We start from the raw sequence: 110,274 nt of genomic DNA, 5'->3' as shown, positions 1-110,274 counted from the left end.
CGTCCCGTACACCACCTTCGAGTCCTCGGACCGGGTCGGTGGCAACTGGGCCTTCGGCAACCCCAACGGGCACAGCAGCGCCTACCGGTCGTTGCACATCGACACGTCCAAGCACCAGCTGTCGTTCCGGGACTTCCCGATGCCCGACGACTACCCGGACTTCCCGCACCACACCCAGATCAAGGACTACCTCGACGCGTACGCCGACGCGTTCGGCCTGCGGGAGCACATCGAGTTCCGCAACGGCGTGGTCAGCGCCAAGCGGCTCGACGGCGGCGGCTGGGAGATCCTCGACCAGGCCGGCGCTACCCGCCGCTTCGACCTGCTGGTGGTCGGCAACGGGCACCACTGGGACCCGCGGATGGCCGACTTCCCGGGCGAGTTCACCGGCGAGACGATCCACTCGCACCACTACATCGACCCGTGGACGCCGCTGCACCTGATGGACAAGCGGATCCTGGTCGTCGGCCTCGGCAACAGCGCCGCCGACATCACCGTCGAGCTCTCGCAGCGGGCACTGCGCAACGAGGTCACCCTGTCGACGCGCAGCAGCGCGTGGATCGTCCCCAAGCTGGTCGGTGGCAAGGCCGCCGACATGAACTACCGGACCATCCCGCAGCTCCCGCTGTCCTGGCAGCGCAAGGCCGCCCAGTGGGGCCAGCGGTTCACCTACTCCGACCCGACGCTCTACGGCCTGCCGGCGCCCAACCACAAGTTCTTCGAGGCGCACCCGACCCAGTCCGGCGAGCTGCCGCTGCGGCTGAAGTCCGGCGACGTCACGCCCCAGGGCAACGTCGCGCGGCTCGACGGCGAGACCGTGCACTTCGAGGACGGCACGTCGTCCGACTTCGACGTGATCATCTACGCCACCGGCTACAACCTGACGTTCCCGTTCTTCGACCCGGAGTTCCTCAGCGCCCCGGAGAACAAGATCGACCTCTACAAGCGGATCATCAAGCCGGGCATCGACGACCTGCTCTTCGTCGGGTTCGCCCAATCGACGCCGACCCTCTTCCCGTTCGTCGAGAGCCAGGCGCGGCTGATCGCGGCGTACGCCGTGGGTGAGTACGTGCCGCCCTCGATCGCCGAGATGCACGAGACGATCAAGGCCGACGACCACCTCTACATGGGCCACATGCTCGACCGGCCGCGGCACACCCACCAGCTCGACTACTTCGTCTACGAGCACCAGATGCGCACCAAGGAGCTCCCGGCCGGCCGCAAGCGCGCCCGCGCCCAGGGCGCACCTGTGCTGGCGGGGCGCGCGTGATGGCGCCGGGGGCGACCAAGGGCGACGAGCGGCGTACGGCGCTGCTCGAGGCGCTCGACGCCTACCTCCAGACCCACACCCTCGACGCGATCAACATCGCGGACATCTCGCGGCGCGCGGGGGTGACCCGCTCGGCCTTCTACTTCTACTTCGAGAACAAGGCGGCAGCGGTCGGCGCCCTGATGGACGAGATGTACGACCAGGGCTGGGACGCCGCCGACCTGCTCGGCGGCGACGAGGTCATGCAGGAGCGCGTCACGACCGCGATCCGCACGATCTTCCGCGGCTGGGGCGACCGCATCCACCTCTACCGCGCGATGCTCGAGGCGCGCGCGACCAGCTCCGCCGTACGCGACCAGTGGGACGCCTACCAGGCGTCCTTCATCACCGTCGTCACCGCGGTCATCGAGGGGGAGCGGACCGCCGGGCGCGCGCCCGACGGACCCGACGCGCACGCCGTCGCGACCGCCCTGCTCGACCTCAACGCCCAGACGCTCGGCCGACTGGTGCACGCGCCGGCGGACTTCGACTGGGACCGGCACCTCGAGGCGGTCGTCCACGTCTGGCTGACCAGCATCTACGGGAGGACCGCATGAAGGCCGATCCGATCACCTTCGTCTCGGGTGGGGTGGAGTGCGCCGCCTCGCACTTCACCGGTCAGGGCGACGCCCTCGCGACCGAGGCCGGCCGCCCGGTCGTCGTGATGGCGCACGGGCTCGCGGGCACGGTCGACTCGGGACTGGTGCCTTTTGCCGAGGCGCTCGCCGCCGCCGGCCTGGACGTCTTCGCCTTCGACTACCGCGGCTTCGGCCTGTCCGGCGGCTCGCCCCGGCAGACGGTCTCGATGGTCGGCCAGCTGGAGGACTACCGCGCGGCCATGTCGGCCGCCGCCAAGCTGCCCGGCGTCGACCCGCAGCGACTGGTGCTCTGGGGCACGTCGCTCGCCGGCGGCCACGTCATCTCCGCCGCGGCCGGTCGCTCCGACGTCGCCGCGGTCGTGGCCCTGACCCCGCTGGTCGACGGCCTCGCCGCGGGCCGGCACGCGCTGGCCACGCACACCAAGGCCGAGATGCTTCGCTCGACCGTTGCGGGCTTCCGCAGCAAGCTCGGTGCGCCGGTCATGATGCCGGTCGTCGCGCCTCCCGGTCGGCTCGGCGCGATGACGATCGAGGGGTCGATGGACGACTACCTCGCCATCGCCGGTCCCAGCTGGGTGAACGAGATCGACGCGACGGTCGGCATGGAGCTCGGCGGGCACCGCCCGATCAAGAGCGCCGGCGACATCGGCTGTCCCGCGCTCTTCCAGGTCGCCGACTTCGACCGCAGCGCCCCGCCGCACTCCTCCATGAAGGCCGCCTTCGCCGCCCGCGCCGAGGTCCGCCACTACCCCGGCGACCACTTCGACGTGTACGCCGGCAAGCCCTGCCACGACGCCGTCGTCGCCCATCAGGTCGCCTTCCTGACGCGGGTGCTGGGGTAGCTCTCCCAGGGATACCCGGTTGACCGGGTATCCCTGAACTTCTCGGCCTTTGCAAACACCGAGAAGTTCACGAAGTGCCCGAGGAGTCGGACGCCGCCGACACTATTGACGCCCATTCAATAGCGGGCGTACCGTCGCCAGGGTGACGATCCTGGATGACGTGGACCAGCTGACCACCGAGCGGATGCGCCGGATGAGTCCCGGCAACCAGGGCAAGCTGCCGCCGGTCGACCTGACGGGGCTGCCGCCGGGCCCGAAGTGGCCGGTGCTGCTCCAGACGGCCGGGCTGCTGCGCTTCCGGCACTGGTTCCACCCGCACCTGCGCAAGAAGTACGGCGACGTCTTCACCGTCCGGCTCGCCCCCGGCGGCCGGCCGCTGGTGTTCTTCACCCGGCCCGAGCACGCGAAGGAGATCTTCGCTGGCGACCCCGAGGTCTTCCACGCGGGCAAGGCCAACGGCATCCTCGGCCCGATCATGGGCGAGCACTCGCTGCTGCTCCAGGACAGCTCGGAGCACAAGCGGGCCCGCAAGCTGCTGATGCCGGCGTTCAACGGGCACGCGCTGCGCGAGTACCAGTCGCTCGTCACCGAGGTCGCCCGCGACGAGGTCGCCACGTGGCGCCCGGGCGAGGAGTTCCGCTCGCTCGACCGGATGAACCGGCTCACCCTCGAGGTGATCCTGCGCGTCGTCTTCGGCGTCACCGACGAGTCCCGGCTCGCGCAGCTGCGCCCGTGCGTCAATGCCGTCGTCAACATCAGCCCCGCGATCCTGCTCGGCTGGGGCTACCCGAAGCTCCAGAAGTACGGCCCCTGGAAGCGCACCGTCGACAACCAGCGCCTGCTCGACCAGCTGATGTACGCCGAGATCCGCGAGCGCCGTACGGCCTCCGACCTCGCCGAGCGCTCCGACGTGCTCTCCAAGCTGATCGTCCAGGGCGAGGACGGCGACGCGCTGAGCGACACCGAGCTGCGCGACCAGCTCGTCACCCTCCTGCTCGCCGGCCACGAGACGACCGCGACCGCCCTGGCCTGGGCGCTGTTCGAGGTGGGCCGGAGCCCCGAGCTGCTGGCGCGCTGCCGGCAGGCCGCGGCCGAGGGCGACGACGACTACCTCGACGCGGTGATGAAGGAGTCGATGCGCCTCCACCCGGTCATTCCGATGGTGGTCCGCACCCTCATGCAGCCCGCGACCATCGCCGGCTACGACCTGCCGAAGGGCACCACGGTCGGGCCGTCGATCATCATCGCCCACCAGCGCGAGGACAACCACGAGGACCCGGACGCCTTCCGCCCCGAGCGATTCCTCGGCCACAACCCGCCCACCAACACCTGGATCCCCTTCGGCGGCGGCGTCCGCCGCTGCATCGGCGCCGGCTTCGCCCTGATGGAGGGCGTCGCCGTGCTCCGCGAGGTGTTCGCGGCGTACGACGTCAGTGCTGTCGGCGACGACGAGCCCAAGGTCCGCAACATCACCAGCGTGCCGCGCAACGGAGCCAGGATCCGCGTCACCCGATAAACGATTCGTCCACGACCGTGGACGTGAGGGACGATCCTCCCTTGTGATCGACCGTCTCCGAGCCCTGCGCATGGACACCACGCCGCTGCGTGCGTCCCGCGACTTCCGGCTGCTCTTCCTCGCCGGGTCGGTCTTCTACTTCGGCGCGATGGTCAGCTATGTCGCCATCCCGTTCCAGGTCTACAAGCTCACCGGCTCCAACTTCGCCGTCGGCGCGATCGGCCTGGTCGAGCTCGCCCCGATCGTCGTCTTCGGCCTGTACGGCGGCGCGCTGGCCGACCACGTCGACCGCCGCAAGCTGCTGATCGGCACCGGCCTCGGGCAGGCGGTCTTCACCGCGGTCCTGGCCGCGAACGCCTTCCGCGACGACCCCGACGTCTGGGTGATCTTCGCGGTCTCCGTCGCCCTCGCGTCCTGCTCCGCGCTGCAGCGGCCGTCGCGTGAGGCGCTGCTGCCGCGCACCGTCACCCACGACCAGCTGCCCGCCGCCAACGCGCTCTCGTCGTTCGGCATCCAGATCGGCCTGCTCGCCGGTCCGGCCGTCGGCGGCCTGCTGGCGGCGTACGTCGGCATCGGCTGGTGCTTCGTCATCGACGCCTGCGCGCTGGTGATCGCGTCGTACCTCTACCTGCTGATGCGCTCCTACCCGCACCGCGAGCAGACGACCCCGCCGAGCCTGGCCGGGATCAAGGAGGGCATGGTCTACGCGTTCCGGCGGCGCGACCTGCTCGGCACCTACTTCGTCGACATCGTCGCGATGATGTTCGCCGCGCCCGTCGTGCTCTTCCCCGCGATCGCGGACCAGGTCTTCGGCCAGCCCCAGCTGCTCGGCATGCTCTACACGTCCGAGGTGGTCGGCGCGATGGCCGCGACCGCGCTGAGCGGATGGACCGCCCGCGTGCACCACCACGGCCGCGCGATCGTGCTCGCGGCCGCCGGCTTCGGTGCGATGGTGGCGCTGGCCGGCCTGATGCCGAACATCTGGCTGGTCGCGCTCTTCCTCGCCCTCGCCTGCGGCTTCGACATGATCTCCGGCATCTTCCGCTCGACCGTGTGGAGCCAGACGATCCCCGAGTCGATGCGCGGTCGCCTCGCCGGCATCGAGATGCTCTCCTACTCCGTCGGCCCGCTCGCCGGCCAGGTCCGCGGCGGCGTCACCGCCGACCTCTGGTCCGTCCGCGGAGCCGTCGTCTCCGGCGGCCTCGCCTGCGTCGCCGGCGTCGGCATCACCGCCGCCTGGCTGCGCGACTTCTGGACCTACGACGCCCGCACCGACGAGCACGCGATCGCCGAGCGCGCCGTACGCCAGGCGGCCGGCGAGGGCTGAGCGGCCTCGTCATTGGCGGTGGAATGCTCCTACCGGTGGTGTCGATCGACCGGGCGGTGAGCAGGCAACCACATCCGCCCGGAATCGGACGGCATTCGGTTGCTGGCGCACCGGCGCCGTATCGCGCACACGGCCGCTTCGTCGTAGAACTGCGGACCTAAGCGCTCTGCCTCGAGTGCGGCCGCGCTCACTGCCCGGTCCCTGCGGGGCATCAGTCCACACTTCTACGAGAAGCCGCTGCATCCTGGGCGGACTGACGCACACACGCGGCACCCTCTGACAGCTGGGCGGTCGGGAGCAAGGGCGCCGTACGCCAGGCGGCCGGGAGAAGGTCGCGCGGTCAGGGCCGCCGGAGCCGCCGCGCGAGGTACGGCGCGGTCGCGCTCCCCTCGGCCCTCGCGACCTCGGCGGGGGTACCCGTCGCGACCACCTGGCCGCCCGCGTCGCCGCCGCCCGGCCCGAGATCGATGACCCAGTCGGCGGTGGCGATCGCGTCGAGGTCGTGCTCGACGAGGACCACCGTGTTGCCGGCGTCGACGAGCCGGTGCAGCTGGCGCAGCAGGAGCGCGGTGTCCGCCGGGTGCAGCCCCGAGGTCGGCTCGTCGAGCAGGTAGAGCGTGTGGCCGCGCCGGGCCCGTTGGAGCTCGGTGGCGAGCTTGATGCGCTGCGCCTCGCCGCCGCTCAGCTCGGTCGCCGGCTGCCCCAGGCCGAGGTAGCCGAGCCCGACGTCGCGCAGCGTCTGGAGGCTCCGCGCCGCCGCCGGCACGTCGGCGAGGAAGTCGGCGGCGTCGTCGACGGACAGGTCGAGGACCTCGGCGATGTTGCGGCCGCGGTAGGTGATCTCGAGGGTCTCCGCGTTGTAGCGCGCGCCTTGGCAGGTCGGGCACGGGGCGTAGGTGCCGGGCAGGAACAGCAGCTCGACGGCGACGAACCCCTCGCCCTGGCAGGTCTCGCACCGGCCCTCGGCGACGTTGAAGGAGAACCGCCCGACGCCGTACCCCCGCGACTGCGCCTCGTCGGTGGCGGCGTAGAGCTTGCGGACGGAGTCGAAGAGCCCGGTGTACGTCGCGAGGTTGGATCGCGGCGTGCGGCCGATCGGCCGCTGGTCGACGAGCACCAGCCGGTCGAAGGACTCGGCGGCGACCGGGTCCTCAGCGAGCACCTGGCTGACCAGCGTCGACTTGCCGGAGCCGGAGACCCCGGTCGCGGCCGTCAGTACGCAGAGGGGGACGTCGACCGCGAGGTCCTGCAGGTTGTGGCGGGAGACCCCGCGCAGCCCGAGCCACCCCTGAGGCGTGCGTACCTCGTGCTCCAGCCGCTCCGCGCGACCGAAGAGGTGGGCGCTGGTCGCCGACTCGGCCACGTCCTCGAGCCCCGCCACCGGGCCGCTGTAGAGCACCCGCCCGCCGGCCTCGCCGGCGCCGGGACCGATGTCGACGACCCAGTCGGCGCGGCGTACGACGTCGAGGTCGTGCTCCACGACGAAGAGCGAGTTGCCGGACGCCTTGAGCCGGTCCAGCACGTCGAGCAGCGGCGCCGCGTCGGCCGGGTGCAGGCCGGCGGAGGGCTCGTCGAGGACGTAGACGACGCCGAAGAGGCCCGAGCGCAGCTGGGTCGCGATCCGCAGCCGCTGGGTCTCGCCGGGCGACAGCGTCGTCGAGCTCCGCCCGAGGCTGAGGTAGCCGAGGCCCAGGTCGAGGAGCACCCCCACGCGCGCGACCAGGTCGGCGCAGATGCGGACGGCGACCTCGTTGTCCTCGTCGGGGCTCTCGGCGACCGGTCGCAGCAGCTCGACGACCTCGGTGAAGGGGAGCTCGTTGACCTCGGCGATCGAGTGACCCGCGAAGCGCACCGCGAGCGCCTCCGGCCGCAGCCCGCTGCCGTGGCACTCGGGGCACGGCGCGTCCTCGACGAACCGCAGCGCCCGCTCGCGCATCCGCTCGCTCTTGGAGTCGGCCAGCACGTGCATGACGTGCTTGCGGGCGCTCCAGAACTTCCCGTAGTAGCCGTAGTCGATGCGGTCCCGCTCGGGCTGGATGAGGACGGAGGGCTGCTCGTCGGTGAAGAGCAGCCAGTCCCGGTCCTTCTTGCGGAGCTTGCGCCAGGGCCGGTCGATGTCGATGCCGAGGCCGGTGACGATGCTGCGCAGGTTGGCGCCCTGCCACGCTCCCGGCCACGCCGCGATGGCGCCGTCGCGGATGCTGAGCGACGGGTCGGGGACGAGCAGCTCCTCGGTCACGTCGTGCACGACCCCGAGTCCGTGGCAGCGGGGGCAGGCGCCGGCGACGGTGTTCGGCGAGAACGCCTCGGCCGCGAGGTGCTCCGCACCGCGGGGGTAGTCGCCGGCCCGGGAGTAGAGGATCCGCAGCAGGTTGGAGAGCGTGGTGATGGTGCCCACCGACGACCGGGAGGTCGCCGCGCCGCGGCGCTGCTGCAGGGCCACCGCCGGCGGCAGCCCGGTGATCTCCTGGACGTGGGGAGCCCCGACCTGCTGGAGCAGCCGGCGTGCGTACGGCGCGACCGACTCGAAGTAGCGACGCTGCGCCTCGGCGTACAGCGTGCCGAACGCCAACGACGACTTGCCCGAACCGGACACGCCGGTGAACGCGACCATCGCGTCGCGCGGGATGTCGACGTCCACGCTGCGGAGATTGTGCTCGCTGGCGCCGCGGACGCGGACGAAGTGGTCGGTCGCGTCAGTGGTCACGCCCGCCCCGTACCCAGCCGGGCGGGATGGCAACGTGATCAGGCACCCACGCCGAGCGCCGCAGCCAGCCCTTCGGGGTCGGCGACCGTGAGGGTCGCCCCGGGGTGCCGTACGACGCCGGTGGTGTCGATGGCGGTCACCGGCTCGGCGAACTCCAGGCAGAGCGCCCGATCCCCGTTGCTGGCCATCGTCACGCCGCGGTCGCTCAACGACAGGTGTGCGGGTCCGGCGGTCCTGACGAAGCCGAAGCCGCCGGTGACCTGCGCGCCGACGACGTTGGCACGCGGGGTCAGCAGCTTCCACGGCCCGTAGCGGACGTAGAGCCAGTGCGGGCCGACCTCCACCGACGTCGACGCCGGACTGACGCCGAACGGCCGGGCGGCCGCGGCGTACGCCGGCGCGAAGGCGAACTCGAACTCGCGGACCACCTCGGTGGTCGAGACCGGCTCGGCCACCCCGGGGCCGGGCGAGGGGTCGGCGACCAGGCGGCGCAGTGCGGCGCGCGCGAGTGGTCGGTAGGCCTGCGCGGGAACGGCCGCCGGACCGTGCACCTGCAGGATCGCTCGGCTGCCGCCACCCGAGGTCGGCAGCACGCAGTGGCGCATCCGCACCCGTGCCGGGCCGACCGCCACCTCCCACGACCAGGCCCGCTGGTCGGCGTCGACCTCGACGACCTCGTAGTCGACGGCGAGCGGGCCTGGCCCGTGCACCCGGCCGGTCCCGCCCACCCGCAGCTCGGCGTCGGCGGACTCCACGTCCCGGATCTGCGGGGCCCACGACGGCCACTGCGACGGGCTGGTGAACCGCGCCCAGACGGTGTCGGGATGCGCGGGCCCCGAGGCTTCGACCAACATCTCCCGAGCCTGTCAGGGTCCTCCAACCGCGTAGGCCCGACGAGTCCGGCGCCTTGGCTCGTGAGCGACACTGGCGGTGTGCGACTGCACCACCGCTGGGACGACGAGGACGACCGTCCCGAACCCGACCTGCAGGATCCTGCGACAGCCGCGGCGTTGAACCGGGCGGCTCGCGACGTGCGCACCGTCAAGCTGGTCCACCTGGCCCTGGTCGCTCTCGGGGTGGTCGTGCTCGCGGTGGCGCTGCTGCTCGCGGTGGTCTGATCCGCCTCAGGCGCTGGGCTGCCGCTCGCCGACCGGAACCTCATCGTCGACCCGGTTCCCCGCTGGCGCCAGCGGGCAGGCCCAGGCGGGGTCGTAGGCGCAGGACGGGGCGTAGGCGAAGTTGAGGTCGACGACGAGGCGGTCGGGGGTGCCGCCGAGGTCGGCGCCCTTGATGGTGTCGAGGAGGTAGCGGCCGCCGCCGTAGCTGCCGCCGGGTCGGCCGCTGCTGCCGTCGCGGAGGGGGAGGAAGAGGCCGCCGCCGTACGACGTGAGCCGCCAGAGGTCGAGGGTGCCGAGGCCGGGGAGGGTGACGGTGCCGAGGCGCTCGAAGGGGACGACGCCGTCGGTGCCGGTCTGCACCTCCCACGGGGTCGGGTCCGCGGGCTCGACGGGGACCTCGAAGCGCCAGGCGGGGTCGTACGGCGCGACGTCCAGCCCGGTGAACGATGCCCGGTCATCGGGCAGGAGCGGGCTCGCGGGGTGGTGGGCGAAGAGGTCGTCGCGGCCCTGGCGCCAGAGCGCGTGACCGTCGGCCGGCGAGGCGGCGGCGCGCACCTCGGCGTACAGCGCGAAGACGCGGCGGCGCCAGTCGATCACGTCCACGGAGGTGGCGGCGCTCATCCGGCGGCCTGGTAGGGCAGCTCGATGCCGTTGTTCTCGACGTGCTCGCTGGTGGTGACGTCGAGGCGCGGGTCGTTGGCGATCTCGAAGACGGTGTCGACGGAGACCGGCAGGTCGACCTTGCGCGGATCGCGGTGGATGCGGGGGCCGTTGAAGGTGACGAGGACCGTCTGGCCGTCGCTCTTCGGGACCAGGACGAACACCCCGCCCGGATCCTCCTCGGGGTCGTCGAGGTTCCAGCGCAGCGTGCCGTCCGGCGTCTCCGCGCAGCCCTGCGTGTACATCCCGACCGTGGCGTCGCAGTCGAGCAGGTCCGGCACCCGGAGCGTCCCGAGGGTGACGGTGACGGAGTCGCCGGGGTAGTTCTTGGTCGGGTGGTAGCGCAGGTCCACGGCCACCGCGTCGTCGGCGAACGCGTCGAACCAGTCGAGCTCGTCCACGCCGGCGACATCGGGCCGGCCGACGTGGTCGGCGGCGACGTACGCCAGGCCGGGCGCGGTGATGGGGACGTCGCCGGCGGACCCGGTCGAGTCGTCGTCGGAGTCGCAACCGGCGATCAGCACAGCCAGCGCGGCCAGCACGGCGACCCGGGCGATCATCGGTCGTCCAGCATCCGGGCGAGGAAGCGACGGGTCCGCTCCTCCTGCGGATCGGTGAGCACCTCGGTGCCGCCGCGCTCGGCGACGACGCCGCCGTCGAGGAAGAGCACCTGGTCGGCGACGTCCTGGGCGAAGCGGACCTCGTGGGTGACGATGACGAGCGTCCAGTTCTCGGCGGCCAGGTCGCGGATGACGGCGAGCACCTCGCCGACGAGCTCGGGGTCGAGGGCCGACGTCGGCTCGTCGAGCAGCAGCACCTCGGGTCGCAGGGCCAGCGCACGGGCGATGCCGACGCGCTGCTGCTGCCCGCCGGAGAGCTCGCCCGGGTAGGCGTCCTCACGGCCGGCGAGACCCACCTGCTCGAGCAACATCCGGGCGTCGGCCGTGGCCTCCTCGACCGGGCGGCCCTGCACCTGCACCGGCCCCTCGACCAGGTTGCCGAGCACGGTCTTGTGCGGGAAGAGGTGGTGCGACTGGAAGACCATGCCGCTGCGTGCGCGCAGCGCCTTGACCGCGCGGCGGTACGCCGCCTTGCCGGTCGGCGGCGACCCGAAGTCGATCGAGGCGTCGGCGATCCGGACCAGGCCGGCGTCCGGCGTCTCCAGCACGTTCATCGAGCGGAGGATGGTGGTCTTGCCCGAGCCGGACGGCCCGAGCAGCACCGACACGGTGCCGGACTCGGCGGTGAAGTCGACGCCCTGGAGCACCACGGTGTCGCCGAACGACTTGGTCAGCCCGCTGACCTCGATCAGGTCGCTCATGTGGCATACCTGCTCAGTCGTCGCTCGAGTGGACCCTGCGCCAGGCTGACGAGGTAGCAGACCACCCAGAAGTACAGGGCCGCCATCACGAAGAGCGGGAGGTACTCCGTGGTCGCGGCCGCCGTCACCTGCGCCTCCCGGAAGAGCTCGGGCACCAGCACCAGCGACGCCAGCGCGGTGTCCTTGATCAGCGACAGCAGCGTGTTGCCCAGCGGCGGTACGGCGATCCGCGCCGCCTGCGGCAGGATGATCCGCCGCATCGACTGCCCGTAGTCCATGCCGATCACGGTCGCCGCCTCGTACTGCCCGCGCGGCACCGACAGGATCGCCGCGCGCACGACCTCCGCGGCGTACCCGCCCACGTTGAGGCTGAGCGCGAGGATCGCCGCGGGATAGGGATCGAGGTCGACGCCGATCGCCGGCAGGCCGAAGAAGACGATGAAGAGCTGCACCAGCAGCGGGGTGCCGCGGATGATCGAGATGTACGCGCGGGCGATCCAGTCGAGGACCTTGATCGACGACAGGCGGGCCAGCGCCGCGGCGATCGCGAGCGCCAGGCCGATGATGAAGCTGACGATCGTCAGCGGGATGTTGCCCTTCACCAGCCCGACGAACATCGGCCAGGCGGTGTCCTGGACGACCTCCCACGTGGTCCGCGAGTCCGAGGCCTTCACGTCGACGTCCTTCGAGCCGCCCTTCACGGTGACGTCGGCGCCGAAGTAGTCGTCGGAGATCTTGGCGAGCGTCCCGTCGTCGGTGAGCTTCTTGATCGCGGCGTCGGCCTCCTGCTGCAGCTGGGGGTCGCTCTTGCGGAACGCCAGTGCCTGCTCGAGGATCTCGTCGCCGGCGTCACCTGCGATCTTCACCTGGTCGGTCCCCGACGTCGCGAGGTAGTCGAGCACCGCGATGTTGTCGTTGACGATCGCGTCGACCCGGCCCTGGATCAGCAGCTCGACGCCAGGGCCGAAGTCCTGCACGTACTGGACCTTCGCGCCGGCGTCCTTGGCGACCTGTGCCCAGTTGCTGCTGGCGGTCTGCGCCGTCGTACGCCCCTTGAGGTCGTCGAGCGAGGTGATGTCGTCGGTGTCCTTCGCGGTGACGATCACACCGTGCGAGTAGGTGTAGGGCGTGCTGAAGAGGTAGCGCGCCTTGCGCTCCGGGTTGATCGTCACCTGGTTGGCGATGACGTCGATGCGCTTGGAGTCGAGCGCGGGGAAGAGCGAGTCGAACGGCGCCTCGACGAACTCGACCTTCCAGCCCGCCGCCTCACCGACCGCCTTCATCACCTCGATGTCGAAGCCGGTCAGCTCGTTGGTGTCCGGGTCGCGGTAGCTGAAGGGCGGGTAGACGCCCTCCGTCCCGACCTTGATCACCCGTTCCTCGTCCGCGTGCGCGGCGGTCGGTACGCCGAGCACCACGGCGCAGGCCAGCACCGCCAGGGTGAGGAGCGCGCGGATCCGGGGGAGGGGCACCTGCCCTTCCTACCCCACTGCGCCAGGACTGAACGTGTGTGTCAGGACCCGGTCGGGCACTGGACGGGGGTGACCCGTCCCCATGTGCTCGCCCTCGTCCAAGCCGGTGGCGCCGGCGGGCGGATGGACGTCCTGACCCGGGAGCGGGCGAAGCCGTCGCTGCCGTTCGCCGGTGTCTACCAGCTGGTCGACTTCCCGCTCTCCAACCTCGCCAACAGCGGGATCACCGACATCTGGCTCTCGGTGCAGTTCCAGGGCGCCTCCCTGGGTGAGGGGGTGTCGAACGGCCGACCCTGGGACCTCGACCGCAACCGCGGCGGACTCCGGCTGCTGATGCCGCAGGAGGGCACCGGCGGGACCGACGAGGAGGGGTTCGCGCAGGGCAACGCCGACGAGCTCTACCGGTTCCGCGACCAGGTCGCGGCCGACGGCCCCACCGAGCTCGTGGTGCTCAGCGCCGACCACGTCTACCGCTTCGACGTGATGGCGGCGGTCGAGACCCACCGACGTACGGCCGCGGAGTGCACGATCGTCACGACCGAGATCCCGGTCGAGGAGGCTGGCGACCACGCGACCGTGGCCGCCGACGACGACGGCCGGGTGACCGACTTCGCCTACAAGCCCGACGACCCGGCCACCGGGACCGTGGCCACCGAGATCTTCGTCTACGACCCGGACGTCCTGGTGCCGCTGCTCGAGGAGCTGCACCGCGAGCTGGGCGCCGAGGCGCCCGCCGGCGACAGCGGCCTGGGCGACTACGGCGAGCACCTGGTGCCGCGGCTGGTCGAGCGCGGTCGCACCTTCGTCCACGCGATGCCCGGCTACTGGAAGGACCTCGGCCAGCCGCACAAGTACGTCGCGGCGCACCACGACGTCCTCACCGACGACCTCGACGTCCTGAACGACCCCGACTGGCCGATCCTCAGCCACCAGCAGCAGCGCGCTGCCGCTCGGGTCCTCGACGGCGCCAGTGTCGTCGACAGCCTGCTCAGCCCGGGGTCTCGCGTGGCCGGCACCGTGACCCGCAGCGTGATCGGGCCCGGCGTCGTGGTCGAGGAGCGCGCGGTCGTCCGCGACAGCGTCGTCTTCCGCGACACGCGCATCGAGTCGGGGGCGAGGGTCAGCTGGACGGTCGTCGACCAGGACTGCGTGGTCGGCGCCGGTGCGGTCGTCGGGTCGCCGGACGCCGACCCCGACGACTCCGACGCGATCACGCTGGTCGGGCTGCGGTCCACGGTGGGGCCGGACGTGCGCGTCGAGGCGGGCGCCCGGCTGGAGCCCGGGACCACCGCGTGAGCCGTCCGCCCGAGCCCACTCCCGACGGCCGCTACCTGGTGATCGACGGTCGCCGGTGGCGGGCGAGTGACCCGGCGATCCCCGACCAGCGGCGCGCGGAGCTGACCCGGGCCCTGATGGCGTGGCGCCGGGAGGTACGGCGTACGAAGGGATCGGCCGAGGAGCAGAGGTCTCGCGCCGGGGTGCAGGCGGCCAAGGTCGCGCTCGGCGAGCGCGGCACCCCGTGGTGGGACCAGCCCGACCGCGAGCGCGAGCTCCGGTGGAGCGCCGACGTACCGCTGCCGGACGGGGACTGAGCCGGGCGGCTTCCGGGCACTGGCCCCCCATGACGGACGGGTTCTCGCCCCCGAAGGGCGTGCAGCAGGCGGCGCAGCGCGCGGTGCGGTGGATCGACGACGGGAAGGCCGGTCGGAACTTCACCGACGTCGGTCGTCGGCGCGCCCACCAGCTCGCCGACGGGGACGAGGTCAGCCGGGCCGACGCGAAGAAGATGAGGGCCTACTTCGCGCGGCACACGGTCGACAAGGACGCCAGCGGGTTCAAGCGCGGGACGGAGGGCTATCCGCCCCCGGGTCGGGTGGCGTGGGACGCCTGGGGCGGCGACCCCGGCGAGCGGTGGGTGCGCGGACTCGACCTCTGACACTGGGTCAGGCCGCGGGGCCGTCCGGCGCGTGTGTGGGGCAGTCGGCATCGGTGCAGACGCGCTGGTCCACCGTCGGGTCGCCGCCGCCGACCACCCCGTCGGCGGGACCGACCCGTCCCTGGTCATCGGTCTCGGGCTCGGTGCGGGCCCGGAGCTCCACCGGGGCGCCGCAGACCTCGCAGGGCTTGCTGTCCTGGTACATGCGGCATCCGTACCCGCCCGGCGAGCGCCTCAGGCCTGAGCCTCCAGCCACTCGTCCCAGCCCTGGCCCCGCACCAGGGCGCCATCGCCGGGGAGCATCGAGCCGGCGGTGAGGCTGGCGGGTGCCTCGACGGCCTCGACCCGGACATCCTGCCCGGTGCGCTCGACGAGCCGGCGGACCTGGTCGACGAGGTTGACCCGCTGGGGGCCGGCGAGGTCGGTGTCACCCTCGATGACGCCGGTCGCGATCTCGAAGAGCACCTCGACGATCTCGCCGGTGGCCACGGGCTGGGTGGGTACGTCGATGATGTGGGCGACGCCGTCCTGGGTGTTCCACTCCAGCATCTGCTGCGCGAAGTCGAGGAACTGCGTCGCGCGCAGCACGACCACGCCCGGCGCGGTCCCGCGGTACGCCGTCTCCTGCGCGAGCTTGGCGACGTAGTAGTCGTAGTCGGGGCTGCGGTCGACGCCGACGATCGAGAGCACGACCGTACGGCGTACGCCCGCCGCCGACGCGGCGCTGCCGATGTTGCGCGCGACCGTCGGGAAGAAGATGGCCGCCTGGTCCAGCGGGCACGCGGTCACGTCGACCACGGCCTCGACGCCGGCCAGCGCGGCCTCGAGGCCGGAGTCCGGCGAGAGCAGGTCGAAGCCGGTCTCGCGGGCGATCTCGACGACCTCGTGGCCCTCCTTGCGAGCGAGGGCGGTGAGCTGGGAGCCGATCCGGCCGGTGGCTCCCGCGACGGCGATCTTCATGACGTTCTCCTGTGTCGATTAACGCGGATAGTTGATATCCACGATTAGAGCACAGAACGCGGACAGTTGTCATCCACGAATTCGGTACGATGGCGCCATGAAGCTGTCCGGAGGCGTCGAGTGGGCCGTGCACTGCTGCGTCGTGCTCAGCCAGGCGGAGGCGCCGGTGCCGGCGCAGCGGCTCGCCGAGTTCCACGGCATCTCCCGCACGTACCTCGCGAAGCACCTCCAGCAGCTCTCGCGGGCCGGGCTGGTGAGGTCGACCGAGGGTCGGGTCGGCGGCTACGCGCTCACCCGGCCGGCCGACGAGATCACCGTCCTCGACGTCGTGCTCGCGATCGAGGGTCGCGAGCAGGCCTTCCGCTGCACCGAGATCCGGCAGAACGGCCCGCTGCCCGCGAGCCCGCAGGCCTGCAGGAAGGCGTGCGGAGTGGCCCGCGCGATGCACGCGGCCGAGCAGGCCTGGCGTGACTCGCTCACGGCGGTCACCGTCGCCGACCTCGCCGCCGGTGTCGAGGACGACGCCGGTCCCGGGACCTTTGACCGCGTGCGGGAGTGGCTAGCCACGTAGCGCCGCCCAGGACAGGCAGCCCAGCGCCGCGGTCGAGGTGAGGGTGCGGACGACGTTCCACCGCACCCACAGCGTCTCGAAGTCGGCGCGGGAGCCGCCCGCCGCGAGCGCGTCGTTCAGCGGGATGTTGCCGACGCCGGTCACGATCACCGTCGCGACGGCGAGGGCGGCGCCGGCGATCGCCCAGGTGCGCGCCGGGCCGCTCGTGGTGACGATCGCCAGCGCGGCGAGGGCCGGCGCTCCGAGGAAGGTCAGCATGAAGACCGGGTTCACGATCGCGACGTTCATGTGGTTGAGCGACGAGGTGAACGTGCGGTCGTCGGTCCTCGCGAGCCCGGGCATCACCCCGCAGGCCCACACGTAGTAGGTGCCGGCCTGCAGCCCGGCGGCGACGGTGGCAGCGAGGAGGACGGGGGAGCGGAGGGTCTCGAGGAGATCGGTCATGGGGCCAGCACACCGCGGATCGGTGAGACGATCCATCGCCGTACGGCGCTCTTCCATACGCGAGCGTCTCATCGTACCGTCGGACCATGGACGGCCTCGCTGCGCTTCTCGACGGACCCCGTGCGCGGGGTGCGTTCCTGCTCCGGTGCCTGATGGACCCGCCGTGGTCGGTGCGGCTGGAGGACGAGTCGCCGCTGTCGCTGACCGCCGTCGTGCGCGGTGGGCTGTGGGCGCTGCCCGACGGCGGCGAGCCCTTCCGGCTCGAGGCGGGCGACGTCGTGGTCGCGCTCGGTCCGGACCACTGGACGATCGCCGACGAGGTCGCGACCGCGCCGCAGGTCGTCATCCACCCCGGCCAGCACTGCACCACGCTCGACGGGCAGTCGCTCGAGGAGGAGATGCACCAGGGCGTGCGCAGCTGGGGCAACAGCGCAGTCGGCGAGACCGTGATGCTCACCGGCGCCTACCTCTTCGAGGGCGAGGTCAGCAGGCGGCTGCTGCGGGCACTGCCGCGGTTCGTCGTGCTGAGCGAGCGCGAGCTCGGCTCACCGCTGGTGGCCCTGCTCGCGTCCGAGATCGTCCGGGACGAGCCCGGGCAGGACGCCGTCCTCGACCGCCTGCTCGACCTGCTGCTGATCGCGGTGCTGCGCGCGTGGTTCGCGCGGCCCGACGCCGACCCGCCGGCCTGGTACGTCGGCCAGTCCGACCCCGTCGTCGGCCCGGCCCTGCGCCTGATGCAGCACCACCCCGAGCACCCCTGGACAGTCGCGGAGCTCGCCGCCGCGGGCGGGGTCTCGCGGGCCGCCTTCGCGCGTCGCTTCACCGACGTCGTCGGCGAGCCGCCGATGACGTTCCTGACCGGCTGGCGCCTCGCGCTCGCCGCCGACCTGCTCCGCGACCCGTCCGCCACCCTGGCCGCCGTCGCCCACCAGGTCGGCTACTCCACGCCGTTCGCGCTCAGCACCGCCTTCAAGCGGGCGTACGGCGTGAGCCCGCGCGACCACCGCGCGCTGGTGGCCTAGCTGAGTTGTGATGCTGAGCGAGCGCCACACCTCACGCGCGGCATCACGACCCGACTCGGGCGCCAAGCGCGATTCGGCCCATCGATGTCGGCGAGGTCGTACCTTGCCTCGCATGAGTGCTGATCCGAACTACTACGTCGGCGTCTTCCGACAGGCCGCGGTCGACACCGAGTCGCTGACGATCGTGCTCGTGACCGGCTCCACGCGCCGCGCGGTCGTCCAGGCGCTCGGCGTGGACGAGAGGCGACCGCTCGGGCAGGAGCAGCTCGACCGCCGCGAGGACCTGGAGGATGCCTGGTACGCCATCGCGGACGTGGCCGGTGGGTTCCTGGCCATGGAGAACTCGGGTTACGGCGACCCCTCGAACCTCGCGCTCGCAGAGCTGTCTGCCGGTGGCGGCACGGCCGCCGTCGTCCGAGGCAACACCCAGGGACACGAGCGGTTCGGATACGCCCGAGATACGCGGACTCCGCGCGACCATCGGGGCGTGAGAGTTTTGTCGGCCAGCCGACAAAACTCATGCCTGGACGACAAAGCTTCATCGTCCAAGCGTGAGTTTCATCGGCCGGCCGATGAAACTCACGACGTCTAACGGATGGTGCCGACGCCCGGGACCAGCGGGAGGTCGAGGGCGGTGACCCAGCCGGCGGGCAGGTCGTTGACGGCGGGCACGGCGTTGAGGGCGCGGAGCCCGGTCGCGAGACAGCCGGCGACGGCGGGTGCGCGGCCGGTGCCGTCGGTGAAGCGGAAGGCCGTCTCCTGGCTGATCGACGGCGAGCCCTTGATGTCCACCCGGTAGACGTCGTCGCCCGAGCCGGCGGGCCAGTCGGGGGCGGCGTCGAGGCCGATCCGGTTGACGTGCTCGAGGGTGATGACCTCGCGCCCGTCGTACACGCCGTTGATGGTGAAGCGGATGGCCGCGACGTTGCCCGCCTCGATGACGCCCTTGGCCGTCTTGCGATCGGTCGGCGTCACCCACTTCTCCCAGGTGGTCGTGATGTCGTCGAGCTCGATGCCGGCGGCGTGCGCGATCATCGGCACGGTCGCGCCCCACGCCATGATCAGCAGCTCGGGGATCTCGAGGAGCGGGGTGAAGTCGGGCGAGCGGCCGATGCCCATCTCGTCCTCGTAGTCGCCCTCGTAGTCGGTGTAGTCGAGCAGCTCCGACGCGCGCACCGAGTCGACCCGGCCGCAGAGCCCCATCAGCGTCATCGGGAAGAGGTCGTTGGCGAAGCCCGGGTCGATGCCGGTGGTGAAGCAGGACGCGCCACCCTCCTCGCAGGCCTGCGTGATCGGGTCGCGCCAGTTGGCCGGGATCTCCTTCATCGAGGGCCAGACCCACGGTGTCATCGCCGTCGAGCAGACGTCGATGCCCGCACGCAGGAAGGCCGACATCACCCGGATGTTGTCGTCGGCGTACTGCGCCGTCGGGCCGTAGTGGACGAGGGCGTCGGGCCTCAGCGCGACGAGCTCCTCGACCGAGTCGGTCGCGATCACGCCGGTCGGCGCGATGCCGCAGATGGTGCCCGCGTCGACGCCGACCTTGGCGGGGTTGGAGACCCCGACGCCGACCAGCTCGAAGACCGGGTGGTCCACGATCTCGGCGATCACCATCGATCCGACGACGCCGGTGCCCCAGACGACGACCCGCTTCTTCATGTTGTCTCCTTTGGCTGACGGGGTTTCGAGGCTCGCTCCGCTCGCACCTCAACCGCCGTCAGCGGTCGAACGCGGCGCGGACCCGGTCCTCGGTGAGGCCGTAGTCCTTGAGCGTGTAGGTGTGCGAGGGCTTCGCCTTGCCCTGCTTGGACTCCTGGTCGATCTCCTCGATCGCCGACTGCACCTCGGGGGTCCAGTCGAGCCCGAACTGGTCGTAGACCCGGCGGGTCACGCCGAGCGGGTCGGTCACCAGGTCCTTGAAGGCGATGTCGATGAACTGGCTCTGGTCGTACTTCGGCCGCGCGTCGTGGAACGCGTGGAAGGCCCGCGACCAGAGGTCCAGCTGCGTGTGGCCGATGACGCCGCCGACGTACGTCGAGCTGTGGCCGACCGTCGTCTCCGCGGACAGCGAGCACGACGAGGCGATGCAGGTGACCGGGTCGCGGTGCGTGTAGACGATCAGCGCATCGGGATAGACCGTCATCAGCGCGTCGAGCGCCGTCATGTGCGAGGGGTTCTTGAGGATCCAGCGCTTCTCCGGGTCGTTGAGCCCGACCAGCTGGAGGTTCTCCTTGTGCCGCGCGTAGGCGTCGGTCCAGTCCTGCTGCTTGAGCCACTCGGTGTAGCGCGGCAGGTTGGCCAGCGACTCGTAGGAGTTGGACTTGCCGGTCTGCCGCAGCAGCCGCCAGCACTCCTCGACCGTCGTCGCGTCCATGTAGTGGATCCCCATGAACTCGGGGCTCTCGACGTGGTGCGCGGAGAATGCCTGCTGCATGGCGTTGAAGATCGGGTCCGACTCCCAGGTGTCGCGCGGCGGCCGCGGCTGCGGGTACTGCGTCAGCCACATCTCCAGGCCCTGCGACATCGGGTCCGCGTGCAGGTAGCGGTGCAGCGCCGTGGTGCCGGTGCGCGGCAGCCCCATCAGGAAGATCGGCCGCTCGATGGGTACGTCGCGGTGCTCCGGGTGCGCGGCGAACTGCGCCTGCGTCAGAAGAACGCCGACCAGCGCCGACTTCACCTCGGAGCGCTGGAAGTAGTTGCCCCGCGGGGTCAGGCCCGCCTCCGGGGACGACAGGTCCTCGGTGAGGACGCGCAGGCCCTCCTCGTGGACCCCGTCACCGAAGTCGTCCATGCCGGTGGTGCGGACGGCGGCCGCGACGATGTCCTCGTACGACCCGACGTCGGGCCGCTCCCGCACCATGATGTTGTCGGACATGGTCAGTCGTGGAACTCGCCGCAGTCGACGGTCAGCATCTGGCCGGTGACGGCGGAGGCCAGGTCGCTGGCGAGGAAGAGCGTCGCGCGGGCGACCTCCTCCGACGACGCGAGCCGCTTGAGGTCGGTCGGCCCGGCCTTCTCGGCGTACACCTGCTCGTGCGTCTTCTCCTCGACCGCCGCGAGGAAGTCGAAGTAGCCGCGGTTGACGTCCTCGTAGATGTACGACGGGGCCACGCTGTTGACGCGGATGCCGCGCGGGCCGAGCTCGGTGGCCAGCGACGAGGCGAGGTGCTCGAGGGCGCCCTTCGACAGCTTGTAGCCGGCGTACTCGGGCTGCGAGGAGAAGGAGACGCAGGAGTTGAGCATGATGATCGAGCCCTTGGCCTCCGACAGCGCGTCGGCGAAGAGCGCGGAGAGCCGCAGCGGCGCGAACACGTTGGTCTCGTTGACCTTCGCCAGCTTCACCGGGTCGATCTGGGTGATCGGGTCCATCGGCGGGATGGTGAACGCGTTGTTGATGACGCAGTCGACGCGGCCGAACGCCTCGAGGCTCTTGTCGCGCAGGTTGACCCGCGACTCCTCGTTGCGGACGTCGGTGACGACGCTCAGGACCTTGACCCCGTAGCCCTCGAGCTCGGCCTGGAGCTCGAGGAGCCGCGACTCGGTGCGGCTGGCGATCACCAGGTCGGCGCCCATCTTCGCGGCCTCCACGGCCAGCGACCGGCCGAGGCCGGGGCCGATGCCGGAGATGACGACGACCTTCCCCTTCAGCAGCGGTACGGCGTCGTACCGCTCCTCGATGGAGGTGTCGTGGGCCTCGGCGTAGCCAAGCTCGGTGTTCAACTGATCATCCTTCGGGCAACGGAGCGCTGTCGCGCGGCGATGCGCTCGGCGTACTCCTCGGTGGTGATGGGGGTGAAGTGTGGGAGCTTCTCGGGGACGTCGGCGAGCTTGACGACCTCGACGACCGGACCGTCGGCGTCCTGGGTCAGGTCACGGGTGAGGCGCTGCCAGCGCAGCATCATCGCGCCGGTCGTGTGACCGGTGCACTCGAGCCAGTTGGCGATGCCAGGGTTGCCCTCCGAGATGACGAACCGCATCCTGCCGTCGGGGTCGGTGACGGCCTGCGCCTTGGTCAGCGAGGTCTGGTGGGTCTCGTAGTCGGTCGAGGCGTACCAGTCGGAGCCGATCTGGATGGCCTGGTAGGAGCAGTCGTCGCACTCCGGCACGGTCACGATCATCGCCTCGTCGGGGGCGAGCTCGTAGTGGCCGATCGAGGAGCGCTGCGAGGCCAGGCCGCCAGGCGTCGACTGCGGCGCGGTCAGGGTGTTGACCGGCTCCTTGTACTGGAAGAACTGGGGGAAGGCGAACCACGTCTGGATCGAGCCGACCAGCGAGCGGGCTGCGACCTCGTACTTCTTCGCGAGCACCTTCTGGGTGAGCGGTGCGGCCGGCTTGTCGACCGTGTCGGGCCGCTCGATCCAGAGCGTGCCGCGCTCCTCGGTGTCCCAGTCGTTGAAGACCTCGCGCACGATCATCGTCTTCGCGCCGGGCTCGGCGACGTAGCGGAACTCGAAGTTGCCGTCGGCGTCCTTCTCCAGCTCGCGGTCGTCGAAGGCCATCATCGACGTGGCCGCCGAGGTGGCGCTGTAGGTGCCGCCCATCACCTGGAAGGAGAGGTCGGCCGACGTCCCACGACGCCCGCGGACGACGTACTCGACGCCCTCGCGCAGGTAGGCGTTGAAGTAGATGGCGTCCGGGTTGTCCAGGCCCTGCCGGGAGAACTGGTGCGTCGGGTTGATGAAGACCGGCCGCTCCAGGTCGTAGTCGAAGGCCATCTGCATGGCCATCCGGATCCGGCCGGACAGGTAGTCGTAGCCCTCGAGGCGGTCCTGCTCGGTCTTGATGAACGGCGCGTTCGCGACGAGCTCCTCCGCCTCCGCGATCGCGTCCTGGAGGACCTTCGTCAGGTTCAGCGACTCACTCATCGCGCCCCCTCGGTGGTTGAGGTGCGAGCGAAGCGAGCCTCGAAACCTCCGAGGTGGCGAGTGGTGGTTTCGAGGCTCGGGCCCAGCGGCCCTCGCACCTCAACCACCGACCTTGTGGATGATGTTCTCGGCGAACTGCTCGAGGTGCTTGATCTTCTTGTCGAGCGGCTCGGTGTCGGGGCCCTTGATGTAGGGGACCCGGAAGCCGACGATGCAGTCGGTGACGCCCTTGTCCTCCAGGCGCTTCACGCCGTCGAGGGTGTAGGCGTCGTACGAGATCACGTGCACCTCGAAGTCGTCGCGGGTGTCGCCCTCCTCCTTGCGGATCTCGGCGAGCCGGACGAGCATCCGGTCCAGCTCCTCGCCGTCGCCGCCGGCGTGCATCCAGCCGTCGCCCTTGACGACGGCGCGGCGCAGTGCGGCGTCGGCGTGGCCGCCGACCAGGAGCGGGATCTTCTCGGTCGCGCCCGGGCACTGCTTGAGGGCGTCGACCTCGTAGAAGTCGCCGTGGTACTCGAAGAACTCACCCGTGGTGAGACCGCGGAGGATGTCCATGCACTCGTCCATGCGCTTGCCGCGCTTGGCCCAGTCGACGCCCATCGCGTCGAAGTCCTCGGGCCACGGCGAGATGCCGACGCCGAGGCCGAGCCGGTTGTTCGAGAGGAACGCCAGCGACGAGGCCTGCTTGGCGACCAGCACCGGCGGGCGGATCGGGAGCTTGAGCACGAACGGCGTCAGCCGCAGCGTCGTCGTCACCGCGAAGAGGTGCGCGCACAGCACCATCGTCTCGATGAACTCCTTGCCGTCGAGGAACTCGCGGTCCCCCGTGTCGGTGTAGGGGTACTTCGAGTCGGAGTCCTTCGGGTAGATGACGCTGTCCGCGACCGTCATGCTGGTGTAGCCGGCGGCCTCGGCCGCCTGCGCCAGGGGTGCGTAGTACGTCGCCTGCGTCATCGCCTCGGCGTAGCTGAATCTCATTTCCGTCCTTCGGTCCCTGAGTGCCGGCGAGGTACGAGCCGGTGTACCGAAGGGTAGAACGTGTTCCAGTTTTGTGCCAGAGTTCCAGCGTGGACCTCCAGGAGATCAGCGACCGCGTCGAGATCGAGAACGTGGTCATCCGCTACACGCGCGGCATCGACACGGGCGAGTGGGACAAGCTCGACACCGTCTTCACCCCCGACGCCCGGATCAACTACGTCGAGTCCGGCGGGATCGAGGCGTCGTACGCCGAGGTGAAGCCGTGGCTCGCCGAGGTGCTGCCGGCGTTCTTCCCGAAGCGGATGCACTCGCTGCACCAGCTCGACATCGCGTTTCCCGAGGAAGGCGGCGGCGACGAGGCGACCTGCTCGGCGTACTTCCACAACCCGATGCCGATGGAGGACGGCAAGGGCGGGGAGAAGGTCGTCGAGTTCGGCGGGATCTACCACCACACGCTCGTGCGGACGCCGGACGGCTGGCGCAGTCGCCAGCTGCACGAGGAGATCGTCTGGAAACGCGGGATGTGAGACGTCGTGAAGCTCGGGCTGCCTGAGGAGAAGCCGGACGGCCTCGACTCGCCGGTGACCGCCAAGGTCATCAAGTACATGGCGAAGGCCCAGGTGCGGGTGTTCCGGCTGACCAACGGTCGCATCGGCTCGAAGTGGCGCGTCGGCGCCGGCTGGAGGAAGCCGGTCCCGACGCTGCTGCTCGACCACGTCGGGCGCAAGTCCGGCACGACGTTCACGACCCCGCTGCTCTACCTCGAGGACGGCGCCGACCTCGTCATCGTCGCCTCGCAGGGCGGGCTGCCGAAGAACCCGCAGTGGTACCCCAACCTGGTCGCACACCCCGACGCCGCGGTCCGGGTCCGCAAGGAGGGCGTACGCCGGGTCCGCGCCCGCACCGCCGACGCGGGGGAGCGCGCCGAGCTCTGGCCGCGGCTGGTCGACCTCTACGCCGACTTCGAGAAGTACGCGAAGTGGACCGATCGGGAGATCCCGGTCGTCATACTCAGCCCGAGATGAGCACGCCGAAGGCGAAGTCGCGACCCACGGGTCTCAACCACCCGCTCTACAAGCGCGCCATGGGCCGCATCGCGCGGACGCACGTGTGGATCTACCGCCGCAGCAACGGCCGGCTGCTCCACCAGTGGCGCAACGGCTCGGCCCTCTTCCACCCGGTGCCGGTGCTGCTGCTCGACCACGTCGGGAGGAAGTCGGGCACCGCGTTCACGACGCCGCTGCTCTACCTCGACGACAGCCCGGACGTCGTGATCGTCGCGTCGCAGGGCGGCATGCACCACGACCCGCAGTGGTACCGGAACCTGATGGCCCACCCGGAGACGACCGTGCAGATCCGCGCCGAGCTGCGCCCGGTCCGCGCCCGGGTCGCCACCGCCGACGAGGCCGCCGCCCTCTGGCCACGCCTCGATGCGCTCTACGCCGACTTCGTCAACTACCGTCGGTGGACGGACCGGGAGATCCCGGTCGTCGTGCTCGAACCCCGCTGAGAGAATGGCGGCGTACGAGCCCACCAGCGGAAGAGGAAGACGTGGCCGAGAAGGAGCCGGACCGGCTTGGCGAGGAGCACCCGATCATCGCGGGCCTGGTGGCCCTCGTGGGCGTGGGGCTGGTCGTCGGCCTCGTGATCGGGCTGGTCGTGCTCGCGGGGACGAAGGTCCTCGGCCTCGGCGGCGACGACTCGAGCTCGGCCTCCGACGGCCAGGCGAGCCTCTACCTGCCGACGCCGTCGAAGACGGAGTCCGGCACCGACCCGGAGATCACGCTGGCGCCCGGCGAGACCGAGAGTCCGGCCGACAAGCCGTCGAAGACCGCCAGCGAGTCACCGAAGGCCGAGATCAGCCTCTCCTCCACGACCACCGAGGTCGGCCCGATGGAGCAGTTCCAGCTGACCGGTGTCTACCCCGAGGGCGAGGGTGCGATCCTCACGGTCCAGCGCTTCCAGGACGGCTCCTGGGTGGACTTCCCGGCGACCGGCTCGGTCAGCGGGGAGACGTTCCAGATCGCCGTGCAGACCAGCAAGGTCGGCGAGAACCGGTTCCGCGTCGTCGACAGCGACACCAACCTCAAGTCCGACGAGGTCCGGGTCACCGTCACGGGCTGAGCGCCGCAACCGGTCGGTCACGGCCGGCTGCCCGGCGAGGATGCCGGTGAGCACCAGCAGCAGGCCGAGGGCCTGGCTGCCGCCGAACGACTCGCCCGCCAGCGCGACGCCGATGATCGTGCCCGAGACCGGGTTGAGCAGGCCGACCAGCGAGACCGCTCCCGCGGGCAGCCGGCGCAGCCCGCGGAACCACACGACGTACGCCACGACGGTGCCGGCCAGCCCGAGGTAGAGGAAGCCGCCGATCGCGCTCGGGCTGAGCGCGGGCGGCGCGCCCTCGACGACCAGGGCGACCGGCAGGAGCACCAGGCCTCCGGCGACCAGCTGCCAGGCGGTGAAGGTCAGCATGTCGACGGGCGGCTTCCAGCGCTTGACCAGCACGAAGCCGACCGACGACATGGTGACGGCACCGAACGACGCGGCGACGCCGACCGGGTCGACGGCGAAGTCCGCACGCAGCACGAGCAGCGCGACGCCGGCCGCGCCGACCCCCGCCCCCGCCAGGGCCGCGGCTCGTGGACGCTCACCGATGAGGGCCCACGCGACCAGCATCACGACGATCGGGGCGGTCGCGGTGAGCGTGGCCGCAGTGCCGCCCGGGAGCCGGTACGCCGCGATGAAGATCAGCACGAAGAAGGCGCCGATGTTCAGGGTGCCGAGCACGAGCGCCCGCCACCACCAGATGCCCTGCGGCAGGCGCGGTCGGAGCGCGAGCAGCACCAGTCCGAACGGCAGGGCCCGGACCAGGGCGCCGAAGAGCGGGCGGTCGGGCGGCAGGAACGTCTCGGTCACGTAGTAGCCCGAGCCCCACGCGATGGGAGCGAGGGCGGCGACGGCGAGCGTCCCGCCCCCACGAAGAGGCAGATTAGTTTCCACGGAAGACATAATAGTTTCCAGGTGAGATATATTCCGGCCATGGGGAACCGCACCGTGATCGTCGGCCACGACGGGTCGCCCACCGCCGGCCTCGCGCTGGCCTGGGCGCTCGACTACGGGGCCCACTGTGGCGCCCGGGTCCGGGTGCTCCGCGGCTGGTCGATGTCGACCGCGCCGCGCCCGGCCTCGATGACGCGGGGATACGTCCCACCGCTCGAGGACTTCGAGGCCGCGGTGCTCCAGGACCTGCGAGCGGACGTCGACGCGACCGTCGCCGAGCGTGACTCGGACGTCGAGGTCGTCTGCGAGGCGGTCCGCTCCGCGCCCGCGAACGCGCTGATCGAGGCGTCCCACAGTGCCGACCTGGTCGTCGTCGGGGCTCGGGGCCTCGGCGGGTTCAAGGGCCTGGCGCTCGGCTCGGTGAGCGAGCAGTGCACCCGCCACGCCGGCTGCCCGGTCGTGGTCGTGCGCGACGAGCACTCCTCCGACGTCGAACGGCTGCGTGAGCTCGACGAGCTGATCGGGGAGTAGCGCCGTGGCGGCCGACAAGCCGGAGCCCGACCACGTCGCCCGGATCATGGCGAAGTGGCACGAGGCGATGCCGGACCTCGATGTCTCTCCTCAGGGCGTCATCGGCCGGTTGCACCGGCTGGCGGCCCGCCTGACCGAGGAGCTGGTCGCGGTCTACGCCGAGTTCGGGCTCGGCGAGGGCGAGTTCGACATCCTCGCGACGCTGCGTCGCGAGCCCCCGCCGTACGCGCTGACGCCGCGCGACCTCGCCGACTGGACGATGGTCTCGTCGGGCGCGGTCACCAAGCGCGTCGACCGCTGCGTCGAGCAGGGCTGGGTGACGCGCCGGGTGAGCGACGCGGACGGACGCGGGCGCGTGGTCGCCCTGACCCCCGCGGGCCTCGACCTCATCGACCGGGCGTTCGTCGCCCACATGGCCAACGAGCACCGGCTGGTCGGGATGCTCCCCGACGCCGAGCGGGCTCGGCTCGCCAGGACCCTCGAGTCCTGGGGCCGGGCCCTCGGCGACTGAGTCGTCGGTGGTGGTTTCGAGGCTCGCTGCGCTCGCACCTCAACCACCGTGTCGGTGGTTGAGGTGCGAGGAGCGCTAGCGACGAGCCTCGAAACCACTCAGCAGTTGGCTCAGTCGGGGATCCAGTCGAAGGTGTCCGGGTTGGGGCCGGTGCGACCGGCCTCGCCCTGGTCGAGGCCGCTGATCGCGGCGACCTGGTCCTCGGTGAGGGTGAAGTCGAAGATGTCGAAGTTCTCGCGCATCCGCTCCTCGCGCACCGACTTCGGGAAGACGATGTCGCCGCGCTCGATGTGCCAGCGCAGGGTGACCTGCGAGGGCGTCTTGCCGTGGGCGGTCGCGATCTCGCCGATGACGGCGTCGTCGAGCACCTTGCCCTGCGCGATCGGCGACCAGGCCTCGACCTCGATGCCGTGCCGGATCGAGGCCGCGCGTGCCTCCTCGTTGGTGAAGTAGGGGTGCACCTCGATCTGGTTCACCGCCGGGACGACGCCGGTCTCCGCGACGATCCGGTCCAGGTGGGCCGGCTGGAAGTTGGAGACGCCGATCGACGTCGCGCGGCCGTCCTCGACGAACTCCGCGAGGGTGCGCCAGGTGGAGACGAAGTCGCCGTCGTAGCGCGTGGGCAGCGGCCAGTGGATGAGGAAGAGGTCGATCCGGTCGAGGCCGAGGCGCTCCAGCGTCTCGTCGAACGCGCGCCGCGCGGCGTCCGGCTCGTGGAACGTGTTGTTGAGCTTGCTGGTGACGTAGAGCTCGTCGCGGGCGATGCCGGAGGCCTTGATCGCCTCGCCGACGCCCGCCTCGTTGCCGTACATCTGCGCGGTGTCGATGTGCCGGTAGCCGACCTCGAGCGCGGTGCCGGTGACCGCGGCCGTGTCGGCCGGCGGCACCTGGAAGACCCCGAAGCCGAGCTGGGGGATGGTGGTCTCGTTGTTCAGGACGACGTTGGAAACGGTCATACCTGTTCCATCTCCGAGACGGGGGTAGAACATTCCCATGGAGCTCACTCCCCCCGAATTCACCGACTACGACACCCGCCTGGGCGCCTACGCCGTCATCGTGCGTGACGACCACGTGCTGCTCGCGCTGTGGGACGAGCCGGAGGTCCCGATCCTGATGTGGTCCCTGCCGGGTGGTGGGGTCGAGCTGGACGAGACGCCGGCCGAGGGGGCGGTCCGGGAGGTGCGGGAGGAGACGGGGTACGACGTCGAGCTGACCGGCCTGCTCGGGGTGGAGACCTTCGTGATGGCGCCCGAGAAGCGGTTCGCGCGCGTGGGTGATCGCCCCCAGAAGAACGTCCAGGTCGTCTACGAGGCGACCGTGACCGGGGGTGAGCTGACCCACGAGGTGGGCGGGTCGACCAGCGAGGCGCGGTGGATCCCGCTCGCCGAGGTGCCCGCGCTCGAGCGGATCGGCCTGATCCGGAAATTCATCGGCTGACCGGGAATGACGGGCGCCGGACCTCCGTTGAGCCAAGTAAGCAAAGTTGAGTTGATCGGACTCAACTTATTTGTCAGACTGACTCCGGCCCCGCAGGATGGGGGCTGAAGCAGCACCCGATACCCGGAGGTACAGAGAACATGGCACGTGCGGTCGGCATCGACCTCGGCACGACGAACAGCGTCGTCGCCGTCCTCGAGGGTGGCGAACCCACCGTCATCGCAAACGCCGAAGGTGCCCGGACGACCCCGTCCGTCGTCGCCTTCGCCAAGTCCGGCGAGGTCCTGGTCGGCGAGGTCGCCAAGCGCCAGGCCGTGACCAACGTCGACCGGACCATCCGCTCGGTCAAGCGCCACATGGGCACCGACTGGAAGACCGACATCGACGGCAAGGACTTCACGCCGCAGCAGATCAGCGCGTTCGTCCTCCAGAAGCTCAAGCGCGACGCGGAGGCCTACCTCGGCGAGACCGTCACCGACGCGGTGATCACGGTCCCGGCGTACTTCTCCGACGCCCAGCGCCAGGCCACCAAGGAGGCCGGCGAGATCGCGGGCCTCAACGTGAGCCGCATCGTCAACGAGCCGACCGCGGCCGCCCTGGCCTACGGCCTCGACAAGGGCGACGACCAGACGATCCTCGTCTTCGACCTCGGTGGCGGCACGTTCGACGTGTCCCTCCTCGAGATCGGCGAGGGCGTCGTCGAGGTCAAGGCGACCTCGGGCGACAACCACCTCGGTGGTGACGACTGGGACGCCCGCGTCGTCGACTGGATGGTCAAGAAGTTCAAGGACAACAACGGCGTCGACCTCGGGGCCGACAAGATCGCCAAGCAGCGCCTCCAGGAGGCTGCGGAGAAGGCGAAGATCGAGCTGTCGTCGTCCTCCGAGACCACGATCCACCTGCCCTACATCACGCACGGCGAGTCCGGCCCGCTGCACTTCGAGGAGAAGCTGACCCGCAGCGAGTTCCAGAAGCTGACCGCCGACCTGCTCGACCGCACCAAGGCGCCGTTCCAGAGCGTCCTCAAGGACGGTGGCGTCGACGTCAGCAAGATCGACCACGTCGTGCTCGTCGGCGGCTCCACCCGGATGCCGGCCGTGACCGACGTCGTCAAGGAGCTGCTCGGCGGCAAGGAGCCCAACAAGGGCGTCAACCCGGACGAGGTCGTCGCCGTGGGCGCCGCCCTCCAGGCCGGCGTCCTCAAGGGCGAGGTCAAGGACGTGCTGCTCCTCGACGTGACCCCGCTCTCCCTCGGCATCGAGACCAAGGGCGGCGTGATGACCACGCTGATCGAGCGCAACACGACGATCCCGACCAAGCGGTCCGAGATCTTCACGACCGCCGACGACAACCAGCCGTCGGTCGAGATCAAGGTCGCCCAGGGCGAGCGCCAGATGTGGTCGCAGAACCAGCCGCTCGGCAACTTCGAGCTGACCGGCCTGCCGCCGGCGCCGCGGGGCATCCCGAAGGTCGAGGTCACCTTCGACATCGACGCCAACGGCATCGTGCACGTGACCGCGAAGGACCAGGGCTCCGGCAAGGAGCAGTCGATGACGATCTCCGGCGGCTCCGCGCTGTCGAAGGACGACATCGACCGGATGGTCAAGGAGGCGGAGCAGTACGCCGAGGAGGACGCCAACCGGCGCGCCGCGGTCGAGACCCGCAACCAGGCCGACCAGCTCGTCTACACGACCGAGAAGTTCCTCGCCGACAACGCCGAGAAGCTGCCCGAGGACGTGAAGACGGAGGTCCAGGCCGACGTCGACGCGCTCAAGGCGATCCTCGAGGACGCCGAGGCCAGCGCCGAGACCATCCAGGCCGGCGTCACGAAGCTCGGTGAGTCCAGCCAGAAGATGGGTGCCGCGATGTACGCCGCCGCCGAGGCCGACCAGGCCGCCGCGGGTGGCTCGGACGGCTCCACCGGCGAGGCCGACGACGACGTCGTCGACGCCGAGATCGTGGACGAGGACCCTGCTGAGGGCGAGGCCAAGTGACCGAGCCGTCCCAGGACGAGCAGGTCATCCCCGAGCCGGAGGAGCAGGAGACCCCTGCTTCTCCGGCCCAGGGCTCCGGCGAGCCGGGGGAGGTCGAGGAGGACGAGCTGGCGGTCGCGCAGCGCGCTGTCGGCGAGCTCACCAACGACCTCCAGCGGCTGCAGGCCGAGTTCGTCAACTACAAGCGCAGGGTCGAGCGGGACCGCGACCTGATCCGGGAGAACGCGACGTACGCCGCGCTCGCCCCGATCACCGAGGTCCTCGACACCATCGACCGGGCCCGCGAGCACGGTGACCTCGACGCCGGCTTCCAGACGGTCGCCGACCAGCTGGAGCGCGTCGTCGCCGGGCTCGGTCTCACCAAGTTCGGTGCGCCGGGCGAGGCCTTCGACCCGACGATCCACGAGGCCCTCAGCCACATCGGCGAGGACCCCGACGTCGAGGTGACGACCTGCAAGGTCGTGGCCAAGGCGGGGTACCGGATCGGCAGCCGGGTCGTCCGGGCCGCTCAGGTGCTGGTCGTGGACCCGCCGAGCGGGCCGACGGCCTGATCACGACAACACAGACGAGGAGGGAGGTGCGCGATGAGCTCGAATGATGGTTTCCGGGCCGACTGGGCGCAGAAGGACTTCTACGCCACGCTCGGCGTCAGCAAGACCGCGACGTCCGACGAGATCAAGAAGGCCTACCGCAAGCTCGCGCGCGCCAACCACCCCGACTCCAACCCCGGGGACACCGCCAAGCACGACAAGTTCAAGGCGGTCGCCGAGGCCTACGACGTCGTCGGCGACGCCGACAAGCGCGCCAAGTACGACGAGATGCGCAGCGCCTACGCCGGCGGGTTCGGCGGGGGCTTCAGCGGCGGCGGGTTCCCCGGCGGCGGCGGTGGCGGAGGCTTCGACCTCAACGACCTGCTCCGTGAGCGGGGCGGCGGTGGCGGCGGGTTCGGCGACATGTTCGGCGACCTCTTCGGTGGCGGCGGCCGCAGCCGGCGTGCGCCCCGGGCCCAGAAGGGCCCGGACGTCGACACGACCGCGACCATCAGCTTCACCGATGCCATCGACGGCGTCACGGTGTCGCTGCGGCTGACCTCCGACTCCGCGTGCCCCGACTGCAAGGGCACCGGCGGCAAGCCGGGCACCAAGCCGCACGTCTGCCCCCAGTGCGAGGGCGCCGGCTTCGTGCTCGGCAACGCGGGTGGCGGCTTCTCGATCAACGAGACCTGCCCGATGTGCGGCGGACGCCAGCTCGTCTACGACGAGTCCTGCCCGACCTGCCACGGCAGCGGCCGCGGCACGTCGGCGCGCACCATCCAGGCGCGCATCCCCGCCGGCGTCAAGGACGGCCAGCGGATCCGGCTGCGCGGCAAGGGCGCCCCCGGCGACCACGGCGGCCCGGCCGGCGACCTCTACGTCACCGTGAAGGTCTCCGGGCACCGTCTCTTCGGCCGCAAGGACGACAACCTGCTGCTCGACGTGCCCGTCTCCTTCGACGAGCTCGCGCTCGGCGCGGACATCAAGATCCCCACCCTCGGCGGTGCGCCGGTCACCCTCAAGGTGCCGGCCGGCACTCCGAACGGGCGGACCTTCCGGGTCCGGGGTCGTGGCGCCACGAAGTCCGACGGCACCAAGGGCGACCTGCTCGCGACCGTCGAGGTGCAGGTGCCCGCGGTGCTCGACGCGGCCGCCCGCGAGGCGGTCGAGGCCTACCGCGCCGCGACCGCCGGCAAGCCGCTGCGCTCGAAGCTCTTCGAGGAGGCCTGAGCCCATGGCAGCGCGCGGGCCGATCGAGCCGCCGGGTCCCGACAGCGCTGTCTACGTCATCTCCATCGCCGCGGAGCTGAGCGGGCTGCACCCGCAGACGCTGCGCACCTACGAGCGGATGGGGCTGATCACGCCCGGCCGCACCGGGGGCGGCGGCCGTCGCTACACCCACCGCGACATCGAGCTGCTGCGCGAGATCAGCGACCTCACCGCGTCCGGCATCGGCATCGAGGGCGTACGACGGATCCTCGACCTCGAGCACCGGATCGCCGCCCTCGTGCAGCGCAACGACGAGCTCCAGGCCGAGCTCGCCGCGACCCGGGAGGCGCTGCGGCAGGCGGCCGCAGCCCGGCGCAGCGACGCCCCGCCGAGCCGCCTGCCCGTCCTCCACCAGCCTCCCCCCAACCCGGGACAGCCGGGCCAGTCCGTCGTCGTCTGGAGAAGGGGTCGCTGACCATGGTCGACGTGCTGCTGATGGCCGCGGAGAAGGTCGCCCGGTTCGAGAGGGGCGCCGATGGTCGCCCGTGACCGGGTCGCCGTCCCGCGGCTGACCAGCCGGTCGGCCACGACCTGGCTGTCCGTCGTGGCTGCCGTCGTGGGCGTCGTCGGGGTCGTGGTGTGGGCGTTGCTCACCCAGCCGCGCGGCAACCAGGTCGCCGCGGTGGTCGCGCTGGTGGTGCTCGGGTCGCTCCTGGGCTTCCTCATGGGGCGTCGGTCCTGGCTCGACCGCACCGCCGGGACGGTCGGGCGTGACGTGTGGGGTGCCCTCCCGCGCGTGGTCCGCTGGGCCGACGCCGACCGGGTCCGGGTGCGCAGCAACCGGAGTGGGCAGGCAGTGCTCGAGGTGCGCGGTGCCGGGGCACGGACGTCCCTGTACCTGCCGCTGGTCGCCCTAGACCTCGGCGGCGACCGCTGCCAGTCGGCGCCGTTCCTGCGCACGGTCGCCGACGAGATCGATCGCTGGGCTCCGGGACGGTCCGGGGTCGTGCGAACCCTGCGCGACCAGGCCGAGCACCTCGAGCAGGGCGGCACGGTCAGCGATTCGCCGCTGGCCCTGCGCTACCTCGCGCTCGCGGGGCACCAGACATGAACGCATTCGTACGACGACCAGGAGAGTCACACCGATGAGCACCTTCGGAGCCGAGAAGTTCACCACGCGCAGCCGCGAGGCCATCGAGGCCGCGCAGCTGGCCGCGACCACCGGCGGCAACACGAACGTCGAGCCGATCCACCTGCTGGTGGCGCTGCTGCGCCAGGAGGACGGCACCCCGCGCAACCTGGTCACCAAGGCCGGCACGGACGCGAAGGCGCTGACCGCGAAGGCGGAGGCGGCGCTGGCTGCGCTGCCGACCGCGAGCGGCGCGACCGTGCAGCAGCCGTCGGGATCCGCGGCGCTGACCCGGGTGCTCGCCGCGGCGCTCGACCTCGCCAACGGGATGAAGGACGACTTCGTCGCGACCGAGCACCTGCTGATCGCGATCGCCGGTGTCGAGAGCAGCGCCCAGAAGGTGCTGCTCGACGCGGGCCTCACCGAGGCCGGGCTGCGCGAGGGCCTGACGGCCGTGCGCGGCAACCGCCGGGTGACGAGCCAGGACGCGGAGTCGACGTACGAGGCGCTGGAGAAGTACTCCGTGGACCTCACCGAGGCGGCCGAGGACGGCCGGCTCGACCCGGTCATCGGCCGCGACTCCGAGATCCGCCGGGTGATCCAGGTGCTCTCGCGGCGTACCAAGAACAACCCCGTGCTGATCGGCGAGCCCGGCGTCGGCAAGACCGCCGTCGTCGAGGGCCTCGCGCAGCGCGTCGTCGAGGGCGACGTCCCCGACTCGCTCAAGGGTCGCCGCGTCCTCAGCCTCGACCTGGCGGCGATGGTCGCGGGTGCGAAGTTCCGCGGCGAGTTCGAGGAGCGGCTCAAGGCCGTGCTCGAGGAGATCAAGGACGCCGGCGGGCAGATCATCACGTTCATCGACGAGCTGCACACGGTCGTCGGCGCGGGCGCCGGTGGCGACTCCGCGATGGACGCCGGCAACATGCTCAAGCCGATGCTGGCGCGCGGCGAGCTGCACATGATCGGCGCGACGACGCTCGACGAGTACCGCGAGCGGATCGAGAAGGACCCGGCGCTGGAGCGTCGCTTCCAGCAGGTCTTCGTCGGCGAACCGTCGGTCGAGGACAGCATCCAGATCCTGCGCGGCATCCAGGAGAAGTACGAGGCCCACCACGGCGTCCGCATCACCGATGCCGCGCTGGTGGCCGCCGCCACCCTCTCCGACCGCTACATCACCGGCCGCAACCTGCCCGACAAGGCGATCGACCTCATCGACGAGGCCGCGTCCCGGCTGCGGATGGAGATCGAGTCGTCGCCGGAGGAGATCGACCAGCTCCGCCGCCAGGTCGACCGGCTGAAGATGGAGCAGTTCGCCCTCGAGAAGGAGAGCGACGACGCGTCCAAGGACCGGCTCGACAAGCTGCGCGCCGACCTCGCCGACAAGGAGGAGTCGCTGCGCGCGCTCGAGTCCCGCTGGGACCAGGAGAAGTCCTCGCTCGAGGGTGAGGGCGAGCTGCGCCGCCGGCTCGACGCCGTCAAGGTGCAGGCGGACCGGATGATGCGCGAGGGCAAGCTCGACGAGGCCAGCGAGCTGCTCTACGGCAAGATCCCGGAGCTCGAGAAGGCCCTGGAGGCCGCCGCCGAGACCGAGGAGTCGACGATCGACCCGCTGGTCGGTGACCAGGTCGGTGCCGAGCAGGTGGCCGAGGTCGTCGAGGCGTGGACCGGCATCCCCGTCGGGCGGATGCTCGAGGGCGAGACGGCCAAGCTCCTCAAGATGGAGGAGGTCATCGGCGAGCGGTTGATCGGCCAGCGCGGCGCGGTCGTGGCCGTCAGCGACGCCGTACGCCGCTCGCGCGCCGGGCTGTCGGACCCCAACCGGCCGACCGGCTCCTTCCTCTTCCTCGGCCCCACCGGCACCGGCAAGACCGAGCTCGCGAAGTCGCTCGCCGACTTCCTCTTCGACGACGAGCGCGCGATCGTGCGCATCGACATGAGCGAGTACTCCGAGAAGCACTCGGTGGCCAGGCTCGTCGGCGCCCCTCCCGGCTACGTCGGGTACGACGAGGGCGGCCAGCTGACCGAGGCGGTCCGGCGGCGCCCGTACTCCGTCGTGCTCCTCGACGAGGTCGAGAAGGCGCACCCCGAGGTCTTCGACATCCTGCTGCAGGTGCTCGACGACGGTCGGCTCACCGACGGGCAGGGGCGCACGGTCGACTTCCGCAACACGCTGATGATCCTGACCAGCAACCTGGGCTCGAACTTCCTGGTCGACCCGTCCCTGGACGCGGCCACGAAGCGGGAGTCGGTGCTGGCGACGGTGCGCGGGTCGTTCAAGCCCGAGTTCCTCAACCGGCTCGACGAGATCGTCATCTTCGACGCGCTCACCATCGAGGAGCTCGCCCACATCGTCGACCTCCAGCTCGCGATGCTCGAGAAGCGGCTGGCCGTCCGGCGGATCACGATCTCGGTGACCGACGAGGCCAAGCGCTGGCTCGCGGACACCGGCTACGACCCGGCGTACGGCGCCCGCCCGCTGCGCCGCCTGATCCAGAACGCGATCGGCGACCCGCTGGCGAAGCTGCTGATCGCCGGCCAGGTCGCCGACGGCGGCGGCGTCACCGTGGACCGGTCGCCCGACGGTGACGGCCTCGTGCTGACGTCCTCGTGATCCAATGATGTCGTGAGCGAGCCGACCCCGGAGCGACCCCGCCAGGTGACCATGGCGGGGTGGCTCATCATGGTCGGCTCCGCCTTCGCCTTGGGGCTGGTCGTGGACCGGCTCGCCGGCCTGCACACGATCGAGTTCCAGGAGACCGTGCGCCGGGCGATCTCCGAGCCGCCGCTGTCCAGCCTCGGCCTCGGCGTCGAGGGGGCGACCTCGGCCGTCCGCACCCTGGCGATGGTGACCGCGGGGTGTGCCACGGCCGCCGGGATCCTGGGCTTCCACGTGCTGCGGCGCAGCCGGAGCGCCCGAGCCGCCGTGACCGTGCTGGCCGTGCCTCTCTTCCTCGCGGGCATGGTCACCGGTGGGTTCATCACCTCGGTCGTGGCCGCCTCGGCCGCCATCCTCTGGCTGCAGCCGTCACGGTCGTGGTTCGACGGCACGCCGCCGCCCGAGCGTCGTACGCCGCGGGCGGTGGGACCGCCAGCTCCGGCACCGCCTGCCCCTGCCCCTGCCCCTGCCCCGACGCCGGCGCCCGCGCCCGCGTCCGCCGCCCGGCCCCCGGCGGTCTGGTGGGCGTGCGTGATCACCTGGGTGTGCACCGCTGCCGTGGCGGTGGGGCTGGTGGTCAACGCGATCCTGATCGTGCGCTCGCCCGACTCGGTGCTCGACGGCATGCACCGGCAGTACCCCGAGCTGTCGCAGCAGGGCGTCTCTGACGACCTGCTGGTGGTGCTGACCTGCCTGATGGTGGCCGGCCTGGTCCTCTGGTGCCTCGCGGCCGCGGCACTCGCGGTGCTGGTCTACCGCCGGGTCGACTGGGCTCGGGTCGTGCTGGTGGTCTCCGCCGCGACGGCTGGCGCCATCTGTCTGGCCGGGACCGCGATCGGTGCGATCCTCCTGCTCCCGCCGCTGCTCGCCAGCGTGTGCTGCATCGCCCTGCTGCTGCGGGCCGACACCCGTCCGTGGTTCACCCCGACAGGTCGGCCTTCGCCAGGCGGGCCAGTCCCTCCTCGATGACCGCGGGCTCCTTGCAGAAGGCCCAGCGCACCAGCTGGTCCCCGGCGGTGGAGTCGTAGAAGCCCTGGGTGGGGATCGCGACGACCCCGGCGCGCTCGGGCAGGGCGCGGCAGAAGGCGAGGCCGTCCGCCCAGCCCAGGGCGGAGATGTCGGTGGTGGCGAAGTAGGTGCCCTCCGGCACCAGCACGTCGAGCCCGACCTCGGCGAGGCCGGAGCACAGCAGGTCGCGGCGGGCCTGGAGGTCGGCGGCCAGGGCCACGGGGAAGTCCGGCTCCTCGTCGAGGGCGAAGGCCACGGCCGGCTGCAGCGGCGACCCCGAGGTGAAGGTCAACCACTGCTTGGCGGCCAGCACCGCGCCGACCAGATCGGCCGGTCCGGTCGCCCAACCGACCTTCCAGCCGGTGAACGAGTAGGACTTGCCAGCGCTCGAGAGCGTCAGGGTCCGCTCGAACATGCCGGGCAGCGTCGCGAGCGGGACGTGCTCGCGCCCGTCGTAGACGAGGTGCTCGTAGACCTCGTCGGTGATCACGACCAGGTCGTGCTCGATCGCGACCTCGGCGACGGCCTGGAGCTCGTCGCGGGTCAGCACCGTGCCGGTCGGGTTGTGCGGCGAGTTCAGGAGCAGGAAGCGGCTGCGTGGGGTCACGGCGGCGCGCAGCTCGTCGACGTCCAGCCGGAAGGTCGGCGGCCGCAGCGTCACCGGACGGCGTACGCCGCCGGCCATCTGGATCATCGCCGTGTAGGAGTCGTAGTAGGGCTCGAGCACGACGACCTCGTCGCCCGGGTCCACGAGGCCGAGCAGGGCGGCGGCGATGGCCTCGGTGCACCCGGTGGTGACCACGACCTGGGTGTCCGGGTCGAGCTCGATCCCGTAGTGCCGCTGCTGGTGTCGCGCGATCGCCTGTCGCAGCGCGGGCGTGCCGGTGCCCGGGGCGTACTGGTTGAGCCCGCCCTCCAGGGCGCGCACGGCCCGGGCGATGACCTCCGGCGGGCCGTCGGCGTCCGGGAAGCCCTGGCCGAGGTTGACCGACTGCGTGCGTACGGCGAGCGCGGACATCTCCGAGAAGATGGTCGGCGGGATCCCGTCGAGGCGGTGCGCGAGCATGCGGCCGACCCTAGCGAGGTCTCGATACGCCGTCGCTCGTCCCTCGCGACGGCTACTCGACCAACGCACGACGCCGTCGCTCGTCCCTCGCGACGGGCTACTCGACCAACGCACGACCTCGGTGGTCGAGTAGCGAGCGTATCGAGACCCGATGGCTAGGCTGGCCACCGTGGACGAGACGCTCGCAGCCGACATCGACGCCATCTGCCGACTGACCGGGGAGTTCACGCTCCGCTCGGGTCAGCAGGCCACGGAGTACTTCGACAAGTACCTCTTCGAGGCCGACCCGCAGCTGTTGCTCCGGGTCGCGCGCGAGATGGTGCGCCTGCTCCCCGACGACACCGACCTGCTCGGCGGCCTCGAGCTCGGCGGCGTCCCGATCGCCACCATGGTCAGCAGCCTGACCGGGCGGCCCGCGCTCTTCGTGCGCAAGAAGGCGAAGGAGTACGGCACCTGCAAGCTCGCCGAGGGCCCGGACGTCGCCGGTCGGCGCGTCACGCTCGTCGAGGACGTCATCACCACCGGCGGCGCCGTCCGCGACGCGACGAACGCGCTGCGCGAGGCGGGCGCGATCGTCGAGGTCGTCGTCTGCGCGATCGACCGCAGCCCGGCGGGGGAGAACCCGCTCGCTGACGTCGGTCTCGAGGTGCGCCCGGTGCTCACCAAGGCGCAGCTGGACTCAGCCCGCAGCGGTTCCTGAGCGCGCGCGGCAGAACTCCTCGACGCGACGGGTGAGCTCGTCGTCCGGGTCGCGGTCGAGGTAGACGATGCGCACCGCGGCGGGGTCGGGGTTGTCCCGGTCCGGCCCTCTCCAGACCTCCCGGAGCCCCAGTCGCTCCGCCGTACGCCGCGACGCGACGTTGCTCTCGAGGAGGTAGGCCAGCACCGGCCGGTCGGGGGCCACGTCGTGCGCGGCCTCGATCGCCCGGCGGGCGACCTCGGCGGCGTACCGCCGGCCCTGGGCGGAGACCGCGAACCGGTAGTAGAGGTTCCACCACGCGAAGCCGGCCGGTACGGCGCAGCCGGCCACGCCGACGACCGGTCCGCCGGCCGACTCACGCACGCCCCAGTAGCCGAGCCCGTCGGCCGACCACTGCTCGACCATCTGGTCGATCTTGCCCGCGGTCATCTCGGGCGAGACGTGCCGCCCGGCCGGGAAGTGCGTCCAGGTCGCGGGGTCGGCGTGGATCGCGTGGACGCCGTCGAGGTCGGTCGCGGAGACCGCGTCCAGCCACAACCGCTCGCTACGGGCGTGCCGCCAGCCGGTCATCCGGCAGCGGGCTCCTCGGGGAGGTCGGGGACCGTGACTGCGTCTGCCTGGGCGGACCGGTCGCGGTCGTGGTGGTGCCGACGCCGCTTGATCGCCTCGAAGCCGATCGGGATGACCGTGAAGAGCAGGATCACGAAGATCGCGTAGTCGATGTTCTCCGAGAGGAACGGCCCCACCCGCGGCACGTTGCCGAGGAAGTAGCCGAGCAGCGTGATCGAGACGACCCACAGGGCGGCGCCCACCAGGCTCCAGGAGAAGAACTTGCGGCGGTCCATCCGCGTGACGCCGGCGACGACGGTGATGTAGGTGCGCACGAACGGCACGAAGCGCCCGATCACGAGCGCCTTGCTGCCGTGCTTCTCGAAGAACGCCGACGTGTCGTCGAAGTACTTGCGCTTCAGGATCCGTCCGTCGCGGTTGTAGAGCGGCGGGCCGATGGCGCGGCCTATCTCGTAGCCGACGATGTTGCCGAGCAGGGCGGCGGTCGTCAGCAGCACCACGGCGACGACGAGCTCCACGATCGGGGTGCCGATGCCGAGCACGTGGATCTGGCCGCCGGCGATGAAGAGCCCCAGCGCGAAGAGCAGGGTGTCGCCGGGCAGGAACGGGAAGAACAGCCCGCACTCGATGAAGACGATGACCAGGCTCAGCCAGATCAGGCTCGAGCCGAACTCGGAGAGGAGCCAGTCGGGGTCCATCCACTTGATGCCGAACAGCATCGGGTTCAGGTGGGGGGACGCGAGGAGCGCGGTCACGTACAAACGGTACCTGCCGGGTCAGAATGTCGCGGGACCCATCCCCTAACGTTTCCCAGATGGACGACCGCGCGCCGTACGACCCGATGCCGCACGGTCCACCCGAGGTGGGGGTCGGTCCGTGGGAAGGGCCCTGGCCGGAGGGCGAGCAGTACGACGCGCAGCTGCTGGCCGAGGGCGATCGGCGCAACGTCGTCGACCGGTACCGGTACTGGACCGTCGCGGCGATCGTCGCCGACCTCGACACCCGCCGGCACGACTTCCACGTGGCGATCGAGAACTGGCAGCATGACTTCAACATCGGGACGATCGTGCGCTCCGCGAACGCGTTCCTGGCCGCCGAGGTGCACATCGTCGGCAACCGGCGGTGGAACCGTCGCGGCGCGATGGTGACCGACCGCTACCAGCACGTCCGGCACCACGCCACCGTCGCCGGGCTGGCGGCCCACCTCCACGAGCAGGGCGTCGTCCTGTACGGCGTGGACAACCTCCCCGGCTCGCTCCACCTGGAGACGACGTCGCTGCCGCAGCGCGTGTGCTTCCTCTTCGGCCAGGAGGGCCCCGGGCTCTCCGACACGGCCCGGGAGGTCTGCGACGCCACCTTCTCGATCGCCCAGTTCGGCTCGACCCGGTCGATCAACGCGTCCTCGGCGGCCGCGATCGCGATGCACTCCTGGGTCCGCGAGCACGCCGACCTGTCCGGCGACGCCTGGCGGGGCTAGCGTCGGGTCTTCGACGAGCAGCCGAGGACGAACGAGCGCCGGTCGAGCGGCACGCCGGACCGCAGCCAGGTGCGGGTCGAGACGTGACGCGGGCAGACCCGCTGGCTGGCCGCGTCGATGTTCTTCGCCGTCGGCTTCTGGTGGACGACGGTCGCGAACTCCAGCCGCCAGTCGTGCCGGTCTGCACAGGTCGTCTTCGCGAACTTCCGGCCGACGAAGCACCGTGCGAGCGCGTCGGGGAGGTTGCGACCGGCGCGGGGGAGCGAGTCCGGCAGGACGCCGAGCGCCCTGTCCTCGAGTGCGGCGAGGTGGCAGCTGAACCAGCGGGCGCCGGCATCCTCCTCGGCGTCGGTCGGCTCGAACCAGAACCACGAGTACTGCGAGTACATGAGCTGCGCGGGCTTCGACCCGACCTTCGCCGCGAACGCGGCGCCGCACTGGGCGGAGACGTTCTTCGCGATCGCCTTCTCGGAGGAGCTCCAGGTGAGGCCGGCGTCGAGCTCACCGACCCGGATCACCACGGTGGTGTGGTCGGACGCGCAGTCGACCGGCTCCTTCGGGACGCTGTGCTCCCAGCCGTCCTTGAGCGTCAGGTCGTAGCAGGCGCCGACGGCGGGCGCCCCCGCCATCGGGTCGGGAGTCGTCCCGTCCGCGTCCGCAGGCACGTGGGCCAGTCCGGCGACGAGGAGGAAGCCGGCGGCAAGGGTGCCGAGCCGGCGCAGGGCGGTCACAGGGACGCGAGGCATGGTCTCTCCCGAGATCGTGGTCGATGGTGCGGCGCTCAAGGTAGAGCGCCGTCGACGACCGCGTCGGGGAAAACCGGAAACTAGTGGCGCTCCTCGCTGAGGACGCCACGCAGCGACTCCAGGCCACGGTGGCTGTGCGACTTCACGGTGCCCTGGCTGATCCGCAGCTCCTGGGCCGTCTCCGCGACGGAGAGGCCGAGCCAGTGCCGCAGCACGACGACCTTGCGCTGCATCGGGGGCAGCGCCTGGAGCGCGTCGAACAGGGCCGAGCGGTCCTCGACCGGCAGCGGCTCGCGGCCCGCCCGTTCGGCGTCGGGGAGCCCGACGGACTCGCGACGCCACGGCCGCCGGTGCTCGTCGATGTCGGCCCGCACGATGATCGTGCGGACGTACGCCTCCTCGCGGCCGTCGCGGCTGACCCGCGGCCACGCGACGTACAGCTTGGTGAGCGCGGTCTGCGTCAGGTCGTCGGCGCGGTGCCAGTCGCCGCACACGGCGTACGCGATCCGGCGCAGGTGGGTGCGTCGGGCCTGGACGAACTCCACGAACCCCTCGTCCCGAGACGCACGGCTCATCGCAGCCCTTCTTCCGCGGCGTACTGCAATCGGGCGTGGGTGAGGAGCTCGTCGAAGCTCGCCCCGACCACGTCACGCGGCGGGGTGGTGATCACGTCGAGCTTGCCGTCGATCACCCGCCAGACCACGAAGAACGACCGGTCGTCACCACCGACCGTCACCACCGCGGCGCCCGTCGGGGTGCCGGGCGCCGCGAAGTCGGGGCCGAGCCGCGGGTCGTCCGTGCGCTGCACGACCTCGGCCCCGGGTGCCGCGACGACCTCGCCGCGGTCGGTCAGCCGGACCGTGGCGGGCCAGCCGTCGGCGCCGGGCACGGCGTTCCCCGTCTGGTCCGCGACCCAGTCGGCGAAGCTCGCCCACCCGTTGCTGGGCGCCGCCGAGGTGTAGCCGTAGCCCTCCGCGTCCCGCTGCGCCAGGACCCACATCCGCTGGCCCTCGTAGGTCAGGTCGAGGGCGTCGGAGAGCTTCGGTGGCGTGAAGCCGAAGGGATTCTCCAGGTGCTCGTGCACGACGACGCCGGCGCGGATCTGCAGCTCGCCCTCGGCGTAGCGGACCGGGGTGTCGTCCTCCCAGGTCGGCCCGGAGGCCGAGGCGGCCGACGACGGCGACGGGGTCGGCTCGTTGGCGATCCGGCTGCCCGTGCCGGGCGAGGAGCCCGAGGTGGCGACGGCGTACGACGCCCCCAGTGCGACGACGACCGCGCAGGCCGCCGCGGCGGCAGTTCCGCGCCGCCGCCGCAGCGCCCTGGATCCGGCGGTGAGCTGCTCCTCGAGCGGCGGGTGTGCCGGACCGTCACCGAAGGAGTGCTCGAGCCGGTCCCTGATGTCGGTGTCCATGTCAGGGATACGCGTCCTGCGGCCGATCGGTTGTCAGGCGCCGTCGAGCAGATCGGCCACGGCGCGTACGGCGTCGGCCGGATCGGCGGCCACGACTCCGACGTCCTCGGGCAGCTCCCAGGGGTCGAGGAGCACGAGGGGGACGCCGGTGCGCCGGGCGAGCGCGATCTCGCTCAGGGTTCCCCAGCTGCACCCGACGGCGACGACCGCGTCGGCCGCCCGCACCAGCAGCCCGTTGCGGAGCTCGCCGAGGCCGGTGGGGAGCAGGAACGTGTGCTCCGGGGTGCCCTCGGCGCGGTCGGTGCCGGGCATCAGCCCGATCGAGACGCCGCCGGCGCCGCCGGCGCCGCGCGCGGCGGACTGCATCACGCCGTGGTGGCCGCCGGTCAGCAGGATCGCCCCGCCCTCGGCGAGCAGCCTGCCCACGGCCTCGGCGTGCGCGAGGTCCTCCGGCCGGGCACCGTCGGCCGGTCCGACGACGGCGACGTACCTCCCGGCGAGCGACACGAGCCCACGCTACGGCGTCGGCTCCTCCTGGAGCACCGACCGCAAGGACGCGAGGGCGCGCGAGGTGTGGCTCTTCACGGTGCCTGCGCTGATGCCCAGCTCTGCCGCTGTCTCCTCGACCGACAGCCCGAGCCAGTGCCGCAGCAGCACCGTGCGTCGCTGCATGTCCGGCAGGCGACGGAGGGCGTCGAGCAGGGTCGACTCGTCCTCGAAGGCGAGCGTGCCCGGGACCGCGCTGTCCGGTGGCGAGGACGTCGAGCGCTCGCGGCGCCAGGGACGTCGATGGTCGTCGATGTTGGCGCGGACCAGGATGGTGCGGACGTAGGCCTCCTCGCCGCCCTCCCGGCGCAGCCGCGGCCAGGCCAGGTAGAGCTTCGTGAACGCGGTCTGCAGCAGGTCCTCGGCCCGGTGCCAGTCGCCGCAGATCGCGTACGCGACGCGACGCAGGTGCAGCTGCCGGGCCGCGACGAACGCGACGTACTCCTCCTCGAGGCTGGCCTTCACCGAGGGGTTCCCGCGGGGATCATCGGCTCGCGGGCGTAGCTGAACCACGCCCCGCCGAGGGTGAGGCTGTCGTGCACCCACTCGTCGAACGTGCGGTCGGGATCGGGAGCGTCCGACTCGAACCCGCTCTCACTGAGGTCCTTGCTGGCGGTGAGCAGCAGCCACGCCGTGTCGGTGCCGTCGCTGACCTCGAGCGCCGCCGAGACGCCGTACGCGTCACCGAAGACGTGGTCGTAGTAGCCGGTGACCCGGACGTCCGGGTAGCCCCGGACGACCTGACCGCTGCTGTCGAGGTGGATGTCGTCCCACCCGATGCCGGGCCGGCCGCAGGGTCCGAGGGCGTCGGCGCGGCACTTCACCTTCGTGGTCGGGTCGATCGGCACGGGGGTCGTCACCTTGACGGCATCGATCGTCGGAGCCGCCGGTCGCAGGCCCTGGTCGGGACCCGCGCTCCCGAGCTGAGCCCCGCCGACCGCCACCGTCGCGACGGCCGCGGCGACCAGCCCCGTGGCCGCTGCGGCGATCCTTCGGCGGCGCCGGACACGTCGGCCGTGTGCGACGTACTCCTGGGGGTCGCGCAGCGGCGGCTCGCTCGCGAACGACTGCTCGACCTCCACGCGGATCCACTCGTCGATCCCGGTCACCATCATGTGCTCCCACCTGTTGCCTGCTGACACTCCCAGAACGGAGCGACCGGCCGTGGGGTTGTCACGGTCGGTCGTCACGGGACGAACGGGCCGTCGGACGACTGACCGGTAGCCACTAGGGTCGGAGGGAGAGAAACGACGTCCGTCCGAGGAGCGCAGCCAGATGCCCATCGTCACCCCTGAGAAGTACGCCGAGATGCTCGACACCGCCAAGGAGAACGCGTTCGCGTTCCCGGCGATCAACGTGTCCTCCTCGCAGACGCTCAACGCCGCGCTCCAGGGCTTCGCCGAGGCCGGGTCCGACGGCATCATCCAGGTCTCGACCGGTGGCGCGGAGTACCTCTCCGGCCCCACCGTCAAGGACATGGTCGCCGGCTCGGTCGCCTTCGCGGCGTACGCCGCCGAGGTCGCGAAGAACTACCCGGTCAACATCGCGCTGCACACCGACCACTGCCCCAAGGACAAGCTCGACGGCTTCGTCCGGCCGCTGCTGGCGATCTCCGAGGAGCGGGTCGCGCGCGGCGAGGCGCCGCTCTTCCAGTCGCACATGTGGGACGGCTCGGCCGTGCCGCTCGACGAGAACCTGGTGATCGCCGAGGAGCTGCTCGACCGCTGCATCAAGGCGAAGGTGATCCTCGAGATCGAGGTCGGCGTCGTCGGCGGCGAGGAGGACGGTGTCGAGAACGCCATCAACGACAAGCTCTACTCGACGCCCGAGGACGCCATCGCGACGGCGAAGGCCCTCGGCTACGGCGACCGCGGCTACTACATGACCGCGCTGACCTTCGGCAACGTGCACGGCGTCTACAAGCCCGGCGGCGTGAAGCTGCGTCCCGAGGTGCTCAAGGAGGCCCAGGCCGCGGTGGTCGCCGAGTTCGGCCTCGAGGCCGGCGCCAAGCCGTTCCACCTCGTCTTCCACGGCGGCTCGGGCTCGGCGCCCGAGGAGATCGCCGCGGCGGTCGACTACGGCGTGGTGAAGATGAACGTCGACACCGACACCCAGTACGCCTTCACCCGCCCGGTCGCGACGCACATGTTCCAGAACTACGACGGCGTCCTGAAGATCGACGGCGAGGTCGGCAACAAGAAGCAGTACGACCCGCGCGCCTGGGGCAAGGCCGCCGAGGCCGGCATGGCCGCCCGCGTCGTCGAGGCGTGCCAGAACCTCAGGTCGGCGGGGAACTCGATCGGGTGAGGAGGACGCGCCAGCGGACTCCTCGATGGTGGTCGAGCAAGCCGCGCGACTGAGGAACGAAGTCGCGTCCGGCGTGTCGAGACCCGGTGGGAGGAGGCAGGGCGGTGACCACGGTCGCCGCCCTGCGTCACTTCCGGGGTTTCGAGACAGGCGCTAGCGCGCCTTCCTCAACCACCGGATGGGGCTACTCGACCAGCGGCGCGGCCGCCGCCGGGAAGCCGGTGTGCTTGGGCCGCTCGAAGAAGAGCGACGCCACGAAGCCGAGAACCAGGACGCACGCGGGCAGCAGCAGGGCCTGCGCCATGGCCATCGCGAAGTCGTCGGCGATCTGCGGCGGCATCGTCGAGGCGCCGGCGTCGGGGTTGCCGACGCCGCTCAGCCCGTAGTGCGCGAGCCGGGAGTCCATGATCACCGCGATCGCGGCGGACCCGAGCACGCCGCCGACCTGACGGGTGGCGTTGTAGACGCCCGAGCCCGCACCGGCCAGCTGGATCGGCAGGTTGCGCATCGCCGTCGCGGAGACCGGTGCCCAGATGCAGGCGTTGCCGACGCCCATCAGGATCATCGGCAGCACCAGCTGCCAGACCGCCGCGTCGGGGGTCATCTGGCTGGAGAGCCAGAAGAACGAGATCGCGATGCACGCGAACCCCACCCCCACGATCGCGCGCGGGTGCACGGAGTCGGTCAGCCTGCCGACCGGACGCGCCAGCGCGATCACCATGATCGCCATCGGGACGAGCAGCAGCGCCGCCTCGGTGGGCGTGTAGCCGCGCACGGCCTGGGCGTAGATCATCAGCGGGAAGCCGATCGCGGTGAGCGAGAAGCCCATCACGCTGATCGCGATGTTGCCGACCGAGAAGTTGCGGTCCTTGAAGAGGCTCAGCGGCACCAGCGGCTCCTTCGTGTTCTTCGACTGCCAGAACACGAAGAGCGCGAGCACGGCGAGGCCGGCGACGATCATCGCGATGATCCAGGTCGCCCAGTCCTGCTGGTGGCCCTCCTGGATGCCGAAGACCAGCAGGAACATGCCGACCCCGGACAGTGCCACGCCGAGCCAGTCGAACTGGTGCTGGTGCGTCTCGAGGACCGGCACCAGCCGCATCGCCAGCACGAAGCCGATGATGCCGACCGGCACGTTGACGAAGAAGATCCACTCCCAGCCGAGCCCGTCGACCAGGAGGCCGCCGAGCAACGGTCCGACCACCATCGAGACGCCGGACGTCGCGCCCCACAGCGCCATCGCCTTGCCGCGCTCGGCGGCCGGGAAGATCCGGGTGATGATCGCCATCGTCTGCGGCGTCATGAAGGCGGCGCCCAGGCCCTGCACGGTGCGGGCCAGGATCAGCATCTCGATGCTGCCGGTCAGGCCGCACCACAGCGAGGCGAGCGTGAAGACGGTGAGGCCGAAGAGGTAGAGCCGGCGGGGACCGAAGCGGTCGCCGAGCCGCCCGGTGATCAGCACCGGCACGGCGTACGCCAGCAGGTAGGCGCTGCTGACCCAGACCACGGAGTTCACGTCGGCGTCGAGGTCCTCGATGATCGAGGGGACCGCGACCTGCACGATCGTCATGTCGACCAGGATCATGAAGAAGCCGAGGCAGAGCGCGAAGAGCGCGGGCCACGGCCTCTTGTCTCCGGTGACGGCAGCGGTTGTCGGGGTGCGTGTGTCGGTCACAGGAGAAGTCAACACCCGACCATGGACAATCGCTCCATGAGTTCCTTCACTGGCAACGACCTGATGGCCGGCCCCCCGCCCACCCACCTCCCCGAGGACCCGGCGGCCGCCGAGCTGGTGCCGGGCGCGGACGCGATGGACGTCGTACGCCGGCACCCCGACTCGCCCGTCGCCTGGGCGACCCTCGCCACGCTCGCCGCGGACGCCGAGGACGACCCGGTGACGATCTACGCCTACGCGCGCGTCGGCTACCACCGCAGCCTGGACATGTTGCGTCGCAACGGCTGGAAGGGCCACGGCCCGGTGCCGTGGGAGCACGAGCCCAACCGCGGCTTCCTGACCTGCCTGGCGCTGCTCGCCCTGGCCGCCCGCGCGATCGGCGAGGACGCGGAGTGGGAGCGCTGCTCGGAGTTCCTGCGCGACTCCAGCCCGAGCGGCTACGCGGAGCTGCTCGGCGACGACTGACGGACCAGGTCGGCCAGGAGGTCGGCGACGGGCCCGGTCGGCCGTCGGTCGGGCAGCCACACCGCCCGCAGCCGCCGGGAGAGGTCGAGCCCGTCGACCGGCACGACCACCAGCTGGCCGGTCGCGACCTCGGCGGTGACGGCGAGCTCGCTGAGCACCGCCGCCGCCTCCCCGACACCGGCAGCCGCCTTGACCGCGGCCGTGCTCGCGAGCTCGAGCCGCGACGCCCCGAGCTCGAGGCCCTGGCGGGCCAGGGCCCGCACCAGCGTTTCGCGCGTCCCGGAGCCCTCCTCGCGCAGCACCAGGTCGCCGCCGACCAGGTCGGCCGCGGAGAGCGGCGTACGCCGTCGGGACCAGGGGTGGTCGGGGCCGACCACCACGACGAGCTCGTCGCGGGCGATGGTCGTCGACGCGACGGACCGGGGCACGGTCGGCGACTCCACGAAGCCGAGCGCGACCTCGCCGCGCACGACCCGGTCGATCACCTCGAGCGAGTTGCCGACCTCGAGGCTGACGTGCAGGTCCGGGTGCGTACGCCGGAACCGGGCCAGCCACTGGGGTGCGAGGTACTCCGCGACGGTCAGGCTCGCCGCCACCGCGAGGTGCGCGGCCTGCTGGGCGACCAGCGACCGCGCGCCGATGCTCACCCGGTCGACGGCGGTGAGGGCGTCCCGGGCCCAGGCGACGACGACCTCGCCCTCGGTCGTCAGCCTCGACCCGGCCGGGGTGCGCACCAGCAGGCTCAGGCCGAGCTGCCGCTCGAGCCGGCTCAGCGCCCGGCTGGCGTTGGGTTGGGCGATGCCGACCTGGCGGGCCGCGGCGCCGAGCGACCCGGTCTCGGCCACCCGGACCAGCAGGTCCAGCGCGGTCAGGTCGGGACGGCTCCTCATGCGTTGATGATATGGGTCCAGGCCGGATCGACGGCTACCGACCCACGGCGCCGGCCGGAAGGCTGGAGCCATGGTCGCCACCCGTCTGCCCGGTCTCGGCGTCGCCGCTGCCGGCGGCGGCGTCGCGCTGCTCGTGCACGCGCTCGTGCCCGTGCTCAGTCCGACCCTGGTCGCGATCGTGCTGGGGATCGTCGTCGCGGGGTCCGGGCGGCTCGACGCCTCGACGGGGCCTGGCCTCCGGGTGGCGTCGCGCCGGGTGCTCCGGGTCGGCGTCGCGCTGCTCGGCCTCCAGCTGCTGCTGCCGGAGATCGTCGCGCTCGGCTGGCCGCTGCTGGTGGTGGTCGCCGCGGTGGTCCTGCTCGGCATCGCCGGCACGCTGGCGCTCGGCCGGTTGCTCGGCGTACCCCCGGAGCGGTCGCTGCTGGTCGCCTGCGGCTTCTCGATCTGCGGCGCGGCCGCGGTCGCCGCCGTCGAGGGCGTGCGCGAGTCCAAGGACGAGGACGTCGCCACCGCGGTCTCGCTGGTCGTCGTCTTCGGCAGCGTCGTGATGCTGGCGCTGCCGCTCGGCGCGGTCGCGCTGGGCTTCGACCCGGTGGCCGCCGGCGCCTGGTCGGGCGCCTCGATCCACGAGGTCGGTCAGGTGGTCGTCGCCGGCGGGCTGGTCGGGGGAGCGGCGCTCCAGGTCGCCGTCGCGGTCAAGCTCGGCCGGGTGCTGATGCTCGCGCCGGTGCTCGCCGCGATCTCGCTGCGCTCCCGGCGTACGGCAGCGGTGCGCCCGCCGCTGGTCCCCGGCTTCGTGCTGGCGTTCGTGGCCTGCGCGGCGCTGCGGACCTTCGCGGCGGTGCCGGACGTCGCGCTGGACGGGGCCGGGTGGGTGCAGGCGGGCGCGCTGGCGATGGCGATGTTCGCGCTCGGCTGCGGGCTGGAGGTCGCCGCGCTCCGGCGTACCGGTGCTCCCGTGCTCGCGCTGGCCGGCGGTGCGACCGTTCTGGTCGCGCTGCTCGGGCTGCCTGCGGCGTTCGTGGCCGGCTAGGCCGGCGGCGTCAGCAGCGTGCGGACCTTGTCGGCGCCCAGGGCCAGGAACAGCGTGGGCAGCCGGGGGCCGCGGTCGGCGTCGACGAGCAGGTTGTAGAGCAGCCGGAAGAAGTTCTTCTGGTCCTGCTTGACCTGGTCGGTCGGCGCGTCGTCGAGCCCGAGGCCGCGAGCCAGCTTGGGCACGCCGTAGATCAGCGACGTGGTCGACTCGAGGTCGAGCTGGTCGGGCAGCCGGTCGAGCAGCTGGCGCAGCCAGAGCTCCTCGTCCTCGTTCAGGGCGGCCAGCCGGGCGGCGTCGGGGGTGTCGCGGACCGTGGTCCGTTCCTCGACGGGCACGAAGTCCGACATCCACGTCATCGCCTTGCCGAGGCGGGGCTCGAGCTCCTCGACCGACGCGTGCTCGTGGCCGACGTCGCCGACGATCCGGCTGATCAGGTCGGCGCTGCCGGCCGTCACGTCCGCCACCGACGAGAGGAGCTTGAACGGCACCACGACCGCCGGCGTCGGCAGCCGGCCGGCCGACGAGGTCGACGACGCGCGCTCGAAGGCGAGCACCTGGGCGTCCCGCTTGTCGGGGTTCGCGGCCTTCTTGCCGAGGGCGTCCCACTCGTCGTACAGCCGCACGACCTCGGGCCCGAAGTCCACGTTGAACGCCTGCTTGGGCGCGCGGCGCACGTAGAGCCAGCGCAGGATCGGCGCCTCGAGGATCTTCAGCGCCTCGGCCGCGGTGGGTACGCCGCCGCGCGACGACGACATCTTCACCTGGCCGCCGGCGCCGACGAACGAGTAGCCGACGAACGACGGCGCGCGGCCCCCGTAGATCTTCACGAGCTCCTTGCCGACCGTGTACGACGAGCCGGGGCTCGCGTGGTCGACGCCGCCGGGCTCGAAGTCGACGCCCTCGAACTGCCACCGCATCGGCCAGTCGACCTTCCAGACCAGCTTGCCCTCGCTCTCGGTGGTCAAGTTGGTGACGCCGTTGTAGGCGCAGGCGGTGCAGGTGTAGGAGAGGTCGGTGGTGTCCTCGTCGTAGGCCGTGATGATCGTCGTGTCGCGGCCGCAGTCGCGGCAGTAGGGCTTGAAGGGGAAGCGGGCGAGGTCGTCGGTCGCGCCCATCCCGGTGAGGCCGGACTCGTCGTCGTTGGCGACGGAGTCGGCCATCGCGGCCGCCTCCTGCTCGCTCTCGGGGGCGGCGGCGGCCGCCTTCGTCCGGTAGCGCGACATCACCTGCTCGATCTCGTCGCGCCGGCGTACGGCGGTGAGGATCTGCTCGCGGTAGGTGCCGGCGCGGTACATCTCGGTCTGGGAGACCTCGACCATCTCGACGCCCAGCTCGCGCAGCGACGCGACCAGCGGCTCCTTGTAGTGCTCGGCCCAGGACTCGTGGCAGCCCCACGGGTCGGGCACGGCGGAGAGCGGCCGGCCGATGTGCTCGGACCAGGACGGGTCGACCCCGGCCGGCACCTTGCGGAAGCGGTCGTAGTCGTCCCAGCTGTGCAGGTGGCGCGCCGGGATCCCGCGGCGCTTGATCTCCTCGGCGACGAAGTGGACCGTCAGGAACTCGCGCAGGTTGCCGAGGTGCACCGGGCCGGACGGGCTGGCGCCGGACGCGCAGGTGATCACGTGGTCGCCGAGGTCCTCGCCGTACTGCTGCTGCGCGTGGCGGATCGCGTCGTCGGCCGCGCGGGTGACCCAGTCGTGGGGCGAGGAGTCGGACATGCCGCAAACGCTACCGGCCGCGGCGGGTGCCCCCACACGTGGCCGGTGCCGGGGCCGCCGCCCAGTGGCAGCCCCGGCACCTCGCGACGCGCACGTCCCCCGGACACGACCTCATCCCCCGATGTGGGTCGTGCGCGGCTGGTCACGCCCCGAGAGCTCTCGCGGCCTGCTTGCGCGTCGCCGGATCATGGCACTGACCGGTCCGTGCCATAGCGAGCGAAGTGGCCGCTGGCACTAAGATGCCACCATGCCCCGATCCGACGGCGTGCTCACGGCGCTCGGTCATCCGGCCGCCCTCGAGCTGGCCTACCAGCGGCTGCGCCCCCAGTCGGGTCGCGAGCTGTCGCGGGTCGCGGCCGCGCTGCTCCGCTCCCCGGAGGAGCTGCAGGCCGACCTCGCCCCGCTCGTCGAGGTCGGCGCGGTGCGGGTCAGCGGCACCGTCCTCGAGGTGGCGACCCCGGTCGAGCTGCTGCGGGGCGTGGTCGACGAGCAGGCGGCGTCCGCCGAGCAGGCCCGTGCCCTGCTCGACGGGGTCGGCCGGGCCATCGGGCTCCTGGCCGCCGACCAGCGGCTGTCCGCGACGGGGCACTCCGGCGACACCCGCCCGGTCGAGGGCGAGGTGTGGGTCGGTGGCGACGTGTTCGGCCGGGTGCGCACCACCCTGCTCGGCAGCTCGGGCGACCTCGCCTGGTTGCGACCGGACCAGTGGCGCGGCTCGCGCGAGGACCGGATGGTCGACCTGGTCGCCGAGGTCGTGGCGCAGGGCCGGCGGTCCCGGGCGATCTACCCGGTGCGCGCCCTCCACGACGCCCCGCACGTGCTCGCCGCCCGGCTCGCCGCCGGGGAGGAGATCCGGGTGCTCCCGGAGCTGCCGACGCGGCTGCTGGTGATCGGCGACTCCCATGCCGTCATGCCGGAGCCGCTCGGGCTGGCCGACCTGCCGCTCGCCGTCGTCCGGCTGCCCGGGGTGGTCGAGGCGATGGGCTCGTGGTTCGAGGAGCTGTGGGGGCGCGCGGCCGTGCCCGCGCTCGACGACGCCGAGCCGCGCCTGGACCTGCGCCAGTTCCTCCTCGAGCAGCTGGCCGCCGGAGCGCACGACGAGCAGATCGCCCGCAAGCTCGGCATCAGCCTGCGCACCGTACGGCGCCGGGTCGCGGCGCTGATGAGCGAGCTGGGGGCCGACTCCCGGTTCCAGGCCGGCGTCGAGGCCGCGCGCCGCGGCTGGCTCTGACGCGTCAGGCCAGCAGCATCGAGTACGCCGCCGGCTCCAGCCGCCAGGTGCGCTGCCGTTCCGGTCCGTAGATCTCGCCGTCGGCGCTGCACCAGAACGGCCCGCCCGAGACGGAGACCGTCGTACCGCGCAGGTAGGTGACGTCGTCGCGCTCGTGGTGGGTCGCGGCGCCGAGGTGCGCGGCGTACATGAGCCGGGCGACCGGCCCGGTCGACCGGGAGACCATCACGTCGAAGCGGCCGTCGCGGGCGTCCGCCTCGGGCGTCAGCTCCGCGCCGCCGCCGACCGATGGGCCGTTGCCGACCGCCGCCATCAGGATCGGCTCGTCCAGGTCGACCACGACCTCGCCGTCGACCTCGATCCGGACCCGGATGATCGGCGGGTTCCAGGCGGTGAGAGCAGCGCCGATCGGGTAGCCGATCTTGCCCAGGTTGACCTTGCCGACGCCGACCGACCCCAGCCGCTCCTTCCACCGCTGGCCGCGACGGCTGGCGTTGGCGCCGGCGCCGACGTGCACGCTGTTGACGACGATCTCGCCGACCTCGTCGACGACCAGGTCCATCGCCCGAGGCTTCCCGTCGAGCACCAGGTGGGCGGCCTCCTCGATCTCGAGCGGCACCCCGACCCCGCGGGCGAAGTCGTTGCCGGTGCCCATCGGCAGCAGGCCCAGCACGGAGTCCTTGAGCTCGCGGCGCCGGTGCAGTGCGGCGACCACCGCGTGCAGGCTGCCGTCACCGCCCGCGACCACGATCCGGCGCGACCCGGAGCGGTGCAGGACCCCGTCGAGCTCGCCGGGGTTGGAGGTCGCGGCCACCTCGACCGAGGCCTTCGCCCGGAGCACGGCGAGGGCCGCGTCGAGACGCTCCTCGTCCGACGTGCCCGCCTCGGAGTTGGTGATGACGAGGAGTGGATCCACGAGGCGGACCCTAACCCGACGAAGCCAGCGGGGTGATCACCCTTTGGTAGCGTGTGGCCGCAAGAGCTCCGGTGCACTTGTGCCGGAGCCCCTTGCATTTACAGAGTCGTTTTCTGAGGAGGATCATGCCCGCGATCGCCATCATCGGAGCCCAGTGGGGCGACGAGGGGAAGGGCAAGGCGACCGACCTCCTCGGCAGCCGGGTCGACTACGTCGTCAAGTTCAACGGCGGCAACAACGCCGGCCACACCGTCGTCATCGGCCAGCCGGACGGCAGCAGCGAGAAGTACGCCCTCCACCTGCTCCCCAGCGGCATCCTCAGCCCCGGCGTCACCCCGGTCATCGGCAACGGCGTCGTGGTCGACCTCGCCGTGCTCTTCGAGGAGCTCGACGCGCTGGTCGCGCGCGGCGTGGACGTCAGCCTGCTCAAGGTGAGCGCCAACGCCCACGTGATCGCCGACTACAACCGCACGATCGACAAGATCACCGAGCGGTTCCTCGGCAGCCGCCGGATCGGCACGACCGGGCGCGGCATCGGCCCGACGTACGCCGACAAGATGAACCGGATCGGTATCCGCGTCCAGGACATCTTCGACGAGAAGATCCTGACCCAGAAGGTCGAGGGCGTCCTCGACCTGAAGAACCAGATCCTCAGCAAGATCTACAACCGCCGAGCGGCCACCGTCGAGCAGACCGTCGAGGAGCTGCTCGCCTACGCCGAGCGGCTGCGGCCGATGGTGTGCGACACCGGGCTGCTGCTCAACCAGGCCCTCGACCGTGGCGAGACCGTGCTGCTCGAGGCCGGCCAGGCGACGCTGCTCGACGTCGACCACGGCACCTACCCGTTCGTGACGTCGTCGTCGGCCACCTCGGGCGGTGCCTGCACCGGCTCGGGCATCCCGCCGATGCGGCTCAACCAGGTGATCGGGATCGTGAAGGCCTACACAACGCGCGTCGGCGAGGGCCCCTTCCCGACCGAGCTCGAGGACGAGTTCGGCGAGCACCTGCGCAAGATCGGCGCGGAGTACGGCACCACGACCGGCCGTCCGCGCCGCTGCGGCTGGTACGACGCCGTGATCGCCCGCTACGCCGCCCGGGTCAACGGCGTGACCGACTTCGTGCTCACCAAGCTCGACGTGCTCACCGGCCTGGAGAAGGTGCCGGTCTGCGTGGCCTACGACGTCGACGGCGTCCGCCACGACGAGATGCCCGTCAACCAGACCGACTTCCACCACGCGCAGCCGATCTACGAGTACCTCGACGGCTGGTGGGAGGACATCTCCGAGGCCCGCACGTTCGAGGACCTGCCGGTCAACGCCCAGCGGTACGTCGAGGCCGTCGAGGCGATGTCCGGAGCGCGGATCTCCGCGGTCGGCGTCGGCCCGTCGCGCGCCGCCACCGTGGTCCGCCACGAGCTGATCTGATGCGCGTCCTCGTCGTCGGCACCGGCGGCCGCGAGCACGCCCTGGCGTTGTCGCTCTCGCTCGACCCCGCGGTCACCGAGGTGCACGCCGCCCCCGGCAACCCGGGCATCGCCCAGGTCGCGACCCTGCACGACGTGGACCCGATGTCGGGGGAGTCCGTCGCCGACCTCGCCGCCTCGCTGGGCGTGGACCTCGTGGTCGTCGGGCCCGAGGCGCCCCTGGTCGCCGGGGTCGCCGACAGCGTGCGCGAGCGCGGCATCGCGGTCTTCGGCCCGTCCGGGGCGGCCGCGCAGCTCGAGGGCTCGAAGGCGTTCTCCAAGGACGTCATGGCCGCCGCCGGCGTGCCGACCGCGGGCTCGCGCACGTGCACGGCCCCGGCCGAGGTCGAGGCCGCTCTCGACGCCTTCGGAGCGCCGTACGTCGTGAAGGACGACGCGCTCGCCGCCGGCAAGGGTGTGGTCGTCACGCGGGACCGCGCCGAGGCGGTGGCCCACGCCGAGGCCTGTGGTCGCGTCGTCATCGAGGAGTTCCTCGACGGGCCCGAGGTCTCGGTCTTCGCGATCTGTGACGGCTCGACGGCGTACGCCCTCCAGCCGGCGCAGGACTTCAAGCGGATCTTCGACGGCGGCCGCGGGCCCAACACCGGGGGCATGGGCTCCTACACCCCGCTGACCTGGGCCCAGCCCGACCTGGCCGAGGTGACCCTCGAGCAGGTCGTGCGCCCGACGCTCGCCGAGATGGCCGCTCGCGGGACGCCCTTCGTCGGCTGCCTGTACGTCGGCCTCGCGCTGACCGAGAGCGGGCCGCGGGTGATCGAGTTCAACGTCCGCTTCGGCGACCCGGACATCCAGCCGGTGCTGGCCGTGCTCGAGTCGCCGCTCGGCGTGCTGCTCGCGGCGGCGGCCGACGGGCGGCTGGACGACGTGCCGTCCCCGGTCTTCGGCGACGGCGCCGCCGTGACGGTGGTCCTCGCCTCGGCCGGCTACCCGGAGTCCTCCTCGAAGGGCGACGTCATCACGGGTGTCGGCGCGGCCAACGGCGTCTCCGACGTCGACGTCATCCACGCGGGCACTGCGCTCGACGGCGGCTCGCTGGTCACCGCCGGCGGCCGGGTGGTCGCCGTCCGGGCGCGGGGCTACGACGTCGACGACGCCCGCTCGCGTGCCTACGCCGCCGCCGACCTGGTCACCTTCGACGGCCTCCAGCGGCGTACCGACATCGCGGCCGAGCCCCTCGGCGTCGTCGAGGGCGCCTCCGTCCGTTGACTCTCCGTGAGCCTTCGCTGTGGGGCCCACGTGGGCCCCACAGCGAAGCGCCCCGGCGGAACAGACCTGAGCAGACTCTCCACAGGCGTGGATCGAGCCCTGTCGGAGCGACGTGATGGCCATCTAGCGTTCGTGGATGCTGATCAGTGGACGAGAAGCAGCGGCGCGGTTGGCGGAGATCGGGATGCCGCGCAGACAGGTCCGCATCGCTTTGGATGCCGGTCTGGCCGGGGAACCAGTCAGGACCCGCGCAGCGACGCTCTACGAGGCCGCGCGGGTCGCTGAGCTCGCCGCGCGTCCGTTGGTCGCCATGGGTGCCGTCTACCGCGCCTGTCCCTACGGCCTGCTCGTCGATCGGCGAGTGACCTTGGGTGGCAGTGCAGTGGGCAGCTCGGTGGAGGAGGTGAGCGACGTCGACCTCGGCCTCTGGAGGGCGTTCGACATCGCGGCGTCGATCAGGCATCACGGCCCGTTCCCGTACGTCGCGACCATCTGCGGATTCGTGGTGCGTGGAGGCGACATCGTCGAGGTGCGGCACATCCGCGACACCGTCTACGCGTTGGCCGTGGACGAGCCCGGTGCATGGTTCGACCAGTGGCGCGGTCGTCGGTGGCCGACCGGCCCCGGCCGGCAGTGGCTGGTCCTCGGCCGATAGCTGGCTCGGTCGATAGCTGGCCCGGCCGACAGCGGTCAGCAGCCATGGGAGGATGAGGGACGTGACCGTGCCGAACGTCGCTGTGCCCAACGTCCTGGCCACCCGCTACGCCTCCGCCGAGCTCGCCCGGATCTGGTCGCCGGAGCACAAGATCGTGCTCGAGCGGCAGCTGTGGATCGCGGTGCTGGAGGCGCAGCGCGACCTCGGCATCGACGTGCCCGTCGGGGTGATCGAGGCCTACCAGGACGTCGTGGCCAAGGGTGAGCAGGGCGTCGATCTCGAGTCGATCGCGAGGCGTGAAAGGGTCACCCGCCACGACGTGAAGGCGCGGATCGAGGAGTTCTCCGCGCTCGCCGGCCACGAGCACATCCACAAGGGCATGACCAGCCGCGACCTGACCGAGAACGTCGAGCAGCTCCAGGTCCGCCAGTCCCTGGCGCTGGTCCGCGATCGGGCCGTGGCCGCGCTGGCCCGGCTCGCCCGCCTGGCCGCCGAGCACGAGACCACCGTGATGGCCGGTCGGTCGCACAACGTGGCCGCCCAGGCGACGACGCTCGGCAAGCGCTTCGCGACCGTCGCCGACGAGATGCTGATCGCGCTCGACCGGATCGAGGGGCTGCTGGCCCGCTACCCGCTCCGTGGCATCAAGGGCCCGATGGGCACCGCCCAGGACATGCTCGACCTCCTCGACGGCGACGCCGCCAGGCTCGAGCAGCTGGAGCAGCGGGTCGCCGCGCACCTCGGCTTCGACCACGTGCTCACCAGCGTCGGCCAGGTCTACCCGCGCTCGCTCGACTTCGACGTGGTGTCCTCGCTGGTCCAGCTGGTCGCCGGCCCGTCCAACCTCGCGACCACGATCCGGCTGATGGCCGGCAACGAGCTGGTCACCGAGGGCTTCAAGGAGGGCCAGGTCGGCTCGTCCGCGATGCCGCACAAGATGAACAGCCGCTCCGCGGAACGCGTCAACGGCCTCTCGGTCGTGCTCCGCGGCCACCTCTCGATGATCGGCGAGCTCGCGGGCGACCAGTGGAACGAGGGCGACGTCTCCGACTCCGTCGTACGACGGGTGGCGCTGCCGGACGCGTTCTTCGCCGCCGACGGGCTGTTCGAGACGTTCCTGACGGTGCTCGACGAGTTCGGCGCGTTCCCCGCCGTGATCCAGCGCGAGCTGGACCGCTACCTGCCCTTCCTGTCGACCACCAAGGTGCTGATGGCCGCGGTCCGCAACGGCGTCGGCCGTGAGGCCGCCCACGAGGCGATCAAGGAGGCGGCCGTCGGCACCGCCCTCGACATGCGCCAGGGCCAGGCCGACAACGACGTCTTCGCCCGGCTCGCCGGCGACGACCGGCTCGGCCTCACCGAGGCGCAGCTCGCGTCGCTGGTCGCGGAGCCGATCACGTTCACCGGTGCCGCCGTCGCCCAGGTGCAGACGGTGGTCCGCCGGGTCGCCGAGGTCGTCGCGCGCCACCCCGAGGCCGCGGCGTACTCACCCGGCAGCATCCTCTAGCCCGGCTGCAACGCTCGGGCGGGTGCCGGACATGAGGACGTCATGAGCGAGACCCGCGAGGAGACCTACCGCCGGCTCTACGCCTCCCACTTCGACGCCGTGCTCGGCTACGCGCTGCGGCGCACCGACCGGCCGGAGGACGCGGCGGACGTCACCGCCGAGACGTTCCTGGTCGCCTGGCGGCGCCTCGCGCACGTCCCGACGGGCACCGAGACGCGACCCTGGCTGTACGGCGTCGCGCGGCGGGTCCTCGCCAACCACCGACGTGGCGACCACCGGCGGACCGCCCTCGGCGGCCGGCTCCGCAAGGAGCTGGCGAGCTCGGTGCCCGACGCCAGCGACGACGTCGTGCAGCGCACCGACGTCACCGAGGCGATGCGCCGGCTCAGCGCCCGCGACCAGGAGGTGCTCGAGCTGCACCTCTGGGAGGGGCTCGAGCCGCGCGAGATCGCCGAGGTCCTCGGCCTCACCACGGTCGTCGTCCGGCCCCGTCTCTCCCGCGCCCGGGCGCGCCTGCGCGACCTCCTCCCCGAACTGCCGGGCAACGATCCCGAACCACCCGGACATCTCCACCCCAGACAGTCCCAGCTCACCCGGAAGGAGCGGTCATGAACCCCAAGCTCACCGACGACGCCGTCGCCGACCTGCCGCTGCACGCCGGGCGGGCCGACCTCCTGGAGGAGATCATGAGCACGTCCGTCCTCGACGACCGACCGGTCCGCACCGACACCCCCCGACGCCGTACGACGTGGCTGGTGCCGGTCGCCGCGGCCGCCGCCGTCCTCGCCCTGATCGCCGGCAGCGCCTGGCTGGTCAGCGGCCTGGGGTTGCAGGGGGCCGACGTCACCAGCGGCGGCTCGGGCGCCTACCGGGCCGTCCTCGACGCCCCTGGCTGGACGGTCGAGAACGTCAACGCCGACGACGACACCGGCGAGCTGACCTACGTCCACGGTGCCCGGAAGCTCGAGATCAGCTGGTACCCGGCCGCCGAGCACGCCAGCTACGTCGAGGACCGCCGCCAGATCACCGCGACGCCGGTCGACGGGCAGCCGATCGAGGTCCTCGGCCTCGGTGCCCTGATGTGGACCTACGCCGACGGCGCTGACCCGACCGCGATCCGCGACGTCGAGAACGGCCACTGGCTCGAGATCCGCGGCAAGGCGATGAGCACGGCGGCGTACCTGCGGCTGCTGCGCGACGTCCGCCTCGTCGACCGGACGGAGTTCGAGGCCGCCATGCCCGCGCCGTACGTCGACGGCACCGAGCGGCAGGACGCCGTCGACCACGTCCTCGACGGCATCAGCGCCTACGTCGACCCGCTGATCCCGCCGTCCAGCACCCGCTCCGGCTTCACCTCCAACGCCGACGACCTCGACCTCCTCGGTGCCGAGGTGGCGCGCGACGTCGCCTGCGAGTGGCTGACCGAGTACGTCGAGGCGCGCCGCGTCGCCGACCAGGCCCGGATGGCCACGGCGGCCGACGTGCTCGCGACCGCTCACCAGTGGCCGGTGCTGGCGGAGATGACCCCGCGCGACGGCTACCCCGACGTGATCTGGCAGTACGCCGACCGGGTCGTGGCCGGGCAGGTGCCGGCGCGCTACGCCCGGACGCTGGGCTGCGCGGGCTGAGCCTGTCGCTGCGCCTGCTTCAGGGCCCGGATCGCCATCAGCAGCGCCAGCGACACCAGCGCCGCTCCGGTGAGCAGGGCGGGGCGGAAGCCTGAGAGCTGGTAGGTCGTCACCAGCACGGCCGCGCCGATCGACGCGCCGATCCGCTGGCCGGTCTGCAGCGCGCCGCCGGCGGCGCCGCCCATCCGGGGTGGCACCTCCGCGAGCGTGAGGGTCATGTTGGGTGAGACGACCGCGCCCGCGCCCAGGCCGGCCACCAGCAGGGTCGGAGCGAGCCAGGGCCACACGGGATCGTGGCCCGGCACCAGCAGGGCGACGAGCACGACGCCCACGATCATCGTCGTGAGGGCCGCGACGGTCAGGCGCCGGCCGAGGTCGGACACGACCCTGCCCGCGAGTGGCGCGCTGACCGCGGACCCGACCGCGAACGGCATCAGCAGCAGGCCCGCCTGGAGCGGCGTCGAGCCGAGTCCCTCCTGCAGGTAGAGCGACGTCACCAGCAGCACCCCGGTGAAGCCGGTGAAGTAGAGCGCGCCGACGGCCAGTCCGTTGACGTAGCCCGGCAGGCTGCGCAGCAGGCCGAGGTCGAGCAGCGGCGGGTGCCCGTGCCGCGCCGTACGCCGCTCCCACGCGACGAACGCCCAGCCGAAGACGGGGACGCCCACGAGCAGCAGCAGCGGCAGCCGGGCGCCGCCCTCGACGCGGACGACCGGGTAGAGCAGGCACAGCACGGTGGCGCCGAGGAGCAGGGCGCCCGGCACGTCGATCCGGTTGTCGGCCGCAACCCCTCCGCCGGTCGAGCCTGTCGAGACCCGCCGGGGCACCATCACCAGCACGGCGACCATGGCGACGAGCCCGATCGGGACGTTGACCAGGAAGAGCCAGCGCCAGCCGTCGTCCTCTCCGGCCACGGCGATGATCAGGCCGCCCAGCACCGGGCCGACGGCCGACGACACCGAGACGGTCAGCCCGAAGACGCCGAAGGCGCGACCGCGCTCGCGTCCCCGGAAGAGCTGCTGGATCAGGCCGGAGTTCTGCGGTGTCAGCAGCCCGGCGCTGGCACCCTGGGCGAGCCGGGCCAGCACCACGAGGGCGGCGTTGGGCGCGAAGCCGACCGCGGCGCTGGACACGATGAAGCAGCCCAGGCCGACGAGCATCAGGCGGCGTCTGCCGTAGGCGTCACCGAGCCGGCCGCCGGCGACCAGCGTGAGGCCGAACGCGAGCGCGTAGCCGGAGACGACCCACTGGATGGTGCCGGCCGACGTGTGCAGCCCCTCGCGCATCGAGGGGATCGCGACGTTGACGATCGAGACGTCGAGCAGCGCCATGAAGCCGATGACCAGCGAGACCCCGAGGATCCGCCACCGGCGCGGGTTCGGCTCGTACGCCGGCTCGTCGACACACGGCGCGTCGACCGCGTGCTCGGTCACCGGTCAGGCCCGGGCGTGGCCGCCCCAGTTGGCGAGCTTGGTCGCGACGGTGTGCAGGTCGGCGCGCCAGACCGCTTCGTCGACCGGCGGCAGGATGGCGTCCCACTCGACCGCGAAGGATCCCTGGATCTGCTCGAACCCGGCGGGCCGGGCGAAGAACCAGACGTGGAAGTGGGCCGAGCCGTCACCCCACCGGTTGACGTGCACGCGGCCGATGCCGTCGAGGCCCTGGATGATCCGGACCAGGCGGTTGCAGATGCGGCCGAACGTCGAGGCCTGGTCGTCGTCGAAGTCACCGGCGTCCATGTGCTCGCGCGAGTTCAGCATCACCACCAGCGGCAGCCCGCTGGGCTCGCCGTGGTGGGTGAGGATCCAGTCCTCGTCCTCCCACACGATGCGGTCGGCGGGCACGCCCGCGCAGACCCGGCACGGTGCGCCGCCCTCGTCGCCCTCCCGGGGCGTCGCGGGGGCGGGGGCGTCGAGCGCCTTCGGGGCGAGGGCGCCGTCGACGACCTCCCACGGGAAGACGTCCCACCCGGTGATCTCCGGGGCGGGCAGCCGACCGTCGGCAGCGGCGGCGAGGACGCGGGCGTGGATCTCGGATGAAGACTCCGGCATGACCTCATGCTGCCAGCCCGACTTGCGCCGTACGGCGGCACCCCCGGAGCATCGGCGCCATGACCGCTCCCGTCACCGTTTCCATCACCCGGACCGTCAGCCCCGGCCACCACGACGAGATGGTGGCCTGGATCCGGGCCGGCTCGGCGCTCGCGGCCCGCTTCGAGGGCTTCCTCGGCTCCGGCTGGGTGCGCCCGTCGACGGGGTCGGAGGAGTGGCACATGCTCTACCGCTTCGCCGACGACGCGGCGCTCGCGACCTGGGAGGCGTCGCCGCAGCGGGAGTGGTGGCTGGGCGCCGCGCAGGGCCTGGTCGGCGAGTCGAGCATCGAGCGCCGGACCGGCATCGAGGGCTGGTTCGACCCGCCGGCGACGTACGACGTCGAGGACCTGCGCCCGGCCCCTCCCGCCCCGCCGCGCTGGAAGCAGGCGTGCGTCATCTTCATCGTGTTCTTCCCGCTCAGCGTCCTCGCCAACTGGGCTGCGGTGCACACGATCGCCGACCTGCCGCTGGTCCTCCGGGTGCTGTGCACGGTCCTGGTGATGACGCCGGTGATGACCTACGTCGCGCTGCCGTGGATCACCAAGCGGATGGAGTGGTGGCTGCGCCCCCACGGTGGTTGAGGAGGGCCGCCAGGCCCGTCTCGAAACCTTGACGTCGAGGTTTTTCGGTCGCTGACCCGGGCGGGGGACCGAGCATGAAGAGAATCTCGGGAATCCTGTTCGCACTCCTCGCCACCCTCGCGCTGACGATCGGGCTCGCCGGACCCGCGTCCGCGGTCAGCCAGTCGAGCGCCGCGTCGCAGTTCTCCGCGGCCGGCATCGGCTGGACGTCCTCCGGCGGCTGCACCGACCCCGGCAACTCGACCTGCACGTCGTTCGAGGGCATCCGCCAGGCCACCATCGACGGCGCGATCACCCTCAAGAACGCCAGTGGCTGCGCCCTCACCATCACCGGCGGCACCGAGACCGGCCACGCCGGCGGCCAGTACAGCCACTCGACCGGCTACAAGCTCGACTTCTCGCGGACCGCCTGCCTGACCACGTGGGTCCACAACACGTATACCTACTCGGGCACCCGCAGCGACGGCACGCCGCTCTACACCGCCGCCTCCGGCAACGTGTACGCCGACGAGGGCAACCACTGGGACGTCCTCTACTACTCCTGCGGCTGCTGACGTCACGGCGGTTGAGGTGCGAGCCTCGAAACCATAGTGACCAACTCGACTATGCTGGGCGCATGTCCGTCGACACGCTGCCGCCGCTCCCGTCGTACGACGACGTCCAGGTCGTCGTGCCCGCACCGGGCGCCGGCCCGGGCAACTGGGCGGGTGCGGCGAGCGCCGTGCTCGTCGACGGCTCCTTCTGGCTGACCTACCGGGTGCGCCGCCCTCTCACCGAGGGGCGCGGCGTCTCGGTGGTCGTCGCCCGCTCGGCCGACGGCGTGCACTTCGAGCAGGTCACCGTCGTCGACCGCGAGGCGTTCGGCTGCGAGTCCTTCGAGCGACCGGTCCTGGTGTCGGTCCCCGGCGTCGGCTGGCGCCTCTACCTCTCCTGCGCGACCCCGGACTCCAAGCACTGGTGGGTCGACAGCCTGACCGCGGCCACCCCGCTCGAGCTCGCGAGCGGCGAGCGGCGGGTGGTGCTGCCCGGTGACGACCGGGTCGCCGTCAAGGACCCGGTCGTCGAGCGGACCGACGAGGGCTGGCGGATGTGGCTCTGCTGCCACCCGCTGACCGACGCCGGCCACGAGGACCGGATGACGACGCGGCTCCTCACCAGCGTCGACGGCCTCGACTGGACCGACGCCGGCGAGGTGCTGGCCGGCCGCCCCGGCCGTTGGGACGCCCGCGGCGCCCGGGTGACCACCGTGCTCTCCGACGCTCCGCTCGTGGTGCTGTACGACGGTCGCCCCGACGCCGCCTCGAACTGGTTCGAGACGACCGGGGTCGCCCGCTGGGACGGCGAGCGCCTGGTCGCCGACGACACCGACCCGATCGTCTCGCCGCACTCCGACGGCGCCTGGCGCTACGCCTCGGCGGTGCCGCTGCCCGACGGTCGCACCCGCTTCTACGTCGAGGCCGCTCGCCCCGACGGTGCCCACGACCTCGTGACGCTGGTCCGCTGAGCTGCTGGTCAGGCGGGACGGCGCTCGTCGAAGGAGCCCTTCGGCTCGCTCGAGAGCCAGTCGGTGAAGTCCTGCTCGGTGAGCTCGGAGAGCAGCCGGACGTCGTCGGCGAAGACCGGCACCAGGCGCTCGCGCTGCTCCGGCGAGAGCCGTGGGCGGCGGGCGTCCTCGCGGGTGCGCAGCCGGGCCGTCAGCGGCACGCTCGCCCGGCGCCACACCTCGGGCCGGGCGAACTGGCCGAGGTGCGCACCCGCGCGGATCACCGGGCCGAGCACGGTCGGCCGCCATCCCGGCGGGACATAGCTGCGTGAGTTGTCCCGCGGGATGGTGGCGACCAGCCCCGGAGTGATGCCGAGGAAGCGGCAGGCGCGGTCGACGGCGGCCGGCGGGTCGTCGACGATGTCGCGGTAGCGCAGCACCAGGATCCGCTCGGGGTCGACGTGCTGGTGCAGGTGGGCGAGCTGCTCGCCGTACATCCCGAGCTCGCGGTAGCGCCAGAACGGCGCCCACCCGGCGCGGACCCGGTCGTCCTGGGCGGCGAAGGCGGTCTCGAACTCGGAGACGGGCTCGAGGCCGTCACACCAGAGGTGCATCCAGTTCGAGTAGGCGCGGTCGACCGGGTCGCGCACCACGGCGATGATCCGGACGTCGGGCAGGGACTCGCCGATCCGGCGGTGGGCGCCGCGACTCCAGAGGTAGAACGGAGTGCTCTCGCCCCGCACCGTGTCGGGGCGGGCGGCGGTGAACAGCGCGGCGTACTCGTCGTGGCGCCAGATCCACTCCTGCTGGGAGTGCGCGTCGCCCGGACCGCGCCAGGCCGGCGGCGGCGCACCGTCGCACAGCCAGAACTTCGGCTCCTTGGGGCGGGTCACGAAGACCTCGGGGTGCTGGGAGAGCGCGGCGTGCAGGGCCGTGGTCCCGGCCTTGGGTGCCCCGACGATCAGGAAGTCGGGGTGGGCTGCTCGGATCATCGGTCCCTCCTCGGAAAATAAAGTAACCCAGTACGAAAAGGAGGGAAAGGTCAAACCCTAGAGTGTGCGTGTGGCCGCTGACCTCAACATCCCGACCGCGCCCGCCATCGACGGCGCCACGCACCTCCACTCCGGCAAGGTGCGTGACCTCTACGAGCTGCCGAGCGGCGACCTGCTGATGGTCGCCAGCGACCGGATCTCGATCTTCGACTTCGTGCTCGACACGACCATCCCCGACAAGGGCGAGATCCTGACCCGGATGTCGCTGTGGTGGTTCGACCAGCTCGCCGACCTCGCGCCCAACCACGTCATCTCGACCGACGTGCCCGACGCGGTCCGTGGTCGCGCGGTCGTGTGCGAGCGGCTGTCGATGTACCCCGTCGAGTGCGTCGCCCGCGGCTACCTCACCGGCTCGGGGCTCCTCGACTACCGCGCGACGGGCGAGGTCTGCGGTGTCGCGCTCCCGGCCGGTCTCGAGGACGGCAGCCGCCTCGCGACGCCGATCTTCACACCCGCCACCAAGGCCGAGCTCGGCGACCACGACGAGAACGTCTCGTACGACGTCGTCGCCTCGACCGTGGGCGCGGACCTCGCCGCCGCGCTGCGCGACCGCACCCTCGCGGTCTACGCGCGGGCCGAGTCGATCGCCCGCGAGCGCGGCATCATCCTGGCCGACACCAAGCTCGAGTTCGGCGCGCGCCCCGACGGCACCATGGTCCTCGCCGACGAGGTGCTGACGCCCGACTCGTCCCGCTTCTGGCCGGCCGCCGAGTGGCAGCCCGGCCGCACCCAGCCGTCGTACGACAAGCAGATCGTGCGCAACTGGGCGCTCTCGCCCGAGTCCGGCTGGGACCGCGCGTCCGGCGAGGCCCCGCCGCCGCTGCCGCCGGAGGTCGTCGAGCGCACCCGCAGCAGGTACGTCGAGGCCTACGAGCTGCTCACCGGCCAGACCTGGTGAGCACCCGGTTCCCGGTCACCTGCGAGGTGGCGTTCGACTACCTCGTGGACCCGCGGAACCGGCCGGCGTGGCAGTCGAGCCTCAAGCGGGTCGACGAGGTCGACGGCGCTCCGCGCGTCGGCCAGACCTGGGTCGACGTGACGCGCCCGGGTCTCCGGCCGCGGATGGAGACCACCGAGCTCGAGCGCCCGCACCGCTGGACCGAGCGCGGCACCTGGAGGGGGTACGCCGCGACGCTGACGCTGACCTTCACCGAGGTCGCGGACGGGTGCGACGTCGACGCGGAGGTCGTGATCACCGGCCCGTTCGTCTCCCTGCTGCGGCAGGTCGCGCCCCGTGCAGTCCGCCGTGACCTCCGCCACGCGGCCAGTATGTTGAGCCCATGACGACGTACAACCTGGCGAGCCTCCTCGAGGACGGCGCCACGACCTACCCGGACCGCACCGCGATCGTGTTCGGCGACTCGAGGCTCAGCTACGCCGAGGTCGACACGTTCTCCAACATGGTGGCCAACCTCCTGGTGTCGCGGGGCATCCAGCCGGGAGACAAGGTCGCGCTGACCTGCCCGAACCTGCCCTACTTCACGGTCGTCTACTTCGGCATCCTCAAGGCCGGCGCGACCGTCGTCCCCCTCAACGTCCTGCTCAAGGGCCGCGAGGTCGCCTACCACCTCGGCGACTCCGACGCGAAGGCCTACTTCTGCTTCCAGGGCACGCCCGAGCTGCCGATGGGCGAGGCCGGGTACGCCGGCTTCAACGAGGCCGAGGGCTGCGAGCACTTCTTCGTGATCACCGCCGGCCTCGGCGACGCGTCGCCGATCGAGGGCGTCGAGACGATGGCGCAGGCGATGGGCGGCCAGCCTGGGACGTTCGACTCGGTCGCCACCGACGAGGACGACACCGCGGTCATCCTCTACACGTCCGGCACGACGGGACAGCCGAAGGGTGCCGAGCTCCGGCACCGCAACATGCGCGACAACGCGCAGTCCGGCGAAGCGCTCTTCGGGGCCAGCGCCGACGACCCGGACACCTACCTGTGCGTGCTGCCGCTCTTCCACTCCTTCGGCCAGACCGTCTGCCAGAACGGCGCGTTCGCGTACGGCGGCACCGTCGTCATGCTGGCCCGCTTCGAGGCGCGCGCGGCGCTGGACCTGATGAAGAAGGAGAAGATCAGCTTCTTCGCCGGCGTCCCCACCATGTACTGGGGGCTGCTCGGTGCCTTGGAGGGTGCACAGGCCGACGGCCTCGACGTCGCCGAGCTCGCCGGCAACCTGCGGGTCGCCGTCGCCGGCGGGTCCGCGCTGCCGGTCGAGGTGCACAAGGAGTTCGAGAAGCGCTTCGGCGTCACGATCCTCGAGGGCTACGGCCTCTCCGAGACCTCGCCGGTCGCGTCGTTCTCGCGGTTCGGCGAGCCGGTGCGGGTCGGCTCGATCGGCCTGCCGATCCCCGGCGTCGAGATGAAGCTGATCACGCCCGACTGGGCCGAGGTGGAGGGCGCCGACGAGATCGGCGAGATCGCCATCAAGGGCCACAACATCATGAAGGGCTACTACGACCGGCCCGACGCCACCGCCGAGGCGATCCACGACGGCTGGTTCCGCTCCGGCGACCTGGGCCGACGCGACGAGGACGGCTGGTACTACATCGTCGACCGCTCGAAGGACATGATCATCCGCGGCGGCTACAACGTGTACCCCCGCGAGATCGAGGAGGTGCTGATGACGCACCCGGCCGTCTCGCTGGCCGCGGTCATCGGCGTGCCCCACGAGAGCCACGGCGAGGAGATCAAGGCCGTCGTCATCCTCAGCGACGGCGCCGACATCTCCGAGGACGAGCTGGTCGCGTGGGGCAAGGAGCAGATGGCGAGCTACAAGTACCCCCGTGTCGTGCAGTTCGTCGACGCCCTCCCGATGACCTCCACCGGAAAGATCCTCAAGCGTGAGCTCAGCTGACAAGCCCGTCGCGATGGAGACAGACCGTCACGAGCTGCGGTTCCGGCTCACGCTGGTCGCGCTGATCGTCTTGCTCTTCGCCGTGCCGTTCGGCCTGGCCAAGGCGTTCAGCCTCGACGCGCGGACCCCGGTGACGATCGCCGAGGACACGTTGCGCGACAAGTACGACCTGGTGCTGATCGACGACGCCGGCCATGCGATCCCGAAGGACTCGGGGGCGATCACGCAGTCGGTGTTCAGCATGAAGGCCGGCTCGACCACCGAGGACGTGCCGTTCAAGCTGCACGGCAAGCCCGTCCGCTGCACGGTCGAGATGCCGAGCGACGACCCCCGGTCGATCACCGCGACCTGCGGGTCCTGACCTACTCGAAGGGGTTGGGCAGCGCACCCGGGAGACCGGCGAGCAGCTCGCGGGCCTGGCCGGCGACCTTGTGCTCGACCAGCACCTCGTAGCGTGTCGCGACGACCTGGGTGATCGACGAGAAGTCACGCTGGCCGCGGGTGAGCGCGTAGCCGAGCAGCGCCCACACGATGCCGAAGACGGCGCCGAGCAGGATCGTCGACAGGATCATCGCCAGGACGTTCTCGTCGACGAAGAACGAGAAGATCAGCCCGACGAACAGCCCGAGCCACAGGCCGGACAGCAGGCCGCCGAGTGCGACGCGGCCTGTGGTCAGCCGGCCGGTGATGCGCTCGACGCGCTTCAGGTCGGTGCCGACGATCATCAGGTGCTGCACCGGGAACTCGTTGTCGGACAGGTAGTCCACGGTCTTCTGGGCGGACGCGTAGTCGTCGTACACGGCCAGCGACTGCGGGAACTCGAGGCGGAGGGGGTTCATCCCAGGAACTGCGGCAGGCATGCTCATGCTCCCAGTGTGCCCAACGGTCGAGTTTCTGGCCCGTGGCGACCGGGTAGGTCCCGATCGAAGCGCAACCACTCGGGACGGGGACCGACATGACGCTGGAGATGCTGAAGGGTGACGTCGACGCGGCGGCCCAGAAGATCGGAGCGGCCGCGGACGGCATCGGCGCGACGGAGCCGGGTCCGCACCTGAGCGGCGTGCACGGCGCGCTGCCGGACAGCCAGAGCGCGGGTGCGGCGCAGTCGCTCGCCGAGAGCTGGGGCACCGCGGTCAGCGACCTGTCCCGCGACCTCGGCGCGCTGCGGGACAAGATGGTGGCGGCCGCCAACCACCTCGAGGCCGAGGACGAGGTCGTCCAGACGGCGTTCCACCGCCCGATGGTCGGTGCGCAGTGACCACCATCGCCCAGCTCGAGAGCTGGGACCCCGCGGCCGTCGGCGCGAGTGCGGAGAGCCTGAACTCCGACCGCAAGGCGCTGGTCGACCTCCAGGACGAGATGGACGCCGGCAGCCCTCCGGGCAGCTGGCAGGGCGAGGCCGCGACCGCGGCCGTCGGCTCCCACGACCGGGTCTACGCGCGGCTCGCCGACCTGGTGGCCGCGGTGTCGCCGGTGGTCGAGGCGCTCGACGCCGCCCAGGGCGCGATCAAGAGCGCGCAGGACTCGCTGCACTCGGCACTGTCCACGGTCGCGGCCGAGGGCTGGCACCTGGAGGAGACCGGTGGCAGCGTGCGGATCACGGCCCCGCCGGCCGCCGACGACGGCGGCGGCGGCATCCTCGGCGCGGTCCAGGAGAAGGTCGACGAGGCGCGGATGACCGCGCTGGCCCAGCAGGTCGCCGACGCGCTGCAGGCGGCGTCCGACGCGGACGCCCAGCTGGCCTCGGTGCTCAACGGCGCTCGCGTGGGCAGCTACGACGGCGGCACCGGCACCCTCGCCGACGCCGCGCTCCCGCCGGAGATGCGCGGCCTCAGCAACGCCGAGCTCGTCGACTACATGTTCAAGCACCCGAAGGAGACCGCGCCGTACCTCGACGCGCTCTCGGACGACCAGCGCCAGGCGGTCGGCAGCGCGCTGTCGACGCGCTGGGACGACATGGCGGTGCCGGTGGTCGCGACCGGCGACGCGGACGCCTACCCGACGCAGGCCGAGATCGACCAGCTCAACCAGCTGACCGACGCGTTCGGCCGGGATCCGGTCGTCGCCACGACCTTGCTCGACGAGCTCGGGCCACGGGGCGTGCTGGAGGTGCAGGCCACCCTCCTCGCCAACCCGCCGGGGGACGCCGACGGCATCAGCTGGCAGTCCGCCGGTCACGCCCAGCAGACCTGGAGCCACGTGCTGGCCGCGGGCACGTCGGGCGCCGACGGTGGTCCGGGCGCGGTGGACCACGTGTCGAGCGAGTGGGTCCACCAGCTCAACCAGGTCGGGCAGGCGCCGTTCGAGCTCGCCAACGGCATCGGCGGCAACGCGCTGGGCTACCAGCTGCTCTCGCCGCTGCTCGCGAGCGACGGCCAGGGCTCCTACTTCCTCAACCAGGTCGGCACCGGGATGGAGAAGTTCGAGCACGACTTCGCCGACGACAACGGCGGCGCCAGCCCGTGGGACCACTACACGTACCCGGGCGACCTCGACCTGACGCACCTCGGCGACGACGGCTTCCCCGACCGCGACTGGCCCAACGGCCACGATCCGTTCGGCGGGCTGATGGAGGGACTCTCCAAGAACCCGGAAGCGGCACGGGAGTTCTTCAGCGATCCCGACGGTGTCTCGGACTACGACGACCGCGTCGAGCACTACATGAACGACCGCGACTGGTCGAGTTACGAGGACTTCGGCGACCGCCCCTCCGAGATCGGCACCCTGGGCGACGCACTGACCACGGCGACCACCGTCGACCCCGACGCCACGTCCGCCCACATCATGAACGACGTCGTCAACGCTGCCGGCGACCCCGATCACGACCTGGCGCCGGAGCTGCGCGCGCCGGTGGGCACGATGGTCAGTCACTACATGCCCTCGGTCTACGACACCTTCCAGCACCAGCACCCGGTGACGACCGGTGACGCCGACCCGTGGTTGCCGGGCAAGCAGGACCCGAGCCGGCTGGTCGACTTCGACGAGAGCGCGCTGCGCAACACCCTCGACGAGGTCGGGCGCACCGAGGGGGCGGGCAACATCGTCGCCGACGCCGCCGCGCAGTACGCCAACCTCGGCTACGACCACGTCTTCAGCGGGGAGGGGGAGGCCCCCGAGGCCGCACACCAGGACCCGATGTCGCAGTGGAACAGCCGGCTGTCCCTGGCCGACTCGCAGGTGAGCAGTCCGTACGCCGACGTCCTGGCCTCGATGAAGGGTGGGTACGGCGACCAGCTGCGGGCCGACGGCCTCGCTGCCGACGCGGCCAACAGTGCCCGCGGTGACTCCGCCTGGGAGTTCGGCGGCTGGGTCGCCGAGCAGGGCGTCGGCAAGATCCCGGTGGTCGGAGGGTTCGGCGACTACCTGGTCGGCCAGGGCGTCGATGCGATCACGTCCGCCAACGACGTCGACACCACCGTCCAGGTCAACCACCAGATCGGCCAGAGCATCTTCGACACCGACGGCGCCGCCCAGGCGATGGCGCAGAACGCCGTCTACCGCAACCTGCCGATCGAGACCCTCGCCCCCGCGCTGGTCGACAGCGACGGCGACCGGATCCCGATGAGCGAGTGGGGCGCCGAGCAGCGGGACGCCTGGCAGCACCAGCAGGAGGTGAACGGCCTCCCGGCCAGCGCCTCGGAGCTGCGTGAGCAGATGTCCGACCAGCTGACCTCGGCGATCTCCCGGCGCGACCAGTTCTTCGGCCACACCGGCGACCAGCAGCACACCGGGGACGGCGGTTGATCCGCCCGACGGTCGCCGCCGTCGTCAGCCTCTGCGTGGCCGCTGTCCTGGTCGCGGGCTGCACGTCGGACGACAGCGAGGGAGGGGACGCGCCGTCCGCCGAGGCGTCCGCCGCGCTCGGCGCGGCCGCAGAGGCCGCAGCCGCTCCCGAGGGTGTCGCCGAGGCGCTCCCGGCGCTGGTCTCGGCCGCTGCCGCCTGGCCGGGGCACCTGCCGCCGCAGCTCTCCGCGGCCGTCCTCGACGCCCTGGCGGCCCATCCGGACGCCCTGCGTGCGGCGTACGGCCCACGCTCGCCGGGCATGCCGGAGCCGTCGGCCGACCTCGACCGTGCCGAGCTCGAGGACGCGATGGCCGCCGCCGGCTCGGACGTGGAGGCGGCGACGGCCTTCCGGGCCGCCTACCTCGACTACCTGGCGACCGGGCTGGCGCAGTCGCTGACGTCGGCGGACGTGGCGACCTGGTTCGATGCCCAGCAGGAGGCCGAGACGGTCTGGCTCGACCCGTCGGCCGACGTGATCGCCGCGGTCGAGTCCGGCTGCGCCGCCGACGAGTGCTTCGACCGGGTCGGCGACGCCATGGACCAGGCGCAGGCCGTCGTCGACGAGGCGGCGTACGACGCCATGCCGGACGCGCTCGTGCCGGCGTCGATGGTGCGCGCCGGACAGCGCGTGCCGATGGTGCAGTGGACGGACCGGATGTCCGACGACTGGCGCCGTCTCGAGGACTCGACGCCCCTCCCCGAGATCGCGGACCGGATCGAGGCGGCCGTGGCGCGGGTGCAGCAGGCCTCCGGTGCCTGAGACGTGACCCCGCACCACTAGACTGCAGGCGCACTCGCACCCTCCCGAAGGAGCGCCCCGTGGCCCGTGTCGTCGTCGACGTCATGCCCAAGCCCGAGATCCTCGACCCCCAGGGCAAGGCCGTGCTCGGCGCACTGCCGCGGCTCGGCTTCAGCGGCGTGACCGACGTCCGCCAGGGCAAGCGGTTCGAGCTCGAGATCGACGGCGAGGTCACCGACGCGGTGCTCGCCGAGGTCGAGAAGATGGCGGAGACGCTGCTCTCCAACCCGGTCATCGAGAACTACTCGGTCCACGTCGAGGACTCCGTCACCGCCGAGGCGGCTCGGTGAAGATCGGGGTCGTCACCTTCCCCGGCTCCCTGGACGAGGTCGACGCGCAGCGCGCCGTCACCATCGGCGGCCACGAGGCGGTCGCGCTGTGGCACGGCGACCACGACCTGCGCGGCGTCGACGCCGTGATCCTGCCGGGCGGCTTCTCGTACGGCGACTACCTGCGCTGCGGCGCCATCTCGCGCTTCTCGCCCGTGATGACCGAGGTCATCGAGGCCGCCGGCCAGGGGATGCCGGTGCTCGGCATCTGCAACGGCTTCCAGATCCTCTGCGAGTCCCACCTGCTGCCCGGTGCGCTGATCCGCAACGACCACCGCAAGTTCGTGTGCCGCGACCAGCGCCTGCGGATCGAGAACAACCGCACCGCGTGGACCACGGCGTACGACGAGGGCGCGGAGATCACCATCGTCCTCAAGAACGGTGAGGGCGGCTTCGTCGCCGACACCGACACGCTCGACCGGCTCGAGGGGGAGGGGCGCGTCGTCGCCCGCTACCTCGACGTCAACCCCAACGGCTCGCTGCGCGACATCGCCGGCATCACCAACGAGCGCGGCAACGTGGTCGGGCTGATGCCGCACCCCGAGCACGCCGTCGAGGACCTCACCGGAGCCGGGACCGACGGTCTCGGCTTCTTCACCAGCATCGTGGAGAGCACCTTCGCATGACGCCGCTCAAGACCTTCCGCCTCGTGGCCGTCGCGGAGGCGGTCACCTGGGCCCTGCTCCTGACGGGCATGGTCCTCAAGTACTCCGACGTGACCGACCTCGGCGTCCGCGTCTTCGGCATGGTCCACGGCGTGGTCTTCATCGCCTACTGCCTGGTGACGGTCCTGGTGTCCGTCGACCAGCGCTGGTCCGGGCGTCGGGCGCTGCTGACGCTGCTCGCGTCGGTGCCGCCGTTCTTCACGGTGCTCGGCGACCGCTCCGCCGAGCGTGCCGACGTCCTCGGCGCCTCGTGGCGCCTGGTCCACGAGGCGCCCGCGTCGGCGCCCGACCGCGTCGTCTCGTGGCTGCTGCGCAACCCGGTCCGTGGTGCGATCGCGGGTCTCGTGACCGTCGCCGCGCTGACCGGTGTCGCGCTGCTGGTCGGTCCGCCCGCCAGCTGATCCTCAGGCCTTGCCGCTCTGGAGGGCGGCCCAGGTCGGACCCCCGGCGATGCCGTTGACGGGCACCCCGATCCGCTGCTGGTAGGCGCGCAGCGCGCGGTCGGTCTTCCAGTTGAAGACGCCGGTGGCGCGGACGGCGGCCGCCGTGGCGTCGGTGCCGGCAGCGGAGAGAGCGCGCTGCACCCGTCGTACGTCGGGTCCGGCGGAGCCGAACTTCAGCAGCACCCGGTTGCCCTCGCTCAGCAACGCCACCCACGCCTGACGGGTCCAGCCCGGTGTCACGGGCAGGCCGTGGGCGCTCTGCCAGCTGTTTGCGGCAGCGGCCGTGGCGGCGGTGTAGCGGCCCTGGATGGGGCCGTTGTAGGAACCCTGCTCCTGGAGCAGGCACTGGAGCGCCTTGACCTGGGCGGGGTCCGGGGTGCTGGTGCCGTTGGCCGGACGGATCACGCGGTAGCCCGCGCGCAGGATGTTGACGCCGCCGCAGTGCACCTCGGGGTCGGCGACCGAGCCGCGACCGAGGTTCAGGAAATTGCTGTCGATGTTGATGGTGACCTTGCCCCAGGTCTCGTCGTGCCCGCCCCGGTACTGCTTGACGCGGGACCGCGGCATCCACCCGTCGGACCGGATGTAGCGCGTGCTGGTGTTGGCGACGCCGTCCCAGCGGGCGATCCAGATCTGGTCGGGGAGGACGTAGGTGCCCGGTCGTTCCACCCGCGCGTCGTCCAGGGCCCGGATCCCGGACCCGGCGCTCGAGTAGACGCCGGAGAAGTAGCCGAGCGTGTGCAGCTGGTCGGTCCAGCCACTCAGGAACGACAGCGCCGACTCGCGGCACTTGACGTTGCTGGAGTCGAAGCCCTCGAGGTCGTACCAGAGGGTGCTGCCCGCGCTGATGCCCAGGTCGATCGCCGCGGTCACCGACTCGGCGGCCTGTGTGCGGCCCTGCCGGGCGGCGGTGGTGTACGCCCCGTTGGTGTTGGCCTTGGAGCTGATCCGGAAGTCGTCCTTGTAGCGCGGGAACCGCGGCTGGCAGGACGCTTGCGGTCCGAGCGTGATGGGCAGCAGCCGCCAGCCCTTGGCGAGCTGGGTGCTGACCCAGGTGGCGTTCAGGTAGGTCTGGTTGCGACAGGCCCGCGAGTCCCCGGCGATGTAGATGCCGACCGCCCAGAACGGCGAGGCCCGCAGCCAGCGGTTCATCTTCGCCTGGCTGGGTGCCTGGCACTGGTCGAAGCCGAAGCCGGTGAAGTCACCGGGCGTGACGACGTTGGCCTTGCGCGCCTTCGCCGCGACCGGGGCAGCGGCGTCGGTGGCCTGCTCGCTCCCGCCCACCACGACCAGCCCGGAGACGGCGAGTGCGCTGAGCAGCAGCGCGGTCGAGGCACGTCGGGCGAGAGGGATGAACCGGCGAGGCATGTCGAGCTCCAGGGAAGGGGTGGTCGCTGCCTCGCGGCCGAGGCCACGTCACCATAACCTCACCATTCACACCAGTCACAGCCTTCGCCGACAACTACAACCCTGTAATTCGCGCGGGGTGAACCACAAGGTTTGCTCAATCGGCTGAGCCCGGCCCGGAACGGGAGCACGCTGGCCGCACGCGACGATCGAGGGGGTCGATCATGAGTGACAGCTGGAGCACGCTCCCGTTCCTGGGCCGGGGTCCGGAGTTCTACCTGGATCCGATCGAGGGCGGTACGCCGGTGGCGAGCGCCGACGGCCGGTGGTGGTGGGACGGACGCGTCTGGACGCCCGTCCTCGCCACCCGCCCGGAGATGGTGACGGCCTAGGCCGCCTCGACGGCCTCGGTCAGGTCCGCGCGGACCGGTTCGACGCGCGCGGGCTCCGGGACGGTCGCCTTCCTGGTCCGCAGGGCGAGGCCCGCGACGAGCAGGGCCAGGGCGGTGAAGCCCGCCGAGGTGAGGAACGCCGCCTGGAGCCCGGGCACGAACTGGCCCGGGACCGCGCCGGCGGCGTACACCGACACGATGACGGCGACGCCGACCGCGCTGCCGAGCTGCTGCGTGGTCTGCAGCAGGCCCGACGCCGACCCGGCGTGCTCCGGCTCCACGCCGCCGAGCACCGTGACGGAGATCGGCATGAACACCAGGCCCGTCGAGAGGCCGGCGATCAGCATCGGGCCGAAGACCGAGCCCCAGTAGGAGCCGTCGGCACCGGCGGTGCTGAGCCAGGCGTAGCCGACCGTCATGGCGGCCGTGCCCGTCATCAGCATGGCCTGCGGGCCGACCCGGCCGATCAGCCACGGGGTGATCCGGGACATCCCGAAGATGCCGAGGCTGAAGGGCAGGAAGGCGAAGCCGGACGCGAGCGGGCCGAAGCCCAGCACCCGCTGCACGTACTGCACGACCAGGAAGAACATCGACAGGTTCGCGCCGATCACCAGGGCCATCACGGCCAGCGCGGCGACGCGGCGCCGGTTCTTGACCAGGTGGGGCTGGATCATCGGGTGCGGGTGCCGCGTCTCGGTGCGGGCCAGCAGGAGCAGCGCGGCGACGCCGAGGACGATGCCGCCGATGGTCTGGGCGGAGGCCCAGCCGTGGTCGGGAGCGCCGATCAGCGCCCACACGATCGAGACCGCGCCGACGGTGGCGCTGGCGGCGCCGACCAGGTCGAAGCGTCCGGGGCGGCGGGCCGTCTCGGTGACGAAGCGACGGGCGAGGAGCAGCACGGCGATGCCGAGCGGCACGTTGATGAAGAGCGTCCAGCGCCACGACCCGACGTCGGTGAGCAGGCCACCGAGGATCAGGCCGATCGAGGCGCCGCCGGACGACACTGCGCCGAAGAGCGCGAGGGCGCGGTTGCGGGCGGCCTCGTCGGGCGCGCTGGTGGTGAGCAGGGCGAGCACGCTCGGCGCGGCGAGCGCGGCGCCGACCCCCTGGAGGGTCCGCGCGGCGACCAGCTGGCCGGGCGTCTGGGCGAGACCGCCGAGCGCCGAGCCGATCGTGAACGTGGCCAGGCCGATCTCGAAGACCCGGAGCCGTCCGAAGACGTCACCGAGCCGGCCGCCGAGCAGCAGCAGGCCGCCGAAGGCGAGGGTGTAGGCGTTGAGGACCCACGACAGCGACGCGGGGCCGAAGTCGAGGTCGGCGTCGATCCGGGGCAGGGCGACGTTCACGACGGTGGCGTCGAGCACGATCATCAGCTGGGCGACCAGGACGATCGCGATGCCCGCGGCTGCGCGGCCGGCGTTCGGCGGCAGCTCGCTGGGCCGACCCGCTCCCCGGGTGGGGGTGGTGGTGGTGAGAGACATGGTGGAGAGTCCTGTTCTGGCCTCGTGGGCCGAGGTACAGTAGATCCGGAGGGTTCCTCCGCTTCATCCAGAACAATACGGAGACTGTCTCCGTTTAGCAAGTGCCTTGAGGGAGATTTCCGTGCGAGCCGACGCCCAGCGCAACTACGACCGCATCGTCGAGGTGGCGCGCCAGGTGTTCCGTGAGCGCGGGTACGACGCCTCCCTCGACGACGTCGCCAAGCTCGCCGGCGTCGGGCCGGGCACCCTCTACCGGCACTTCCCGAAGCGCGAGAACCTCCTCGACGCCGTCATGCAGTCCTGGGTCGACAAGGTGAACGACACCGCCGACAAGGCGCTCGCCCACGAGGGCTCCGACCGCGACCTGCTGGTGAACTGGTTCGTCGACTACGTCGAGCTGATCAGCCAGCACAAGGGCGGTCCCGCCAAGCTGACCTCGGCGATGGGCAACCCCGACTCCCCGATCGTCACCAAGTGCCAGGCGCTGGCCCGCGCCAACGGCCGCGTGATCGACCAGCTGCGCGAGGACGGCGCCCTGCGCGACGACGTGGAGACCATCCAGGTCTGCCGCCTCGTGGGCGGCATCGCGACCGTCGCCGACCAGAGCGAGCTGGACGCGGCCGCCGTACGCCCGATGCTCGAGGTCGTCGCGGACGGGCTGATGAAGTAGGGCGACGCCGGCGCCGGTAGATTGACGCCGTGCTGGACACCGTCGCTGTCGCCACCGAAGACCCCACCCGCGAGCAGCCCTGGGCGGACCTCGGGCTGAAGCCCGACGAGTACGCCGAGATCCGCGAGATCCTCGGCCGCCGCCCGACCAGCTCCGAGCTGGCGATGTACTCCGTGATGTGGAGCGAGCACTGCTCCTACAAGAGCTCCAAGGTGCACCTCAAGCAGTTCAGTGACATCCCCCAGACCACGCCCGTCGGCAACATGCTCGCCGGCATCGGCGAGAACGCCGGCGTCCTCGACATCGGCCAGGGCTACGCCGTCACCTTCAAGGTCGAGTCGCACAACCACCCGTCGTACGTCGAGCCCTACCAGGGCGCCGCGACCGGTGTCGGCGGAATCGTCCGCGACATCCTCGCGATGGGCGCGCGCCCGGTGGCCGTCATGGACCCGCTGCGCTTCGGCCCGCTCGATGCCGACGACACCCACCGGGTGCTGCCCGGGATCGTCGCGGGCGTCGGTGGCTACGGCAACATGCTCGGCCTGCCGAACATCGGCGGCGAGGCCGTCTTCGACTCGTCCTACGTCGGCAACCCGCTCGTCAACGCGCTCTGCGTCGGCGTGCTGCGGCACGAGGACCTGCACCTGGCCAAGGCGTCCGGCGTCGGCAACCAGGTGATCCTCTACGGCGCGCGCACCGGTGGCGACGGCATCGGCGGCGTCTCGGTCCTGGCGTCGGAGACCTTCGACGCGGACGGTCCCGCGAAGCGGCCGAGCGTGCAGGTCGGCGACCCCTTCATGGAGAAGCTGCTCATCGAGTGCACCCTCGAGATCTTCGCGGCCGGCCTGGTCGCGGGCATCCAGGACCTCGGTGGCGCCGGCCTGTCGTGCGCGACCTCCGAGCTCGCGTCCGCCGGCGACGGCGGCATGCACGTCGAGCTCGACCGGGTCCCGCTGCGCGACTCCACGCTCGCGCCCGAGGAGATCCTGATGAGCGAGTCGCAGGAGCGGATGATGGCCGTCGTCGAGCCCGACGACGTCGCCGGCTTCCTCGCGATCTGCGCGAAGTGGGACGTCGAGGCGGTCGTCATCGGCGAGGTCACTGACACCGGTCGCCTCCAGATCGACTGGCACGGCGAGCGCGTCGTCGACGTGCCCCCGCGCTCGGTCGCCCACGACGGCCCGACGTACCACCGCCCGCTCGAGCGGCCGACCTGGCAGGACGACCTGCAGGCCGACGCCGCCGAGGCGCTGGCCCGCCCGCGCACCGGGGACGAGCTGCGCTCGACGCTGCTGACCCTGGTCGCGTCGCCGAACCTCTGCGACAAGTCGTGGATCACCGACCAGTACGACCGCTACGTGCGCGGCAACACCGTGCTCGCACAGCCCAGCGACAGCGGCATGATCCGCGTCGACCCCGACTCCAACCTCGGCGTCGCGATCTCGACCGACTGCAACGGCCGGTTCGCCAAGCTGGACCCGTACGCCGGCGCGCAGCTCGCCCTCGTCGAGAGCTACCGCAACGTGGCGACCGGCGGTGCCCGGCCGCTCGCGATCTCCGACTGCCTCAACTTCGGCTCGCCCGAGGACCCGGCGGTGATGTGGCAGTTCGCCGAGGCCTGCCGCGGCCTCAAGGACGCCTGCCTCGAGCTCGGCATCCCGGTCACCGGCGGCAACGTCAGCCTCTACAACCAGACCGCGGAGACCGCCATCCTGCCGACCCCCGTGGTAGCGGTCCTCGGCGTCGTCGACGACGTCACGCGCCGTACGCCGTCGGCCTGGTCGGCCGGTGGCGAGCGGGTCTTCCTGCTCGGCGACACCCGCGAGGAGCTCTCCGGGTCCGAGTGGGCGCACGTGGTCCACGACCACCTCGGCGGGCTGCCGCCGGCGGTCGACCTCGAGGCCGAGCGGACCCTCGCGCAGCTGCTGCACGCCGGCGTCGGCCTGCTGACCTCCGCCCACGACCTCTCCGACGGCGGCCTCGCCCAGGCGCTCGCCGAGGCGTCGCTGCGCCACGGCGTCGGCGTCACCGTCGAGGTGCCGGAGGACGCGTTCGTCGCCCTCTTCAGCGAGTCGACCGCGCGGGTGCTCGTCACGGTCGCCGACGGCGACGCCGAGCGCCTGGTGCAGCTCGCCGAGGAGCACGGCGTCCCGATCGCCTCGATCGGTGTCACCGGCGGCGACGTCCTCGGTGTCGACGGTCAGTTCGAGATCCCGCTCGACGAGCTCCGCGCGGCCTGGACCGCGACGCTCCCGGCTGCGCTGGGGTGAGGGTTCCCAGGGATACCCGGTTCACCGGGTATCCCTGAACTTCTGGGTCTTTGCAAAGACACAGAAGTTGCAGGAGTGCCTGAGAAGTCCGATCGGCCGCCGGCTCCGAACCACCACCGTGCGCCGACGTACCCTCCTGATGCTGCCGGCGGTCGCCGGGATCGCGGCGGCCGCGTCGTCGTGCGCGAAGGACGAGGAGAAGCCGATGTCGGGCACGAAGAAGGTCACGTACGGCGACGACCCCGCCCAGTACGGCGAGCTCACGATGCCCGACGGTGATCCGAGGGGTGTCGCAGTCGTGGTGCACGGCGGGTTCTGGAAGCCGGAGTACGGCATCGAGTACGCCACCCCGCTGGTGCCGAGCCTGGTCGACGCGGGCTGGGCCGCCTGGGCGATCGAGTACCGCCGCGGCACCGGCGCCGCCGACACCCTCGCCGACGTGCGCGCCGCGATCGACGCCCGCCCCGACGTCGCCGGCCCGGTCGTCGCCATCGGGCACTCCGCGGGCGGCCACCTCGTCACCTGGGCCGCCGGCCACGGCGGCCTCAGCCACGTCGTCTCGCAGGCCGGCGTGCTCGACCTCCGGGCGGCGTACGACGCGGGGCTCGGCGGGGGAGCGGTCGAGCAGTTCCTCGGCCATCCCTTCGGGCCGGCGGACGCCGACGTCGACCCGGTCCAGCAGGTGCCGCTCGACGTGCCGGTCTGGTGCATCCACGGCACCGGCGACGACACGGTGCCGATCAGCCAGTCGCGGGCGTACGTCGCGGCCGCGACCGCGGCCGGCGCGAGCGCCGAGCTGGTCGAGGTCGACGGCGACCACTTCACCCTGATCGACCCCGACTCGGACGCCTGGGCGAAGACGCTCGCCCACCTGCGCTCACTCGCGTGAGAGCACCGAGATCTTCTGCCAGATCTTGCGCGACATGCCGGTGGTCAGCGTCTCGATCGTGCTGACCGTGTCGAGGACGACCGCGTCGCGCGACTCCTCGGCGCAGAGCGCCGCGGTCTTGCCGACGAGGCTGAGCATCTCCGAGCAGTAGTCGAGGTAGCGCTCCATCTGGTCGCGGTCCAGGTCCATCTCGGCGCTGACCGACGTCGGCACGAACGACGCCCGCAGCCGCTCCGGATCCTTGGTCAGCTGGTGCATGTCGACGATGTGGGCCAACGACCGCAGCCGGTGCAGCATCTCCAGGATCGAGCCGCGCTGGAGGCGCTCGGGGAAGCTGAGCAGGAAGAACACGGCGATCGCCGCGAAGACCACGTCGTTGATGGTGGTCTCGATCAGCGGCAGCCAGTCGAGGCCGTCCGGGCCCTTGTCGCCGACCGCCGCGTGCGTCGTCAGGACGAGGGCCACCACGGTGCCGACGACGATCGCCGCGATCAGCACCCGGGAGACGAGGCGGGCCATCCGGATCCGCGACCGGTGCGTGGCCGCGTTGCTGGAGACCTGGTCGACCAGCGTGGCCAGCTCGGCGGCCACGTCGCACAGCCCGCGGCCCGGGAAGCGCGCCTCGATCCGGGCGTGCAGGCGCTCGACCGTGTCGGCGACCGGTCGGGACATGAGCTTGTCGAAGGCCACGGCTACATCCTCTCCGCGAGGCGTACGGCGGCGTGCAGCACCAGGTCGGTCAGCTCCGGATCGGTGACGGCCTCCGCGGGAGCACGGCCGAAGGTGAGGGCGGCCGGCTGCGTCAGCCAGGCCCAGGCGCGCCACGGGTCCATGCCGGCGGCGAGGAGCGGCTCGAGGAGCGGGGCGACCTCGGCGCGGACCTCGCCCGCGTCGGTCAGCTGGAACGCCGGGACCATGACGCCTCCCTCGACCGGGACGACCACCAGCCGGTGGGTCTGCGCGGCCTTGTGCACGGCGTACCGCGTGGCGTCGACGGACACCCCGCGCACCTGCGCCAGCGACTCGTAGGAGAACCACGGGGTCTCGAGCAGCGCGGCGCGCAGCCGCGCCTGCCGGGCGATCAGGAGCAGGCCGACCGGTACGGCGTGCTCGGGCTCCGATCCCTCGCTGTGCAGCAGCCGGTCGAGCTCCTCGACCCGGTCCGGCTCGGACCACACCGCGTGACCGGACGCGTCGCGGGTGAAGGTCGGCAGACCTGCCTCCGCCAACGCGTCGGCGAGGCCGAGACTCTCGAGCCAGTCGGCCAGACGGTCTCCCTCGCTCACGTCCACACCTTAGGTCCGGACGTGCATCCGCTCGCCCTGGGGGCCGAAGAGCGCGAGCACCTCGACCGGGTGCGGACCCGGGTTGCCGAGCCAGTGCGGGGTGCGGGTGTCGAACTCGACCGCCTCGCCCGGCTTGAGCACCATGTCCTGCTCGCCGAGCACCAGCCGGAGCCGGCCGGAGAGGACGTAGAGCCACTCGTAGCCCTCGTGGGTGGCCAGCGTCGTCGGGAGGTCCTCGTCCTTCGGGAAGATCACCTTGAAGGCCTGCAGCCCACCCGGGCGACGGGTCATCGGGAGGTAGGTGCGTCCGTGGCGGATGATCGGCTTGGCCCGGATCCGCGGGTCGCCGGTCTCGGGTGCGTCGACCAGCTCGTCGAGCGGGATCTGGTGGGCCCGGGCGAGCGGCAGCAGCAGCTCGAGCGTCGGTTTGCGCTGCCCGGACTCCAGGCGCGACAGCGTGCTGACCGAGATGCCGGTCGACTCCGACAGCTCGGCGAGCGTGGCACCCCGCTCGATGCGCACGGCGCGCAACCGGGGCCCGACCGCCTCCAGGACGTCCTCGAAGTCACTCACACCCCCAGTTTGCCATTCCGGCAATGAAGTTTGTCAATCCGGCGAAGGTGCCCGCACACTCGTGGACATGGAGAACACACCCAGCTTCGACGTCATCGTCGTCGGTGGCGGCGCCGCCGGACTGAGCGGAGCGCTGGCCCTCGGCCGCGCCCGTCGCTCGGTCCTGGTGGTGGACGCGGGCGACCCCCGCAACGCCCCGGCGAGCCACGTGCACAACTACCTCGGCCGGGAGGGCACCCCGCCCGCCGAGCTCTACGCGATCGGCCGGGAGGAGGTCGCGGCGTACGGGGTGGAGGTTCGCCGCGCCCGCGCCACGACCGCCGCCCGGACCGACGGCGGCTTCGAGCTCAGCCTCGACGACGGCTCGGTCGTGGCGGCCCGCCGGCTGCTCGTCACCACCGGCCTGACCGACGTGCTGCCCGACGTCGCCGGCCTGGCCGAGCGCTTCGGTCGCGACGTCCTGCACTGCCCCTACTGCCACGGGTGGGAGGCGCGCGACCAGGCCGTCGGCATCATCGCGAGCAACCCGTTCGCGGTGCACGGAGCCCAGCTCTGGGGCCAGTGGACCTCCGACGTCACCCTCTTCCTCAACGGCCGCCCGGCGCTGTCCGTGGAGGACGCGGAGAAGCTCGCCGCCCGCGGTGTCACCGTGGTCGAGGGCCCCGTCGCCGCGGTCGTGGTCGAGGACGACCGGCTCACCGGCGTACGACTCGCGTCCGGCGAGCTCGTCGCCCGTGACGTCCTGGTCGCCGCCCCCCAGTTCGTCGCCAACTCCGACCTGCTGTCGTCGCTCGGGCTCGAGCCGGAGCCGCAGGAGATGTTCGGCGAGGTCTTCGGGTACGCCGTACCCGCGACCGACCCGACCGGCCGCACCGCGGTGCCCGGTGTGTGGGTGGCGGGCAACGTCACCGACCTGCGCGCGCAGGTCATCTCCGCGGCCGCCGGAGGCCTGAACGCGGCTGCCATGATCAACATGGATCTCATCGAGGAAGAGACCGCCGTCGCGGTCGAGACGTACCGGAGGAAGAGCGCATGAGTCACGACCACGGACACGGCCACGACCGCGGCGAGATCACCCGGGACCACTTCGAGCAGCCGTCCTGGGACGAGCGGTACGGCGGCGAGGGCCGCACCTGGAGCGGCCGGCCGAACGCCGTGCTGGTCGCCGAGGCCGGCGACCTGACGCCCGGTCGTGCGGTCGACCTCGGTTGCGGCGAGGGCGGCGACGCGATCTGGCTGGCCGAGCAGGGCTGGCAGGTGACGGCGATCGACTTCTCCGAGGCCGGGCTGCGCAAGGCCGCCGAGCATGCGAAGGAGCGCGGCGTCGCCGACCGGATCGAGTTCCGCCAGGCCGACCTGCGCACCTGGAGCGCGGACGGCGAGCAGTGGGACCTGGTCACGTCCTGCTTCCTGCACCTGCTCGACCACGGCATGGTCGACGCGACCCGTGAGATGGCGTCGGCCGTCGCCCCGGGGGGCACGCTGCTGGTCGCCGGGCACCACCCCGACGACGAGCACACCGGGCTGCGCTGGTCGATGCCGGGCGTGATGTTCACGGCCGACGAGCTGGCGCCCGCGGTGGACCCGCAGCGGTTCGACGTACGACCGGAGGCGCGGACGCGCACCGAGACCCGCGACGACCGGACGCACACGGTCACCGACGCGGTTCTGGTGGCAACGGCCAGGTCCTGACCTCAATCGGTCCTACGCTGGTGGCATGTCCACCAGTGCCCGGATGCTGCGGCTGCTCTCCCTGCTGCAGACGCACCGCTACTGGCCCGGCTCGGAGCTGGCCGGCCGCCTCGAGGTGAGCCCGCGCACCCTGCGTCGCGACATCGACCGGCTCCGTGAGCTCGGGTACGACGTCGACGCGGTGCGCGGGGTCGCCGGCGGCTACCAGCTCCGGGCCGGTGGTGCGCTGCCGCCCCTGCTCCTCGACGACGAGGAGGCGGTCGCGATCGCCGTCGGCCTCCACACGGCCGCCTCCGGCGCGGTCGCCGGACTGGAGGAGACCTCGCTCCAGGCGCTCACCAAGGTGACCGCGCTGATGCCGCCGCGGCTGCGACGGCGCATCGACGCGCTGCGGTCGCAGACCGACGGTGTCCCGTGGGGTCGCGGCGGTGAGGTCATCGACGCCGAGGTGCTGACCGTGCTCGCCCAGGCGTGCCGCGACGACGAGCTCGCGACGTTCGACTACGTCGCCCGCGACCAGGTGCCGAGCCAGCGCCGGGTCGAGCCGCACCGACTGGTCTCCCTCGGTCGGCGCTGGTACTTCGTCGCCTACGACCGCGACCGCCAGGACTGGCGCTCCTTCCGGGTCGACCGGATCAGCAACCCGGTCGCGAGCGGTCAGCGGTTCCGGCCGCGCGAGCTGCCGGCCGAGGACGCGCCGTCGTTCGTGCGGGCCGGCATCAAGTCGGTCGGTCAGCGCTACGTCGTCCGCGTGCGGCTCACGGCTCCCGCCGCCGAGGTCGAGTCGTACGTCGGTCGCTGGGCGACCGTCGAGGCCGACGGCTCGGGGTGCGTCATGACGATGCAGACCGACACCCTCGACTGGCCGCTGATGGTGTTGGCGCACCTCGACAGCGACTTCACCGTCGAGGGTCCGCCCGAGCTGGTCGAGCTGGTGGCCCGTGCGGCGAGCCGCTTCGCCCGCGCCTCTCAGCCCTCGAACTGAGCCAGCTGGGCGACCTCGTCGGTGACCTGCTGCGTCGTACCGACGACGCCGCGGATCGCGACCCGTGCGGAGTCGGCGGCGGTGAGCTGGGCGGCCGCTGCCGTCGAGATCGTGGACTGGGCCGTGTTGACGTCGGCGAAGACGGCCTCGATCTGCTCGGCGGTGACCAGGACGTCGTGGGTGCCGGTGCGCACCTCGGCGACGACGGCCTCGATGCGCTCGGTGGCGCGGGCGGTCTCGGTCGCGAGCTCCTTGACCTCGCCCGCGACGACGGCGAACCCGCGGCCGGCGTCGCCGGCCCGGGCGGCCTCGATGGTCGCGTTGAGCGCGAGCAGGTTGGTCTGCGCGGCGATGCCGGTGATGGTCCGGGCGATGTCGGCGATCTGCGCGGCCGACTCCTCGAGCCGGCGCATGACCGCGTTGGACTCCGCCACGCTCGCGGCGGCCGAGCTGACCGAGGCGGCCGCGCCGGAGGCGGCGGCGTCGATCTCGGCAGCGGCGGCGACCAGGTCGCCCATGACGGTCTCGGACTCGGCGACCCCGGCCTGGAGCGTCGCGCCCGCGGCGTTGAGCCCGACCAGTCGGCGCTCGAGCTCGGCGGTGCGACCCTCGCGGGCGGCCAGCTCGGCCTGGGCGAGCTCGGCCACCTTGGCCTGCTCGGCGACCAGCGCCTCCTGCGAGCGCAGCTGCTCGGCGACGGTCTCGTCGGCGCGCTGCTGCTCGACGCGGCGGGCGTCGTCGGCGGCCTCGGTGTACTTCCACGACCAGGCGAGCGCGGCGCACTCGCCGAGCAGCAGGGTGGCGTGCAGCAGGGCGAAGAGGATCGGGTGGGCCTGGGCGCGCGGGTCGGAGAACACCATCTCGGGGGCCGCCAGGCCCATCGCGATGTGGTGCACGGCGACGATCGCGATCGCGAGCAGGAAGGGGATCCAGGACTGGTAGAGCGCGACCAGCGCCACGGTCACGAAGAAGTGCAGGTGCAGGTCGGTCATGCCGCCGGAGATGTGCACCAGCAGGCAGGAGCTGAGGATCAGGCCGGTGCTGACGGCGGCGGCGCGGACCGCCTGGCTCGTCGCCACGCGGCCGATGGCGAGCAGGGCGACGAGCGCGGCCAGGCCGACGATCGGCACCCAGCCGCAGCTGCACCCACCCGGGCCCGACAGCCCGCCCTCCGGGTGCCACCAGAGGGCGAGGCTGCCGAGCAGGGGGAGGTGCAGGAGGAGCACGAGGCTCAGGGCGTCGTGTCGGGAGCGGAACTCGGCCTCGGTGAGGCGGGCGCCCCGAGGCAACCAGGAGAGGTTGGACGTCATGGGCACACCATCGGCGTACCCGTGCCGGACCTGAGTCTTCAGGCGGCGAGGGCCGGCTCGCTCACCGCCGGGCTCAGGCGCGGCCAGTCCCGCGGCCGCGGGACGGAGCGGACGCTCGTCGAGAGGGTGGGGATCAGGGCGACCCCGGCGGTCAGCAGGCCGAGCACCGCGACCGCCGCGCCGCCGCCGACCCCGGTCAGCAGCGCGCCGGCGATCACCGGGGCGAGCGGCATCGCCGCCATCGAGACGAACTGCGTCGTCGCCTGCACCCGACCGATCAGCTCCGGCGGCGTCACCGCCATCCGGTAGGAGCCGATCCCTGCGTTGCCCGCGGGGTTGAGGAACAGCCCGACGGACAGCGCCGCAGCGACGACCGCCGGGTGGTTCCACAGCACCATCGGGACGACGAGCGGCACGAAGCTCCAGGCGATGAGGACGGTGAGCCGCCCGGTCGGCACCCGGTCGATCAGCCACGGCGCGACGATCGCGCCGAGGATGCCGCAGACGCCGGCGGCGGTCTCGACCAGGCCGATCTGGTACGCCGCGAAGCCGCCCTCGATCAGCCGGAGCACCGCCACGAAGAAGAGCGCGTTGACGGCGAGGTTGGCGAGTGCGGACCAGACGACGAGCACCCGGAAGAGCCGGTGGCGCGCGATGAACCGGACGCCCTCGGCGAGGTCCTGGGCCGGCTTGCGCGGGGACGCGGTCGTCGGAGCGGAGAGGTCGGTCCGGATCCGGCCGAGCAGCACCCAGGAGAACGCGAAGGACACGGCGTCCGCGGCGAACGGCAGCCAGCGGGTCACGGAGAAGAGCACGCCGCCGAGGGGAGCGCCGAGCAGCCCGGCGACGTGCTGGCGGGCCTGGTTCTGCGACAGTGCGGTGGGCAGGTCCTCCTCGGCCACGACGGCGCGGACCGCGGACATCTCGGCCGGACCGAAGACGCCGGCCGCGGCGCCGGTGAGCACGGCGACGACCAGCAGGTGCGGCATCGTGATGGCGTCCTGCACCCCGGCGACCACGAGCGAGGCGTAGAGGAGCACGCCGCCGCCGCTCGCGCAGCGCATGACACGGCGCCGGTGCAGCCGGTCGGCCAGCACCCCCGCCGGGAGGAGCGTGACCACCATGCCGAGCAGGTACGCCGCCTCCGCGGCGGCCGCGGCCAGGGGCGAGCCGGTGAGCGCGAAGGCGACGAGCGGGAAGACGAAGGTGCTCACCCGGCTGCCGAGCTCGCTGATCGTCTGGCCGACCCAGAGGACCGTGAAGTCGTGGTTGCGGGCGAGGGTCCGGTAGCGGCTCATATCCGCACCATATGTTGCGCAACTAGTGTTGCGCAATAGTGCGTGCGCAACTCGGCTAGGCTGCGGCCATGCCGATGTACGACGACCCGCGCATCCTGCGTGCGATCGCGCACCCCACCCGCAACCGGATCCTGGCCGAGCTGCACGCGTCGGGGCCGATCCGCGCCGCCGACATCGCCCGGATGCTCGACATCCCGGCCAACCAGGCGAGCTTCCACCTGCGCCAGCTCGCCAAGTACGAGCTGGTCGAGGAGGCGCCGGAGCAGGCACGCGACAAGCGCGACCGGGTGTGGCGGCTCACGGCCGCCGACGGGATCAACTTCCGGACCCAGGACATGCTCGACCAGCCCGGCGGGCAGGCGGCGTGGGAGGTCTTCCGCAGCAACGCCGTCGCCTGGGGTCACTTCCTGGTCGACCAGGCGCTCACCGCGCCCGACCCCGACAACCGCCGGAGCCTCTCGGACTCCGCTCTGCGGCTGACCCAGGACGAGGCCAGCGAGCTCATGGAGGACCTGGGCGCCGTCCTGCAGCGCTGGCGGGCACGCACCCAGGGCAGCGACGACGAGCGCACGACGTACTCGATCTACCAGATGATCCAGCCCTATCCCGAGCGCCCGGAGGGCGACTGATGCCCGCCCGGCTCCGACGCCTGGCGCCGGCCGCGCTCGCCGACGCCGTCGAGGCCGGCGACCTGCGGTCGCTCACCAAGCACTTCATGGCCGTTCTCGAGGACCGCGCGCCGGGCCACTCCGTCGAGGTCCGGGTGCCGCCGTACGCCGCGGTGCAGGTGATCCCCGGGGTCCGGCACACCCGCGGCACCCCGCCCGCCGTCATCGAGATGGACGCCGACACCTGGATCGCCCTCGCCACCGGCACGCTCGCCTGGGCCGACGCCGAGGCCGCCGGCCGGGTCCGCGCCAGCGGCGAGCGGGCCGACCTCACGGCGTACCTCCCACTGGACTGATCTAGGTTGAGTGCCATGACTGATGAGCTGCGCAGCAAGGTCCAGGCCGTCCTTCCCGGGGTCCGCAGCGACCTCGAGGACCTGGTGCGGATCCAGTCCGTCAGCGCCGACCCCGAGCGGCTCCACGAGGTGGAGCGCAGCGCCGAGAAGACCGCCGAGCTGTTCGCGGCCGAGGGCGTCGACGTCGAGATCGTGCGCGCGTACGACGGTGCGCCGCCGGCCGTGATCGGGGAGAAGAAGGGGCCGGCCGGCGCACCCACCGTGCTGCTCTACGCCCACCACGACGTGCAGCCCGAGAACGACCACGCCGACTGGGACTCCGCGCCCTGGGAGCCGACCGAGCGCGACGGCCGCCTCTACGGCCGCGGCGCCGCCGACGACAAGGCCGGGATCCTGGCGCACGTCGGCGCGCTGCGCGTCTTCGGCGACGACCTGCCGGTCACCGTCCGCCTCTTCATCGAGGGCGAGGAGGAGGTCGGCTCCGACACGCTCGTCGAGCTGCTCGGCACGTACCAGGAGCGCCTCGAGGCCGACGTCATCGTGATCGCCGACTCCGGCAACTGGGACATCGGCGTGCCCGCCCTGACGACCAGCCTGCGTGGCCTGGTCCGGGTCGACGTCGAGGTCCGCACGCTCACCCATGCCGTGCACTCGGGCATGTGGGGTGGCCTGGTCCCGGACGCGCTGATGACGCTCAGCCGGGTGATCACCAGCCTCCACGACGAGGCCGGCAACGTCGCGGTCGACGGGCTGCACAGCGGCCCCGCCGCCGACGTCGACTACCCCGAGGAGCGGCTGCGCGCCGAGTCCGGCGGTGCTCCCGGCATCGAGTGGATCGGCAGCGGCTCGACCGTCGAGCGGCTCTGGACCAAGCCCGCGCTCAGCATCACCGGCCTGGACGCGCCCAAGGTCGCCGGCGCCAGCAACACCCTCGTCCCGGCCGCGCGCGCCCGGATCTCGCTGCGGATCGCCCCCGGCGACACCACCGAGAACGCCCTCGCCTGCCTGGTCCGCCACCTCGAGGCCCACGTGCCGTGGGGCGCGACCCTGACCCACACCGTCGTCGACACCGGCGAGGCCACCCAGATCGACGCCACCGGCCCGGCGTACGACGCGGCGCGGGCGGCGTTCACGGAGGCCTGGGACGGCACCGCGCCGGTCGACATGGGTGTCGGCGGCTCGATCCCCTTCATCGCGGAGTTCCTCGAGGCGTTCCCGCAGGCGAGCGTCCTGGTGACCGGCGTCGAGGACCCCGACACCCGCGCCCACGGCGCCAACGAGGGGCTGCACCTCGCCGAGTTCGAGCGGGTCGTGCTGGCCGAGGCGCTGCTGCTGCGCAACCTCGGCTGACGGGTCAGGCCGCGGGCAGCCGCACCCGGAAGGTGCTGCCCGACCCGAGGGTCGACTCGACCTCGATCGTGCCGCCGTGGCGGTCGACGATGCGGCGCACGATCGCCAGGCCCAGCCCGGTGCCCGCCTGGTGCATCGCGGCCGGGTCCGTGGAGCGGTAGAACTCCTCGAACACGTGGTCCTGGTCGGCCGCCGAGATGCCGATGCCGTCGTCGGTGCAGGTCAGCAGCACCGTGGAGTCGCTCTCCTCCAGCGTCACGAGCACGTGGCCGCCGTCGGGGGTGTACTTCACCGCGTTGCTGACCAGGTTGGCCACGATGTGCTCGAGCTCGTGCTGGGCGCCGAGGACCCAGGCCGGGCCGGCCGTGAGCCGGCCGGTCACGGCGATGTCGCGCCGGGCGGCGGGGCCGGCGTTGAGGTCGACGATGTCGGCGACGATCGCGGCGAAGTCGACCTTGCGGGCACCGTCGAGCTCGCTGTCCGCGGTGCGGTGCAGCACGAGCAGCTCCTCGACGACGCGGGAGAGCCGGGTGCTGCCGCGCTGGATCGCCTCGATCGCGGAGCGGGACCGGTCGGACAGGCCGGGATCGCCCTCCAGCAGCTCGAGGAACCCGACGATGCTGGTCAGCGGGGTCCGCAGCTCATGCGAGACGGTGGCCACCAGGTGGCTCTTGTAGTCGGCGAGCTCCTGCAGCTCCTGGACCAGGCGGTGCTCGCGCTCGTAGTTGGTGGCGTTGGCGAGCGCCCGGCCGAGGTCGCGCCCGAGGTCACGGGCGACCGCGGTCTCGCCCGCGCTCCACTCGGCGCTCCCGTGGCCGCGGGTCAGGCCGATCCAGCCGAGGCAGTCCGCGCCGGCACCGAGGGGTACGACGAGCAGCGACTCGGCGTCCAGGAACTCCAGCACCGCGGTCAGCTCGCCCTCGTCGAGCGGCTCGGGCGCCCGGCGGTCGGGGGCGAAGACGCCCACGGTCTGCCGTTCCCAGGCGGCCTCGGCGTACCGCGCGAGGATGTCGACCAGGGCCGGCGGCGGTGAGTGCGGTGCGGCGTCGTGGACCGGGCGGGGCTCCGAGCCGAAGACATGGATCCACAGCGCGTCGGCCCGGAAGCCGTCGACGATGCTCGGGCCGCTCTGGGTGAGGGCCTCGTCGACCGACATCGAGCTGGTCGCGCGGCGCACGATGTCGGCGGCCGCGTCCGCGAGCCGGACCTGCTCCGCGAGCCGCTCGGACTCGAGGATCGCGGCGATCGCCCGGCAGGCCTGGCGCGCGTACGTGTCGAGCAGGACCCGCTCGGCACCGTCGGGGACCCGGCCGTCGCGCGGTGCGTCGAAGCCGAGGACCGCGAGCAGCGACCCGTCGGCGTGGTGCATCGGCGCCACCAGGATGTCCTCCGGGTGCCACAGCCCCGGCTTCGAGTCCCGCGGTGCGTCGGAGGCCCAGCCCCACCGGTCGATGTCGAGCGTGTGCCGGTCGTGGGGGACGAACTTCAGCGCCCCCCAGTCGTCCGCCTTCGTCAGCGCGTCGACCAGCATCGCCGCCGGGGCGAGGCTGTCCAGCAGCGCCTCGCGGGCGTCGTCGGGCCCGACGATCGAGAGGTGGTGCAGGTAGCCGTCGTCCCGGACGCCGCTCACACCGATCACGTCGAAGCCCGTCACGGCCGCCAGGGTCTCGATGATCGGCAGCAGCGCCTCCCGCGCCTGGTCGTCCGAGCGCCGCGACCCGCGGACGGGACGCTCGAAGTCATCGGGCTGCTGGGACACTCCCCGATCCTATGAGGGCGCGGGCCGTGACCGCCGTCACCTCTCGTCGTTGGGCCCACATGCCCCGTGATCTCGACACCGTTCCTGCCGGGGTCGCCCGGCGCTCCTTCCTCGGGTACGTCGTCGCCGGGACGACGCTGGTCGCCGCGGCGGACCTGGGGCTGGGTCGACCGGCCCCCGCCGCGGCCGTCCCCGGCGTCCCGCAGCCGGCCGAGGTCTACGACCTCAACGACATGCTCACCGAGGCCGCGATGCCGACGGCCAACCTGATCACGGTGACGGTCCACGAGGACGGCACGGCGTCCTTCGCACTGCCCCGGATGGAGGTCGGTCAGGGGATCACCACCTCGACGGCGATGCTGATCGCCGAGGAGCTCGAGCTGCCGCTCGAGAAGGTCCGGGTCACCCTGGCCGACGCCCGCCCGGAGCTGCTCTTCAACCAGCTCACCGGCGGCTCCAACACCACGATCTCGACGTACACGCCGATCCGGGTGGCCGCGGCCGTCGCGAAGGCGGCGCTGCTCGAGGCGGCCGCGATCCAGCTGGGCGACACGGTCGAGGTGCTGCGCGCCAAGGCCGGCGTCATCTCCGCGCCCGGCGGCGCCCGCCTGACCTACGGCGAGCTGGCGCGGGCCGCGGCCCGGCGTACGCCGCGGGCCGTGGAGGTCCGGCTCAAGGACCCGAGCGCGTTCCGGGTGGTGGGCACCGGCCGCCCGCGCGTCGACGCGCGCGACGCGGTGACCGGCCGCAAGAAGTACGCCACCGACCTGAAGGTCAAGGGCGCCCTGCCGACCATGGTCTGCCGCGCGCCCACGCTCAACGGCACGCCCAAGCGGCTGCGCAACAAGAAGCGCATCCTCGCGATGCCGGGCGTGCGCAACGTCGCGGTCGTCGACACCGGGGTGGCCGTCCGGGCCCGCACGTTCGGCCAGTGCATCGACGCGATCCGCGCGATGAAGGTCGACTGGGAGGACGGTCCGGTCGCCGGGCTGTCCGACGCCGACATCGTGAAGGAGCTGCGGGCCGCCGAGCTGCCGCTGCCGGCCCTCTCCGACTCGATCGGCGACCTGCTCGGCGACAACCCGCTGGCGCAGACGGTCGAGGTCGACACGCTCTTCTACTTCCGGTCCAACTCCGCGATGGACACCAACTCCGCCGTCGCCGACGTACGCCGCGACCGGGCCACGATCTGGGCCGGCCTGAAGTCGCCGATCACCGCGCAGGAACGGATCGCGCAGGAGCTCGGGATGAGCGTCGACGCGGTCAAGGTCCACGTCGTGCAGGCAGGCGGCTCGTTCGGGCGGCGGCTGTTCTTCGACGGCGCGCTCGAGGCCGCGAAGATCTCCCAGGCGATGGGCAAGCCGGTGAAGCTGATGTGGCACCGCGCCGACGACGCCCGGGTCGGCCGCGGCCACCCGATGTCCACCAGCAAGGTGCGGGCGGTGCACGCCGGCGGCCAGGTGCTCGCGTTCCAGCAGACCCACACGAGCGTCGAGACCGACTTCCGGCACGGGCTCGGGGAGATCGTCACCGCGACGGCGGCCAGCCTGCCGACCGGGCTCGGCAACCTCGGCTTCAGCGAGACGGTCTTCGAGCTGACGCAGGAGGTGCCCTACGACTTCGGCGTCATCAGCCAGACGCTCACCGAGACCGACGACCGGTTCAACACCGGCAGCATGCGCAACATCTACTCACCCGACGTCCGTACGGCGGGCGAGCTCACCGTCGACCGGCTGGCCGAGGCGATGGGCCAGGACCCGTACGAGTTCCGCCGTGCCAACCTCCGCAACGACCGGGTCATCGCGGTGCTCGACGCCGTGGCGAAGGCCGGTGACTGGGGCCGGCGGATGCCCCGCGGCACGGCCCAGGGGATCGCGATCCACAAGGAGTACAAGGGCTGCAGCGCCTGCCTCGTCGAGATCGACAACCGGCCGCGACAGACCGGCCGCGACATCCGCGACGGCGTCGGCGGTCCTCGGGTCACCAAGGTCGTGTTCGCGATCGACGTCGGGCTCGTGGTCAACCCGCGCGGCCTGGAGGCCCAGATGCAGGGCGGGATCAACGACGGCATCGCCCTCGCCCTGACGTCGAGCATGCACCTGCGCGACGGCCACTTCCTCGAGGCCAGCTGGGACAACTACTTCTACACGCGGCAGTGGAACACGCCGCCCGAGGTCGAGGTCATCGTGATGCCGTCCGACAGCGGCCAGCCCGGCGGTGCGGGCGAGGCGGGGGTCGCGGCGACGTTCGCCGCCGTGGCTTGCGCCTACGCGCGGGCGACCGGCACGACCCCGGCGTACTTCCCGGTCAACCACCGCGACCGCCTCGAGTTCAAGCCGAAGCCCTACGTGCCACCTGTCCCGCCGTCGCCCACCAACGGGCTCAAGCTCACCTACTGAGGAGCCACACGTGCCCCGACAGACCTTCGTCCTCAACGGCAAGACCGTGACGCTCAACGTCCACGACGACGTCCGCGTGCTGTGGGTGCTCCGGGACCTGCTCGGCGTCACCGGGCCCAAGTACGGCTGCGGCATCAACGTCTGCAAGGCCTGCACGTCCCACGTCAACGGACGTGCCTTCAACCCTTGCTCGGTGCGGGTCGGCGACCTGAAGAAGACCGACGAGGTCACCACGATCGAGGGCCTGGCCGACACCGTCGACGGCGACCTGCACCCGATGCAGCAGGCGTGGCTCGACCGCGACGTCGCCCAGTGCGGCTACTGCCAGCCCGGCCAGATCATGGCCGCGGTCGCGCTGGTCCGGAAGGTACGCCGCGAGCACCGCTCGATCACCGACGCCGACCTGGACGGCATCCGCAACATCTGTCGCTGCGGGACCTACACCCGGATCCGCGAGGCCATCGAGCAGGGCGCGCGCCGGATGTAGCCCTGAGAGGGAGCGCCTCAGGCGGCGGGCAGGTGGACCTGGAAGGTGCTGCCGCTGCCGAGCTCGGAGTCGATGTCCAGCCGGCCGTCGTGGCGCTCCACGATGCGCTGCACGATCGCGAGGCCCAGGCCGGTGCCGGGCTGGGCGAGCGCGAGCGGGTTGGAGGACCGGAAGAACTCGGTGCCGAGCCGGGAGACGTCCTCCGGGGACATCCCGATGCCCTCGTCGTGGCACGTGAAGACGGCCTCGCCATCGACCAGGGCCAGGCTGACGGTCACGTCGCCGCCCTCGGGGGTGTACTTCACCGCGTTGCTGACGAGGTTGGCGCAGAGCCGGTCCAGCTCGTCTGCGTCGCCCAGGGCGAGCACGGGCTCCTCCGGCAGTTCGACGCGCAGGTCGATCTGCTTCTGCTGGGCCGAGAGCGCGACCAGGTCGACGACGTCGTCGACGACCTGGCTCAGGTCGACCGGGCGGGCGATGACCGGGTTCTCCGGGTCACCGACCTTCGAGAGCAGCAGCAGGTCGTCGATCACCTTGACCATCCGCTGGGCGCCGCGGTCCATGGCGGACAGCGAGCTCGTGGTCCGGTCGTCGAGGACCGGCGCCGACTCGAGGATCTCGAGGTGGCCGAGCACCGAGGAGAGCGGGTTCTTGAGCTCGTGCGCGACGGTGGCGATGAGCTGGCCCTTGTAGGTGTCGAGCTCCTGGAGCTCCCGGACCAGCTGGTGCTCGCGCTGGAAGATGCGGGCGTTGAGGATCGCGCGCCCCAGGTCGTGCCCGATGTCGAGGGCCGTGGTGGCCTCCGCCTCGGTCCACGCCGGCGCCCCGGCCAGCCGGGTGAGCACGAGGTTGCCGAGACACTCCGGCCCGGCGCCGAGGGGGATGAAGAGCAGGGACTCGACCGAGATCGTGTCCAGGAAGTCGAGGACGTCGGCGGCCTCGTCGTCCGAGAGCGGCTCGAACGACCGGTCCGGGGCGATGACGACGGCCTGCTGACGCTCCCAGGCCTCGAACGCGGCGGCCTGGGCGATCTGGACCATCCGGGCGTCCAGGCTCACGTCGACGCCGTCCGAGGAGTAGATGTGGCCGGTGTCGGCGCCCTCGTGCCCGAAGGTCTGGATCCACATCCCGGCGGCACGGAAGCCCTCGATGAGGGCGTCCTGGCAGTCGGAGAAGATCCGGTCCAGGCTGAGCTGCGCGCTGGCGCGGCGGACGATCCGGCGGGCGGCCTCCGCCATCCGGACCTGCTCGGCGAGCGCCTCGCGCTCGAGCGCCACGACGACGGCGCGCCCGGCCTGCTCGGCGTACGCGTTGAGGACGGCGCGCTGCGCCTCGTCGGGCCGGCGTCCGCCGACGGGCAGGTCCATCGCGAGGGTGCCGCGGAGCAGGCCGTCGTCGTCGTACAGCGGGGCGATCAGCAGGTCGAGGGGGTGCCAGGCGTCCGGGGCGTCGATCGGCTCGTAGTCGGGGACCCAGCCCCAGGTGTCGCCGGCGCCCTCGTCGGTGCGCTCGTGGGGGACGAAGCGGAGCAGGCCCCAGTCGTCGGCCTTGGCGAGCTCCTCGAGGAGCCGGGCCTCGGTGGACCGAGTGCCCTCGAGCTCGGCGCGGGCCTCCTCGCTGCCGGCGACGGCCACGGACTCGAGCGCGCCGTCCTGGCGGACCACGCTGATCGCGGCGATCCCGAAGCCGGCCACCTCGGTGACTCCCTCGGCGATCAGCTGGAGCGTGTCGCGGGAGGCAGAGTCCGACCACCGCAGGCGTGCTGCGGCTTGTTCGGGGGTCACGTCCCGGGCCATCGGTCCTCGTCTTCCTCGGGTGAGGTCATGGTACGGCGCAGCCACAGGCGTCGCCTCGCACGCCCGTGAGGCCCATCGTCGGCGGGTGGCCGGGCCTGAGCCTTTCCGTCCACCGGTCACGTCGAATCGATCCCGCCCGGGTACGGCCGTAGACTCGGCGCGTGCCCTTCGAATCCAGCCCCCGCAAGGGTGGCGACGGCAGGCTGACCGCGGCGCTCGACCCCCACGACCAGGGTCCCCAGGACGCCTGCGGCGTGTTCGGCGTCTGGGCGCCGGGCGAGGACGTCGCCAAGCTGACCTACTTCGGGCTCTACGCCCTGCAGCACCGGGGCCAGGAGTCCGCCGGCATCGCGGTGAGCAACGGCCGACAGATCCTGGTCTACAAGGACATGGGTCTGGTCTCGCAGGTCTTCGACGAGACGACGCTCGCGTCGCTGAAGGGCCACCTCGCCATCGGGCACAGCCGCTACTCGACGACCGGCGCCAGCACCTGGCAGAACGCGCAGCCGACGTTCCGCCCCACCGCCGACGGCTCGATCGCGCTCGGCCACAACGGCAACCTGATCAACACCGCCGAGCTCGCCCAGATGGTCGTCGACCTGCCCGGTCCCGACGACGAGCTCGAGCTGCACACCCGGCCGGTGGAGAGCTCCACCAACGACACCGGGCTGGTCACCGCCCTCCTCGCGCACCACCCCGACACCTCGCTGGAGCAGCGGGCGCTCGAGGTGCTGCCGCTGCTCAAGGGCGCGTTCTGCTTCGTCTGGATGAACGAGAACACCCTGTACGCCGCGCGCGACCCGCAGGGCATCCGGCCGCTCGTGCTCGGCCGCCTCGACCGCGGCTGGGTGGTCGCGTCCGAGGACGCCGCGCTCGCCACCATCGGCGCCAGCGTGGTCCGCGAGGTCGAGCCGGGCGAGATGATCGTCATCGACGAGAACGGCCTGCGCTCGCACCGCTTCGCCGAGGCCGCCCCCAAGGGCTGCGTCTTCGAGTACGTCTACCTCGCCCGACCGGACGCCACGATCAGCGGCCGCAGCGTCCACGAGTCCCGCGTCGAGATGGGCCGCCAGCTCGCCCGCGAGTACCCCGTCGACGCCGACCTGGTCATCCCGGTGCCCGAGTCCGGCACCCCGGCCGCGGCCGGCTACGCCGAGGAGTCCGGGATCCCGTTCGGCCAGGGCTTCGTCAAGAACGCGTACGTCGGCCGGACCTTCATCCAGCCGAGCCAGACGCTGCGCCAGCTCGGCATCCGGCTCAAGCTCAACGCCCTCGAGCACATGATCCGCGGCAAGCGGATCGTGGTGGTCGACGACTCGATCGTCCGCGGCAACACCCAGCGCGCCCAGGTGCGGATGCTGCGCGAGGCCGGCGCGCTCGAGGTGCACGTGCGCATCTCCAGCCCGCCGGTGAAGTGGCCGTGCTTCTACGGCATCGACTTCGCGACGCGGGCCGAGCTGATCGCCAACGGGCTGACGCCGGAGGAGATCGCCGCCAGCGTCGGCGCCGACACCCTCGGCTACATCTCCCTCGACGGCATGATCGACGCGACCGGGCAGGCCTCCGACCGGCTCTGCAGGGCCTGCTTCACCGGCGAGTACCCGATCGAGCTGCCCGACGAGAGCCTCCTCGGCAAGCACCTCCTCGAGGCGACGCTGAAGTCGCCGACGATGGGCAAGGCGCTCCCCGTCCTCAACAACCCCTGAGCCAGGAGTCCCGTGAGCGAGTCCAACGCGTACGCCGAGGCCGGCGTCAACATCCAGGCCGCCGACACGGCGATCGAGCTGATGAAGGGCTGGATCGAGAAGTCGCGCCGGCCCGAGGTCATCGGCGGGCTCGGCGGCTTCGCTGGCCTCTTCGACGCCTCGGCGCTGACCCGCTACGAGCGCCCGCTGCTCGCGACGTCGACCGACGGCGTCGGCACCAAGGTCGCGATCGCGCAGGCGATGGACGTCCACGACACGATCGGCTTCGACCTGGTCGGCATGGTCGTCGACGACCTCGTCGTCTGCGGGGCCGAGCCGCTCTTCATGACCGACTACATCGCGACCGGCCGCGTCGAGCCCGAGAAGATCGCCGCGATCGTCAAGGGCATCGCCGAGGGCTGCGTCCTCGCGGGTTGCGCCCTCGTCGGCGGCGAGACCGCCGAGCACCCCGGCCTGCTCGCGCCGGACGAGTACGACGTCGCCGGCGCGACCACCGGCGTCGTGGAGGCCGACAAGCTCCTCGGCCCCGGCCGGGTCCGTCCCGGTGACGTCGTGATCGCGATGGAGGCCTCGGGCCTGCACTCCAACGGCTACTCGCTGGTGCGCCACGTCCTGCTCGAGAAGGCCGGCCTGCCCCTCGAGGGCCACCACGACGAGCTCGGCCGCACCCTGGGTGAGGAGCTCCTCGAGCCGACCCGGATCTACGCGAAGGCCTGCCTCGCGCTGGCCGACCGGACCCGCACGCACGCGATGTCCCACGTGACCGGCGGCGGCCTGGCCGCCAACCTCGAGCGGGTGATGCCGGTGGAGCTGTCCGCGACCCTGGACCGGTCGACCTGGACGCCGCAGCCGATCTTCGACCTGGTGCGGCGCGTCGGCGACGTACCCCAGCCGGACCTCGAGATGACCCTGAACTGTGGCGTCGGCATGGTCGCGCTGACCGAGCCGGAGGACGTCGACCGGGCGATCGCGGTGCTCGCCGAGCACGGCATCCGGGCCTGGGTGGCCGGCGAGGTCGCCCCCGCGACCGGCCGCGGCGGGGCCGTCGAGCTGGTCGGGCAGCACCCCGGCTGGTGACAATCCTGGGAATCGCGCGAACCGATGTGCAGGAACAGCCAGCCAACAGGTAGCGTTGGGCTCACGAGAACTCTTTGAGACCAGCCCGGGAGCCACTGTGCCCCGGCCGAGCGTGCGAGGGGGCTGACCCTATGGGGCGCGGCCGAGCGAAAGCCAAGCAGACGAAGGTCGCTCGCGACCTGAAGTACCGCACTCACGAGACGGACTTCGGTGCGCTCGCCAGTGAGCTCCACGGCTCCTCTGGCGAGGACGACAGCGGCGTCGAGCCCGAAGAGCTCGAGAAGTGGTCGGACTACTCCGACTCGCGTGACTGACGCTCGTCACCCTCGTCGCGTCTGACGGTCAGCGCTGCGGCAGCCACATCCCGCGCAGGCGACCGACCTCGCGCATCCGCCGCTCGGCCAGCCGGTCGGCGGCGATCGCGGGCGGCACGTTGTCGGTCGCGGCGAGCTCGAAGACGCGCAGCGTGGTGTCGAAGATGCCCGTCGCGCGCTGCTGGGCGCGCTCGAAGGAGAAGCCCTCCAGCTCGTCGGCGACCTGGATCAGGCCGCCGGCGTTGACGCAGTAGTCGGGCGCGTAGAGGATGCCGCGCTCCTCGAGCGCCTTCTCCACCCCGGGGTGGGCGAGCTGGTTGTTGGCGGCGCCGCAGACGATCGTGGCGCTCAGCGTCTCGACGACCTCGTCGGTGATGGCGTCGCCCATCGCGCACGGCGCGTAGACGTCGAGCGCGGAGGCGACCAGCTCCGCCTCGGAGGCCACCACGCGCACGCCGGGGTGCTCGTCGCGCACCTGCGCGAGGGCCGGGGCGTAGACGTCGGTCACCACGACGGTCGCGCCGTCCTCGACCAGGTGCCGGACCAGGTGGCGGCCGACCTTGCCGACGCCGGCCACGCCGACGGTGCGCCCGGCCAGCGAGGTGGTGCCCCACGCGACCTGGGCCGCGGCGCGCATGCCCTGGAAGACGCCGTACGCCGTCAGCACCGAGCTGTCGCCCGCGCCGCCGTGCGCGACCGTGCGGCCGGTGACGAAGGAGCACTCGCGGGCGATGTCGTCCATGTCGGCGGAGAAGGTGCCCACGTCGCAGGCCGTGTAGTAGCGGCCGCCGAGAGCCTGGACGTGCCGGCCGTAGGCGCGCAGCAGCGGCTCGGACTTCTGGGTGGTCGGGTCGCCGATGATCACGGCCTTGCCGCCGCCGAGGTCGAGGCCCGCGAGCGCGGCCTTGTAGGACATGCCGCGCGAGAGGTTGAGGACGTCGCGCACGGCGTCGGCCGTCGAGGCGTACGGGTGGAAGCGGGTGCCGCCCAGAGCCGGACCGAGGGCGGTCGAGTGGACCGCGATGATCGCCTTGAGGCCGGTGGCCGGGTCGTTCGCGAAGACGACCTGCTCGTGCTCGCTGCCAAGGTCGAAGACATCAGACATGGATGGTCCTGCTCTCTGGGTCGGCCACGGGGTGGGTGGCGTCGTGTGGGTCGGCACGCAGGGGTGGCGCGTGCTCTGGGTCACACGGTAGACCCGACCTCCGGTCGCATGAAAACGACGTCGCCGTGGGTCCCGTAGCCGCAGACGCGGCCGCCGTACGGCGTCCCGTCGAAGGCGACCAGGAGCCACGAGTCGCCCTCGGGCACGAGCGTCGGCCACGGGATGTTGGAGAGGTACGGCGCGGCCACGGTGCCGGTCGGGCGCAGGGACAGGTCGAAGACCGGGTAGGCCTGCGCGCGCTTGTCGCTCGCCAGCACCCGCCACCCGTCGTCGAGGTGCAGCAGCGTGGTGCCCTCGGTCTCGACGAGCCCGGACGCGGCGCCGCGCAGGGTCAGCGCGTCGAGGCTCGGGCCACCTGCGAGCGCCGGGTGGAAGCGGAAGAACTTCGTGGCGCTGACGAAGCCGACCAGCCAGCCGTCGTCCGTGCGCGCCAGGTGCGGGTCCCACACGCCCACCGAGCGCAGGCCGTCGACGGGCAGCGGCAGCGGCTCGGTGTCGAGCAGGTGGGTGCCGCTCAGCAGGTCGGCAGTGGTGCGCGCCAGCGTGACGCCCACGGTCGGGCGGCGCCGGTCGAAGTCGGCCCAGGTGCTGGTCGCGACCAGCCACTCCTCGCCCTCGCGGAGCACGTGGGTCGCGTGGTCGCCGTACGCACCGGGACGGTCAGGGCGGCGGAAGAAGACGTCGGAGAGGTGGGTGAGCTCGAGCGTCGACGGCGTCAGCTCCCACAGCGACGTGTGCGCGGTGTCGAAGAAGCCCGGGCCGGCGCTGGTCGCGGAGAGCACGACCCGGCCGTCCGGGACGCCGCTGACCAGGCGCACGTCGCGCAGGCCGAGCTGACCGAAGCGGCCGGCGAGCCGTGCGTCGGACCGGAGCCCGGCCAGCCAGCCCTCGTCGTGGGTGTCGATCCGGTGCTCCAGGTCGACGCGCGCCCGGGCGACCCACGGGCCGTCGTCGCGGGTCAGCGCGGTGAGGTGGGTGCCGGTCAGGGCCACGGCGACCTCGGCGACCGGACCGCGGGTCCGGGCCGAGCGCCGCGACCGGTGCCGCGTCGTCCGGCCGCCGGTCGTGACCTCGAGCCAGACCGCGTCCCCGTCGTACCGCGCCACGAGCCGGTCGCTGCCGGAGGTGAGCTCGAGCGAGCCCGGCCCGGTCGCGGCGGCGTACGGCGCGACGACCTCGTCGAGGGTCGAGCCGGGCACCAGCAGGTCGACCGGTCGGCTGCGGCCCACCTCGGTGAATCGGGGGAGCGTGGGCACGGCCGAATCCTAGGGCGCCGTCAGCGGCCCTTCGCCGTCGCCTGCTGCAAGGCGGAGACGGCGATGTCGACCTCGGCCGTCAGCTCGTCGAGCATCGCCTCGGCCCCGTCGGTGCGCCCGGCGGTGCCGAGCGCTTCGAGCCGCGCGGCCGCGGCGGCGACCCGGGGGAGGCCCAGGTTGAGCGCGCTGCCCTTGAGCTGGTGGGAGGAGGTGAGCAGCGAGTTGGCGTTGGCGCGCTCCACCGCGGCGCGGATCGCCACCAGCTGGTCGCCGACGCGACCCATGAACGACGCCGCCGTGCGCTCGAAGAAGGAGGTGCCGTCCTTCACCAGCCCCTCGAGCATCCGGACCCGGTCGGCGTCGAGCACGCCGATCACGGCCGCGGCCTCCGGCGGGGGCTCCCGCTGGGGTGGCGGCTCGGGGGCCGGAGCCTCGGGCAGGCCGGCCCAGGTGCGCAGGGCGCTCTCGACCTCGGCGGCGTCGACGGGCTTGGTGAGGTAGTCGTCCATGCCGGCCTCGAGGCAACGCTCCCGCTCGCCCTCGAGCGCGGAGGCGGTCATCGCGATGATCGGGACCCGCTGGCCGGGCGGCTCGGCGGCGCGGACCTGGCGGGTGGCGTCGAAGCCGTCGAGACGTGGCATCCGGCAGTCCATGAACACCACGGCGTACCCGTGCGCGCCGGAGAGGCGCTCGACGGCGGCGATCCCGTCGTCGGCGACGTCGACCGTGCAGCCGAGGTTCTCCAGGAGCCCGGTCGCCACCATCTGGTTGACCGGGTTGTCCTCGACGACGAGGACGCGGAGGCCGAGGTCGGCTCCCGTCGCCGTGCTGCGCGCCCGCGCGGCGCCGGGCGGACGCGGTGCGAGCACGCCGAGCAGGGCGTCGTGCAGCTCGACCTCGCGGACCGGCTTGCTGAGGCTGCTCCGGATCCCGGCGTCGGCCACCTGCTGGCGCGGCACCTGCTCCGAGCTGAGCAGCACCATCTGGAGGCCCATGAGTCCGGGGTCGCCGCGCAGCTGCTCGGCCAGCTGGAGGCCGTCGACGTCGGGCATCCGCAGGTCGAGCAGCGCCACCTCGAACGGGTCGCCGAGCGCCACCGCCTCGTGCAGCGTCGTGAGCGCCTCGGCGGCCGACGCGACCGCGAAGGCGCGCATGTGCCAGGCCGCGAGCTGGTCCTCGAGGATGAAGCGGTTGGTCTCGTTGTCGTCGACGACCAGGATCCGCCGCCCGCGCAGCTGGACCGGTACGTCGAACTGGCGCGCGGCCGCCCCGGTGACCCGCTCGAGCCGCACCGTGAAGGAGAAGGTGCTGCCCGAGCCCGGCTCGCTGGTCACCCACAGCTCGCCGCCGAGCGCGTCGACCAGCTGCCGCGAGATCGCCAGGCCGAGCCCGGTGCCGCCGTGGCGACGGGTGGTCGACGGGTCGGCCTGGGTGAAGGCCTCGAAGAGCCGCTCGCGCGACGCCGGGTCGATGCCGACGCCGGTGTCGGTCACGTCGACGCGCAGCACCACGTCGCGCGGGGTCTGCCGCTCGACGCGGGCCTCGATGACGACCTCGCCGGTGTCGGTGAACTTCACGGCGTTCGAGCCCAGGTTGCTGATCACCTGCCCGAAGCGCACGGAGTCACCCCGCAGCTGGAGCGGCACGTCCGGGTGGCAGGCGACGATCAGCTCGAGCCCCTTGTCGTGCGCCGGCCCGCTGAGCACGCTCGCCACCTGGTCGAAGACGGCGCGGACGTCGAAGTCCGCGGCCTCGAGCTCGAGCTTGCCGGACTCGATCTTCGAGAGGTCGAGGATGTCGTTGATGATGCCGAGCAGCGTCATGCCGGCGTTCTGGAGGTTGGCGGCCAGCCGGCGCTGGTGCTCGTCGAGGTCGGTGCGCAGCAGCAGGTCGGTGAGGCCGATGACGCCGTTCATCGGGGTCCGGATCTCGTGCGACATCGTCGCGAGGAACTCCGACTTCAGCCGCGACGCCTCCATCGCGTCGTCGCGCGCCTCGGCGAGGGCGGCCGCGCTGCGCTCGCGCTCGGCGACCAGGCCGAGCTGGTGGGAGATCTGGGTCATCAGCTGGTGCGAGTTCTCGTCGGGCGGCAGCTCGTCGGCGACCAGCTCCACCACCGCGATCACCTCGTCGCCGAGGGCGACCGGCATCGCGACGAGGCTGTGGGTGTCGGCCATCGCGGACGGCACGCCCACGGTGACCTCGCCGGTACGCCGCGCCTCTTCGGCCAGCGCCGGGTCGGGCCGGACGACGGCCTGTCCGCCGCTCATGTCGAGGACCTCGACTCCGGGGACCTGCCAGTCGTAGAGGAAGCCGCACACCGCGGACCACGTGGTGTGCTCGGGGACGCCGATCCCGGCGATCACCAGGGCCTCGCGCAGGTTGGTCGCCCGGTTGGCCGCCGTCGTCATCTGCTGGAGCAGGAAGAGCCGCCGGCTGGCCTCGGCGGCCTGCTCGTCGGCCCGGTGCAGGTCGGTGATGTCCTGCGCCGTGCCGCTCATCCGCACGACCGCGCCGCCCGGGTCCCGCTCGATCACCCCGCGACCGCGCACCCAGCGGACACCGCCGTCCGCGCGCAGCACGCGGTGGTCGAAGCCGTACTCCTGCTCGCCGCGGGCGGCGGCCCCCTGGATCACCTCCTGCGAGTGCTCGCGGTCGTCGGGGTGCAGCAGCTGGACGTAGGTCTGGAAGTCCGGGCTGGTGCCGGGCTCGACCCCGAAGATGCGGCACATCTCGTCCGACCACAGCACGTGGTCGGCGATGACGTCCCACTCCCAGCTGCCGATGTGGGCGATGCGCTGGGCGGTGGCGAGCTGGTGCTCGCGCTCGACCAGCGCCGCGACCAGCTCCTTGCGCTCGGTGTACGGCGTGACGCGGTGCAGCCAGCCGATCCGGCTCCCGTCGTCGTCGAGGACCGGCGTGTAGCTGAGCAGCCCCCAGACCGCCGTACCGTCCGGCCGCACGAAGTAGGCCTCGACGTTCTGGGCGCCGACGCCGGTGCGCCGCATCTCGACGAGGTGGGCGTCGAAGTCCCGGCGCCCCTGCTCGTCGAAGAGCTCCCGGACCGGGAGCCCGGCCATCTCCTCGATCGCCCGGCCGACGATCTCGGCGATGTTGTCGTTGGCCCAGACGGTCACGCCCTCGTCGTCGAAGAGCCACAGGCCGTCGGGGTGCGCGTCGAAGAGTCGGCGGACGAAGGCGGGGTCGTCGGGCCCCGGCCGCCCCTCTTGCGTGCCGTCCATGCCCCATTCCTACCGGACCGGGGAGGATGGTGGTGTGAACATCGACGCAGTGGACACCCGGCTGGGCACTCCCGACGCTCCGACCTTCGGTCTCGACACGTTCGGCGACCTCGAGGAGGGCGTCACCCAGGCGGAGGCGATCCGGCAGGTCGTCGCCGAGGCAGCGCTCGCCGACGAGCTCGGGCTCGACTTCTTCGGCGTCGGCGAGCACCACCGACCGGACTTCGCGATCAGTGCGCCGGACGTCGTGCTGGCGGCGATCGCGGGCCAGACCACCCGGATCCGGCTCGGCACGTCGGTGACGGTGCTGAGCTCCGACGACCCGATCCGGGTCTTCCAGCGCTTCGCCACCCTCGACGCCGTCTCCGGCGGGCGCGCGGAGGTGACCCTGGGTCGTGGGTCGTTCACGGAGTCGTTCCCGCTCTTCGGGCTCTCGCTCGAGGACTACGAGGTGCTCTTCTCCGAGAAGCTGGAGATCTTCGCCGAGCTGCTGCGCGAGGAGCCGGTGAGCTGGGAGGGCACGATCCGCCCGCCGCTCGAGGGCGTCTCGGTCTACCCGCGCACCGCCGACGGGCTGGTTGCCTGGGTCGGTGTGGGCGGCACGCCGGAGTCGGTGGTGCGCGCCGCGTCGTACGGGCTCCCGCTGGTGCTGGCCGTCATCGGCGGCTCGCCTGCGGGGTTCGTGCAGCTCGTCGACCTCTACCACCGGGCGCTGGAGCACTACGAGCAGCCGACGCTGCCGATCTCCATGCACAGCCCCGGCCACGTCGCCGCGACCGACGAGCTGGCTCGCGAGCAGATGTACCCGCACCAGGCCGCCGCCTTCACGAAGATCGGCCGCGAACGCGGCTGGGGTCCCTACACGCCGGACCAGTTCGAGGCGGGCGCGAGCCCGCAGGGCGCGCTCTTCGTCGGCTCGCCCGAGACGGTCGCGCAGAAGATCGCCTGGGCGGTCCGCACGCTCGGCCTGTCCCGCTTCCAGCTGAAGTACGCCGTCGGCACGCTGCCGCACGCTGAGCGGATGGAGTCGATCCGGCTCTACGGCACCGAGGTGGTGCCGCGGGTGCGGGAGCTCCTAGCCGACTGAGGTGGGAAGTGACATCCGGATCGTCGTGCCTCCGGCCTCGGAGGTCGCGATCTCGAGCGAGCCGCCGAGCTCCGTCGCGCGCTCGCGCATCGACCGCAGGCCGATGCCGGCGCTCGGCTGGTCGGAGAGGCCGAGCCCGTCGTCGGTGACCGTCAGGCCGATCCCCTCCGCCGTCCGGGAGAGCGTGACGGTGCAGCGGCGGGCGTCGGCGTGCCGGTGGGCGTTCAGCACCGCCTCGGCGGCGACGTGGTAGATCGCCACCTGGCGGCGGCTGTCGATCAGGTCGGGGCCGTCGGCGCGCACCTCGACGCAGAACCCGGGTCCGCTGAACCTCCCCGCGAGCCCGTCGAGCGCCTCGCCGAGCCTGCCCTCCTCCAGCGGCGGCGGGAGCAGCGCCCGCGCCATCACGCGCACGTCCTGGGCCCGGTGGGCCAGCTCCTCCTGGAGCTGCGCGAGCAGCGCGGAGTCGGGCGCGGTCAGCGTCGAGGTGCGGTCGATCCCGGCCAGCGCCAACGAGATCCCGGCCAACGACGGGCCGAGGCTGTCGTGGAGCTCGCGGCGCAGCAGCCGGCGCTCCTCCTGGCGTACGTCGAGGAGCCTGGCCCGGGCGCGCTCCAGGTCGGCGTTGACGAGGGCGAGGTCGAGGGCGCCCGCGACCAGCCCGGAGATCTGCTGGACCAGCTCGAGGGTGCGCAGGTCGAGGCGCTCGCCCGTCGGCGGGCCGAGCCACAGGGTGCCGATCTGCCGGCCCCGGCTGCGGAGCACCACGGCGACCAGCTGCTCCCCAGGCCTGCCGACCGTGACCCGGAGGTCGCCGTCGGTCGACTCGACCACGACCGCCGCGAGCCGCAGGCTGTGCCGGAGGGCCTCCGCCAGCCCGTCGAGGACGGTGCGGTCGTCGGTGGACGTGCCGACGTCGGCGCCGAGACGCACCAGCAGCTCACCCGCGTCCGAGGTCGACCCGAAGACCAGGCGCTCCACCCGGCGCTGCAGCCACGCGCGGACCGGCATGATGCCCACCGCCAGCAGCGCCACGGCCAGCAGACCCGCCGAGTCGCGCCCGACGGGCAGCAGGCGACCGCCGACCCAGACGAGGACGACGTACGCCGTGATGACGAAGAGGGTCAGCAACGCACCGACCGTGGCGCGGGAGACGGCCAGGTCGAGGTTCCAGGACGGCCCGCGGACGACGACGAAGATGGCCACCGGCAGCATCAGCATCGCGGCGGCCAGCGTGCCGGCGCCGACGCTGAGCATCGGCTGGCCGAGGCTGAGGCCGAGCTCGAAGGCGAGGTAGGAGAGCGTCGTGGTCGCGACGCTGGCCAGCACCCAGCCCAACGGCCGTCGCTCCACCGGGTCGCTGCGGCGCACTCGCGCGCCGAGGTAGGTGACCGCGACCAGGCCGAGCAGGAAGTAAACCGGGATGACCCAGTCGTCGTACGCGCGGGCCGTGTCGGCGAGCGCGGTACCCGCCGTCAGCGGGTTCGGCGGGAAGTCCTCGACCTCGATGAGGTAGCGCACGACGCCGGACGACACCGCGACGAGGCCGGCGAGCGTGGCCACGACGCGCCGCGTCCCGGTCGGCGCGCGCGGCCCGACCAGACACGGGATGACGAGGATGCAGGTGAGGACCCCGACGATCCAGCCCGAGACGACGAGCTGGACGAGCCAGGCGTACGCCGGCAGGTCCGGGTGCTCGACGCCGAGCACGGCGTACTGGATCCCCAACGACGTGAGGGCGAACCCCACCCCGACCAGCAGCAGCGCCCACCCGATGACGTGGCCGCTGCGCACCACGACGAACACGCCGAACGGCGCGTAGACAACCGCGATCAGCAGGTCGGTCGGGAAGAACTCCCGGTGGATCACGAAGTCCGGGTCAGGGGTGCCGGCGTTGACCACGGCCAGCACCAGCGCCGTCGCCGAGACCAGGCACGTCAGCACGCCGACCACCAGGGCGGCACCACGTCGCCCGGGGCCGCCGGGCACGACGTCCGTCTCGACCACGCCACCCGCCTCTCGCCGACTGCTCTGCGGGCATCATGCTGCCGCAGGAGTCCCGTCCACGAGGGCGAGATGTCCCAGTCGGCCGGGATCGTGGTTTCGAGGCTCGCTCCGCTCACACCTCAACCACCGATGCCGGTGGTTGAGGTGTGAGGGCCGTCAGGCCCGAGCCTCGAAACCACCACCGGGCCGGTCACCTCAGCGCCGCGGTCCGCCGTAGTCACCGTGGGTGACGCGAGGGGCGGGATACGTGGTCAGCCTCGAAACCACCCCACCGGCCGCAGTGGGCATGGGAGTGACCCCACCGGCCGTGGCCGGTGGGGTGGGGGTCAGCGGGTTCGTCGCCTTCGGTGGTCGTCGAAGACCACGGGATGGGTCTTGCCCTTCGGGGTGGTCCACAGGAAGCCGGTGCGGGAGGTGCGGTGGTAGGTCCAGCCGCCGAAGGTCTTGACGCGGTGGTGGTAGCGGCACAGTGGCGCCAGGTTCGAGCTGGTGGTCTTCCCGCCCTGGTT

The 110,274-nt window shown here is 72.0% G+C and carries 113 protein-coding genes and 1 pseudogene (1 of these 114 only partly in view); 66 read left to right on the top strand and 48 right to left on the bottom strand.

Going from position 1 to position 110,274, the window contains the following annotated elements:
• The 5 genes from ACFPYL_RS05715 to ACFPYL_RS05695 form a co-directional block, all read left to right on the top strand.
• On the top strand, positions 1–1,270 hold the 3' portion of the coding sequence (locus ACFPYL_RS05715) for a flavin-containing monooxygenase (protein ID WP_379151493.1). 74 nt of this gene lie to the left of the window's left edge; only the last 1,270 of its 1,344 coding nucleotides appear in the window; the start codon falls outside the window, past its left edge; its stop codon occupies positions 1,268–1,270.
• Positions 1,270–1,866 (top strand): TetR/AcrR family transcriptional regulator, encoded by a 597-nt coding sequence (locus ACFPYL_RS05710; RefSeq protein ID WP_379151490.1) that lies wholly within the window; start codon positions 1,270–1,272, stop codon positions 1,864–1,866. Before ACFPYL_RS05715 ends, ACFPYL_RS05710 begins: the two co-directional genes overlap by 1 nt.
• Positions 1,863–2,750 carry an alpha/beta hydrolase gene (locus tag ACFPYL_RS05705; protein ID WP_379151487.1) on the top strand — a complete coding sequence of 296 codons (888 nt, stop codon included), beginning with the start codon at positions 1,863–1,865 and terminating at the stop codon, positions 2,748–2,750. The genes ACFPYL_RS05710 and ACFPYL_RS05705 overlap by 4 nt, the downstream gene beginning before the upstream one ends.
• Positions 2,751–2,892: 142 nt before the next feature.
• A complete protein-coding gene (locus ACFPYL_RS05700; protein WP_379151485.1) occupies positions 2,893–4,266 on the top strand; it encodes a cytochrome P450 in 1,374 nt (457 codons plus the stop codon).
• 43 nt (positions 4,267–4,309) lie between these two features.
• Entirely contained in the window at positions 4,310–5,593 is a 1,284-nt protein-coding gene (locus tag ACFPYL_RS05695) for an MFS transporter (protein ID WP_379151482.1), read from the top strand.
• A gap of 340 nt (positions 5,594–5,933) precedes the next feature.
• On the opposite strand, the gene ACFPYL_RS05690 is transcribed toward ACFPYL_RS05695, so the two are convergent.
• Both ACFPYL_RS05690 and ACFPYL_RS05685 read right to left on the bottom strand, forming a co-directional pair.
• Positions 5,934–8,300: an ATP-binding cassette domain-containing protein gene (locus ACFPYL_RS05690; protein WP_449289703.1), complete on the bottom strand. Its 2,367-nt coding sequence runs from the start codon at positions 8,298–8,300 to the stop codon at positions 5,934–5,936.
• 38 nt (positions 8,301–8,338) lie between these two features.
• The gene (locus ACFPYL_RS05685; RefSeq protein WP_379151477.1) at positions 8,339–9,154 is read right to left on the bottom strand and encodes an SRPBCC family protein; all 816 of its coding nucleotides are present in this window, start codon (positions 9,152–9,154) and stop codon (positions 8,339–8,341) included.
• A gap of 78 nt (positions 9,155–9,232) precedes the next feature.
• On the opposite strand from ACFPYL_RS05685, the gene ACFPYL_RS05680 reads away from it, so the two are divergent.
• A complete protein-coding gene (locus ACFPYL_RS05680; protein ID WP_379151474.1) occupies positions 9,233–9,418 on the top strand; it encodes a hypothetical protein in 186 nt (61 codons plus the stop codon).
• 6 nt (positions 9,419–9,424) lie between these two features.
• On the opposite strand, the gene ACFPYL_RS05675 is transcribed toward ACFPYL_RS05680, so the two are convergent.
• Genes ACFPYL_RS05675 through ACFPYL_RS05660 form a run of 4 tightly spaced genes read right to left on the bottom strand, consistent with a single transcriptional unit; the run spans position 9,425 to position 12,871 of the window.
• On the bottom strand, positions 9,425–10,039 hold the full coding sequence (locus ACFPYL_RS05675) for a DUF1684 domain-containing protein (protein WP_379151471.1): 615 nt from the start codon (positions 10,037–10,039) through the stop codon (positions 9,425–9,427).
• Entirely contained in the window at positions 10,036–10,638 is a 603-nt protein-coding gene (locus ACFPYL_RS05670; RefSeq protein ID WP_379151469.1) for a hypothetical protein, read from the bottom strand. Before ACFPYL_RS05670 ends, ACFPYL_RS05675 begins: the two co-directional genes overlap by 4 nt.
• Positions 10,635–11,399, bottom strand: a complete 765-nt coding sequence (locus tag ACFPYL_RS05665) for an amino acid ABC transporter ATP-binding protein (RefSeq protein WP_379151466.1) — start codon at positions 11,397–11,399, stop codon at positions 10,635–10,637. Before ACFPYL_RS05665 ends, ACFPYL_RS05670 begins: the two co-directional genes overlap by 4 nt.
• Positions 11,396–12,871: an ABC transporter substrate-binding protein/permease gene (locus ACFPYL_RS05660; protein ID WP_379151463.1), complete on the bottom strand. Its 1,476-nt coding sequence runs from the start codon at positions 12,869–12,871 to the stop codon at positions 11,396–11,398. The genes ACFPYL_RS05665 and ACFPYL_RS05660 overlap by 4 nt, the downstream gene beginning before the upstream one ends.
• 69 nt (positions 12,872–12,940) lie before the next feature.
• Here ACFPYL_RS05660 and ACFPYL_RS05655 point away from each other — a divergent pair, with 69 nt between their 5' ends.
• From ACFPYL_RS05655 to ACFPYL_RS05645, 3 genes are read left to right on the top strand one after another with little or no spacing between them, the layout of a single operon-like run.
• Complete coding sequence (locus tag ACFPYL_RS05655; RefSeq protein ID WP_379151460.1) at positions 12,941–14,167, top strand: glucose-1-phosphate adenylyltransferase family protein; 1,227 nt, start codon at positions 12,941–12,943, stop codon at positions 14,165–14,167.
• The gene (locus ACFPYL_RS05650) at positions 14,164–14,463 is read left to right on the top strand and encodes a hypothetical protein (protein ID WP_379151457.1); all 300 of its coding nucleotides are present in this window, start codon (positions 14,164–14,166) and stop codon (positions 14,461–14,463) included. Before ACFPYL_RS05655 ends, ACFPYL_RS05650 begins: the two co-directional genes overlap by 4 nt.
• 29 nt (positions 14,464–14,492) lie before the next feature.
• Positions 14,493–14,807, top strand: a complete 315-nt coding sequence (locus tag ACFPYL_RS05645) for a hypothetical protein (RefSeq protein ID WP_379151455.1) — start codon at positions 14,493–14,495, stop codon at positions 14,805–14,807.
• Positions 14,808–14,814: 7 nt separating this feature from the next.
• On the opposite strand, the gene ACFPYL_RS05640 is transcribed toward ACFPYL_RS05645, so the two are convergent.
• Positions 14,815–15,012, bottom strand: coding sequence for a hypothetical protein (locus ACFPYL_RS05640; protein WP_379151452.1), 198 nt, complete (start codon positions 15,010–15,012; stop codon positions 14,815–14,817).
• A 29-nt stretch (positions 15,013–15,041) separates the two neighbouring features.
• A complete protein-coding gene (locus ACFPYL_RS05635) occupies positions 15,042–15,767 on the bottom strand; it encodes an SDR family oxidoreductase (protein ID WP_379151449.1) in 726 nt (241 codons plus the stop codon).
• A gap of 97 nt (positions 15,768–15,864) precedes the next feature.
• Between ACFPYL_RS05635 and ACFPYL_RS05630 the strand changes: the two genes are divergently transcribed.
• Positions 15,865–16,338, top strand: coding sequence for an RrF2 family transcriptional regulator (locus ACFPYL_RS05630; protein ID WP_379151446.1), 474 nt, complete (start codon positions 15,865–15,867; stop codon positions 16,336–16,338).
• Here ACFPYL_RS05630 and ACFPYL_RS05625 read toward each other — a convergent pair.
• A complete protein-coding gene (locus ACFPYL_RS05625) occupies positions 16,327–16,782 on the bottom strand; it encodes an anthrone oxygenase family protein (RefSeq protein ID WP_379151443.1) in 456 nt (151 codons plus the stop codon). The genes ACFPYL_RS05630 and ACFPYL_RS05625 overlap by 12 nt on opposite strands.
• Before the next feature lie 86 nt (positions 16,783–16,868).
• On the opposite strand from ACFPYL_RS05625, the gene ACFPYL_RS05620 reads away from it, so the two are divergent.
• Both ACFPYL_RS05620 and ACFPYL_RS05615 read left to right on the top strand, forming a co-directional pair.
• Positions 16,869–17,804, top strand: a complete 936-nt coding sequence (locus tag ACFPYL_RS05620) for an AraC family transcriptional regulator (protein ID WP_379151440.1) — start codon at positions 16,869–16,871, stop codon at positions 17,802–17,804.
• A 112-nt stretch (positions 17,805–17,916) separates the two neighbouring features.
• Positions 17,917–18,396 (top strand): hypothetical protein, encoded by a 480-nt coding sequence (locus ACFPYL_RS05615; protein ID WP_379151438.1) that lies wholly within the window; start codon positions 17,917–17,919, stop codon positions 18,394–18,396.
• On the opposite strand, the gene ACFPYL_RS05610 is transcribed toward ACFPYL_RS05615, so the two are convergent.
• The 5 genes from ACFPYL_RS05610 to ACFPYL_RS05590 all read right to left on the bottom strand — a co-directional run bounded on the left by ACFPYL_RS05610 (position 18,393) and on the right by ACFPYL_RS05590 (position 23,647).
• On the bottom strand, positions 18,393–19,463 hold the full coding sequence (locus tag ACFPYL_RS05610; protein WP_379151435.1) for an NAD(P)H-dependent amine dehydrogenase family protein: 1,071 nt from the start codon (positions 19,461–19,463) through the stop codon (positions 18,393–18,395). The genes ACFPYL_RS05615 and ACFPYL_RS05610 overlap by 4 nt on opposite strands.
• Before the next feature lie 58 nt (positions 19,464–19,521).
• Positions 19,522–20,679, bottom strand: a complete 1,158-nt coding sequence (locus ACFPYL_RS05605; protein ID WP_379151433.1) for a sulfotransferase family protein — start codon at positions 20,677–20,679, stop codon at positions 19,522–19,524.
• 2 nt (positions 20,680–20,681) lie between these two features.
• Positions 20,682–21,524: an SDR family oxidoreductase gene (locus ACFPYL_RS05600; protein ID WP_379151430.1), complete on the bottom strand. Its 843-nt coding sequence runs from the start codon at positions 21,522–21,524 to the stop codon at positions 20,682–20,684.
• Complete coding sequence (locus tag ACFPYL_RS05595; RefSeq protein ID WP_379151428.1) at positions 21,521–22,669, bottom strand: hypothetical protein; 1,149 nt, start codon at positions 22,667–22,669, stop codon at positions 21,521–21,523. The genes ACFPYL_RS05600 and ACFPYL_RS05595 overlap by 4 nt, the downstream gene beginning before the upstream one ends.
• A 99-nt stretch (positions 22,670–22,768) precedes the next feature.
• A complete protein-coding gene (locus tag ACFPYL_RS05590) occupies positions 22,769–23,647 on the bottom strand; it encodes a TIGR03619 family F420-dependent LLM class oxidoreductase (RefSeq protein WP_379151426.1) in 879 nt (292 codons plus the stop codon).
• 89 nt (positions 23,648–23,736) lie between these two features.
• Here ACFPYL_RS05590 and ACFPYL_RS05585 point away from each other — a divergent pair, with 89 nt between their 5' ends.
• From ACFPYL_RS05585 to ACFPYL_RS05575, 3 genes are read left to right on the top strand one after another with little or no spacing between them, the layout of a single operon-like run.
• A complete protein-coding gene (locus ACFPYL_RS05585) occupies positions 23,737–24,174 on the top strand; it encodes a nuclear transport factor 2 family protein (protein ID WP_379151423.1) in 438 nt (145 codons plus the stop codon).
• Positions 24,175–24,180: 6 nt separating this feature from the next.
• Positions 24,181–24,672, top strand: a complete 492-nt coding sequence (locus ACFPYL_RS05580) for a nitroreductase family deazaflavin-dependent oxidoreductase (protein WP_379151420.1) — start codon at positions 24,181–24,183, stop codon at positions 24,670–24,672.
• A complete protein-coding gene (locus ACFPYL_RS05575; protein ID WP_379151417.1) occupies positions 24,669–25,157 on the top strand; it encodes a nitroreductase family deazaflavin-dependent oxidoreductase in 489 nt (162 codons plus the stop codon). Before ACFPYL_RS05580 ends, ACFPYL_RS05575 begins: the two co-directional genes overlap by 4 nt.
• A 223-nt stretch (positions 25,158–25,380) precedes the next feature.
• Here ACFPYL_RS05575 and ACFPYL_RS05570 read toward each other — a convergent pair whose 3' ends face one another.
• Both ACFPYL_RS05570 and ACFPYL_RS05565 read right to left on the bottom strand, forming a co-directional pair.
• Positions 25,381–25,521, bottom strand: coding sequence for a hypothetical protein (locus ACFPYL_RS05570; RefSeq protein ID WP_379151416.1), 141 nt, complete (start codon positions 25,519–25,521; stop codon positions 25,381–25,383).
• Complete coding sequence (locus ACFPYL_RS05565) at positions 25,490–26,647, bottom strand: EamA family transporter (protein ID WP_379151413.1); 1,158 nt, start codon at positions 26,645–26,647, stop codon at positions 25,490–25,492. Before ACFPYL_RS05565 ends, ACFPYL_RS05570 begins: the two co-directional genes overlap by 32 nt.
• A gap of 39 nt (positions 26,648–26,686) precedes the next feature.
• Here ACFPYL_RS05565 and ACFPYL_RS05560 point away from each other — a divergent pair, with 39 nt between their 5' ends.
• Complete coding sequence (locus ACFPYL_RS05560; protein WP_379151411.1) at positions 26,687–27,178, top strand: universal stress protein; 492 nt, start codon at positions 26,687–26,689, stop codon at positions 27,176–27,178.
• A 4-nt stretch (positions 27,179–27,182) separates the two neighbouring features.
• Positions 27,183–27,689, top strand: coding sequence for a MarR family winged helix-turn-helix transcriptional regulator (locus tag ACFPYL_RS05555; RefSeq protein WP_379151408.1), 507 nt, complete (start codon positions 27,183–27,185; stop codon positions 27,687–27,689).
• Positions 27,690–27,799: 110 nt separating this feature from the next.
• Here ACFPYL_RS05555 and ACFPYL_RS05550 read toward each other — a convergent pair whose 3' ends face one another.
• Complete coding sequence (locus tag ACFPYL_RS05550; RefSeq protein WP_379151406.1) at positions 27,800–28,645, bottom strand: aldo/keto reductase; 846 nt, start codon at positions 28,643–28,645, stop codon at positions 27,800–27,802.
• A gap of 37 nt (positions 28,646–28,682) precedes the next feature.
• On the opposite strand from ACFPYL_RS05550, the gene ACFPYL_RS05545 reads away from it, so the two are divergent.
• The 8 genes from ACFPYL_RS05545 to ACFPYL_RS05510 all read left to right on the top strand — a co-directional run bounded on the left by ACFPYL_RS05545 (position 28,683) and on the right by ACFPYL_RS05510 (position 37,616).
• Entirely contained in the window at positions 28,683–29,126 is a 444-nt protein-coding gene (locus tag ACFPYL_RS05545; RefSeq protein ID WP_379151403.1) for an NUDIX hydrolase, read from the top strand.
• Between the two features lie 140 nt (positions 29,127–29,266).
• The gene (dnaK, locus tag ACFPYL_RS05540; RefSeq protein ID WP_379151400.1) at positions 29,267–31,120 is read left to right on the top strand and encodes a molecular chaperone DnaK; all 1,854 of its coding nucleotides are present in this window, start codon (positions 29,267–29,269) and stop codon (positions 31,118–31,120) included.
• Positions 31,117–31,671, top strand: coding sequence for a nucleotide exchange factor GrpE (grpE, locus tag ACFPYL_RS05535; RefSeq protein ID WP_379151397.1), 555 nt, complete (start codon positions 31,117–31,119; stop codon positions 31,669–31,671). The genes dnaK and grpE overlap by 4 nt, the downstream gene beginning before the upstream one ends.
• Before the next feature lie 33 nt (positions 31,672–31,704).
• Positions 31,705–32,883 carry a molecular chaperone DnaJ gene (dnaJ, locus tag ACFPYL_RS05530; protein ID WP_379151394.1) on the top strand — a complete coding sequence of 393 codons (1,179 nt, stop codon included), beginning with the start codon at positions 31,705–31,707 and terminating at the stop codon, positions 32,881–32,883.
• Positions 32,884–32,887: 4 nt separating this feature from the next.
• Entirely contained in the window at positions 32,888–33,337 is a 450-nt protein-coding gene (locus ACFPYL_RS05525) for a heat shock protein transcriptional repressor HspR (protein ID WP_379151391.1), read from the top strand.
• 60 nt (positions 33,338–33,397) lie between these two features.
• Positions 33,398–33,973 (top strand): hypothetical protein, encoded by a 576-nt coding sequence (locus ACFPYL_RS05520; RefSeq protein WP_379151389.1) that lies wholly within the window; start codon positions 33,398–33,400, stop codon positions 33,971–33,973.
• Between the two features lie 34 nt (positions 33,974–34,007).
• Entirely contained in the window at positions 34,008–36,602 is a 2,595-nt protein-coding gene (gene clpB / locus ACFPYL_RS05515) for an ATP-dependent chaperone ClpB (protein ID WP_379151386.1), read from the top strand.
• A gap of 12 nt (positions 36,603–36,614) precedes the next feature.
• Entirely contained in the window at positions 36,615–37,616 is a 1,002-nt protein-coding gene (locus ACFPYL_RS05510) for a hypothetical protein (protein ID WP_379151384.1), read from the top strand.
• Here ACFPYL_RS05510 and ACFPYL_RS05505 read toward each other — a convergent pair.
• A complete protein-coding gene (locus ACFPYL_RS05505) occupies positions 37,567–38,721 on the bottom strand; it encodes a pyridoxal phosphate-dependent aminotransferase (RefSeq protein ID WP_379151381.1) in 1,155 nt (384 codons plus the stop codon). The two genes, ACFPYL_RS05510 and ACFPYL_RS05505, sit on opposite strands and share 50 nt — an antisense overlap.
• Before the next feature lie 169 nt (positions 38,722–38,890).
• On the opposite strand from ACFPYL_RS05505, the gene pyrE reads away from it, so the two are divergent.
• Positions 38,891–39,421, top strand: coding sequence for an orotate phosphoribosyltransferase (gene pyrE / locus ACFPYL_RS05500; RefSeq protein ID WP_379151378.1), 531 nt, complete (start codon positions 38,891–38,893; stop codon positions 39,419–39,421).
• On the opposite strand, the gene ACFPYL_RS05495 is transcribed toward pyrE, so the two are convergent.
• Both ACFPYL_RS05495 and ACFPYL_RS05490 read right to left on the bottom strand, forming a co-directional pair.
• The gene (locus tag ACFPYL_RS05495; protein WP_379151375.1) at positions 39,401–39,991 is read right to left on the bottom strand and encodes a GNAT family N-acetyltransferase; all 591 of its coding nucleotides are present in this window, start codon (positions 39,989–39,991) and stop codon (positions 39,401–39,403) included. The two genes, pyrE and ACFPYL_RS05495, sit on opposite strands and share 21 nt — an antisense overlap.
• Entirely contained in the window at positions 39,988–40,746 is a 759-nt protein-coding gene (locus ACFPYL_RS05490) for a DedA family protein (RefSeq protein WP_379151372.1), read from the bottom strand. Before ACFPYL_RS05490 ends, ACFPYL_RS05495 begins: the two co-directional genes overlap by 4 nt.
• 59 nt (positions 40,747–40,805) lie before the next feature.
• Here ACFPYL_RS05490 and ACFPYL_RS05485 point away from each other — a divergent pair, with 59 nt between their 5' ends.
• Positions 40,806–41,468, top strand: coding sequence for a TrmH family RNA methyltransferase (locus tag ACFPYL_RS05485; RefSeq protein ID WP_379151369.1), 663 nt, complete (start codon positions 40,806–40,808; stop codon positions 41,466–41,468).
• On the opposite strand, the gene ACFPYL_RS05480 is transcribed toward ACFPYL_RS05485, so the two are convergent.
• The 6 genes from ACFPYL_RS05480 to ACFPYL_RS05455 form a co-directional block, all read right to left on the bottom strand.
• Positions 41,465–42,214: a septum formation family protein gene (locus tag ACFPYL_RS05480; protein ID WP_379151366.1), complete on the bottom strand. Its 750-nt coding sequence runs from the start codon at positions 42,212–42,214 to the stop codon at positions 41,465–41,467. The genes ACFPYL_RS05485 and ACFPYL_RS05480 overlap by 4 nt on opposite strands.
• Before the next feature lie 80 nt (positions 42,215–42,294).
• On the bottom strand, positions 42,295–42,789 hold the full coding sequence (locus ACFPYL_RS05475) for a SigE family RNA polymerase sigma factor (protein ID WP_379151363.1): 495 nt from the start codon (positions 42,787–42,789) through the stop codon (positions 42,295–42,297).
• Positions 42,786–43,625 (bottom strand): hypothetical protein, encoded by an 840-nt coding sequence (locus tag ACFPYL_RS05470; protein ID WP_379151360.1) that lies wholly within the window; start codon positions 43,623–43,625, stop codon positions 42,786–42,788. The genes ACFPYL_RS05475 and ACFPYL_RS05470 overlap by 4 nt, the downstream gene beginning before the upstream one ends.
• 33 nt (positions 43,626–43,658) lie before the next feature.
• Positions 43,659–44,132, bottom strand: coding sequence for an SLOG cluster 4 domain-containing protein (locus ACFPYL_RS05465; RefSeq protein ID WP_379151357.1), 474 nt, complete (start codon positions 44,130–44,132; stop codon positions 43,659–43,661).
• Between the two features lie 9 nt (positions 44,133–44,141).
• A complete protein-coding gene (locus tag ACFPYL_RS05460; RefSeq protein ID WP_379151354.1) occupies positions 44,142–44,636 on the bottom strand; it encodes a SigE family RNA polymerase sigma factor in 495 nt (164 codons plus the stop codon).
• Positions 44,633–45,286 carry a hypothetical protein gene (locus ACFPYL_RS05455; protein ID WP_379151352.1) on the bottom strand — a complete coding sequence of 218 codons (654 nt, stop codon included), beginning with the start codon at positions 45,284–45,286 and terminating at the stop codon, positions 44,633–44,635. Before ACFPYL_RS05455 ends, ACFPYL_RS05460 begins: the two co-directional genes overlap by 4 nt.
• A gap of 160 nt (positions 45,287–45,446) precedes the next feature.
• On the opposite strand from ACFPYL_RS05455, the gene fbaA reads away from it, so the two are divergent.
• Positions 45,447–46,478, top strand: a complete 1,032-nt coding sequence (gene fbaA, locus ACFPYL_RS05450; RefSeq protein WP_379151349.1) for a class II fructose-bisphosphate aldolase — start codon at positions 45,447–45,449, stop codon at positions 46,476–46,478.
• Positions 46,479–46,662: 184 nt separating this feature from the next.
• Here fbaA and ACFPYL_RS05445 read toward each other — a convergent pair whose 3' ends face one another.
• Entirely contained in the window at positions 46,663–48,153 is a 1,491-nt protein-coding gene (locus ACFPYL_RS05445; RefSeq protein ID WP_379151346.1) for a DHA2 family efflux MFS transporter permease subunit, read from the bottom strand.
• A gap of 36 nt (positions 48,154–48,189) precedes the next feature.
• Between ACFPYL_RS05445 and ACFPYL_RS05440 the strand changes: the two genes are divergently transcribed.
• Positions 48,190–48,618, top strand: a complete 429-nt coding sequence (locus ACFPYL_RS05440; RefSeq protein ID WP_379151343.1) for a DUF3151 domain-containing protein — start codon at positions 48,190–48,192, stop codon at positions 48,616–48,618.
• On the opposite strand, the gene ACFPYL_RS05435 is transcribed toward ACFPYL_RS05440, so the two are convergent.
• The gene (locus ACFPYL_RS05435; RefSeq protein WP_379151340.1) at positions 48,591–49,508 is read right to left on the bottom strand and encodes a LysR family transcriptional regulator; all 918 of its coding nucleotides are present in this window, start codon (positions 49,506–49,508) and stop codon (positions 48,591–48,593) included. The genes ACFPYL_RS05440 and ACFPYL_RS05435 overlap by 28 nt on opposite strands.
• A gap of 70 nt (positions 49,509–49,578) precedes the next feature.
• On the opposite strand from ACFPYL_RS05435, the gene ACFPYL_RS05430 reads away from it, so the two are divergent.
• Positions 49,579–50,541, top strand: coding sequence for a YeiH family protein (locus ACFPYL_RS05430; protein ID WP_379151337.1), 963 nt, complete (start codon positions 49,579–49,581; stop codon positions 50,539–50,541).
• Here ACFPYL_RS05430 and lysS read toward each other — a convergent pair.
• Positions 50,538–52,262 carry a lysine--tRNA ligase gene (lysS, locus tag ACFPYL_RS05425; RefSeq protein WP_379151334.1) on the bottom strand — a complete coding sequence of 575 codons (1,725 nt, stop codon included), beginning with the start codon at positions 52,260–52,262 and terminating at the stop codon, positions 50,538–50,540. The two genes, ACFPYL_RS05430 and lysS, sit on opposite strands and share 4 nt — an antisense overlap.
• 247 nt (positions 52,263–52,509) lie before the next feature.
• Between lysS and ACFPYL_RS05420 the strand changes: the two genes are divergently transcribed.
• Positions 52,510–53,493 carry a helix-turn-helix transcriptional regulator gene (locus tag ACFPYL_RS05420; RefSeq protein WP_379151331.1) on the top strand — a complete coding sequence of 328 codons (984 nt, stop codon included), beginning with the start codon at positions 52,510–52,512 and terminating at the stop codon, positions 53,491–53,493.
• Between the two features lie 4 nt (positions 53,494–53,497).
• On the opposite strand, the gene ACFPYL_RS05415 is transcribed toward ACFPYL_RS05420, so the two are convergent.
• On the bottom strand, positions 53,498–54,409 hold the full coding sequence (locus ACFPYL_RS05415; RefSeq protein ID WP_379151328.1) for a diacylglycerol/lipid kinase family protein: 912 nt from the start codon (positions 54,407–54,409) through the stop codon (positions 53,498–53,500).
• A 125-nt stretch (positions 54,410–54,534) separates the two neighbouring features.
• On the opposite strand from ACFPYL_RS05415, the gene ACFPYL_RS05410 reads away from it, so the two are divergent.
• The 6 genes from ACFPYL_RS05410 (at position 54,535) to ACFPYL_RS05385 (ending at position 60,888) form a co-directional block, all read left to right on the top strand.
• Entirely contained in the window at positions 54,535–55,833 is a 1,299-nt protein-coding gene (locus tag ACFPYL_RS05410; RefSeq protein WP_379151325.1) for an adenylosuccinate synthase, read from the top strand.
• Positions 55,833–57,098, top strand: coding sequence for a phosphoribosylamine--glycine ligase (purD, locus tag ACFPYL_RS05405; RefSeq protein ID WP_379151322.1), 1,266 nt, complete (start codon positions 55,833–55,835; stop codon positions 57,096–57,098). The genes ACFPYL_RS05410 and purD overlap by 1 nt, the downstream gene beginning before the upstream one ends.
• A 136-nt stretch (positions 57,099–57,234) precedes the next feature.
• The gene (locus ACFPYL_RS05400; protein WP_379151319.1) at positions 57,235–57,753 is read left to right on the top strand and encodes a hypothetical protein; all 519 of its coding nucleotides are present in this window, start codon (positions 57,235–57,237) and stop codon (positions 57,751–57,753) included.
• 52 nt (positions 57,754–57,805) lie between these two features.
• Positions 57,806–59,260 carry an adenylosuccinate lyase gene (gene purB, locus ACFPYL_RS05395; protein WP_379151316.1) on the top strand — a complete coding sequence of 485 codons (1,455 nt, stop codon included), beginning with the start codon at positions 57,806–57,808 and terminating at the stop codon, positions 59,258–59,260.
• 42 nt (positions 59,261–59,302) lie between these two features.
• Positions 59,303–59,872 (top strand): RNA polymerase sigma factor, encoded by a 570-nt coding sequence (locus tag ACFPYL_RS05390; RefSeq protein ID WP_379151314.1) that lies wholly within the window; start codon positions 59,303–59,305, stop codon positions 59,870–59,872.
• Positions 59,869–60,888: a hypothetical protein gene (locus ACFPYL_RS05385; protein ID WP_379151311.1), complete on the top strand. Its 1,020-nt coding sequence runs from the start codon at positions 59,869–59,871 to the stop codon at positions 60,886–60,888. The genes ACFPYL_RS05390 and ACFPYL_RS05385 overlap by 4 nt, the downstream gene beginning before the upstream one ends.
• On the opposite strand, the gene ACFPYL_RS05380 is transcribed toward ACFPYL_RS05385, so the two are convergent.
• The gene (locus ACFPYL_RS05380) at positions 60,858–62,318 is read right to left on the bottom strand and encodes an MFS transporter (RefSeq protein WP_379151308.1); all 1,461 of its coding nucleotides are present in this window, start codon (positions 62,316–62,318) and stop codon (positions 60,858–60,860) included. The two genes, ACFPYL_RS05385 and ACFPYL_RS05380, sit on opposite strands and share 31 nt — an antisense overlap.
• A 3-nt stretch (positions 62,319–62,321) precedes the next feature.
• Positions 62,322–62,936, bottom strand: a complete 615-nt coding sequence (locus tag ACFPYL_RS05375) for a hypothetical protein (RefSeq protein ID WP_379151305.1) — start codon at positions 62,934–62,936, stop codon at positions 62,322–62,324.
• A gap of 59 nt (positions 62,937–62,995) precedes the next feature.
• Between ACFPYL_RS05375 and ACFPYL_RS05370 the strand changes: the two genes are divergently transcribed.
• The 3 genes from ACFPYL_RS05370 to ACFPYL_RS05360 all read left to right on the top strand — a co-directional run bounded on the left by ACFPYL_RS05370 (position 62,996) and on the right by ACFPYL_RS05360 (position 65,063).
• Entirely contained in the window at positions 62,996–63,559 is a 564-nt protein-coding gene (locus ACFPYL_RS05370; RefSeq protein ID WP_379151302.1) for an antibiotic biosynthesis monooxygenase, read from the top strand.
• A gap of 74 nt (positions 63,560–63,633) precedes the next feature.
• Positions 63,634–64,113 carry a hypothetical protein gene (locus ACFPYL_RS05365; protein WP_379151299.1) on the top strand — a complete coding sequence of 160 codons (480 nt, stop codon included), beginning with the start codon at positions 63,634–63,636 and terminating at the stop codon, positions 64,111–64,113.
• Positions 64,114–64,175: 62 nt separating this feature from the next.
• Positions 64,176–65,063 carry a hypothetical protein gene (locus tag ACFPYL_RS05360; RefSeq protein WP_379151296.1) on the top strand — a complete coding sequence of 296 codons (888 nt, stop codon included), beginning with the start codon at positions 64,176–64,178 and terminating at the stop codon, positions 65,061–65,063.
• Positions 65,064–65,071: 8 nt separating this feature from the next.
• Here ACFPYL_RS05360 and ACFPYL_RS05355 read toward each other — a convergent pair whose 3' ends face one another.
• The gene (locus ACFPYL_RS05355) at positions 65,072–66,034 is read right to left on the bottom strand and encodes a sulfotransferase family protein (protein ID WP_379151293.1); all 963 of its coding nucleotides are present in this window, start codon (positions 66,032–66,034) and stop codon (positions 65,072–65,074) included.
• A 70-nt stretch (positions 66,035–66,104) separates the two neighbouring features.
• On the opposite strand from ACFPYL_RS05355, the gene ACFPYL_RS05350 reads away from it, so the two are divergent.
• From ACFPYL_RS05350 to ACFPYL_RS05335, 4 genes are read left to right on the top strand one after another with little or no spacing between them, the layout of a single operon-like run.
• Positions 66,105–66,992, top strand: coding sequence for a phosphoribosylaminoimidazolesuccinocarboxamide synthase (locus ACFPYL_RS05350; protein WP_379151291.1), 888 nt, complete (start codon positions 66,105–66,107; stop codon positions 66,990–66,992).
• Positions 66,989–67,378 (top strand): SRPBCC family protein, encoded by a 390-nt coding sequence (locus tag ACFPYL_RS05345; RefSeq protein ID WP_379151288.1) that lies wholly within the window; start codon positions 66,989–66,991, stop codon positions 67,376–67,378. Before ACFPYL_RS05350 ends, ACFPYL_RS05345 begins: the two co-directional genes overlap by 4 nt.
• Positions 67,375–68,943: a long-chain-fatty-acid--CoA ligase gene (locus ACFPYL_RS05340; RefSeq protein WP_379151285.1), complete on the top strand. Its 1,569-nt coding sequence runs from the start codon at positions 67,375–67,377 to the stop codon at positions 68,941–68,943. The genes ACFPYL_RS05345 and ACFPYL_RS05340 overlap by 4 nt, the downstream gene beginning before the upstream one ends.
• Entirely contained in the window at positions 68,930–69,304 is a 375-nt protein-coding gene (locus ACFPYL_RS05335; RefSeq protein WP_379151282.1) for a hypothetical protein, read from the top strand. The genes ACFPYL_RS05340 and ACFPYL_RS05335 overlap by 14 nt, the downstream gene beginning before the upstream one ends.
• Position 69,305: 1 nt before the next feature.
• Here ACFPYL_RS05335 and ACFPYL_RS05330 read toward each other — a convergent pair whose 3' ends face one another.
• A complete protein-coding gene (locus ACFPYL_RS05330; RefSeq protein ID WP_379151902.1) occupies positions 69,306–69,803 on the bottom strand; it encodes a general stress protein in 498 nt (165 codons plus the stop codon).
• Positions 69,804–69,898: 95 nt separating this feature from the next.
• Between ACFPYL_RS05330 and ACFPYL_RS05325 the strand changes: the two genes are divergently transcribed.
• Genes ACFPYL_RS05325 through ACFPYL_RS05300 form a run of 6 tightly spaced genes read left to right on the top strand, consistent with a single transcriptional unit; the run spans position 69,899 to position 74,921 of the window.
• A complete protein-coding gene (locus tag ACFPYL_RS05325) occupies positions 69,899–70,201 on the top strand; it encodes a hypothetical protein (protein ID WP_379151279.1) in 303 nt (100 codons plus the stop codon).
• Positions 70,198–72,687, top strand: a complete 2,490-nt coding sequence (locus ACFPYL_RS05320; RefSeq protein WP_379151276.1) for a hypothetical protein — start codon at positions 70,198–70,200, stop codon at positions 72,685–72,687. The genes ACFPYL_RS05325 and ACFPYL_RS05320 overlap by 4 nt, the downstream gene beginning before the upstream one ends.
• Complete coding sequence (locus tag ACFPYL_RS05315; protein ID WP_379151273.1) at positions 72,684–73,487, top strand: hypothetical protein; 804 nt, start codon at positions 72,684–72,686, stop codon at positions 73,485–73,487. Before ACFPYL_RS05320 ends, ACFPYL_RS05315 begins: the two co-directional genes overlap by 4 nt.
• A 59-nt stretch (positions 73,488–73,546) precedes the next feature.
• On the top strand, positions 73,547–73,816 hold the full coding sequence (gene purS / locus ACFPYL_RS05310) for a phosphoribosylformylglycinamidine synthase subunit PurS (protein ID WP_379151270.1): 270 nt from the start codon (positions 73,547–73,549) through the stop codon (positions 73,814–73,816).
• Entirely contained in the window at positions 73,813–74,481 is a 669-nt protein-coding gene (gene purQ / locus ACFPYL_RS05305; protein ID WP_379151267.1) for a phosphoribosylformylglycinamidine synthase subunit PurQ, read from the top strand. The genes purS and purQ overlap by 4 nt, the downstream gene beginning before the upstream one ends.
• Positions 74,478–74,921 (top strand): DUF3817 domain-containing protein, encoded by a 444-nt coding sequence (locus ACFPYL_RS05300; RefSeq protein WP_379151264.1) that lies wholly within the window; start codon positions 74,478–74,480, stop codon positions 74,919–74,921. The genes purQ and ACFPYL_RS05300 overlap by 4 nt, the downstream gene beginning before the upstream one ends.
• 3 nt (positions 74,922–74,924) lie before the next feature.
• On the opposite strand, the gene ACFPYL_RS05295 is transcribed toward ACFPYL_RS05300, so the two are convergent.
• Positions 74,925–76,331, bottom strand: coding sequence for a glycoside hydrolase domain-containing protein (locus ACFPYL_RS05295; protein WP_379151260.1), 1,407 nt, complete (start codon positions 76,329–76,331; stop codon positions 74,925–74,927).
• 203 nt (positions 76,332–76,534) lie between these two features.
• Between ACFPYL_RS05295 and ACFPYL_RS05290 the strand changes: the two genes are divergently transcribed.
• Positions 76,535–76,702, top strand: a complete 168-nt coding sequence (locus ACFPYL_RS05290) for a hypothetical protein (protein WP_379151257.1) — start codon at positions 76,535–76,537, stop codon at positions 76,700–76,702.
• On the opposite strand, the gene ACFPYL_RS05285 is transcribed toward ACFPYL_RS05290, so the two are convergent.
• The gene (locus tag ACFPYL_RS05285; RefSeq protein ID WP_379151254.1) at positions 76,699–78,183 is read right to left on the bottom strand and encodes an MFS transporter; all 1,485 of its coding nucleotides are present in this window, start codon (positions 78,181–78,183) and stop codon (positions 76,699–76,701) included. The genes ACFPYL_RS05290 and ACFPYL_RS05285 overlap by 4 nt on opposite strands.
• Before the next feature lie 121 nt (positions 78,184–78,304).
• Here ACFPYL_RS05285 and ACFPYL_RS05280 point away from each other — a divergent pair, with 121 nt between their 5' ends.
• From ACFPYL_RS05280 to ACFPYL_RS05270, 3 genes are all read left to right on the top strand, one after another.
• Positions 78,305–78,853: a TetR/AcrR family transcriptional regulator gene (locus ACFPYL_RS05280; RefSeq protein WP_379151251.1), complete on the top strand. Its 549-nt coding sequence runs from the start codon at positions 78,305–78,307 to the stop codon at positions 78,851–78,853.
• Between the two features lie 29 nt (positions 78,854–78,882).
• The gene (gene purL / locus ACFPYL_RS05275) at positions 78,883–81,123 is read left to right on the top strand and encodes a phosphoribosylformylglycinamidine synthase subunit PurL (protein WP_379151248.1); all 2,241 of its coding nucleotides are present in this window, start codon (positions 78,883–78,885) and stop codon (positions 81,121–81,123) included.
• Between the two features lie 118 nt (positions 81,124–81,241).
• Positions 81,242–82,012 (top strand): alpha/beta hydrolase family protein, encoded by a 771-nt coding sequence (locus ACFPYL_RS05270; RefSeq protein WP_379151245.1) that lies wholly within the window; start codon positions 81,242–81,244, stop codon positions 82,010–82,012.
• On the opposite strand, the gene ACFPYL_RS05265 is transcribed toward ACFPYL_RS05270, so the two are convergent.
• The 3 genes from ACFPYL_RS05265 to ACFPYL_RS05255 are packed head-to-tail and all read right to left on the bottom strand — an operon-like array spanning position 82,001 to position 83,871.
• Complete coding sequence (locus ACFPYL_RS05265) at positions 82,001–82,702, bottom strand: hypothetical protein (RefSeq protein ID WP_379151243.1); 702 nt, start codon at positions 82,700–82,702, stop codon at positions 82,001–82,003. The genes ACFPYL_RS05270 and ACFPYL_RS05265 overlap by 12 nt on opposite strands.
• Before the next feature lie 2 nt (positions 82,703–82,704).
• Entirely contained in the window at positions 82,705–83,298 is a 594-nt protein-coding gene (locus tag ACFPYL_RS05260) for a hypothetical protein (RefSeq protein WP_379151240.1), read from the bottom strand.
• A gap of 9 nt (positions 83,299–83,307) precedes the next feature.
• The gene (locus ACFPYL_RS05255; protein WP_379151238.1) at positions 83,308–83,871 is read right to left on the bottom strand and encodes a helix-turn-helix domain-containing protein; all 564 of its coding nucleotides are present in this window, start codon (positions 83,869–83,871) and stop codon (positions 83,308–83,310) included.
• Positions 83,872–83,938: 67 nt separating this feature from the next.
• Here ACFPYL_RS05255 and ACFPYL_RS05250 point away from each other — a divergent pair, with 67 nt between their 5' ends.
• From ACFPYL_RS05250 to ACFPYL_RS05240, 3 genes are read left to right on the top strand one after another with little or no spacing between them, the layout of a single operon-like run.
• Positions 83,939–84,907, top strand: a complete 969-nt coding sequence (locus ACFPYL_RS05250) for an NAD(P)/FAD-dependent oxidoreductase (RefSeq protein ID WP_379151235.1) — start codon at positions 83,939–83,941, stop codon at positions 84,905–84,907.
• On the top strand, positions 84,904–85,563 hold the full coding sequence (locus ACFPYL_RS05245) for an SAM-dependent methyltransferase (RefSeq protein WP_379151232.1): 660 nt from the start codon (positions 84,904–84,906) through the stop codon (positions 85,561–85,563). The genes ACFPYL_RS05250 and ACFPYL_RS05245 overlap by 4 nt, the downstream gene beginning before the upstream one ends.
• Positions 85,564–85,588: 25 nt before the next feature.
• Positions 85,589–86,548 (top strand): helix-turn-helix transcriptional regulator, encoded by a 960-nt coding sequence (locus ACFPYL_RS05240; RefSeq protein ID WP_379151229.1) that lies wholly within the window; start codon positions 85,589–85,591, stop codon positions 86,546–86,548.
• Here ACFPYL_RS05240 and ACFPYL_RS05235 read toward each other — a convergent pair.
• Both ACFPYL_RS05235 and ACFPYL_RS05230 read right to left on the bottom strand, forming a co-directional pair.
• The gene (locus ACFPYL_RS05235; protein ID WP_379151226.1) at positions 86,533–87,858 is read right to left on the bottom strand and encodes a methyl-accepting chemotaxis protein; all 1,326 of its coding nucleotides are present in this window, start codon (positions 87,856–87,858) and stop codon (positions 86,533–86,535) included. The genes ACFPYL_RS05240 and ACFPYL_RS05235 overlap by 16 nt on opposite strands.
• A 38-nt stretch (positions 87,859–87,896) precedes the next feature.
• Positions 87,897–89,156, bottom strand: a complete 1,260-nt coding sequence (locus ACFPYL_RS05230) for an MFS transporter (protein ID WP_379151223.1) — start codon at positions 89,154–89,156, stop codon at positions 87,897–87,899.
• 68 nt (positions 89,157–89,224) lie between these two features.
• Here ACFPYL_RS05230 and ACFPYL_RS05225 point away from each other — a divergent pair, with 68 nt between their 5' ends.
• The 3 genes from ACFPYL_RS05225 to ACFPYL_RS05215 are packed head-to-tail and all read left to right on the top strand — an operon-like array spanning position 89,225 to position 91,470.
• The gene (locus ACFPYL_RS05225) at positions 89,225–89,785 is read left to right on the top strand and encodes a helix-turn-helix domain-containing protein (RefSeq protein WP_379151220.1); all 561 of its coding nucleotides are present in this window, start codon (positions 89,225–89,227) and stop codon (positions 89,783–89,785) included.
• Positions 89,785–90,120, top strand: coding sequence for a sterol carrier family protein (locus ACFPYL_RS05220; protein WP_379151217.1), 336 nt, complete (start codon positions 89,785–89,787; stop codon positions 90,118–90,120). Before ACFPYL_RS05225 ends, ACFPYL_RS05220 begins: the two co-directional genes overlap by 1 nt.
• A 15-nt stretch (positions 90,121–90,135) precedes the next feature.
• Positions 90,136–91,470: a dipeptidase gene (locus tag ACFPYL_RS05215; RefSeq protein ID WP_379151214.1), complete on the top strand. Its 1,335-nt coding sequence runs from the start codon at positions 90,136–90,138 to the stop codon at positions 91,468–91,470.
• Between the two features lie 4 nt (positions 91,471–91,474).
• Here ACFPYL_RS05215 and ACFPYL_RS05210 read toward each other — a convergent pair whose 3' ends face one another.
• Positions 91,475–93,229, bottom strand: coding sequence for a sensor histidine kinase (locus ACFPYL_RS05210; protein WP_379151211.1), 1,755 nt, complete (start codon positions 93,227–93,229; stop codon positions 91,475–91,477).
• A 59-nt stretch (positions 93,230–93,288) separates the two neighbouring features.
• Between ACFPYL_RS05210 and ACFPYL_RS05205 the strand changes: the two genes are divergently transcribed.
• The gene (locus tag ACFPYL_RS05205; protein WP_379151208.1) at positions 93,289–95,628 is read left to right on the top strand and encodes a molybdopterin cofactor-binding domain-containing protein; all 2,340 of its coding nucleotides are present in this window, start codon (positions 93,289–93,291) and stop codon (positions 95,626–95,628) included.
• 10 nt (positions 95,629–95,638) lie between these two features.
• Positions 95,639–96,115 (top strand): (2Fe-2S)-binding protein, encoded by a 477-nt coding sequence (locus ACFPYL_RS05200; RefSeq protein ID WP_379151205.1) that lies wholly within the window; start codon positions 95,639–95,641, stop codon positions 96,113–96,115.
• A 17-nt stretch (positions 96,116–96,132) separates the two neighbouring features.
• Here the strand turns inward: ACFPYL_RS05200 and ACFPYL_RS05195 are convergent, their stop codons facing one another.
• A complete protein-coding gene (locus ACFPYL_RS05195; RefSeq protein WP_379151202.1) occupies positions 96,133–97,911 on the bottom strand; it encodes a sensor histidine kinase in 1,779 nt (592 codons plus the stop codon).
• Between the two features lie 161 nt (positions 97,912–98,072).
• Here ACFPYL_RS05195 and purF point away from each other — a divergent pair, with 161 nt between their 5' ends.
• From purF to ACFPYL_RS05180, 3 genes are all read left to right on the top strand, one after another.
• Complete coding sequence (gene purF, locus ACFPYL_RS05190; protein ID WP_379151199.1) at positions 98,073–99,617, top strand: amidophosphoribosyltransferase; 1,545 nt, start codon at positions 98,073–98,075, stop codon at positions 99,615–99,617.
• Between the two features lie 12 nt (positions 99,618–99,629).
• The gene (purM, locus tag ACFPYL_RS05185; protein ID WP_379151196.1) at positions 99,630–100,694 is read left to right on the top strand and encodes a phosphoribosylformylglycinamidine cyclo-ligase; all 1,065 of its coding nucleotides are present in this window, start codon (positions 99,630–99,632) and stop codon (positions 100,692–100,694) included.
• Positions 100,695–100,825: 131 nt separating this feature from the next.
• Positions 100,826–101,008, top strand: coding sequence for a DUF3073 domain-containing protein (locus tag ACFPYL_RS05180; protein WP_379151193.1), 183 nt, complete (start codon positions 100,826–100,828; stop codon positions 101,006–101,008).
• A gap of 28 nt (positions 101,009–101,036) precedes the next feature.
• Here the strand turns inward: ACFPYL_RS05180 and ACFPYL_RS05175 are convergent, their stop codons facing one another.
• From ACFPYL_RS05175 to ACFPYL_RS05165, 3 genes are all read right to left on the bottom strand, one after another.
• Entirely contained in the window at positions 101,037–102,113 is a 1,077-nt protein-coding gene (locus tag ACFPYL_RS05175; RefSeq protein WP_379151190.1) for a Glu/Leu/Phe/Val family dehydrogenase, read from the bottom strand.
• Positions 102,114–102,193: 80 nt separating this feature from the next.
• Positions 102,194–103,429 carry a hypothetical protein gene (locus tag ACFPYL_RS05170; protein WP_379151187.1) on the bottom strand — a complete coding sequence of 412 codons (1,236 nt, stop codon included), beginning with the start codon at positions 103,427–103,429 and terminating at the stop codon, positions 102,194–102,196.
• Between the two features lie 20 nt (positions 103,430–103,449).
• Positions 103,450–106,671: a response regulator gene (locus ACFPYL_RS05165; protein ID WP_379151184.1), complete on the bottom strand. Its 3,222-nt coding sequence runs from the start codon at positions 106,669–106,671 to the stop codon at positions 103,450–103,452.
• 34 nt (positions 106,672–106,705) lie between these two features.
• On the opposite strand from ACFPYL_RS05165, the gene ACFPYL_RS05160 reads away from it, so the two are divergent.
• Positions 106,706–107,758: an LLM class flavin-dependent oxidoreductase gene (locus ACFPYL_RS05160; protein WP_379151181.1), complete on the top strand. Its 1,053-nt coding sequence runs from the start codon at positions 106,706–106,708 to the stop codon at positions 107,756–107,758.
• Here the strand turns inward: ACFPYL_RS05160 and ACFPYL_RS05155 are convergent.
• A complete protein-coding gene (locus ACFPYL_RS05155; RefSeq protein WP_379151178.1) occupies positions 107,747–109,765 on the bottom strand; it encodes a sensor histidine kinase in 2,019 nt (672 codons plus the stop codon). The genes ACFPYL_RS05160 and ACFPYL_RS05155 overlap by 12 nt on opposite strands.
• Positions 109,766–110,091: 326 nt before the next feature.
• Positions 110,092–110,274: pseudogene (locus ACFPYL_RS05150) on the bottom strand (hypothetical protein); the annotation flags it as partial.

The sequence above is a fragment of the Nocardioides hankookensis genome, from assembly GCF_042658885.1.
Taxonomy (GTDB): domain Bacteria; phylum Actinomycetota; class Actinomycetes; order Propionibacteriales; family Nocardioidaceae; genus Nocardioides; species Nocardioides hankookensis.
Note: the sequence above shows the minus strand (reverse complement) of the source record. Positions and strands in the feature narration are given on the sequence as shown.

Bases quoted from the DNA above. Each gene is read 5' to 3' on its own strand.
- ACFPYL_RS05520 (WP_379151389.1), top strand. From the start codon at position 33,398: ATGGTCGCCCGTGACCGGGTCGCCGTCCCGCGGCTGACCAGCCGGTCG.
- ACFPYL_RS05675 (WP_379151471.1), bottom strand. From the start codon at position 10,039: ATGAGCGCCGCCACCTCCGTGGACGTGATCGACTGGCGCCGCCGCGTC.
- ACFPYL_RS05215 (WP_379151214.1), top strand. From the start codon at position 90,136: ATGACTGATGAGCTGCGCAGCAAGGTCCAGGCCGTCCTTCCCGGGGTC.
- ACFPYL_RS05485 (WP_379151369.1), top strand. From the start codon at position 40,806: ATGGACGACCGCGCGCCGTACGACCCGATGCCGCACGGTCCACCCGAG.
- ACFPYL_RS05355 (WP_379151293.1), bottom strand. From the start codon at position 66,034: ATGATCCGAGCAGCCCACCCCGACTTCCTGATCGTCGGGGCACCCAAG.
- ACFPYL_RS05430 (WP_379151337.1), top strand. From the start codon at position 49,579: ATGGTCGCCACCCGTCTGCCCGGTCTCGGCGTCGCCGCTGCCGGCGGC.
- ACFPYL_RS05220 (WP_379151217.1), top strand. From the start codon at position 89,785: ATGCCCGCCCGGCTCCGACGCCTGGCGCCGGCCGCGCTCGCCGACGCC.
- dnaK (WP_379151400.1), top strand. From the start codon at position 29,267: ATGGCACGTGCGGTCGGCATCGACCTCGGCACGACGAACAGCGTCGTC.
- ACFPYL_RS05440 (WP_379151343.1), top strand. From the start codon at position 48,190: ATGAGTTCCTTCACTGGCAACGACCTGATGGCCGGCCCCCCGCCCACC.
- ACFPYL_RS05685 (WP_379151477.1), bottom strand. From the start codon at position 9,154: ATGTTGGTCGAAGCCTCGGGGCCCGCGCATCCCGACACCGTCTGGGCG.
- ACFPYL_RS05410 (WP_379151325.1), top strand. From the start codon at position 54,535: ATGCCCGCGATCGCCATCATCGGAGCCCAGTGGGGCGACGAGGGGAAG.
- ACFPYL_RS05400 (WP_379151319.1), top strand. From the start codon at position 57,235: ATGCTGATCAGTGGACGAGAAGCAGCGGCGCGGTTGGCGGAGATCGGG.
- purB (WP_379151316.1), top strand. From the start codon at position 57,806: ATGAGGGACGTGACCGTGCCGAACGTCGCTGTGCCCAACGTCCTGGCC.
- ACFPYL_RS05575 (WP_379151417.1), top strand. From the start codon at position 24,669: ATGAGCACGCCGAAGGCGAAGTCGCGACCCACGGGTCTCAACCACCCG.
- ACFPYL_RS05250 (WP_379151235.1), top strand. From the start codon at position 83,939: ATGGAGAACACACCCAGCTTCGACGTCATCGTCGTCGGTGGCGGCGCC.
- ACFPYL_RS05475 (WP_379151363.1), bottom strand. From the start codon at position 42,789: ATGAGCCGTGCGTCTCGGGACGAGGGGTTCGTGGAGTTCGTCCAGGCC.
- ACFPYL_RS05330 (WP_379151902.1), bottom strand. From the start codon at position 69,803: ATGCCTGCCGCAGTTCCTGGGATGAACCCCCTCCGCCTCGAGTTCCCG.
- ACFPYL_RS05290 (WP_379151257.1), top strand. From the start codon at position 76,535: ATGAGTGACAGCTGGAGCACGCTCCCGTTCCTGGGCCGGGGTCCGGAG.
- ACFPYL_RS05605 (WP_379151433.1), bottom strand. From the start codon at position 20,679: ATGTCCGACAACATCATGGTGCGGGAGCGGCCCGACGTCGGGTCGTAC.
- ACFPYL_RS05560 (WP_379151411.1), top strand. From the start codon at position 26,687: ATGGGGAACCGCACCGTGATCGTCGGCCACGACGGGTCGCCCACCGCC.
- ACFPYL_RS05375 (WP_379151305.1), bottom strand. From the start codon at position 62,936: ATGCCGGAGTCTTCATCCGAGATCCACGCCCGCGTCCTCGCCGCCGCT.
- ACFPYL_RS05545 (WP_379151403.1), top strand. From the start codon at position 28,683: ATGGAGCTCACTCCCCCCGAATTCACCGACTACGACACCCGCCTGGGC.
- lysS (WP_379151334.1), bottom strand. From the start codon at position 52,262: ATGTCCGACTCCTCGCCCCACGACTGGGTCACCCGCGCGGCCGACGAC.
- ACFPYL_RS05245 (WP_379151232.1), top strand. From the start codon at position 84,904: ATGAGTCACGACCACGGACACGGCCACGACCGCGGCGAGATCACCCGG.
- ACFPYL_RS05525 (WP_379151391.1), top strand. From the start codon at position 32,888: ATGGCAGCGCGCGGGCCGATCGAGCCGCCGGGTCCCGACAGCGCTGTC.
- ACFPYL_RS05480 (WP_379151366.1), bottom strand. From the start codon at position 42,214: ATGCCTCGCGTCCCTGTGACCGCCCTGCGCCGGCTCGGCACCCTTGCC.
- ACFPYL_RS05455 (WP_379151352.1), bottom strand. From the start codon at position 45,286: ATGATGGTGACCGGGATCGACGAGTGGATCCGCGTGGAGGTCGAGCAG.
- ACFPYL_RS05710 (WP_379151490.1), top strand. From the start codon at position 1,270: ATGGCGCCGGGGGCGACCAAGGGCGACGAGCGGCGTACGGCGCTGCTC.
- purD (WP_379151322.1), top strand. From the start codon at position 55,833: ATGCGCGTCCTCGTCGTCGGCACCGGCGGCCGCGAGCACGCCCTGGCG.
- dnaJ (WP_379151394.1), top strand. From the start codon at position 31,705: ATGAGCTCGAATGATGGTTTCCGGGCCGACTGGGCGCAGAAGGACTTC.
- ACFPYL_RS05615 (WP_379151438.1), top strand. From the start codon at position 17,917: ATGAGTGCTGATCCGAACTACTACGTCGGCGTCTTCCGACAGGCCGCG.
- ACFPYL_RS05640 (WP_379151452.1), bottom strand. From the start codon at position 15,012: ATGTACCAGGACAGCAAGCCCTGCGAGGTCTGCGGCGCCCCGGTGGAG.
- ACFPYL_RS05645 (WP_379151455.1), top strand. From the start codon at position 14,493: ATGACGGACGGGTTCTCGCCCCCGAAGGGCGTGCAGCAGGCGGCGCAG.
- ACFPYL_RS05175 (WP_379151190.1), bottom strand. From the start codon at position 102,113: ATGTCTGATGTCTTCGACCTTGGCAGCGAGCACGAGCAGGTCGTCTTC.
- ACFPYL_RS05285 (WP_379151254.1), bottom strand. From the start codon at position 78,183: ATGTCTCTCACCACCACCACCCCCACCCGGGGAGCGGGTCGGCCCAGC.
- ACFPYL_RS05300 (WP_379151264.1), top strand. From the start codon at position 74,478: ATGACGCCGCTCAAGACCTTCCGCCTCGTGGCCGTCGCGGAGGCGGTC.
- ACFPYL_RS05370 (WP_379151302.1), top strand. From the start codon at position 62,996: ATGACCGCTCCCGTCACCGTTTCCATCACCCGGACCGTCAGCCCCGGC.
- ACFPYL_RS05165 (WP_379151184.1), bottom strand. From the start codon at position 106,671: ATGGACGGCACGCAAGAGGGGCGGCCGGGGCCCGACGACCCCGCCTTC.
- ACFPYL_RS05420 (WP_379151331.1), top strand. From the start codon at position 52,510: ATGCCCCGATCCGACGGCGTGCTCACGGCGCTCGGTCATCCGGCCGCC.
- ACFPYL_RS05590 (WP_379151426.1), bottom strand. From the start codon at position 23,647: ATGAGATTCAGCTACGCCGAGGCGATGACGCAGGCGACGTACTACGCA.
- ACFPYL_RS05620 (WP_379151440.1), top strand. From the start codon at position 16,869: ATGGACGGCCTCGCTGCGCTTCTCGACGGACCCCGTGCGCGGGGTGCG.
- ACFPYL_RS05670 (WP_379151469.1), bottom strand. From the start codon at position 10,638: ATGATCGCCCGGGTCGCCGTGCTGGCCGCGCTGGCTGTGCTGATCGCC.
- ACFPYL_RS05340 (WP_379151285.1), top strand. From the start codon at position 67,375: ATGACGACGTACAACCTGGCGAGCCTCCTCGAGGACGGCGCCACGACC.
- ACFPYL_RS05505 (WP_379151381.1), bottom strand. From the start codon at position 38,721: ATGCTCGCGCACCGCCTCGACGGGATCCCGCCGACCATCTTCTCGGAG.
- clpB (WP_379151386.1), top strand. From the start codon at position 34,008: ATGAGCACCTTCGGAGCCGAGAAGTTCACCACGCGCAGCCGCGAGGCC.
- ACFPYL_RS05625 (WP_379151443.1), bottom strand. From the start codon at position 16,782: ATGACCGATCTCCTCGAGACCCTCCGCTCCCCCGTCCTCCTCGCTGCC.
- ACFPYL_RS05550 (WP_379151406.1), bottom strand. From the start codon at position 28,645: ATGACCGTTTCCAACGTCGTCCTGAACAACGAGACCACCATCCCCCAG.
- ACFPYL_RS05205 (WP_379151208.1), top strand. From the start codon at position 93,289: ATGCCCCGTGATCTCGACACCGTTCCTGCCGGGGTCGCCCGGCGCTCC.
- ACFPYL_RS05360 (WP_379151296.1), top strand. From the start codon at position 64,176: ATGTCCGTCGACACGCTGCCGCCGCTCCCGTCGTACGACGACGTCCAG.
- ACFPYL_RS05235 (WP_379151226.1), bottom strand. From the start codon at position 87,858: ATGACGTCCAACCTCTCCTGGTTGCCTCGGGGCGCCCGCCTCACCGAG.
- ACFPYL_RS05495 (WP_379151375.1), bottom strand. From the start codon at position 39,991: ATGACCGGCTGGCGGCACGCCCGTAGCGAGCGGTTGTGGCTGGACGCG.
- ACFPYL_RS05665 (WP_379151466.1), bottom strand. From the start codon at position 11,399: ATGAGCGACCTGATCGAGGTCAGCGGGCTGACCAAGTCGTTCGGCGAC.
- ACFPYL_RS05180 (WP_379151193.1), top strand. From the start codon at position 100,826: ATGGGGCGCGGCCGAGCGAAAGCCAAGCAGACGAAGGTCGCTCGCGAC.
- ACFPYL_RS05225 (WP_379151220.1), top strand. From the start codon at position 89,225: ATGCCGATGTACGACGACCCGCGCATCCTGCGTGCGATCGCGCACCCC.
- ACFPYL_RS05325 (WP_379151279.1), top strand. From the start codon at position 69,899: ATGACGCTGGAGATGCTGAAGGGTGACGTCGACGCGGCGGCCCAGAAG.
- ACFPYL_RS05230 (WP_379151223.1), bottom strand. From the start codon at position 89,156: ATGAGCCGCTACCGGACCCTCGCCCGCAACCACGACTTCACGGTCCTC.
- ACFPYL_RS05295 (WP_379151260.1), bottom strand. From the start codon at position 76,331: ATGCCTCGCCGGTTCATCCCTCTCGCCCGACGTGCCTCGACCGCGCTG.
- ACFPYL_RS05240 (WP_379151229.1), top strand. From the start codon at position 85,589: ATGTCCACCAGTGCCCGGATGCTGCGGCTGCTCTCCCTGCTGCAGACG.
- ACFPYL_RS05470 (WP_379151360.1), bottom strand. From the start codon at position 43,625: ATGGACACCGACATCAGGGACCGGCTCGAGCACTCCTTCGGTGACGGT.
- ACFPYL_RS05365 (WP_379151299.1), top strand. From the start codon at position 63,634: ATGAAGAGAATCTCGGGAATCCTGTTCGCACTCCTCGCCACCCTCGCG.
- ACFPYL_RS05435 (WP_379151340.1), bottom strand. From the start codon at position 49,508: ATGAGGAGCCGTCCCGACCTGACCGCGCTGGACCTGCTGGTCCGGGTG.
- ACFPYL_RS05635 (WP_379151449.1), bottom strand. From the start codon at position 15,767: ATGAAGATCGCCGTCGCGGGAGCCACCGGCCGGATCGGCTCCCAGCTC.
- ACFPYL_RS05595 (WP_379151428.1), bottom strand. From the start codon at position 22,669: ATGAGTGAGTCGCTGAACCTGACGAAGGTCCTCCAGGACGCGATCGCG.
- ACFPYL_RS05705 (WP_379151487.1), top strand. From the start codon at position 1,863: ATGAAGGCCGATCCGATCACCTTCGTCTCGGGTGGGGTGGAGTGCGCC.
- ACFPYL_RS05195 (WP_379151202.1), bottom strand. From the start codon at position 97,911: ATGGCCCGGGACGTGACCCCCGAACAAGCCGCAGCACGCCTGCGGTGG.
- ACFPYL_RS05385 (WP_379151311.1), top strand. From the start codon at position 59,869: ATGAACCCCAAGCTCACCGACGACGCCGTCGCCGACCTGCCGCTGCAC.
- ACFPYL_RS05390 (WP_379151314.1), top strand. From the start codon at position 59,303: ATGAGCGAGACCCGCGAGGAGACCTACCGCCGGCTCTACGCCTCCCAC.
- fbaA (WP_379151349.1), top strand. From the start codon at position 45,447: ATGCCCATCGTCACCCCTGAGAAGTACGCCGAGATGCTCGACACCGCC.
- ACFPYL_RS05630 (WP_379151446.1), top strand. From the start codon at position 15,865: ATGAAGCTGTCCGGAGGCGTCGAGTGGGCCGTGCACTGCTGCGTCGTG.
- ACFPYL_RS05610 (WP_379151435.1), bottom strand. From the start codon at position 19,463: ATGAAGAAGCGGGTCGTCGTCTGGGGCACCGGCGTCGTCGGATCGATG.